The following is an 88672-nucleotide window of genomic DNA, read 5'->3' on the forward strand; positions in this document are numbered from 1 at the left end:
GGGTCCAGCACCATGCCCTTGCCGGCCCGCAGCTTCAGCACGGTGTCCCGGGCGACGGCGGCGGGGACGCGGTCGCCGGGCTCGACACCGAGGGCGCGGGCCGTCTCGGCGTACTTGAGCGGGGCGGAGAGCCCGCCCGCGTCCTCCAGCGCGAAGCGGACCCGCAGGACGACATAGCGCTCGGGGTGCTCCTTGAAACGGCTGTGGCGGTACGAGAAGGCGCACTCGGCGTTGGTGAGCGTGACGGGGGCGCGCGTGGCGCGGTCGTAGGCGACGACCTCGGTGATGGTGCTGGACACCTCCTGGCCGTACGCCCCGACGTTCTGGATGGGGGTGGCACCGGCCGAACCGGGGATGCCGGCGAGGCATTCGACGCCCGCCAGGCCCGCTTCGACGGTACGGGCGACCGCGTCGCTCCAGATCTCGCCGGCCGCCAGCTCCAGCGCGGTGCCGTCGAGGGCGAAGCCCTGGGTGGCGATGCGCAGGGCGGTGCCCTCGAAGCCTCGGTCCCCGATGACCAGATTGCTGCCGCCGCCGATGATCAGGAGCGGGGTGCCGGCCGCGTCGGCCTGCCGTACGACGGCGATGACCTCGTCGTCGGTGGTGGCCGTGACGAGGCGGGTCGCGGGGCCGCCGAGCCGGAAGGTGGTGAGGGGGGCGAGGGGCGCGTTGTGGAGTTCCTGCACGGGACAAGACTACGGGCCGTCGCGATCGCGGGTGCGATTGCAACGGCCCGCAGTCCGGGCTGGGTGTCGGGTCAGGCGGCGGCGGGCTCGTACTCCTTCGCCTCCTTCGCTCCCTCCCCGGCCGGGGCCGTCCCCCGCGCGCGGCGCCCCGGGATGAGCAGGGCGGTCAGCGCCGCGAGCGCCACCGCGCCGGAGCCGATCCAGAGCGCGGGGACGGTGCCGTCGACGAATGCGTCGCCGGACTCGTATCCCCCTTGTGCCGCGAAGACCGCGCCGAGAATCGCGACCCCGAGCGCTCCGCCGACCTCGCGCAGGGCGTTGTTGGCGCCGGAGGCGATGCCCTGTTCCGCCGGGCGGACGCTGGACATGACCAGGCTGGCGGCCGGGGCGAAGTACATCCCCATGCCGATACCGCTGATGATCAGCGCGGGAAGCTGCGCCGAGTAGGCCACCCCCGGCTCGATGACCAGCGCGAACCAGCCGAGGCCGATGGCCTGGAGCGCCAGTCCGGTCGCGACGACAGGACGGCCGCCGATACGGTCGGACACCACACCGGCGATCGGCGAGACGAGCAGGGGCATCGCCGTCCAGGGGAGCATCCGCACACCGGCCTCGGTGGGCGAGTAGCCGAGGACGCCCTGGAGGAACTGGCTGAGCAGGAAGATCGAGCCGAACATACCGAGGAACATCAGCAGGCTCGCCGCGTTGATCCCGGTGAAGGCACGGCTCGCGAAGAGACGCATGGGCAGCATGGCGTCCGGGCGGCGCAGGCCGTGGAACACGAAGGCCACGAGCAGCGCCGTCCCCGCGAACAGACCGAGCAGGACGGTGGCGCTGGTCCAGCCGTCGGCGTTGGCGTTGACCAGGGCGTAGACGATGCCGAAGAGACCGGCGCTGATCAGGACGGTACCGGGGACGTCGAGCCGGGCGCCGGGGCCGTGCGATTCCTTGAGGCGCAGCCGGGCGAGCGGCAGCAGGGCCAGGCCTATCGGCACGTTCAGCCAGAAGATCCAGTCCCAGGAGAAGTGCTCGGTGAGACTTCCGCCGACGAGCGGGCCACTGGCGACAGCGAGACCGGTGATGGCTCCGAAGATCCCGAGGGCCGCGCCACGCCGTTCCGCGGGTACGGCGGCGGTGAGCAGGGTGAGGGCGAGCGGCATCATGATCGCCGCGCCGACGCCCTGGACGGCACGCGCGGCGATCAGCGCGTCGATACCGGGCGAGAGGGCCGCGGCGGCGGAGGCGCCGGTGAAGATCGTCAGGCCGGTGAGGAAGAGCCTGCGGCGGCCGAACCGGTCGCCGAGGGCCGCCCCGAACATGAGGAGCACCGCGAAGGTGAGCGTGTACGCGTTCACCGTCCACTCCAGGTCCTCCAGCGCGCCGCCGAGGTCCTCGCGGATGGAGGGCAGGGCGGTGGTGACGACGAGGTTGTCCAGGGCGGCCATGAAGCTGGCGGCACCGGTGATGACAAGGGCCCAGGCGGCGGAGCCGCGGGCTGCTGACTGGGGCATCGCTCTCTCTTTCAGGTTAGTTATGGATGACTAACTTTTCGGCACAGAAGATCGGCACAGAAGAAGGGCACGCGGACAGGGACGTGCGAGCAGGGAGCGGGGGGCGCGCGGCTCAGCCGTCGACAGGCCGAGCCGAATCGTAGAAACCGGACCAGACTCGGTCACCGGCCGGGAAGCCCAGCGAGACAAGGGTGTTGATCAGCATTCCGTACGCCAGGAAGCTGGTGGTCTCGTCGACGTCCGCCCCCAGCGCGAGATGGACCATGTCCCAGAGCACCAGCCAGCCGGCCCGTACGGAATCGCCGAAGGCGTGGTCGCCCGCGGCCTCGGCGGACGCCACCGCGACATACATCTGCATCTGCATGTGCAGCTTTTCGGGATCGTCGGCGATGAGCTTCCGGTACGCATTGGCCATGGAATGGAGGGCCGCTTCACCCTCCAGCCCCTCGGACGCCCGTTCGAGGACACGGATGGTGTCCGCGAGACAGCGCTGGGAGGCGGCGAGGAAGATGGCCTCCTTGTTCGGGAAGAGGCGGAAGAGGTACGGCTGGGAGACCCCGACCCGGCGGGCGATCGCCTCCGTGGAGGTGCCGTTGTATCCGGAGCGGGCGAACTCGGTGACCGCCGCGCGGATGACGCTTTCGCGCCGCTCTTCTGCGCTCATCCTGACCATGCGAGTAGGTTATTGACTACTCACTAACTCTGTCAACCGCCGGTATGCGCACGGCCCCCGCGTAAGGGGCGCCTGCAATGGCCGACGCCCCTTACCTACGCGCTGTGATGCACGCTCGCGTGATGTGCTTTTTCCGTACCCGGCGCGCACGTACGCGGTGTGCACGTACGCGGTGTGCCGCCACCACCGCTCAGGCGAGACGCACAACCGCGCGGGACATCCCCAGCACCTTCTGGCCCGCGCTCATGGCCGTCAGATCCACCCGGACCCGGCTGTCGTCCAGCTTGGCCGCGACCTTGGCGCTGACCTCGACCAGCGCGCCCTTGTCGTCATTGGGCACCACGACGGGCTTGGTGAAGCGGACACCGTACTCGACGACGGCCCCCGGGTCGCCGACCCAGTCGGTCACCACACGGATCGCCTCGGCCATGGTGAACATGCCGTGCGCGATGACGTCCGGGAGACCGACCTCCTTGGCGAACTTCTCGTTCCAGTGGATCGGGTTGAAGTCCCCCGACGCACCCGCGTACCGCACCAGCGTCGCCCGCGTGACGGGGAAGCTCTGCGCGGGCAGTTCCGTACCGACCTCGACCTCGTCGTAACCGATCTTCGCGGTCATCGGTCTCATGCCTCCCCGGCGGCCCGCGCCACCAGCTTCGTCCACGCGGTCACGACATGCTCGCCGGCCTCGTCGTGCACTTCGCCCCGTACGTCGATGATGTCGTTCCCGGCGAGGGACTTGATCGTCTCGATGGTCGAGGTGACGGTCAGCCGGTCCCCCGCCCGTACGGGACGGGTGTACGCGAACTTCTGGTCGCCGTGCACCACCCGGCTGTAGTCCAGGCCCAGCTGCGGATCCGCGATGACATCGCCCGCCGCCTTGAAGGTGATCGCGAACACAAACGTCGGCGGGGCGATCAGATCGCTGTAACCAAGCGCCTTGGCAGCCTCGGGGTCGGTGTACACCGGATTGGGGTCGCGCACCGCCTCGGCGAACTCGCGGATCTTCTCCCGGCCGACCTCGTACGGCTCGGTGGGGGGATAGCTCCGCCCCACGAAGGACTGATCGAGCGCCATGGACTCGCTCCCTCCTGATGGATGTGACCACTACACAACGGCACTGGGGCCGCTACAAACGACACGAGGCCGTCCCCCAGTGGGGACGGCCTCGCATACGAGCCTGATTCAGCGCGTTTCGCGGTGCGCGGTGTGCGAGTTGCAGCGCGGGCAGTGCTTCTTCATCTCAAGACGGTCCGGGTTGTTACGCCGGTTCTTCTTGGTGATGTAGTTCCGCTCCTTGCACTCCACGCAGGCCAGCGTGATCTTCGGGCGGACGTCGGTGGCAGCCACGTGAGTGCTCCTTGGACGGACAACGGATGAACAGATGAACGCAGAAAAGAGTAGCCGATCGAAGGACCGACCCCACAATCGGCTACTGTGTGTAGCGGTGACCGGACTTGAACCGGTGACACAGCGATTATGAGCCGCTTGCTCTACCGACTGAGCTACACCGCTGCGATGTTGGATCTCCTCGCCCGGACGGGCGAGGATCACCGAACATCTGAGCCCCAATACGGAATCGAACCGTAGACCTTCTCCTTACCATGGAGACGCTCTACCGACTGAGCTATTGGGGCGAGCGATGAAGACATTACACGGTCGATTGCCGTTCGCCCAAATCCGTTTCCCAGCCACATTCCCGGCTCCGGCCCGGTCTCGCCGCTGTCTCCTCGCTGTCCCGTCACTGTTCCGGCACTGTTCCGGTGACGCTGTGTCCGCGGGCTCCTCAGCAGCCCGTCAGCGGCCCGTCGTTGATCCCTCCCGGCACTTCTCCGGACTCCCGTCCCAGGCGCCTCGGCCGTCCCTGGATGCTCATGGGCCTCCGGGCGGGCGCGCCGGTACGACTATTGCGCTCCTCCTCGAAGCACGGCGGAGCCGCCCCTAGGCTCGACTCACGCTGCGCGGGCTCGCCGCGATGCCCGTACGCCCGAGCCCGCCCAGGAAAGTCCCGACCAGGAGCCCGATGCCCGACAGCCAGCCGCAGCCGCCCGGCGGTGCCACGGCCGATCCCGCCGCGCTGGTGCTCTGCGGCGCCCGTCTCACCGACGGCCGTACCGTCGACGTACGGCTCAGCGGGGGCCGGATCGAGGCCGTGGGCACGGCCGGCAGCCTCGGTGCGCACGGCACCCGGGTGGATCTCGCCGGTTATCTGCTGCTCCCCGCCCCCGCAGAACCGCACGCCCACAGCGACACCGCGCTCACCGCGCCCGCCTGCGACGGACCGGTGTCGTACGCCCCTGAGGACGTCCAGCGGCGTGCCACCGAGGCCACCCTGCTCCAGCTCGGACACGGCGCGACCGCGCTGCGTTCGCACGTACGGATCGGGGACGCGCAGGAACTCGGCCGGATGGAGGCGGTCCTCCAGGCCCGGCGCTCGCTGCGCGGCCTCGGCGATCTGACCGCCGTCGCCGTGCCGCGGCTGCTGACGGGGCTCGCGGGCGCCGATGGGCTCGCGATGCTGCGGGACGCGGTGAAGATGGGCGCGGGGGTGGTGGGCGGCTGCCCTGATCTCGATCCTGATCCGGCGGGGTATGTGGAGGCCGTGCTGGGGGTCGCCGCCGAGCATGGCTGTCCGGTCGATCTGCATACGGACGGTGACAATCCGGCGCGGCTCGCCCGGCTGGCGGCGATGGCCGGCGGGATGCGGCCCGGTGTGACGCTCGGGCCGTGCGCGGGGCTGGCCCGGCTGCCGGCCGAGGTGGCGGCCCGGGCGGCCGCCCAGTTGGCGGCGGCCGGGGTCACGGTCGTCTGCCTGCCGCAGGGCGGCTGCGGCGGGGTCGAACGCGGCGGCCCCGAGCAGCGCGGCGTCGCCCCCGTATCCCTGCTGCGCGCGGCCGGGGTCCGGGTCACGGCGGGCAGTGGGGCGCTGCGGGACGTGTCGAATCCCGTGGGGCGCGGGGATCCCCTGGAGGCCGCGTATCTGCTGGCTTCGCAGTCCGGGATGCGGGCGGCGGACGCGTACGACGCGGTGAGCGCGGCGGCGCGGGCGGCGATGGGGCTGCCGGAGGTACGGGTGGAGGCGGGCTTTCCCGCGGAGCTGCTGGCGGTGCGCGGGGAGCGGATCGCGGACACGCTGTCGCTGGCGTACAGCAGGATCGTGATCCACCGGGGGCGGGTGGTGGCGCGGACGAGCGCGGTACGGGAGTACTGCGACACGGCGGCGACGGTCGCGCTGGAACTCCCGCGCCAGGGCCGCTCCGACCCGGCGCACGGCGGTCCTTGACGGGAGCGGGGGCCGGTGCGGGGAGCGGGGTCTGCGCGAGGAGCGGGGTCTGTACGGGGAGCAGGGGCGGGGTCCACGCGGCGGCCGACGGTGGGGGGTGGCGCGGCCGGCTCGCCCGGACGGTCATGTCCATCCGGCGTACGGTCGTGACCATGCGAATTGTGATCGCCGGAGGACATGGTCAGATCGCGCTACGGCTGGAGCGGCTGCTCGCCGGGCGCGGAAACGAGGTCGCGGGGATCATCCGCGACCCGGATCAGGCGGAGGATCTGCGGACGGCCGGCGCCGAACCGGTCGTCCTGGACCTGGAGTCGGCCTCGGTCGACGAGGTCGCCGCGGTCTTGGAGGGCGCGGACGGCGCGGTGTTCGCGGCGGGCGCGGGCAGCGGGAGCGGCGCGGCACGCAAGGACACGGTGGACCGCGCCGCGGCGGTCCTCTTCGCGGACGCGGCGGAGCGCGCCGGCGTACGGCGCTATCTCCTCGTCTCCTCGATGAGCGCGGACCCGGATCACCGCGGGGACGCGGTCTTCGACGCGTATCTGCGCGCGAAGGGCAAGGCAGAGGTGTACGTACGGTCCAAGTCGGACCTCGACTGGACGATCCTGCGCCCGGGGATGCTGACGAACGACGCGGGCACCGGCCTTGTCCGGCTCGCTGAGTCGGTGGCGCGCGGCGCGGTGCCGCGCGACGATGTGGCGGCGGTCCTCGCGGAACTCCTGGACACCCCGGCCACGACGGGCCTCACCCTGGAACTGACCGGTGGACAGACCCCGGTGGCCGAGGCCACGAAGACGGCCGCGGGCTGAGCCGAGGCCGAGCCGCGCAACGGCGTTCTCAACTCCCCGGTCGGCCGGGCTTGTTCGGCGCTGAGTTGGGCCTGCGGGTCGCGGGCCCCCATGACACGGTCCATGACACACAAGATGGCCCCTGGCCTGCGTTTCCGCAGATCAGGGGCCATCTCTCTTATCGCGTGGCGGCGCCAGGATTCGAACCTGGGTAGGCTAAGCCGACGGATTTACAGTCCGCTCCCATTGGCCACTCGGGCACACCGCCATGGGATGTCGCTGCCGACCGGGCGGGCCGCTGTTGGGCGGTGCTCCGTGGCAACGACGTAAACGATACCCGATGCCCAGGGGTGCTCCGCCACCCGATTGATCAGCGCTCCGGGCGGGTGCGGGTGACTAGGCTTTACGGCAGCGACCGGCGATGTCCGGCCGCTCAGCGAGCATGCGACGAGCACCCGATGTGCACCCGGCGAGCACCCGGGCCGCACCGATACAAGGAGCCACAGGACATGGCCGACTCCAGTTTCGACATCGTCTCGAAGGTCGAGCGGCAGGAGGTCGACAACGCCCTCAACCAGGCCGCGAAGGAAATCTCTCAGCGTTACGACTTCAAGAACGTCGGAGCCTCCATCGGCTGGTCCGGCGAGAAGATCCTGATGGAGGCGAACTCGGAGGAGCGGGTCAAGGCGATCCTCGATGTCTTCCAGTCGAAGCTGATCAAGCGCGGGATCTCCCTGAAGGCACTGGACGCCGGCGAGCCCCAGCTCTCCGGCAAGGAGTACAAGATCTTCGCCTCGATCGAGGAGGGCATCTCCCAGGACAACGCCAAGAAGGTCGCGAAGATCATCCGCGACCAGGGCCCCAAGGGGGTCAAGGCCCAGGTGCAGGGCGACGAGCTGCGGGTCAGCTCGAAGAGCCGCGACGACCTCCAGACGGTGATCGCGCTGCTGAAGGGCCAGGACTTCGACTTCGCCCTCCAGTTCGTGAACTACCGGTGACGGGCTGATCCGACCCGCACGGTGGTGTCCGAATTCCGCCAGCTTTGCGGGCTCCGGAGGCAGAGACTCGTCACTGAGGCACCGAAAGAAACTGAAGAACACGGTGCGAGGAGAGGAGCGAGTCATGGCTGTGACCGTGTACACGACGATCGGCAGTCCGCTGGGCGAACTGCTGCTGGTCGGCCGGGAGTCCGCCACCGCCAAGGGCGGTGTCGCGCTGGCCTCGGTCTCCCTGCCGGGGCAGAAGGGCGCGGCCGTCGTCCAGGACGGCTGGGTCCGGGCGCCCGAGGCTTTCGAGGAGATCGCCGGGCAGTTCAGGGCGTATTTCGACGGGACGCTGACGCGGTTCGACCTGGAGTACGTGGACGGCGGTACGGACTTCCAGCGGCGGGTCTGGCGGGCGCTGGACGCCATTCCGTACGGCAAGACCGTGACGTACGGGCAGATCGCCGAGCGGGTCGGCTCCTCCGGGGCCGGGGTGCGGGCGGTGGGTACCGCGATCGGGCGGAATCCTTTGCTGGTCGTACGACCGTGCCATCGCGTGATCGGCGCCGATGGAGCGCTGCGCGGGTACGCCGCCGGGCTGGCGCGCAAGGAGCGCCTCCTCGGTCTGGAGGGTGCTCTCGTGTCATGAGCGGAGAACTGTTCCCGAGGCCGCGGGCGGTCATCGCGCCCGGGGCCGTGCATGTCCCCGACTGGCTGTCGGAGGAACGGCAGCGGGAGCTGGTGGGCGCCTGCCGCGAGTGGGCCCGCGGGCCGGTGCCGATCCGGCACACGGTGCTGCCGAACGGCGGTGTCATGTCCGTACAGACCGTCTGTGTGGGCTGGCACTGGCAGCCGTACACGTACACCCGTACCGCCGGGGATGTGAACGGGGCCCGGGTCGCCGAGTTCCCCGACTGGCTCGTACAACTGGGGCGTGCCGCGCTCACCGAGGCGTACGGCGATCCGTCGGCCGGTGCGGCGTACACCCCGGACACCGCGCTGATCAACTTCTATGAGGGCGGCGCGAAGATGGGGATGCACCAGGACAAGGACGAGAAGTCCGACGCCCCGGTGGTGTCCCTGAGCATCGGCGACCGGTGTGTGTTCCGCTTCGGCGGTACGGAGAACCGGGGGCGGCCGTACACCGATGTGGAACTCTCCTCCGGTGACCTCTTCGTCTTCGGAGGAGCCTCCCGCTTCGCGTACCACGGCGTGCCCAGGGTCTTCCCCGGTACGGCCGATCCGGCGACCGGCCTGCGCAGTGGGCGGCTGAACATCACCCTGCGGGAGACGGGCCTCGGCTGAGACCTGTCCGGCGGGGTCAGCGGGACCGGGAGTGGCCGAAGAGGAGCCGGTATATGACGAGCAGGACAAGCGCCCCGCCGATGGCGGCACCCCAGGTCGCCCCGTCATAGAAATCCGCGGATATGGGCCGGTCGAGCCACCGGGCCGAGATCCAGCCCCCGATGAAGGCGCCAGCGATACCGATGACCGTCGTGCCGATCAGCCCGCCGGGGTCGCGGCCGGGAAGCAAAATCTTGGCGATGGCTCCGGCGATCAGTCCGAGAATGATCCAGCCGAGAATGCTCATACGCTGAACCTGCCTTTCGTGCTGTTGCCCCTCAGGACGCCGGGGAAGCCGGGCGTGGTTGCGGCACGGCTGCCGAGAACGGCAGCGGTGGCTCGGCGCACGGCGTACCCACCACGCTCATACCCCCGCGGGCGCACGGCAGTGGCGGACGTCGGTAACTGCTCGATCTCGGTCATGGGTTCATGGTGGCCCACGGCACCGACAGCCCGCCCGCCCTGTGGATAACTCCGTACCGCACGCCCCCGATCGGGGTCAGCGCACCCCGAACCGCTGGTCGGTGGGCACGATTTCCTTGCCGAGCGGCATCAGCGAGATCGGGATCAGCTTGAAGTTGGCGAAGCCCAACGGGATTCCGATGATGGTCACGCACAGCGCGATGCCCGTAAGGACATGGCCGAGGGCGAGCCACCAGCCCGCCAGGATCAGCCACAGCACATTGGCGACGCACGACGGTGCCCCGGCGCCGGGCCGTTCGACCGCGGTGTAGCCGAACGGCCACAGCGCGAAGAGACCGATACGGAAGGCGGCCACGCCGAACGGAATTCCGATGATCGTCACGCACAGCAGCACGCCCGCCAGCAGATACCCGAGGCACATCCAGAAGCCGCAGAGAACGAGCCAAATGATGTTGAGGATTGTCTTCATGGTCGGCGACCTGCCATCTGTTCCAGTCGGGCGATGCGCTCCGCCATCGGCGGGTGCGTCGAGAACAGTTTCGCGAACCCCTGTCCCGGGCGGAAGGGATTCGCGATCATCATGTGGCTGGCGGTCTCGATACGCGGCTCGGGCGGCAGCGGGAGCTGTCTCGTCCCCGCCTCCAGCTTCCGCAGCGCGCTCGCCAGGGCGAGCGGATCGCCGGTGATCTGCGCGCCCGAGGCATCCGCCTCGTACTCCCGCGACCGGCTCACCGCGAGCTGGATGACCGTGGCCGCGAGGGGCCCCAGGATCATGATCAGGAGAAACCCGACGATGCCGGGCCCGTCATCGTCGTCGGAGCGACCCACCGGGATGAGCCAGGCGAAGTTCACCAGGAACATGACGACCGAGGCGAGGGCTCCCGCGACCGAGGAGATCAGGATGTCGCGGTTGTAGACATGGCTCAGTTCATGGCCGAGGACCCCGCGCAGCTCGCGCTCGTCGAGTATCTGGAGGATCCCTTCCGTACAGCAGACGGCGGCATTACGGGGATTGCGGCCCGTGGCGAACGCGTTGGGGGCCTGGGTCGGTGAGATGTACAGCCGCGGCATGGGCTGGCGGGCTGCCGTCGACAGCTCGCGGACGATGCGGTAGAGCTGCGGCGCCTCGAACTCGCTGACGGGGCGGGCGCGCATGGCGCGCAGCGAGAGCTTGTCGCTGTTCCAGTAGGCGTACGCATTGGTGCCGATGGCCACGACAAGCGCGACGATCAGGCCCGTACGGCCGAAGACGCTGCCGATCCCGATGATGAGTGCGGACAGTCCCCCGAGGAGTACGGCGGTCCTCAACCCGTTGTGCCGGCGGTGCACGGTACGCCCTCCAGGTCGTGCGGCAGGGGAACCCTTTTCTGGTGCTTCTCCACTCTCCAGTGGACCCTTCCGTACTGGTCAACGCCAGGCGAGCGGTGCGGGTTCCCTTGCGCGCGCGGACCCGGGCGTACGCCGTCCGGGTGGCGGCGCACGGAGGAGAGCGGTGTGACGGGACGGGGTTCGTGGTCCCGGTGGTGTCCGGCCGGTCTCAGAAGAGGCCGGTGGCGGCGAAGCGCAGCACCAGTTGGGGCGCTCCTGAGAGGGCGAGCGCGGCCACGGCGGTCAGGGCGATGGCCGTGGTGAGGGCTGCCGGGGCGGGGCGTATGACCAGTTCCCCCGGCCCTGAGGGCTCGCCGGTGACGCCTGTGGGGGTGCTCTCGGGGGTGCCCTCCGGGGCGCGGAACAGGGCCGCCGTCCACTGGAGGTAGTAGTAGAGCGCGATCACGACATTGACGGCCATGACGACCGCCAGCCAGCCGAGCCCCGCGTCGACGGCCGTCGAGAAGACGGTGACCTTGGCGAACAGGCCGATGATGCCGGGCGGCAGCCCCGCCAGGCAGAGCAGGAAGAAGCCCATCGCAAGGGCGACGACCGGCCGCTGGGAGGCGAGGCCCCGGTAGTCGGAGAGGCGGTTCAGCGGCTTCGTACGCGTCACCAGAACGACGACAGCGAAAGCACCCAGGTTGACGATGGCGTACATCAGGGCGTACGCGACGGTCGATCCGATCCGCGCCGTGTCCGCGTACCCCGCGGCCGCGATCGGCACCAGGAGGTAGCCGGCCTGGCCGACGGACGACCAGGCGAGCAGCCGTACGGCACTCCCCGCGCGCGTGGCCGACTGGCGGAGCGCCGCGGTGTTTCCGACGGTCATGGTGAGCGCGGCGAGCACGGCGAGGACCGGACCCCAGACATGCGCGTACGAGGGGAAACCGATGACGGTCACCAGGATGAGGCCCGAGAAGCCGACCGCCTTGCCGACGACGGAGAGATACGCGGCGATGGGCAGCGGCGCGCCCACATAGGTGTCGGGGACCCAGAAGTGGAAGGGCGCCGCGGCCGCCTTGAAGGCGAACCCGACCAGGGTCAGAGCGACGCCCGCCGTGGCGAGGGTGCCCAGTTGGGCGGGGACGCCGCCGTCCAGCCGCGCGGCGGCCTGAGTGAGGTGGAGGGTGCCGGTCGCCGCGTACACGAAGCTGACGCCCAGAAGCATCACGGCGGTCGCCGTGACCGAGGAGAGGAAGAACTTCAGCGCGGCCTCGGAGGAGCGCCGGTCGCCGCGCCTCAGTCCCACCAGCGCGAAGGCGGGCAGGGAGGCGACTTCGAGTGCGACGACCAGGGTGGCGAGATCGCGCGAGGCGGGCAGCAGGGCGGCGCCGGCCGCGGAGGCGAGCAGCAGAAACCAGTACTCCCCTACGGGGAGTTCCCGGATACCGCTGAGCGAGAGCAGCGCGGTGAGCAGCGCCCCGCCGAGCACCAGGAACTGGATGACCAGAGCGAAGTGGTCGGCGGTGTAGCTGCACACCGCGGGGTCGGCGGGGAGACAGAAGGTCGAGCGGTCACCGTCGCGCAGCGGCAGCAGCGTAAGGAGGGCGGCGACCAGACCGGTGATCGTCAGGGCTCCGAGGAGCGGTTTGCGGTGCTCCGGTACGAAGAGATCGGCGACCAGCACGACCAAGGCGGCCACCGCCGTGATGGTGGGGGGCGCGATTGCGAGCCAGTCGATGGACTGGACGAGGCCGGCGGCGCTCGCTGTGTTCCCGGCGGCGGCCACGGTCACGACTTGCCTCCTGCGAGAAGCTGCTGCACGGCGGGGTCGGTGAGACCGAGGAGGGCCGCGGGCCAGAGTCCGGCGAGCACGGTCAGGGCGACGAGCGGGGTCCAGGCGGCGAATTCGTACGTCTGGACATCGGCGAGATGCGGCGCTTCCAGCGGTTTGACGCCCATACAGACCCGGCGTACGACAATCAGCAGATACGCGGCGGTGAGCAGGGTGCCGAAGCCCGCGATCACCATGAAGGTGAGGAAGGCGGGGCGGCTCAGCCCGTCCGCGGGGTCGAATGCGCCGAACATCGTGAGCATCTCGCCCCAGAATCCGGCGAGTCCGGGCAGTCCGAGCGAGGCGACGGCCGCGAAGGCGAGCAGAGCGCCGAGGCGGGGCGCGCGGCCGTAGAGCGCGGCTCCGGTGGCGCCGGCGAGGGTGTCCAGGTCGGCGGTGCCGTACCGGTCCTTGACCGCTCCGACCAGGAAGAACAGCAGGCCGGTGATCAGACCGTGGGCGATGTTGGCGAAGAGCGCGCCGTTGACGCCGGTGGGGGTCATGGTCGCGATGCCGAGCAGGACGAAACCCATGTGGCCGACGGATGAGTAGGCGATCAGCCGTTTGAGATCGCCGCCCGCGCCCTTCCCGGCGAGTGCGAGACAGGCGAGGGATCCGTAGACGATGCCGACGACGGCGAAGGCCGCGAGGTACGGCGCGAAGATCCGCAGCCCGTCCGGGGCGATGGGCAGGACGATACGGACGAATCCGTACGTACCCATCTTGAGCAGAACACCGGCGAGAAGTACGGAACCGACGGTCGGGGCGGCGGTGTGGGCGTCCGGCAGCCAGGAGTGCAGCGGCCACATCGGAGTCTTCACAGCGAGCCCGACACCGATCGCCAGAACGGCGATGACCTGCACGGATGTACTCAGACCCCGGCCGTTGTCAGTGGCGAGTGCCACCATGTCGAATGTGCCTGCGCGAAGCCCGATGAGCAGCAGGCCGAGCAGCATGACCACGGAACCGAGCAGTGTGTAGAGGATGAACTTCCAGGCGGCGGCCTGCCTGCCGCCGGTGACTCCTTCCGATCCGCCCCAGCGGGCGATCAGGAAGTACATCGGGATCAGCACCGTCTCGAAGGCCAGGAAGAAGAGGATCAGATCGAGGACGGCGAAGGTGGCCAGCGTGCCGGACTCGAGGACGAGCAGCAGGGCGACGAATGCCTTCGGCGAAGGGCCGGCGGGCAGCTTGAAGTAGCTGTAGAGCGCGCAGAGGAAGGTCAGCAGCGCGGTCAGGACCAGAAGGGGGAGTGAGATGCCGTCGATGCCGAGATGGATCCGGATGTCCAGTGCCGCGATCCAGCTCACGTCCGTCGTGGCCTGCATCCTCGACGGGTGGTCGTGGTCGAAGCCGAGTGCCAGGACGATCGCGGCGATGAGGATGACGCCGGTCACGATCACGCCGTGGCGCAGCACGGCCTGGTCGGGGCTCTTGCCCCGCAGTCCGGGCGGGGCCGGGAGGAGCGCGGCCACAGCGCCGATGAGCGGCCCGGCGACGATCAACGCGAGAAGGAACTGCATCACGGACTCACTGATATCGATCACGGCTCACGCTCCGGCGGCGACGAGTACGGCGGCGACGGCCAGGACGACGGAGCCGGCGAGCAGGGCGCTCACATAGGTCTGCACATTGCCGGTCTGCGCACGGCGTACGGCGGCGCCGAGCCAGCGGGTGCCGGTGCCCGCTCCGCGTACGTAGGTGTCGACGACCTCGCGGTCCAGGAAGCGGACCAGCTGGGCGGCGGCCAGGACGGGCCGCACGAACAGGCGGTGGTAGACGGCGTCGAGATGGAAGCCGGTCGCGGCGTGGCGATGGAGCGGGCCCAGCAGCAGACGGCTCGGGTCGGCCGGGTCGGGGGCCGTCGCGGGAGAGCCGTAGACACGGGTGTGGATCTCCATGGCCTCCACCTCGGCGAGGGCGGGCTCGGCGTCCGGGTGGGCGATGACGGCGTCGATCGGGGTGCGGGCCGCGAGCGCCGTGGTGTGGCGCCAGCAGCCGTAGGTGACCAGACCGCCGACGAGGACGACTCCGGTGCCGAGGACGGAGGTGGTGAGGTTCGGGGCGAGGCTGTGGCCGTCGAACCATTCGGGGAGATAGCCGACGGCCAGGCCGAGGCCGATGGAGGGAATGGCCAGCACCCAGAGGACGGCGTTCATGGCGAGGGGCTGCCTGCCGTGGTCGGGGGCCTCCGCGCCACGGCCGCGGAAGGTCAGCAGCCACAGGCGGGTGGCGTAGGCGGCGGTGAGGAGGGCGGTGATCAGTCCGGCGATCAGCACCGTCCAGCCGGCGGCCCCTGGGCCGTTGCCGTACTCGCCGAGGGCGGCGTGCTCTGCGGCGACGAGGACCGATTCCTTGGAGAAGAAGCCCGCGAAAGGAGGGATCGCGGCGAGGGCGAGCAGGGCGACCGCCATCGTCCAGTAGGCGTCGGGGATGCGCCGGGGCAGGCCGCTCATACGGGACATGGCGGCCAGCGAGTTGGTGCCGGCCGCATGGATGATCACGCCGGCGCCGAGGAAGAGGAGGGCCTTGAAGACTCCGTGCGCGAGGAGGTGGAAGACGGCCGCGCCGCGGTCGCCGACGGCCAGGGCGCCCGACATATAGCCGAGTTGGCCGATGGTCGAGTAGGCGAGGACCCGCTTGATGTCGTCCTGGGCGAGGGCGGCGAGCGCCGAGCCGACCATGGTGACCGCGGCCAGCGCGCCCAGGGTCACCATCGCGGCCGCGGAGGCGGCGAAGACCGGAAGGAGCCGGGCCACGAAGTAGATACCGGCGGCGACCATCGTCGCGGCATGGATGAGCGCGGAGACGGGCGTGGGGCCCGCCATCGCGTCGGGCAGCCAGGTGTGCAGCGGGAACTGGGCGGACTTGCCGGCCACGCCCGCGAGCAGCAGCAGCGCGACCAGGGTGGGGTGGTCCAGGCCGCCGCTCGTGACGGCGTTCAGGATGCCGGTGATCCGGAACGTACCGGCGTCGGCGGCGAGTGCGAACAGGCCGAACAGGAAGGGGACATCGCCGAGTTTGGTGACCAGGAAGGCCTTGAGGGAGGCGGCGCGTGCCTCGGGGGTCTCCCAGTAGTGGCCGACGAGGAAGTACGAGCAGATGCCCATGACCTCCCAGCCGACCAGCAGCACCATCAGGTCGCCGGAGTAGACGACGAGCAGCATCGCGGAGGTGAAGAGGGAGACGAGAGCCGCGTACGAGGGGTAGCGGGCGTCGCCGCGCAGATAGCCGGTCGAGTAGATCTGCACGCACGACGCGACGACACCGACGAGTACGGCGGCCAGAGCGGCGAAACCGTCGATGAACAGGGCGAGGTCGATGGGGACCGAGCCGGTGGGGGTGAAGCGGGTCGCGGCTTCCAGCGGCGCCGTACCGCCGCCGGAGCCACCGCCCTGGCGTACGGCCACGACGATGGCGAGGGCGGCGGCGGCCAGGGTGGGCAGGACGGCGAGGGGGCGTACGAAACCGGGTGAGGTGCGGCCGAGGAGCAGTCCCGCGACCGCGCCGAGGAACGGAAGCAACGGAACGAGGACGGCGAGGGTCGTGGTGTTCACGCGATGACCTCGGCCTTCTCCGCCGCCGGGGCGTCGGGCTCCGCTCGCTCGGCGGTATCGCGGAGGCGGTCGACGGCCGAGCTGCCGCGGTTGCGGTAGACCATCAGGACGATCGCCAGGCCGATGCCGATCTCCGCGGCGGCGATGGCGATGACGAAGAGAGTGAGGGCCTGGCCGGTGTGCAGGGTGTCGCGGATCCAGACGTCGAAGGCGACGAGATTGAGGTTGACGGCGTTGAGCATCAGCTCGACGGACATCAGGACGAGGATCGCGTTGCGGCGGGCGAGCACTCCGTACAGCCCGGTGCAGAACAGGAGGGCCGCGAGCACGGCGGGATAGGCGAGATGCATCAGCGCTGCTCCTTACCGCTGCCGCCGGGGGTGCCGCTGCCGCCCTTGGCCGCGTTGTCGTCCTTCGCCACGCCACCGCTCTTGCGGGACAGGACGATCGCGCCGACGAGTGCGGCCAGCAGAAGAACGGAGAGGGCTTCGAAGGGCAGCACCCAGTTCCGGAACAGGAACCGTCCCGACACCTCGGTGGAGCCCTGGGCCGGACCGTCCAGGTCGATCCAGGTCGTACGGAACGCGTCGACGACCACCCACACCAGGGCGGCGGCCGCGGCGAGGGCCACCGCGAGCGCGACCGGGCGGTTGCCCGAATCGGCGTCCGGGGAGCGGCCGATGGGCGCCTTGGTGAGCATCAGACCGAAGAGAAGGAGGACCACGACGGAACCGATATAGATGAGGACCTGCACCCAGGCGATGAACTCCGCCGTCAGCAGCAGATATTCGACGGCCAGGCCGCCGAGCGCCATGACCAGCCAGAGGGCCGCGTGCACCAGTTGGCGGGTGGTGACGGTGACCATGGCCGCGCCGAGGGTGACCAGGCCGACGAGCAGGAAGGTGATCTCGACGCCGGTCGGTGAGAGGAAGCCGCGTTCGGCCGCCGCGGTGGCGGTCGCCGCCGTCGCTGCGAGGCTCACTCGCCGGCCTCCTGTCCCGGTCGCCGGCCGTCACCGTCGCCCTGCGCCGACCGGCCCGGGCCGTCCTGGTCCTGGCCGTCCTGTTCCTGGCCGTGCTGGTCCTGGCTCTGGGCGGCGGCGAGTTTCTCGGCAGTCTTGCGGGCCGCGGTGATCTCCTTCGGCTCCTCCGCGCCCGGGTCCAGCGCGGGCGGCGCCGGCACCGTCCACATCCACTCGCGGAGCCGATCCCGCTCATGGGTGAGGTCACGGATGTCGGTCTCCGCGTACTCGAACTCCGGCGACCAGAACAGCGCGTCGAAAGGACACACCTCAATGCAGATACCGCAGTACATGCAGAGGGCGAAGTCGATGGCGAAGCGGTCGAGGACATTGCGGCTGCGCTCGCGGCCCCCGGGGACCGCGGCGGGCACGGTCTCCTTGTGGGAGTCGATATAGATGCACCAGTCGGGGCACTCACGGGCGCAGAGCATGCAGACCGTGCAGTTCTCGTCGAACAGCGCGATCACGCCCCGGCTGCGGGGCGGGAGTTCGGGCTGCGCCTCGGGGTACTGCGCGGTGACGGACTTCCTCGTCATCGTCCGCAGGGTGACGGCCAGGCCCTTGGCCAGGCCCGAACCGGGGATCGGGGACACTAGTCGATCGCCACCTTCACGATGCCGGTGAGCGCGATCTGCGCGAGAGCGAGCGGGATGAGTACGGTCCAGGCGAGCCGCTGGAGCTGGTCCTCGCGCAGCCGCGGATAGCTCACCCGCAGCCAGATGACGGCGAAAGCGAGGACGGCCACCTTGAGGAGCGTCCAGACCCAGCCGAGGCTGTCGGCACCGAACGGGCCGTGCCAGCCGCCCAGGAAGAGGACGGTGGTCAGTGCGCAGAGGATGACGATCCCCGCGTACTCGGCGAGAAGGAACAGAGCGAAGCGCAGACCGGTGTATTCGGTGTAGGCGCCGAAGATGATCTCGGAGTCGGCGACGGGCATGTCGAAGGGAGGGCGCTGGAGTTCGGCGAGGCCCGCCACGAAGAAGACCAGGGCACCGACGATCTGCCAGGGCAGCCACCACCACTCGAAGGCGTCGAGGATGCCGGGGAGCGAGACGGTACCGGCGGCCATCGCGACCGAGGCGGCGGCGAGCAGCATCGGCAGCTCGTACGCGAGGAGTTGAGCGGCGGTCCGCAGTCCGCCGAGAAGGGAGAACTTGTTGGCCGAGGCCCAGCCCGCCATGAGCGAGCCGAGCACACCGACGCCCATCACGGCGAGGACGAAGAAGATGCCCGCGTCCACGACCTGGCCGACCGCGCCCTCGCCGGGGCCGACCGGGATCACGACCAGGACGAGCAGGTACGGGAGGAGGGCGACGGCGGGGGCGAGCTGGAAGATACGGCGGTCGGCGTCGGCCGGGACCACATCCTCCTTCTGTACGAACTTCACACCGTCGGCGATGAGCTGCGCCCAGCCGTGGAAGCCGCCCGCGTGCATGGGGCCGAGGCGGCCCTGCATATGGGCCATCACCTTGTGTTCGGTCTGCCCGACCACAAGGGGGAGGACCAGGAACACGGCGAAGACGACGACCAGCCGGAGGGCGACGTCGAGTACGTCGTTCACGCGTCTCCTCCGGGACGGTCGTTCTCAGCGGGGTCACTCCCGGGACGGCCGTTCTCGGGACGACCGCTCTCGGGCTGATCGCTCTCGGGCTGATCGCTCTCCGGGCGGGGCTTGTGCCACGGGGCGTCCGGGGTCGGCGGGGTGGTCGGCGGGGTCCCGCCCCGCTGGGACGCGGAGCCCTCCCCCGCGCTGCGCGACCGGCGCGCCGGTCCGGTGCCCGGTGCCTCCGCCGGCCCTGTGCCGCCGTCCTCGGTGCGGGCGGGACGGCTCGCCGAGCCTTCCGACGCGCTCCGCGTACGGCGTACGGGACGGTCGCCGGAAGCGCGAGCACCACGCGCCGGGGCCGCGGGGAGCTGCCCCTTGAGGGGGCCCCACTCGTTGGGGTCGGGTACGCCGGGCGGGAGCATCTGGCGGCGCTTGGGGCCGCCGTGTTCGGATTCCCCCGGCTCCTTGGCGCCCGGCCATGCCTTGACGACGCGGGCCGCGAGGACGAAGTCCTTGCGCAGCGGGTGGCCTTCGAAGGTCTCGGGAAGAAGGAGGGGGACCAGGTTCGGGTGGTCGGTGAAGGAGACGCCGAACATCTCGTGCGTCTCGCGTTCGTGCCAGCCCGCGCCCGCGTAGACGCCGACGGCCGTGGGCAGGACGGCCGCCTCGTGCGGAACGGTCGTACGGACGAGCAGGCGGCGGACCGTACGGGCCGTACCGCCGGCCAGGGCGACGACGTGGGCGCAGACGCGGAAGCCCGTGCCCGGTTCGTCGACGGCGCTCAGCCAGTCGAAGTAGGTGCAGCCGAGCCGGTCGCGGGCGGTTTCGAGGGCGGCGGTCCAGGAGGTGGCGGGGACGTCGACCGTGAGCAGGTCGTACGCCCGCTCGGCCGTGGCGTCCTCGCCGAAGATCTCGGCGACGGCGTCAGGGAGCCGGTCGTAAGCAGCCGCCGCGTCCCCGGCGCCGGGACCGTCCGCGCCCTGAGCCTCGCGCTCCTGCCGGTCCTGGCCGTCCGCGTCCCCCGGATTCCGTCCGTCGGCGGCCATCAGGCGCCCTCCCCCGGTGTCGGCGGAGCGGGGACCAGACCGCTGCGCAGGGCAGCGGGCGAGGGGCGGCCGGCCGAGGCGTAGCGCTCGCCGAGCGACTCGCGGGCGATCTTCTCCTGGAGCTTCAGGATGCCTTGGAGCAGCGCCTCGGGCCGGGGCGGGCAGCCCGGCACATAGACATCGACGGGGATGACCTGGTCGACGCCCTTCGTCACGGAGTACGAGTCCCAGTACGGGCCGCCGCAGTTCGAGCAGGCTCCGAAGGAGATCACGTACTTGGGCTCGGGCATCTGCTCGTACAGCCGCTTCACCGCGGGAGCCATCTTGTCGGTGACCGTGCCCGAGACGACCATCAGATCGGCCTGGCGCGGCCCCGGTGCGAAGGGGATCACCCCGAGCCGGATGAAGTCGTGCCGGGACATGGAAGCGGCGATGAACTCGATCGCGCAGCAGGCGAGACCGAAGTTGAAGACCCAGAGGCTGTAGCGGCGGCCCCAGTTGAGGACCACCTTCATGGGCTTGGGGGCCAGCCGGGAGAGCACCCCCAGCCGGCTGGGCTCCGGCAGCATCTGAGGCTCGGCCCCGGAACCGGCTGCGGGCCCGATCCCGGACTCGGACCCGGAAGCGGAATCAGCAGCGAACGCCGAGGCAGGGGTCACGTCCATTCCAGGACGCCCTTCTTCCATGCGTAGAGCAGTCCCACGGCCAGGAAGCCGAGGAAGACGAACATCTCGACCAGCGTCGTGGCACCGTACCCGGGCGCGGCGAAGACGGTCGCCCACGGGAACAGGAAGATCGAGTCGACCGCGAAGATCACATAGAGGAAGGCATAGACGTAGTAGCGGACCTGGGTGTGCGCCCAGCCCTCACCGACCGGATCCACTCCGCATTCGTATGTGAGCAGCTTCTCCGGCGTCGGCACCACCGGCCGCAGCAGCCGACCCGCGCCGAAGGCCACGGCGACGAACAGCACACCGACGACCGCGAGCAGCCCGACCACCGAATAGCTCTGGAAGTAGTCCGCCGCGAGAACGGTCGATCCCGACACGTCCGCCCCTCGCTCCCTGACCTCGTAGCAGTTTTTCTCGACGATCTGTACGGACGGGAGTCTAGGCCCTGTTAAAGAGACGGTAAGCAGCCCCGTCTCAGAGAGTGGGGTTATCCCTACTTCACCCCACCCAGCAACCCCATGGCGCCCGACATCCCGGGCGTGCAGGCTTGGGGCTTATGACCGTGAGCAACAGCGTCCCCGACGACGACCGGCCGCCCGCCGCGCGCTTCGCGTACGACCGGCACACCTGGAAGGAGATCGCGCATCTCCTCGCGAACCTTCCGGCCTCGCTGGCCGGATTCACCTATGTGATATTCACCGTCTCCACAGGTGCGTCGCTGTCGGTGACGGTGATCGGTCTGCCCTGGCTCGTCGCCGGTCTCACGGGCGCGCGGCTGCTCGGCCGTGCGGAGCGCGCACGGGCACGGGCGCTGCTGGGCATACGGATCGACGAGCCGAGCCCGCTGTTGGGGCGCCGGCGGGCGCACCGCTCCGACGGCGTGCTGAGCTGGGTGTGGGCGGGGCTCAAGGATCCGGTGGCCTGGCGGACCGTGCTGTACGAATTCATACGGCTGCCCTGGGGCGTGCTGACCTTCGCCGTCACCATGGTGGGTCTCTTCGTTTTCTGGCCGTTCCTGCCCTTTGTGGTGCGCGGGCTGGCCAATGTCGACCGGGCGATGGTGCGGGGGCTGCTCTCGCCCTCCGACGAGCTGGAACGGCGGATAGCCGAGCTGGAGTCGGACCGGGGTGTGGTCGTGGACACGGCAGCCGCCGACCTGCGCCGGATCGAACGCGACCTCCACGACGGCGCCCAGGCCCGACTCGTCGCCCTCGCCATGGACCTCGGCCTCGCCAAGGAAAAGCTCACCGAAGACCCGGAAGCCGCAGCCCGCATGGTCGACGAGGCGCACGGCGAAGTGAAAACGGCTCTTCAGGAGCTACGGGACCTGGCGCGCGGCATCCACCCCGCCGTCCTCACCGACCGCGGACTCGACGCAGCCCTGTCGTCCATCGCCGCCCGCTGCACCGTCCCCGTAACGGTGACTGTCGACCTGGCCGAACGGCCCGCGGCCGCCATCGAGGGCATCGCGTACTTCACCGTCTCGGAACTCCTCCAGAACATCAGCAAGCACAGCGGCGCCCGCACCGCGTCCGTCGATGTGTGGCGGGCGGAGAACCGGCTGCTGGTGCAGGTCCAGGACGACGGGCGCGGCGGCGCGCGGCTGGACGGCGGTACGGGCATGTCCGGGCTGGCCGAGCGGCTCGGGGCGGTCGACGGGCTCTTCGTCCTCGACTCACCGGACGGCGGGCCGACGGTCGTGACGGCGGAGCTGCCGTGGCGACGGCGCGGAAATGACTGAACGGAAAGGACTGACCGCACCGCAGCGGGGGTCCCGGGGGTAGGGAAAACCCCAGGGCAAAGACGGAGACCGGCCTCATGGTGCGGGCGCGGCGGCCCCAGCAGCATGGGGGATATGGGGATATACGGAAACCACCCGCTCGCAGAACGGACACCGCCGATGGCCACGGACCACGGATACGGAGACCACGGGTACGGCTACGGCCCCGAATCCGCGCATGCGGCGGACCCTGGCTACAGCTACCGATACGGCTACGAACGGGACCTCGGATCACGCCGTCGGCCCCCCTTCCTCCCTCCCGCCCTCCGCGCCCCCATAGAGGCTCGCACCTGGCGCGAGTTCGGCTATCTGCTGCTCAGCCTGCCGATCAGCACGCTCCTGTTCGGCTATGCGATAACGACGCTCACGCTCGGCGCCGGCCTGCTCGTCACCTTCATCGGTATTCCCCTGCTGGCTGTGGGGCTGGCCGGCTGCCGTGGCTTCGGGATGCTGGAGCGGGCCCGGGCCCGCGGTCTGCTGGGGCTGGACGTACCGGATCCCGAGCCCGTACGGGGCAAGAAGAGCGGAGTGATGTCCTGGGTCGGCGCGGTTCTGAAGAGCGGGGCGTCCTGGCGGCATCTGCTCTACGGAGTGCTGCACTTCCCCTGGGCGCTGTTCGGGTTCACGGTGTCGGTGACGTTCTGGGCCATGGGGTGGACGCTGTTCCTGTACCCGCTGTGGCACTGGGTGTCCCCCAGGTATCTCGGCCAGCCGGGCATGGCGCTGTACAGCGATGTCGACGGCAATGACTTCTATCTCGACACGCCGTTCGAGATCGGTATCACGTCCGCGGTCGGGCTGGTGATCGTCCTTGCCTCGCCCTGGGTGATACGCGGCCTGGTGAGCGTGGACCGGCTGATGGTCTCCGGACTGCTCGGACCGTCCCGGCTGGCCACCCGGGTCTCGGAGCTGGAGTCGGACCGGGGTGTGGTCGTGGACACGGCGGCCGCCGACCTGCGCCGGATCGAACGCGACCTCCACGACGGCGCCCAGGCCCGACTCGTCGCCCTCGCCATGGACCTCGGACTCGCCAAGGAAAAGCTCACCGAAGACCCCGAAGCCGCAGCCCGCATGGTCGACGAAGCACACGGCGAAGTGAAAACGGCTCTTCAGGAGCTACGCGACCTCGCCCGCGGCATCCACCCCGCCGTCCTCACCGACCGCGGACTCGACGCAGCCCTCTCCTCCATCGCCGCCCGCTGCACCGTCCCCGTCAAAGTCACCGTCGACCTGGCCGAACGCCCCGCACCCGCCATAGAAGGGATCGCCTACTTCACCGTCTCGGAACTCCTCCAGAACATCAGCAAGCACTCCCAGGCACGGCGGGCGGCGGTGGAGGTGTGGCAGACGCACGACCGGCTGATGCTCCAGGTCACGGACGACGGCAAGGGTGGCGCGGACACCTCGGCGGGCAGCGGGCTGGCCGGGCTGGCGGAGCGGCTGGACGCCGTGGACGGGATTCTGGTCATCGACTCCCCGCCCGGCGGCCCGACGACGGTCACGGCGGAACTGCCCTGGCGGGGGTGAGTCCGGCTGTCGGCTGTGGACGGCTGTCCTGGCTGTCGACCGGTTATCCACAGGCGGCGCGAAGCGATCCGAATACTGCGATGCTGGGACGCGCGACAGCAGACGGCAGACGGACGGACTTCGACATGGGGGCGCGGCATGGTCGTGGAGGACAGGGTGCGGGTGGTCATCGCCGAGGACTCGGTGCTGCTTCGGGAGGGCCTGACCCGGCTGCTGACTGACCGCGGCCACGATGTGGTCGCAGGAGTCGGTGACGGGGAAGCGTTGATCAAGACGGTGGGCGAGCTGGCGGACCAGGACGCCCTGCCGGATGTGGTGGTCGCGGACGTACGGATGCCGCCGACCCACACCGACGAGGGGGTACGGGCGGCGGTGCGGCTGCGTCGGGACCATCCGGAGATCGGGGTGCTGGTGCTCTCGCAGTATGTCGAGGAGCAGTACGCCACCGAGCTGCTGGCCGGCAGCAGCCGGGGCGTCGGCTATCTGCTCAAGGACCGGGTGGCCGAGGTCCGGGAGTTCGTGGACGCGGTGGTACGGGTGGCCAGGGGCGGCACCGCGCTGGACCCCGAGGTGGTGGCCCAGCTTCTGGGCCGGAGCCGGAAGCAGGACGTACTGGCCGGGCTGACCCCCCGGGAGCGGGAGGTCCTCGGTCTTATGGCCGAGGGGCGGACGAATTCGGCGATCGCCAGGCAGCTTGTGGTGAGCGACGGCGCGGTCGAGAAGCACGTCAGCAATATCTTCCTGAAGCTGGGGCTGTCCCCGAGTGACGGGGATCACCGGCGGGTTCTGGCCGTCCTGACGTACCTCAGAAACTGACCGCGCACCCCGCCCCACAGCCCGCTCCACGCCCCCTGCCCTCAGTCCGCTCTCACCCTCCGCTCACTCCCCTCCACTGTCGCCCCGTCAGCAGGACCTAAGCCCAAAGAAGGAGTGCCGAGCGACGGCCATGAAGGATTTCAGCGGCAGGCAAAATACGACAAACAGGTACGCCGGTTTATCCAGGACCGGCGTCCACCGTACGATCGACCCGAGGAAGGCGACCCTTACCGACGTAGGGTGGTCCCTGGGACCGCCGGGCGGCCGGCAGGTCCCGAGCCGCCGCCTCGACGAGGGAGGTCCAGTTCAGTGACCAGCCAGGTCAGTAGCCCAGCAGAGCACGCCGATGAGGCCGACGACGCCGGTGGGAATGTGCGCGCCGCCGGTGGCCGGCACGTCCCCGTGTCCGGCGAGCGCGCCGCCGCCTCCGGCGAGAAGGAAGTCCGTCGTCTGGACCGGGTCATCATCCGCTTCGCCGGCGACTCCGGGGACGGGATGCAGCTCACGGGCGACCGGTTCACCTCGGAGACCGCGTCGTTCGGCAACGACCTGTCGACGCTGCCGAACTTCCCGGCCGAGATCCGGGCGCCCGCCGGGACCCTGCCGGGTGTCTCCTCGTTCCAGTTGCACTTCGCCGACCACGACATCCTCACCCCCGGCGACGCGCCGAACGTCCTGGTCGCGATGAACCCCGCCGCGCTCAAGGCGAACATCGGCGATGTGCCGCGCGGCGCGGAAATCATCGTGAACACCGATGAGTTCACCAAGCGTCCGATGGCCAAGGTCGGTTATCTGACCTCGCCGCTGGAGGACGGTTCGCTCGACGGGTACCAGGTCCACCCGGTGCCGCTGACGACGCTGACGATCGAGGCGCTCAAGGAGTTCGGGCTCTCCCGCAAGGAGGCCGAGCGCTCGAAGAACATGTTCGCGCTCGGGCTGCTGTCGTGGATGTACCACCGGCCGACCGAGGGCACCGAGAAGTTCCTGCGCGCCAAGTTCGCCAAGAAGCCGCAGATCGCCGAGGCGAATGTGGCCGCGTTCCGCGCGGGGTGGAACTTCGGCGAGACCACCGAGGACTTCGCGGTCAGTTACGAGGTGGCTCCGGCCGGCACGGCCTTCCCGACCGGTACGTACCGCAACATCTCCGGGAACCTGGCCCTGGCGTACGGCCTGATCACCGCGAGCCACCAGGCGGAGCTGCCGCTCTACCTCGGCTCGTACCCGATCACCCCCGCCTCGGACATCCTGCACGAGCTGTCCCGGCACAAGAACTTCGGCGTACGGACCTTCCAGGCCGAGGACGAGATCGCCGCCATCGGCGCCGCGCTCGGCGCGTCCTTCGGCGGCTCCCTCGCGGTGACGACCACCTCGGGCCCGGGGGTGGCGCTCAAGTCGGAGACGATCGGGCTGGCGGTCACCCTGGAGCTGCCGCTGCTGGTCGTCGCCATCCAGCGGGGCGGCCCCTCCACCGGTCTGCCCACCAAGACGGAGCAGGCGGATCTCCTCCAGGCGATGTACGGGCGCAACGGCGAGGCTCCGGTGCCGGTGATCGCGCCGCAGACTCCGGCGGACTGCTTCGACGCCGCTCTCGAAGCCGCCCGGATCGCGCTGACCTACCGCACCCCGGTCTTCCTGCTCTCCGACGGCTATCTGGCCAATGGCTCCGAGCCCTGGCGGATCCCGGAGACCGCGGAACTGCCCGATCTGCGGGTCCGGTTCGCGACCGGTCCGAACCATCAACTGGCCGACGGCACCGAGGTGTTCTGGCCGTACAAGCGCGACCCGCAGACCCTGGCGCGTCCCTGGGCGGTGCCCGGCACCCCCGGTCTGGAACACCGCATCGGCGGGATCGAGAAGCAGGACGGCACGGGCAATATCTCGTACGACCCGGCGAACCACGACTTCATGGTGCGCACCCGCCAGGCCAAGATCGACGGCATCCAGGTCCCCGATCTGACCGTCGACGACCCGGACGGCGCCCGCACGCTGGTGCTGGGCTGGGGTTCGACCTATGGCCCGATCACCGCCGCCGTCCGCCGGCTGCGCCGGGCCGGCACACCCGTCGCCCAGGTGCATCTGCGCCATATCAACCCGTTCCCGCGCAACCTCGGGGAGATCCTGGCGCGTTACGACAAGGTCGTGGTGCCGGAGATGAACCTCGGCCAGCTCGCCGCCCTGCTACGGGCGAAGTATCTGGTGGACGCACACTCGTACAATCAGGTCAACGGCATGCCGTTCAAGGCCGAGCAGCTCGCCACCGCTCTCAAGGAGGCCATCGATGTCTGATGCCAACGAGTTGCTGACGCTGGTGCCCAAGGCCGCGGCCAAGCAGACGATGAAGGACTTCAAGTCGGACCAGGAGGTCCGCTGGTGCCCCGGCTGCGGTGACTACGCGGTGCTGGCCGCGGTCCAGGGCTTCATGCCCGAACTGGGCCTGGCCAAGGAGAACATCGTCTTTGTCTCCGGCATCGGCTGCTCCTCCCGCTTCCCGTACTACATGAATACGTACGGGATGCACTCGATCCATGGCCGCGCCCCCGCGATCGCCACCGGACTGGCCACCTCGCGCCGCGATCTCTCGGTCTGGGTGGTCACGGGCGACGGTGACGCGCTCTCCATCGGCGGCAACCACCTGATCCACGCGCTGCGCAGAAATGTCAATCTGAAGATCCTGCTGTTCAACAACCGGATCTATGGACTGACCAAGGGCCAGTACTCCCCGACCTCCGAGCTGGGGAAGATCACCAAGTCGACGCCGATGGGCTCGCTCGACGCGCCCTTCAACCCGGTGTCGCTGGCGATCGGCGCGGAGGCGTCGTTCGTGGCCCGTACGGTCGACTCGGACCGCAAGCACCTCACCGAGGTGCTGCGGCAGGCCGCCGATCACCCGGGCACCGCGCTCGTGGAGATCTACCAGAACTGCAATATCTTCAACGACGGCGCCTTCGAGGTGCTGAAGGACAAGCAGCGGGCGGAAGAGGCCGTGATCCGGCTGGAGCACGGGCAGCCGATCCGCTTCGGCGCCGACGGGTCCAAGGGCGTGGTGAGGGACCCGGCCACCGGTGATCTCCAAGTGGTGGGCGTCACGTCTGAGAACGAGTCGCGGATCCTTGTCCATGACGCGCATGCCGCGAGCCCGACGACGGCGTTCGCGCTGTCGCGGCTGGCGGACCCGGACACCCTGCACCACACCCCCATCGGGGTGCTGCGCAGTGTCGAGCGTCCGGTGTACGACACCTTGATGTCGGACCAGCTCGACCAGGCCGTCGAGCGGAACGGCAAGGGCGATCTGGCGACGATGCTCGCGGGCGGCGACACCTGGACCGTCGTCGGCTGAACCGTCGGCCGGTATGACGACGCCGGTGAACGAACGACAGGGCCCGGACCTCTCAGGAGGTCCGGGCCTTTACGTATGCCTCGGGGTCCCCGTCGGGCCGGGGCGCCGCGTCGTGCGCCTGATGGGCCTCGTCGTACTTCTCGCGCGCGCTGAACACCTCGTCCAGCCGCCATTCCGCCCAGCGACCCAGCCCGGACACCAGCTCGGCGGCCTCCCACCCCAGCGCGGTCAGCGAATAGTCCACGTGCGGCGGGATGACGGGCCGGGCGTCGCGGTGGACGAAGCCGTCGCGCTCCAGCGTCCTGAGCGTCTGCGCGAGCATCTTCTCGCTGACACCGCCGATCTCGCGCCGCAGTTCGCTGAAGCGGTACGAGCGCTCCAGCAGGGCGGCCAGTACGAGCACGCCCCAGCGGCTCGTGACGTGCTCCAGGACCACCCGGGAGGGGCACATCTGCCGGCCGACGCCCGTCAAGCTCCTTACGTTCATGCCAGTACCTTACTTCAAAGTGGGTACTTACGCCTGGTTAGTGCAGCCCATAGGGTGAGTGTCAGAGCATAACGAAATCGCACGAACTGGAGAAATCACCCATGAGCATCGTTGTCACCGGCGCCACCGGACACCTCGGCCGACTGGTCGTCGAGTCCCTGCTCACCGCCGGTGTCCCGGCCGACGGGATCGCCGCGGGCGCCCGGAACGAGGAGAAGGCGGCGGGTCTGGCGGCGCGCGGGGTCGAGGTGCGGGTCGCCGACTACGACCGTCCCGAGACGCTGGCGGAGGCGTTCCGCGCGGGCGACCGGGTGCTGCTGATCTCCGCGAGCGACCCAGGCAGGCGCATACCGCAGCACAGCGCGGTCATCGACGCCGCGCGGGCGGCGGGCGTGGCCCAGCTCGCGTACACCGGCGTCCTGGGCGGCCCCGAGGCCGACTTCGACCTGGCCACCGATCACAAGGAGACCGAGCGGCTGATCCTCGGCTCGGGGCTGCCCTTCACCTTCCTGCGCAACGGCTTCTACACCGAGGTCTACACGGAGAACCTCGCTCCGGTGCTGGAGCACGGCGCCGTCGTCGCCAACGCGGGCGAGGGCCGGATCGGCACCGCCGCCCGCGCGGACTACGCGGCAGCGGCGGCGGCCGTACTGACCGGCGAGGGGCACCTCAACACGGCGTATGAGCTGAGCGGTGACACGGCGTGGTCCTTCGCCGAGTACGCGGCGGAGCTGTCGCGGCAGACCGGCCGGACCATCCGGTACGACAATGTGCCGGGCGAGGTGCGGCTGGGGATCCTGACCGGCGTGGGGCTGCCCGAGGCGCTGGCCGCGATCCTGGTGGATGTGGACCACGCGGTGGAACGGGGGCGGCTCGCCGGTGGTACGGGCGACCTGGCCCGGCTGATCGGCCGCCCGACGACACCGCTCGCCGAGTCGGTCGCCGAGGCGCTCAAGGCCTGACGCGCCGTCACCACCCTTTCGCGGCCTGCCTCCCGCCCCGTACCGCCTTCCGCGGCGCGCTCGCACCGGTCCCGCACCCGCCCCGTACCCATGCGCGTACCGCCCCCGTACCGTCATGACCGTATGACGGTACGGAAATGACATGCGGCCCCGCTCGGCGCTACTTTCATGGCGGGACGGCGTCGGCGGCGCGGGGCCGCGCGGATACGGGGCAGGGCGGGGAGGGCCAGTGAAGGCGGACAGCGAGCAGCGGAGCGGACTGCTGTACGGGATCGGCGCCTACGGGATGTGGGGTCTGGTCCCGCTCTTCTGGCCGCTGCTCGAACCGGCCGGCGCGACCGAGATCCTCGCCCACCGGATGGTCTGGTCGCTGGGCGTGGTCGTGATCTGGCTGCTGGCCCTGCGCCAGTGGGGCTGGGTGACCAGGCTGATACGCGAGCCCCGGAAGCTGGGGCTCATCGCCGTGGCCGCGGTCACCATCTCCCTCAACTGGGGTTTCTACATCTGGGCGGTCAACAGCGACCGGGTCGTGGAGGCTTCCCTCGGCTACTTCATCAACCCGCTGGTGACCATCGCCATGGGCGTGCTGCTGCTCAAGGAGCGGCTGCGGCCCGCCCAGTGGACGGCGGTCCTCATCGCCTTCGCCGCCGTACTGGTCCTGGCGGTGGGGTACGGGCAGCCGCCCTGGATCTCGCTGGTGCTGGCGTTCTCGTTCGCGACATACGGCCTGATCAAGAAGAAGATCAACCTCGGCGGTCTGGAGTCGCTGGCGGCGGAGACCGCGGTCCTGTTCCTGCCCGCGCTCGGCTATCTGATCTGGCTGGGCGCGACCGGTTCCGCCACCTTCGGCAGGGAGGGCGGGGGCCATATGGCGCTGCTCGCAGCGACCGGGGTGGTCACCGCGCTGCCGCTGGTGTGCTTCGGCGCGGCGGCGATCCGGGTGCCGCTGTCGACGCTGGGGCTGCTGCAGTATCTGGCGCCGGTCTTCCAGTTCCTGCTGGGCGTTCTCTATTTCCATGAGGCGATGCCTCCGGAGCGGTGGGCGGGCTTCTCCCTGGTCTGGCTGGCGCTGGCGGTCCTGACCTGGGACGCGCTGCGGAATGCCCGCCGTACGCGGTCGGAGGCGCTGCGGCTGGCGGCAGCGGCGGCGACGGCTGCTGCATCTGCGGAGAAGCGCCCGGCGCGGGAGCGGGACGCGGGGCAGGAGCAGGGCGCGGCGCGGGAGCCCTCCCCGAGCCCCCGCGAACCTGCGACCTGACACCTGGCCCGCTCGCGTACGTCGTCGATGCCGGTCACTTCTTCGGTACGGGCCCTCGGCGCGGGACCGAGCGCGGAGTGAGGGTGTGGCGGGGCTCGGGGAAACGCGTCAAGGCGATCTGCCGGATGAACTGATAGAGGCACGCGCAAGCCGAGATGGGCGGCAGCGCCGCCACCGCGATCCCGGGCAGGGTCTTGGGGGCGGCGCTCACGCTCAGCGTCACCGCGACGGAAGAGAAGAGCAGCAGGATCAGCCAGGGATGGGTGATCCTCCGGCGCAGCAGCGCGGAACGCAGGATCGAGAACGTCGCCACCAGCCAAGGGCCGAAGACCAGCAGCGGCCACCACCGCGCCAGGCCCGGTGGCGCGACGGTCAGGGCCATCTGTTCGAGCGGCTGGTACGAGACGCTCGCCCCGAGCGCGCTGATGACCGTAACGGCCGCCGCCGTCAGCGTGGACAGCAGCAGACTCAGCACCTTCACCCATGTCCCGGCACCCAGCCGCGGCTCCTTGGGCTTGCGCCGGTTGTGGGACCGCGGGCGCGGTACGCCCATCGGGGGCGGCGGGGAGGCGACGGGCGCACCGTCCGCCGCCGAGGCGCGCAGAAGCTGCGCCAGCCCCTCTTCGAGACTGATCGTGTCCACGACCGGATCAAAACCGGGCTCCTGGCCGAACCTGGCGTCCGTACCGGGGCCGGGGCCGAGGCCGGAAGCGGGACCGGGACCAGGCCCGGAGACGGAACCGAGACCGGACTCCGGATAGGCGCCGACCTCGGGAAACGCGGCGGATTCCGCATACGCGCCGGGATCGGGATAGGCACCGTAATCCTGCGGCGAACCGGTCTCCTGCGACAGGCCCGTTCCGAAAGGCTCCCTGGACTCGGCGAAACGGATGTAGTGCGGATCATGGAAATCGGCGTGATCATGCATGGCGCACCTGTCCGGGCCCGCTGTCGGAACCGGGGGCGGCGGCCCGGGGCGCCGGCATGCCGATATGGCGGTGGAAGCCGTCCTCGATACGGTCCATCACCCGCATGAAGTCGTCCAGCAAATCCCCGCAATGGCCTGGTTCCACCAGGTCGGCGCCGTGCACCGGCACTCCCGCGTCACCACCAGGCTCCGCTTTCGTTGGGGACACGACCACGCTTCTGGCGGTGGCGCCCAGGCTCCAACTAATGGGCCAAGAATGCGAATTCGGTGATGTCATACGCAGTAAACGAACGAACACCTTACGACAGTTGCCCGGCAATAGAGTGACCCAAGAGCACATGACCATACCGCTGCCGATCATGTGCGCGGAGTATGCAACAAATACCATCGGCCTAATCGGCCACTCGTATCGATATCGCGCCGAGGACGGCCGGTCGCGGTCGTAACCGGTCAGGTGCCTGACCGAATCCGGCAGGAAGCGGACAGCGTCCGATTCCCAACAGCCGCCTCCGCAGGGGTGGTTCGGACCTGGCGTACCGCTCCTGTGACGCACTTCACCCGCAGGGTGGTCAACGCGTCAGTCACGGTCACCCCCGGCGACACCTCCGAACGGATGACCGCAGAAACGATTCTCCTGACGGCCATTCGGGCACAGGCGGCGTGCGCGCGCGGACCGGCGCGGGCATTGCTGGTTCCGTGTCCCCCCACCGCACGGGGTCAGGAGACAAGGCATGCAGTACGAAATGCGCGCGGAGTACGCGGACGACTCATCACCCCGCGACCGGTACCCCCGGCTGGAGGTATGGCACATGACACGGCTCAACGAGGCGACCGCGCTGTGCGGGCGCGATCTGGACGCCGACGCCCTCACCCAGTCGGAGGAGGCGTGGGGCACCCCCGCCGGACAACCTCTGTGCCACGCCTGCGGCGCCCTCTACATCCACCAGGTCCCCTGAGGCCGCATCCTGGCCCACCTGCTGACGCGCCCCTCGGCAACACCCGCGTCCGCCCAGCGAACACCCGTGTCCCGATCGCACCCTTGACGGAGAGTCAAGCTCTCACTCACCATTCAGCACGCACAGCGCACCAACAGCTCCAACGCCCCACGCCGCAGTCGCCGTGGGGCGTCTTGCACGTTCCGTCCTGTCCCCGTTCGGAATCCGGAGCCCCCACATGAAACTCTCCGTTGCCGGAGTGCGCCGAATACCGGCCGCATCTTCCCGATTCGCCCGAGTCGTCCTGCCCGCCGGGCTGGCCCTCGCCGGACTGGCCGCCGCCACGGCGCCCAGTGCGACCGCGGCACCCTCGACCTCGCTGAGACCCGCGCAGTCCGCGCCGGCGGCCGCCCTCGCGGCCCCCGACATCCCGCTCGCCAACGTCAAGGCGCATCTGACCCAGCTCTCGTCGATCGCCGCCGCCAACGGCGGCAACCGCGCCCATGGCCGCGCCGGCTATCTGGCGTCCGTCAACTATGTGAAGGGCAAGCTGGACGCGGCCGGGTTCACCACCACCGTCCAGCAGTTCACCTCCAGCGGTGCCACCGGCTACAACCTGATAGCCGACTGGCCGGGCGGTGACCCGAACCAGGTCGTCATGGCGGGCTCCCACCTCGACTCGGTCACCGCGGGCGCCGGCATCAACGACAACGGCTCGGGTTCCTCGGCCATCCTGGAGACCGCGCTCGCCGTCTCCCGCGCCCAGCTCCAGCCGGCGAAGCACCTCCGTTTCGCCTGGTGGGGCGCCGAGGAGCTGGGCCTGGTCGGGTCCAGGTACTACGTCACCAACCTGCCCACCGCCGACCGTGCGAAGATCACCGGCTATCTGAACTTCGACATGATCGGCTCCCCGAACCCGGGGTACTTCGTCTACGACGACGACCCGGCCATCGAGCAGACCTTCAAGGACTACTACGCGGGCCTCGGTGTCCCGACCGAGATCGAGACCGAGGGCGACGGCCGCTCCGACCACGCCCCGTTCAAGAACGCGGGCGTCCCGGTCGGCGGGCTCTTCAGCGGCGCCGACTACATCAAGACCGCGGCCCAGGCACAGAAGTGGGGCGGCACCTCCGGCCAGGCGTTCGACCGCTGCTACCACTCCTCCTGCGACACGACGGCGAACATCAACGACACCGCGCTCGACCGCAACAGCGACGCCGTCGCCTACGCGATCTGGACCCTGTCCGCCACCCCCGTGCCGCCCTCCGGCCCGACCTTCGAGAACCTCACGGACGTCGCCATCCCGGACAACGGCGCCGCAGTCACCTCGGCGCTGACCGTCACCGGCCTTCCGGGCAACGCTCCGCCCACGCTGAGGGTCAGCGTGGACGTCAGGCACACCTGGCGCGGTGATGTGGTCCTCGACCTGGTCGGCCCGAGCGGTACGGCCTACCGGCTCAAGAACTCCAGCAGCAGCGACTCGGCGGACAATGTGATCGCCACGTACACGGTCAACGCGTCGACCGAACTGGCCAACGGCACCTGGCGCCTGCGCGCCCAGGACGTCGCCGCCCAGGACACCGGCTACATCAGCGGCTGGAGCCTCACCTTCTGAGCCTTGGGCTCACAACGCCTCGGCTACGCACCGCACCACCGCGCCATCCCGACCACTGCTGCCCGCCCGGGCTTGAGCCACCGCCCGGGCGGGCAGCGGCCGTCCACCACTCAGGCCGTGATGTCCTTCGCAGTGAAGCGGGCCCAGGCCGCCGAACCGAAGACGGCCGCGTACAGCACCTGGAGGCCCAGGTTCTTGGCTATCCCGTCCCAGTAGACCGGTTCGCGGAGGAGGTCCGCGAAGGACAGCCAGTAGTGCGGGAAGAGATAGGGCTGTATCGCGTGCAACTGCGGGATCGTGTCCAGGATCTGCGCCGTGATCAGCAGCCCCACGGTCGCCGCCATCGCCGCGATCCCGCTGTTGGTCAGGGTGGAGATGAACAGGCCCAGGGCCGCGAGCCCGGTGAGGGAGGCGGCCACGATGACCGCGATCAGCAGGGCCCGTATCAGCCCGTCCCCGAAGGAGATCCGCGTGCCCGAGATGGTGGTGACCTCGCCCAGCGGGAAGAGCAGCGCGCCGACGGCGAGTGCCGAGGCGGCCACGACCAGGGTGGCGACGAGACAGAAGGCCACCGTGGAGGCGTACTTGGCGAGCAGCAGTCTCGTACGGCCGGCTGGCGCGACCAGGAGATAGCGCAGCGTCCCGCCATGGGCCTCGCCCGCGACCGCGTCGCCCGCGATGACTCCGACCGCCATCGGCAGGAACACGGGCAGGGTCGCGGCGAGCGCGGCGAAGACCAGGAACAGGCCGTTGTTGGTGATCTGCGTCAGAAAGGCGGGCCCGCCACCGCCGGGGCCGCCGCCCGCTCCCCCGCCGTCACTCGTCTCGATCTTCACCGCGATACCGATGAGGACAGGGACGGCCGCGAGCACGCCCAGCAGCGCGAGGGTGCGCCAGCGCCGGAAGGTGGTGGTCAGCTCCGAGCGGAACAGCCCCAGCGTCCACCACAGCCGCGCCTCACGGCCCCCCGCACCGCCCGCCGGTGCCTCCGCCCGCGCACCCGCCGCGTCCAGCACCCCGGCGCCCGTCCCGCCCTCAGCCGACGACATCGAAGCCCTCCCCGGTCAGCGCCACGAAGGCGTCCTCCAGCGAGGCCCGCTCCACACCGAAGGCCCGCACCCGCACCCCGGCCCGTACCAGCGCGGCATTGAGGTCCGCCGGATCCAGCGGCTCCCCCTCGGCCGTGGGCAGTTCCCCCGTCACCCGGTCGTCCGTCATGACCACATCGGTCACCCCCCGCTCCTTCAGCACCCGCGCGGCCTCGCCCGGGTCGGGGGTGGTGACGGCCAGCCTGCCCCGGGTCCCCGCCGCCAGATCGGCGACCGGACCCTGGATGATCAGCCGCCCCTGGGCCATCACCGCGGCATGCGTGCAGACCTGCTCGATCTCGTCCAGGAGATGCGAGGAGAGGAAGACGGTCGTGCCGTCCGCCGCCAGCTCCCGCACCAAGGTCCTGATCTCCCGCATGCCCTGCGGGTCCAGCCCGTTCGTGGGCTCGTCGAGCACCAGCAGCCTGCGCGGTTGCAGCAGGGCCGCGGCGAGACCGAGCCGCTGCTTCATACCGAGGGAGTACGCCTTGGCCTTCTTGCCGGCCGCCGCCGTCAGCCCGACCCGGTCCAGGGCCTCGGCCACCCGGGCGTGCCGGGTGCGGGGATCGGCGGTCGGGTCGGCCGAGTCGTACCGTACGAGATTGTCCCGGCCGGTCAGAAAGCCGTACAGCGCGGGCCCCTCGATCAGCGCCCCCACCTGCGGCAGTACGGCACGGGCGGCGCGCGGCACCGGGCGGCCGAGGAGCGTGGCCGAGCCCGCGGTCGGCTGGATCAGCCCCATCAGCATCCGGATGGTGGTGGTCTTGCCCGAGCCGTTGGGACCGAGAAAGCCGAAGACGCTGCCCGCGGGCACGGTCAGATCGAGGCGGTCGACGGCGAGCTGTCCGCCGCGGAAGCGCTTGGTGAGCCCACGCGTCTCGATCACATGAGGCGCATGTGGTGCTTGCGGCACGTGAGGCGCACGCGGCGCACCTGAATCACCGGGCACCGCTCCCGTGACGGCTGTCATCCCGCTCCCCCTTCCCGCTCCCGTTCTTGTCCCGCTTTCGTTCCCGCCGGGCGCCCCAGCCTCGCCGGAAGAATCCTCGCGCGCCCTTTCGAGACAAGAACGGACCGGCCCCGGTCAGCGTTCCGCCCCGTCGCACACAGCACGCGACGGGGCGGTCCGCTACGGCGTCACTTGGCCTCGTTGGCCGCCTTGACCAGCACATCCTTCGTCACGGCGCCGACATAGACCTTGCCGTCATCCGTCAACAGAGCGTTGACCAGGCGGGTCTTGTAGACGGTGCCCGAGCCGAACTTGCCGCTGACCTTGTCGCCCAGCGCGTCCAGGAACGACTGCGCCTCGGCCGGCAGGTCGCCCGAGCCTGACGCCGCGGAAGGTACGTCCGTACCGCCCGGAGTCGTCAGCTCGTAGACCGCGTTCCAGCCCTTGCCGATGACCTTCTGGCTGCCGGACTCCTTGAAGGCGTCCACATCGCCCTTGGGGATCTCCGGCGCCTCGTGCTCCTCGCCCTGCGTCACCTTCGCGCCCTTGGGAGGCGTGAAGTCGAAGGTGGAGGCGGCGGGCTTGGCGAAGTCGACCGTGGTGAAGCCGATGTCGAGCACGGCCTTGCCGCCGCTGCTCGGCGTGAGCGTGAACTTGAGCGGGGTGCCGGTCTCCGCGTCGACCGCGATCTTGATCGAGCCGACCGTCGAACCGCTCTGCTTGGGCTTGATCAGGAGCTGATAGGCGTCCCGCCCCGCGATCCGCGCCGTACCGTCGACGCTCACCGAGGTGGTGTCGCCCGAGGCCTTGAGCGCCTGCTCGGCGAAGTCCTGCGGGGTGGCCGGGGCGCCCTCGGCACCCGCGCCCTTCTCGCCCCACTGGTGCTTCCCCGCGCCCTTCTCGGCGTCCTTCCCGTCGTCCTTCGGGGAGGTCGCGTGGTACGCCTCGTTGGAAGCGCTGTCGTACGCCCAGACCTCGTCGCCGTTACGGATCAGGCTGTACTCGGCGGCGTCGTCCAGGACCGACACCCGCTGCTTGTCGGGGCCGTCGGCCGCGATCCGCAGTGTGTGCGTACCGGAGGTCAGCTCCATCAGCTTGGCGTTCGGGTCGGCGGTGGAACCGCTCGCGCCCGCGTCGCCCTTGGGTGCGAGCGCGCCGCCCGCCGCGCCGCCGAAGCCGCCCAGCGAGGGCAGGCCCAGATCCGTGGTGATCTTCACCGAGCCGGAGAGCTGCTCGGTGTCGGACGCGGCGATCTTCTCGATGAGTTCCTGTGCGCTGATCTTCGGCAGCTCGGGGTCGCCGGTCGCGGCCAGTGCCGGGACGAGCCCGATGGTCGCCGCAGCCACCCCCGCCACCGCGACAGGGACCCCGTAACGCGCCGCCATACGGCGGCCCGCGCTGGGCTCCCTGTCCTCCTCGGTGGTCTGTGCGCTGTCGTTCGGTGCCATGTGTGCCCTACCTCCGTGGTCGGCGGCCTTCCGTCCTCTGCACGTGCCCACCCCGCGCCGCCATTCTCACCCGAATTGGTCAGGAGTGGTGTTGTCCATCTGACCAAATCGGCCGCCTGTAAGCGTCAGACCCCGGAAGCAACTTCAGGTACTGCTCAGGGATGACATTCCGAGGAGATACCTCTCGCGGCCCGTAGGGGACGGCTGTTGACCGGCTCGAAGTCGCCCCGGGAGCACCGTGCGGGACGGCCGTCATCTCCACCACCTGAGTGATGAGGGCCCGTCAGCCCGCCCGGGGGACAGGCCCGGTGGGCGTCGGCCCGACAGACTCACCGAGCGTGCGGCCACCGGAGGCGGCCGGACGCGGACGGCGTCAGCCCGCCCGGTGGACCACCGCGTCGCACAGCTCCACCAGTGCCGCCTTCGCGTAGCACTCCGGCAGCGGCGTCAGCGTCGAGCGCGCCTCCTCCGCGTACCGCACCGTGTCGCGCCGTGCCTGCTCCAGCGCCGGATGCGCGCGCAGCCGGCGCAGGGCCTCCGCGTGCCGCGCGTCGTCCGCCAGATCGCCGTCCAGCAGTTCGACCAGCGCCAGATCGTCCGGGAGCCCGTGGGCCGCGGCCTGGGCGCGCAGCAGCAGCACCGGCAGGGTCGGGATGCCCTCGCGCAGATCCGTGCCGGGGGTCTTGCCGGACTCGTGCGAGTCGCTGGCGATGTCGAGGACGTCGTCGGCGAGCTGGAAGGCCACACCGAGCCGCTCGCCGTACTGGGTGAGGATGTCGACGACGGTCTCGTCCGCGCCGGACATCATCGCGCCGAACCGGCCGGAGACCGCGATCAGCGAGCCCGTCTTGCCGCCGATCACATCGAGGTAGTGCGCGACCGGATCGCGTCCGTCGCGCGGTCCCGCCGTCTCCAGGATCTGGCCGGTCACCAGCCGTTCGAACGCCTCCGCCTGGATACGGACGGCCTCCGGCCCCAGGTCCGCCAGGATGTGCGAAGCGCGGGCGAAGAGAAAGTCACCCGTGAGGACCGCGACCGAATTGCCCCAGCGGGCGTTGGCGCTGTCCACCCCGCGGCGGACCGCCGCCTCGTCCATCACGTCGTCGTGGTACAGCGTCGCCAGATGGGTCAGCTCGACGACCACGGCCGCCGGGACGACCCCGGGCGCGTACGGGTCGCCGAACTGCGCCGCGAGCATCACCAGCAGTGGCCTGAACCGCTTGCCCCCGGCCCGTACGAGATGCTGAGCGGCCTCCGTGATGAAGGGCACCTCGCTCTTGGTGGCATCGAGCAGCCCCGCCTCGACAGCCGCCAGTCCGGTCTGGACATCGGCCTCAAGAGCCTGGTCCCGCACGCTCAGCCCGAACGGCCCGACGACGGTCACGAGAGGTACTCCTGTCTGCTGACGATCACACGGATTGTCGATGTGTCGCTGTCATCACTCAAGTCAGCGTATCCGGTCGCCTTTCGATCACCATGGGCGCCTTCCCGGCACCGCCGGTATGTTCGGGATCAGTCATACGACCTGGAGCAACGGATTTGTCCGGAACGGCGGCCGACGTCCAGGCGAACACGGAGCGGCCTCCACCGGTCGCCGGACCGGCCGCGCCGTACGCCGTCACGTGGCCGCACCGCACCCCGTCACCCCGCCCCCGGCACTCCGAGTGAGGGGTGCCCGGAGTGTCCCGCGCCCCCGCCGCCGGCGCGCACCGACCGCGCCCGGAGGGCTACCGCCGGTACGGTCCGCACGCCTCCGCATCCACCCGGTACTTTTCGGTCGAAGCGGGCTTTTCGCCACTGCCGCGCCGGGGCAGCGTCGACGTAACGTGTCCTGCACCGAACCGGAAAGCGAGGCAGCACCGATGCCCGAGCAGAGCCCGCTCGTACCGGCCGAGGGCGACCCCTTCGGCCCGCACAACCTGCCGTACGGAGTCTTCTCCACGGCCGACGAGCCCGACCGCCGCCGGCTGGGGGTCCGTATCGGCGATCAGGTGCTCGACGCGGGGGCCGCTGCGCACGCCCTGGGCTCCCCGTACGCGGCGCTGCTCGACCGGCCCGGCCTCAACCCCCTGATGGCGGCCGGGCGCACGGCCTGGCGCGATGTACGGCGGGCACTGACCGCGTGGGTCACCGTTCCGGCGCACCGCACGGACATAGAGCCCCTCCTCCACCCGCTCGGCTCCGTCACCCTGCATCTGCCGTACGAGGTCGCGGACTATGTCGACTTCTACGCGAGCGAGCACCACGCCGCCAATGTGGGCCGGATCTTCCGTCCGGGCGGCGCCGCGCTGACCCCCAACTGGAAGCATCTCCCGATCGGTTACCACGGCCGGGCCGGCACGGTCGTCGTCTCCGGTACGGATGTGGTGCGCCCGTCGGGGCAGCGCAAGACCCCGGCCGACCCGGCGCCCGTCTTCGGGCCGTCCGCGAAGCTCGACATCGAGGCGGAGGTCGCCTTTGTCGTCGGTGCGCCCTCGGCGCGGGGCAGCGCGGTGGAGTCGGCCGCCTTCCGCGACCATGTCTTCGGGCTCTCCCTGCTCAACGACTGGTCGGCGCGCGACATCCAGGCGTGGGAGTACGTACCGCTCGGCCCGTTCCTCGGCAAGTCCTTCGCCACCTCCGTCTCGGCCTGGGTGACTCCGCTGGAGGCCCTGGACGCGGCCCGGGTGGCGCCCCCGGCCCGTACGGAACCGCTGCTCCCCTATCTGGACGACGCGGACGACGAGGAGCCGGGCGGCTTCGACCTGCGGATCACGGTCTCGCTCAACGGCCAGGTGATCTCGGAGCCGCCGTTCTCGGCGATGTACTGGACGGCCGCCCAGCAGCTCGCCCATATGACGGTCAACGGCGCCTCGCTCCGTACGGGCGACCTCTTCGCGTCCGGTACGGTCAGCGGCCCCGCGCGCGAGGAGCGCGGCTCCCTGCTCGAACTCACCTGGAACGGCACCGAGCCGCTCGAACTGCCCGACGGCAAGCGGACGTTCCTGGAGGACGGCGACGTGGTCACCCTCACCGCCTGGGCGCCGGGCCCCGACGGCACCCGGGTCGGGCTGGGCGAGGTGACGGGCCGGGTCGTCTCCGGCTGAGCCATGGCACGCACAGGGCCCGGCACCTCGGTGAGGTGCCGGGCCCTGCTGTCCGTACGAAAGCGCACGGAGCTGTACGGGAATGCCCTGGCCGGGGCGGAGAGCCTCAGCGCACAAAGCCCCCGGCCTGGCTCGCCAGATCCAGGAAGTACTGCGGCGCCACACCCAGCACCAGGGTGACCACCACTCCGGCCGCGATGGCCATCGTCGTCAGCGCCGAGGGCACCGCGACCGTCGGGCCCTCGGGCTTCGGCTCGCTGAAGAACATCAGCACGATCACCCGGATGTAGAAGAACGCCGCGATCGCCGAGGCGATCACACCCACCACCACCAGCGCGCCCGCGCCGCCGTCGGCCGCCGCCTTGAACACCGCGAACTTCCCGGAGAAGCCCGAGGTCAGCGGGATACCGGCGAAGGCCAGCAGAAAGACCGCGAAGACCGCCGCCACCAGCGGCGAACGCCGCCCGAGCCCGGCCCACTTGGACAGATGCGTCGCCTCGCCGCCCGCGTCGCGCACCAGCGTGACGACCGCGAACGCGCCGATCGTGACGAAGGAGTACGCCGCCAGATAGAAGAGGACGGACGAGATGCCCTCGGGGGTCGCGGCGATCACACCGGCCAGGATGAAGCCGGCGTGCGCGATCGAGGAGTACGCCAGGAGCCGCTTTATGTCGGTCTGGGTGATCGCGACGATCGCGCCGCCCAGCATGGTGACGATGACCACGGCCCACATCACCGGCCGCCAGTCCCAGCGCAGCCCCGGCAGGACCACATACAGCAGCCGGAGCAGCGCACCGAAGGCCGCCACCTTCGTCGCCGCGGCCATGAAACCGGTGACGGGGGTGGGCGCACCCTGGTAGACGTCCGGCGTCCACATGTGGAACGGGACCGCGCCGACCTTGAAGAGCAGCCCCATCAGGATCAGCGCGCCGCCGATGAGCAGCAGCGCGTCATTGCCCATGGTGTCGGCGAGCGCCGGGCTGACGCTCTGGACGGTGCCGTCGACGACCTCCGCGATCCGCGCGTACGACACGGAGCCCGCGTAGCCGTACAGCAGGGCGATCCCGAAGAGCAGGAAGGCCGACGAGAAGGCGCCCAGCAGGAAGTACTTCACCGCGGCCTCCTGCGACATCAGCCGCTTGCGGCGGGCGAGGGCGCAGAGGAGATAGAGCGGGAGCGAGAAGACTTCCAGGGCGATGAAGAGCGTCAGCAGATCATTGGCCGCCGGGAAGACCAGCATGCCCGCGACGGCGAACAGGGCCAGCGGGAACACCTCGGTGGTGGTGAACCCGGCCCTGACCGCGGCCTTCTCGCTGTCACTGCCGGGCACGGCCGCGGCCTGCGCGGCGAACGAGTCGACCCGGTTGCCGTGCGTCTCCGGGTCGAGCCTGCGCTCGGCGAAGGTGAACACGGCGACGACCGAGGCCAGCAGGATCGTGCCCTGGAGGAAGAGCGTCGGGCCGTCGATGGCGATGGCGCCCATGGCCGCGAGGTGCTTCTTGGTCGTGCCGTATCCCCCGGCCGCCAGGGCGACCACCGACGCGAAGGCGGCGGCCAGGGCGACCAGGGAGAGAAAGAGCTGCGCGTGGTAGCGCCCCTTGCGAGGGATGAAGGCCTCGATCAGGATCCCCAGGACCGCGGCGCCCGCCACGATCAGGGTGGGGGCGAGCTGCGCGTATTCGATGGTCGGAGCCGGGATCCTGTCGATCCCGCCCGCCGCCGTCGTTGTCCACAGGCTGTGGACGGCTGTCGCACTCACGGGGCGGCCTCCACCTCGGGCTTGGGGTCGGTCTGCTGTACGTCGGACATCGTGTGCTCCACCGCCGGGTTGACGATCTCGGTGAGCGGCTTCGGATAGACGCCCAGGAACAGGAGCAGCGCGATCAGCGGGGCGACCACCACCAGCTCCCGGACCTTGAGGTCGGGCATGCCCTTGACCTCGGCCTTCACCGGTCCGGTCATCGTGCGCTGGTAGAGCACCAGGACATAGAGCGCGGCGAGCACGATGCCGATGGTGGCGATGATGCCGACCACCGGATACCTGCTGAAGGTGCCGACCAGGACCAGGAACTCACTCACGAACGGGGAGAGCCCCGGCAGCGAGAGCGTGGCGAGACCGCCGATCAGGAAGGTGCCCGCGAGAACCGGGGCGACCTTCTGCACCCCGCCGTAGTCCGCGATGAGCCGCGAGCCGCGCCGGGTGATCAGGAAGCCGGCCACCAGCATCAGCGCGGCCGTGGAGATCCCGTGGTTGACCATGTAGAGCGTGGCGCCCGACTGGCCCTGGCTGGTCATGGCGAAGATGCCCATGATGATGAAGCCGAAGTGCGAGATCGAGGCATAGGCGATCAGCCGCTTCATGTCGCGCTGGCCGACCGCGAGCAGCGCTCCGTACACGATGCTGATCAGCGCCAGCACCAGGATCACCGGGGTGGCCCACTTCGACGCCTCCGGGAAGAGCTGGAGGCAGAAGCGCAGCATCGCGAACGTGCCGACCTTGTCGACCACCGCGGTGATCAGGACGGCGACGGGCGCGGTGGACTCGCCCATGGCGTTGGGCAGCCAGGTGTGCAGCGGCCACAGCGGCGCCTTCACGGCGAACGCGAAGAAGAAGCCGAGGAAGAGCCACCGCTCGGTGCTGGTAGCCATCGACAGGGAACCGCTGGCCCGCGCCTCGGCGATCTCGGCGAGCGAGAAGCTCCCCGCGACCACATAGAGGCCGATGACCGCGGCCAGCATGATCAGACCGCCGACCAGGTTGTACAGCAGGAACTTGACGGCAGCGTACGAGCGTTGGGTCGCCGCCGCCTCGTCCCCGCCCGCGTGGGCGCGGTCGCCGAAGCCGCCGATGAGGAAGTACATCGGGATGAGCATGGCTTCGAAGAGGATGTAGAAGAGGAAGACGTCGGTGGCCTCGAAGGAGAGGATCACCATCGCCTCGACCATCAGGATCAGCGCGAAGAAGCCCTGGGTCGGCCGCCAGCGGCGGTTCGGGTTCACGTCTTCGAGCGGGTCGGCGTCATGCCACCCGGCCAGGATCACAAAGGGGATCAGCAGGGCGGTCAGCGCGAGGAGCGCCACCCCGATGCCGTCCACGCCCAGTTCGTACCGCACCCCGAAGTCGGAGATCCAGGCGTGCGACTCGGTGAGCTGATAGCGGGCACCGCCCGGCTCGAAGCGGACCACCACCACGGCGGCCAGCACCAGGGTGGCCAGCGAGAAGAGCAGGGCCAGCCATTTGGCGGCGGAGCGCCGGGCGGCCGGGACGGCCGCCGTGACGATCGCGCCGACCGCGGGCAGCACCGCCGTGGCCGTCAGAAGGGGGAACGACATATCCGGTTACACCGCCCTCATCAGCAGGGTCGCGGCGATGAGCACTGCCGTACCTCCGAACATCGAGACCGCATAGGTGCGGGCGTAGCCGTTCTGCAGCTTGCGCAGCCGGCCGGAGAGCCCGCCGAACGACGCCGCCGTGCCGTTGACCACTCCGTCGACCAGGGTGTGGTCGACATAGACCAGCGAGCGGGTGAGGTGCTCGCCGCCTCGGACCAGGACCACATGGTTGAAGTCGTCCTGGAGCAGATCGCGGCGGGCGGCCCGAGTGAGCAGCGAGCCGCGCGGGGCGGTCACCGGGACCGGCCTGCGTCCGTACATCAGCCACGCCAGGGCGACTCCGAGCACCAGGACGACCATGGTGGCGCCGGTGACGGTGGCGGCGCTGACCGGCGCCTCTCCGTGGTGGTATCCGGTGACGGGCTCCAGCCAGTGCACGAACCGGTCACCGATGGAGAAGAACCCGCCCGCGAAGACCGAGCCGACGGCCAGCAGGATCATCGGGATGGTCATGGACTTCGGCGACTCGTGCGGATGTGGCGCGACCCCGTTCTCGTCGGGCTGCCAGCGCTTCTCGCCGAAGAAGGTCAGCAGCATCACCCGGGTCATGTAGAACGCGGTGATCGCCGCGCCCAGCAGGGTGACGGCGCCGAGGATCCAGCCTTCCGTACCGCCCTTGGCGAAGGCCGCCTCGATGATCTTGTCCTTGGAGAAGAAGCCGGACAGACCGGGGAAGCCGATGATCGCCAGATAGCCGAGGCCGAAGGTGACGAAGGTGACCGGCATGTACTTCCGCAGGCCGCCGTACTTGCGCATGTCGACCTCGTCGTTCATGCCGTGCATGACCGAACCGGCCCCGAGGAACAGCCCGGCCTTGAAGAAGCCGTGCGTCACCAGGTGCATGATCGCGAAGACATAGCCGATCGGGCCGAGGCCCGCCGCCAGGATCATGTAGCCGATCTGGGACATCGTCGAACCGGCGAGGGCCTTCTTGATGTCGTCCTTCGCACAACCGACGATCGCACCGAAGAGGAGCGTCACCGCGCCGACCACCACGACCACGAGCTGGGCGTCCGGGGCGGCGTTGAAGATCGCTCCGGACCGGGTGATCAGATAGACGCCCGCGGTCACCATCGTCGCCGCGTGGATCAGGGCCGAGACCGGGGTCGGGCCCTCCATCGCGTCGCCGAGCCAGGACTGGAGCGGCACCTGCGCCGACTTGCCGCACGCGGCGAGCAGCAGCATCAGACCGATAGCGGTCAGCTTGCCCTCGGAGGCGTCCCCCGTGGACCCCAGGACCGGCCCGAAGGCGAAGGTCCCGAAGGTGGTGAACATCAGCATGATCGCGATCGACAGACCCATGTCGCCGACACGGTTGACCAGGAAGGCCTTCTTGGCGGCGGTGGCCGCGCTGGGCTTGTGCTGCCAGAACCCGATGAGCAGGTACGAGGCGAGACCGACACCCTCCCAGCCCATGTACAGCAGCAGATAGTTGTCGGCGAGGACCAGCAGCAGCATCGCCGCCAGGAACAGGTTCAGATAGCCGAAGAAGCGGCGGCGCCGCTCGTCGTGCTCCATGTACCCGATCGAGTAGATGTGGATCAGGGTGCCCACACCGGTGATCAGCAGGACGAAGGTCATCGACAACTGGTCGAGCTGGAAGGCGATGTCCGCCTGGAAGCCCTCGACGGGGATCCAGCTGAACAGGTGCTGGTGCAGTGTCCGTCCGTCACCGCTCTTGCCGAGCATGTCGCTGAACAGCACCACGCCGACCACGAAGGACGCGCCGGCCAGCAGTGTGCCGAGCCAGTGGCCCGCGCGGTCGAGCCGGCGGCCCCCGCAGAGGAGGACCGCTGCTCCCAGTAGAGGCGCCGCGATGAGCAGCGCGATCAAGTTCTCCACGATTCAGCGACCCCTCAGAGCTTCATCAGGCTGGCGTCGTCGACCGAGGCCGAGTGGCGGGAACGGAACACGGACACGATGATCGCCAGCCCGACCACGACCTCCGCGGCGGCGACGACCATGGTGAAGAAGGCGATGATCTGGCCGTCGAGATTGCCGTGCAGCCGGGAGAAGGTCACGAACGCGAGATTGCAGGCGTTGAGCATCAGCTCGACACACATGAACACCACGATCGCGTTCCGCCGGATCAGCACACCGGCGGCCCCGATGGTGAACAGCAGGGACGCGAGATAGAGGTAGTACACGGGGTTCATGAGTTGACCTCCTCCTCGTCGCGGCCCAGCCGCTCCGCCGACCGGCGCTCCAGGGCCTTGAGGTCCGCGATCGCCTCGTCCGACACATCGCGGATCTGGCCCCGGGCCTTCAGCGTCTTGTTGACCGTCAGCTCGGAGGGTGTGCCGTCGGGCAGCAGCCCGGCGATGTCCACCGCGTTGTGCCGGGCGTAGACACCGGGCGCGGGCAGCGGCGGAAGCTGGGTGCCCTTCCGTACCCGCTCCTCCGCCATCTCCCGCTGGGTCATGGCCCGTTCGGTACGTTCCCGGTGCGTGAGCAGCATCGCGCCGACGGACGCGGTGATCAGCAGGGCGCCGGTGATCTCGAAGGCGAAGACGTACTTGGTGAAGAGCAGGGCGGCCAGCCCTTCGACATTGCCGCCGGCGTTGGCCTGGCCGAGCCCGGTGAAGGAGTTCAGCGAGGCATTGCCGATCCCGGCGATCAGCAGGACGCCGAAGCCGAGCCCGCAGAGGGCGGCCAGCCAGCGCTGGCCCTTGAGCGTCTCCTTGAGGGAGTCGGCGGCCGTGACGCCGACCAGCATGACCACGAAGAGGAACAGCATCATGATCGCGCCGGTGTAGACGATGATCTGGACGACGCCCAGGAAGTAGGCGCCGTTGGCCAGATAGAAGACCGCCAGGACGATCATCGTCCCGGCGAGGCTGAGCGCGCTGTGCACGGCTTTCTTCATCAGGATCGTACAGAGCGCGCCGACCACCGCGACGGTGCCGAGGATCCAGAACTGGATGGCCTCGCCCGTCGAGGTGGCCGAAGCGGCGGAGGTCACGGACGCCAGCGAGCCGGCGGAGGCTGCGAGCGTGCTCATGCGCGCGCCTCCTCGTCGGACGGCTTCTCGCCCTTGCTCACCGCGACCTGCCGGACCGTGCCGGGCGCGGCCTCGGTGACCAGCCCCCGGTAGTAGTCCTGTTCGTCCGTGCCGGGGAAGATCGAGTGCGGTGTCTCGACCATTCCTTCCTCAAGTCCCGCGAGGAGCTGCTCCTTCGTATAGATCAGGTTCTCGCGGGAGCTGTCGGCCAGCTCGAAGTCGTTGGTCATGGTGAGCGCCCTGGTCGGGCAGGCCTCGATGCAGAGTCCGCAGAGGATGCAGCGCGCGTAATTGATCTGGTACACGCGGCCGTACCGCTCACCCGGGGAGTAGCGCTCCTCCTCGGTGTTGTCCGCGCCTTCCACATAGATGGCGTCCGCCGGGCAGGCCCAGGCGCACAGCTCGCAGCCGATGCACTTCTCCAGGCCGTCCGGATGCCGGTTGAGCTGATGCCGGCCGTGGAAGCGCGGAGCCGTCACCTTCTGCTGTTCCGGATACTGCTCCGTCAGCCGCCTCTTGAACATGGCCTTGAAGGTCACGCCGAAGCCGGCCACCGGATTCCGGGGAGGACGGGGGATGTCCCCGTGCGAAGAGTCAGACACCGTCAGCCTCCTTTCCGTCACTCTCGGTACCGTCACTCACAGTATTTCCCCCACCACTGACAATCAGTTCGCGCTCGCCCCGCGGCCGCCTGCGCGGTACGGGCGGGAGCGTCTGTCCTGGCAGCGGTGGTACGGGGAATCCGCCCGCCATCGGGTCGAAGGCGGGGGGTTCGGGCTCCCTCGCAGCCGCGGCCTTCTCCTGCTTGTCGCGGAACACGTCCACGACGAAGGAGAGCAGCAGCAGTGCGATGACCGCCCCGCCGACGTACAGCACGATCGACTGGAAGTCGTAGTTCTCGTTCCGCAGGGCCCGTACGGTCGCGACGAGCATCAGCCAGACCACCGAGACCGGGATCAGGACCTTCCAGCCGAGCTTCATGAGCTGGTCGTAGCGGACGCGCGGCAGCGTGCCGCGCAGCCAGATGAAGAAGAAGAGGAGGAGCTGGACCTTGACGACGAACCAGAGCATCGGCCACCAGCCGTGGTTCGCGCCCTCCCAGAAGGTGGAGATCGGCCAGGGGGCGCGCCAGCCGCCGAGGAAGAGGGTAGTCGCGACGGCCGAGACGGTCACCATGTTGACGTACTCGGCGAGCATGAACATCGCGAACTTGATCGACGAGTACTCGGTGTTGAAGCCGCCGACCAGGTCGCCCTCGGACTCCGGCATGTCGAAGGGGGCGCGGTTGGTCTCGCCCACCATGGTGACGATGTAGATGATGAAGGAGACCGGCAGCAGGACGATGTACCAGCGGTCGGCCTGGGCCTCGACGATCGCCGACGTCGACATCGAGCCGGAGTAGAGGAAGACCGAGGCGAACGCGGCGCCCATGGCGATCTCGTACGAGATCATCTGCGCGCACGAGCGCAGTCCGCCGAGCAGCGGATACGTCGAGCCGGACGACCAGCCGGCGAGGACGATGCCGTAGATCCCGACCGAGGCGACGGCGAGGACGTAGAGCATCGCGATCGGCAGGTCGGTGAGCTGCATCGTGGTGCGGTGGCCGAAGATCGAGATCTCGTTGCCGGCCGGACCGAACGGGATCACGGCGATCGCCATGAAGGCCGGCACCGCCGCGACGATCGGCGCCAGGACGTAGACGACCTTGTCCGCGCGCTTGACGATGACGTCTTCCTTCAGCATCAGTTTGATGCCGTCGGCGAGCGACTGGAGCATGCCCCAGGGACCGTGCCGGTTGGGGCCGATCCGGAGCTGCATCCACGCGACGACCTTGCGCTCCCACACGATGGAGAAGAGCACGGTCACCATCAGGAACGCGAAGCAGAAGACCGCCTTGATGGCCACGAGCCACCAGGGGTCGCGGCCGAACATCGACAGGTCCTCGGCGGCGAGGACCGTCTGAGGAGCCGTCGCGAAGTGGGCGAGGGCGGTCATGCGCGCACCTCCGGTGCCGGGTTGGCCGGGCCGATACGGACCAGCGTGCCGGGGCGTGACCCGGTGTCCGCGAGAACACCGCCGCCCGTGGAGTTCAGCGGCAGCCACACGACCCGGTCGGGCATCTCCGTCACCAGCAGCGGCAGAGTGACCGTGCCCATGGGGCCTGTGACGGCCAGTTCGTCGCCGTCCTTGACACCTGTCTCGGCGGCCGTCGTGGCGGAGAGCCGGGCGACCGCGGCGTGGCGGGTGCCCGCCAGTGCCTCGTCGCCCTCCTGGAGCCTGCCCTGGTCGAGCAGCAGCCGGTGGCCCGCGAGGACGGCCTCGCCGTCACCGGGGCGCGGCACCGGACGGGACGACTCCAGCGGTTCGGTGGCGCGCTCCCCGTCCCAGCCGCCGAGCCGGTCGAGTTCTGCTCGTACGGCCCTGAGGTCGGGCAGCGCGAGGTGTGTGTCCAGCGCGTCCGCCAGCATGTGCAGCACCCGCGCGTCGCTCGGCGCGAGCCGCCGGGTCATCTGCTCGGGCTTGAGCGCGGCCTCGAACGGCCGGGCCCTGCCCTCCCAGTTGAGGAAGGTCCCCGGCTTCTCCGCGACCGCGGCGACCGGGAAGACCACATCGGCCCGCTCGGTGACCTCGCTCGGCCGCAGCTCCAGCGAGACGAGGAAGCCGACCGCCTCCAGCGCGGCGCGCGCCGCCGCCGGGTCCGGCAGGTCCGCGACCTCGACACCCGCGACGACCAGGGCGCCGAGCTGCCCGGCGGCGGCGGCCTCGATGATCTGGCCGGTGTCACGCCCGAAGTGGTGCGGCAGTTCGCGTACGCCCCAGACCGCCGCGGTCTCCTCGCGGGCCCGCGGGTCGGTGGCGGGGCGGCCGCCGGGCAGCAGCGCGGGGAGCGCACCCGCCTCGATGGCGCCGCGCTCGCCGGCCCGCCGGGGGATCCAGGCCAGCTTGGCGCCGGTCGCGGTGGCGGCCCGCGCGGCGGCCGTGAGCCCGCCGGGAACGGCCGCGAGCCGCTCGCCGACGATGATCACCGCGCCGGACGCACGCAGCGCCTCGGCGGCGCGGATCCCGTCGCCCTCCAGACCGGTCTGGGAGGCGAGCGCGTCCAGCCACTCGGTCTCGGTGCCGGGCGCGGCCGGCAGCAGCGTGCCCCCGGCCTTCTCCAGACCGCGGGTGGCGTGGGTGGCGAGCGAGAAGGTGCGCTGGCCGTGCTTGCGGTGCGCCTTGCGCAGCCGCAGGAAGACGCCGGGCGCCTCCTCCTCGGACTCGAAGCCCACGAGCAGGACCGTCGGCGCCTGCTCCAGCGTGCCGTAGGTCAGGCCCGTACCGTCCAGGTCACGGCCCCGTCCCGCGACATGCGCGGCGAGGAACTCGGTCTCCTCGGCGCTGTGCACGCGCGCGCGGAAGTCGATGTCGTTCGTGTCGAGGGCGATGCGGGCGAACTTGGCGTACGCGTACGAGTCCTCGACGGTGAGCCGGCCGCCGGCCAGCACACCCGCCCGGCCGCGCGCGGCGCCCAGACCGCGGGCCGCGGCCTCCAGCGCCTCGGGCCAGCTCGCCGGTTCCAGGACGCCGTCCTCGTTCCGTACGAGCGGCGTGGTGAGCCGGTCGGGCTTCTGCGCGTAACGGAAGCCGAACCTCCCCTTGTCGCAGATCCACTCCTCGTTGACCTCGGGGTCGTCCGCCGCCATCCGCCGCATGACCTTGCCGCGCCGGTGGTCCGTACGCGTCGCGCAGCCGCCCGCGCAGTGCTCGCAGACGCCCGGCGAGGACACCAGGTCGAAGGGGCGGGAGCGGAAGCGGTACGCCGCCGAGGTCAGCGCGCCGACCGGGCAGATCTGGATGGTGTTCCCGGAGAAGTACGACTCGAAGGGGTCGCCCTCGCCGGTGCCCACCTGCTGGAGGGCGCCGCGCTCCAGCAGCTCGATCATCGGGTCGCCCGCGATCTGGTTGGAGAACCGGGTGCAGCGCGCGCAGAGCACGCACCGCTCGCGGTCGAGCAGCACTTGGGTGGAGATCGGTACGGGCTTCTCGAAGGTGCGCTTCTTGCCTTCGAACCGGGTGTCCGGGTCGCCGACCTGCATCGCCTGGTTCTGGAGCGGGCACTCGCCGCCCTTGTCGCAGACCGGGCAGTCCAGCGGGTGGTTGATGAGCAGCAGCTCCATCACCCCGCGCTGGGCCTTCTCGGCGACCGGCGACGTCAGCTGCGACTTGACGACCATGCCGTCGGTGCAGGTGATGGTGCAGGAGGCCATCGGCTTGCGCTGGCCCTCGACCTCGACGATGCACTGCCGGCAGGCGCCAGCCGGGTCGAGGAGCGGGTGGTCGCAGAAGCGCGGGATCTCGATGCCGAGCAGCTCGGCGGCGCGGATCACCAGGGTCCCCTTGGGGACGGAGATCTCGATGCCGTCGATCGTCAGCGAGACGAGGTCCTCGGGCGGGACCGGGGCCTCACCGCTCCCGGAGTGGGCGGCCGACGTGGTGACGGTCATGCGTTCACCTCCAGGTGGTTGTCCGCCCAGACGGTCGACTTGGACGGGTCGAAGGGGCAGCCCTTGCCGGTGATGTGCTGCTCGTACTCCTCACGGAAGTACTTCAGCGAGGAGAAGATCGGGGCGGCGGCGCCGTCGCCGAGGGCGCAGAACGACTTGCCGTTGATGTTGTCGGCGATGTCGTTGAGCTTGTCGAGATCGGACATCCGGCCCTTGCCGGCCTCGATGTCGCGGAGCAACTGGACGAGCCAGTACGTGCCTTCGCGGCAGGGCGTGCACTTGCCGCAGGACTCGTGCGCGTAGAACTCGGTCCAGCGAGTGACGGCCCGTACGACACAGGTGGTCTCGTCGAAGCACTGGAGCGCCTTGGTGCCGAGCATGGAGCCGGCGGCGCCCACGCCCTCGTAGTCCAGCGGGACATCGAGGTGCTCGTCGGTGAACATCGGGGTCGAGGAGCCGCCCGGCGTCCAGAACTTGAGCCGGTGGCCCTTGCGGATGCCGCCGCCCATGTCGAGGAGCTGGCGCAGGGTGAGGCCGAGGGGGCCCTCGTACTGGCCGGGGTTGGTGACATGCCCGCTGAGCGAGTAGAGCGTGAAGCCGGGGGACTTCTCGCTGCCCATGGACCTGAACCAGTCCTTGCCGCGGTGCAGGATCGCGGGAACCGACGCGATCGACTCGACGTTGTTCACCACAGTGGGGCAGGCGTACAGACCCGCGACCGCCGGGAAGGGGGGACGCAGCCGCGGCTGTCCGCGACGGCCCTCCAGCGAGTCCAGCAGCGCGGTCTCCTCGCCGCAGATGTACGCGCCCGCGCCCGCGTGCACGGTGATGTCGAGATCGAGTCCGCTGCCCAGGATGTTCTTGCCGAGATAGCCCGCCGCGTAGGCCTCGCGGACCGCTTCGTGCACCCTGCGCAGTACGGGGACGACCTCGCCGCGCAGATAGATGAAGGCGTGCTGCGAGCGGATCGCGTAGCAGGCGATCACCATTCCCTCGATGAGGGAGTGCGGATTGGCGAAGAGAAGGGGGATGTCCTTGCAGGTGCCGGGTTCCGACTCGTCCGCGTTGACGACGAGATAGTGCGGTTTGCCGTCGCCCTGCGGAATGAACTGCCATTTCATTCCGGTGGGGAAGCCCGCGCCGCCGCGTCCGCGCAGCCCGGATTCCTTGACGTACGCGATGAGGTCGTCGGGCGCCATCGCGAGGGCCTTCTTGAGGCCCTCGTATCCGTCGTGCCGCTCATAGGTGGCCAGGGTCCAGGATTCGGGCTGGTCCCAGAAGGCGGACAGAACGGGTGCGAGGAGCTTCTCGGGACTCGTCCCGTTCTCGTCCAGCTCGGCTGTCATGGTCATCACTCCCCCTCCTCAGCGGGTCCGGCCGGGTCGGCGGGGTGGTCGGCGGCCGGCGTCTGCGGCGGTGCGTCGTGCGGGGCCTCCGAGTCGCGGGGGCGGACCACGCGCGGCCGGGGCGGCTCGCCCTTGGCCAGCCGCAGTCCGGTCAGCGACGCGGGTCCGGCGCCGCCGGTGGCCTCGACGGCGCCGGGGCGCTCGTCGGGGAAGCCGGCGAGGATGCGCGCGGTCTCCTTGTACGTGCAGAGGGGGGCGCCACGGGTGGGCGCCACGGGACGGCCCTCGCGCAGGTCGTCGACGAGCCGCTTGGCGCTCTCGGGCGTCTGGTTGTCGAAGAACTCCCAGTTGACCATCACCACGGGCGCGAAGTCGCAGGCCGCGTTGCACTCGATGTGTTCGAGGGTGACCTTGCCGTCCTCGGTCGTCTCGTTGTTGCCGACGCCGAGGTGCTCCTTCAGCTCGTCGAAGATGGCGTCGCCGCCCATCACCGCACAGAGCGTGTTCGTACAGACACCGACCTGGTAGTCACCGCTCGGCTTGCGCCGGTACATGGAGTAGAAGGTGGCGACGGCCGTGACCTCGGCGGTGGTCAGGTCGAGCTGTTCGGCGCAGAAGGCCATGCCCGTACGGGACACATAGCCCTCCTCCGACTGCACGAGGTGCAGCAGGGGGAGCAGCGCGGAGCGCGAGCCGGGGTAGCGGGCGATGATCTCCTTCGCGTCCGCTTCGAGCCTGGCCCGTACATCGGCCGGGTAGTCGGGGGCGGGGAGCTGGGGCATTCCCAGGCTGACCCCGGAGTTGGGCGGTGTGGCGGTCACCGGTCGACGCCTCCCATCACGGGGTCGATGGACGCGACGGCGACGATGACATCGGCGACCTGGCCGCCCTCGCACATGGCCGCCATGGCCTGAAGGTTGGTGAAGGACGGGTCGCGGAAGTGGACCCGGTAGGGGCGCGTGCCCCCGTCGGAGACGACATGCGCGCCCAGTTCGCCCTTGGGCGACTCGACCGCTGCGTACGCCTGCCCCGGCGGGACCCGGAAGCCCTCCGTCACCAGCTTGAAGTGATGGATCAGAGCCTCCATGGACGTGCCCATGATGTTCTTGATGTGGTCGAGCGAGTTGCCCAGGCCGTCGGGGCCGAGGGCGAGCTGGGCGGGCCAGGCGATCTTCTTGTCGGCGACCATCACCGGGCCCGGCTCCAGCCGGTCCAGGCACTGCTCGACGATGTGCAGCGACTGGCGCATCTCCTCAAGACGGATGAGGAATCGGCCGTACGCGTCGCAGGAATCGGCGGTCGGGACATCGAACTCGAAGGTCTCGTAACCGCAGTACGGGTCTGACCTGCGCAGATCGTGCGGGAGCCCGGCGGAGCGCAGGATCGGGCCCGTGGCGCCCAGCGCCATGCAGCCGGCCAGGTCGAGATAGCCGACGTCCTGCATACGGGCCTTGAAGATCGGGTTGCCGGTGGCCAGCTTGTCGTACTCCGGCAGGTTCTTCCGGAGCGTCTTGACCAGCTCGCGGAGATGGTCGACGGCGCCCGGGGGCAAGTCCTGGGCAAGGCCGCCGGGCCGGATGAACGCGTGGTTCATCCGCAGGCCGGTGATCAGTTCGTAGGCATCGAGAATCAGTTCACGATCGCGGAAGCCGTAGATCATGATCGTGGTCGCGCCCAGCTCCATACCGCCGGTGGCGATACAGACCAGGTGCGAGGAGAGCCGGTTCAGCTCCATCAGCAGGACGCGCAGCAGCGTGGCGCGGTCCGGGATGTCGTCCTCGATGCCGAGCAGCTTCTCCACGCCCAGGCAGTACGCCGTCTCGTTGAAGAACGACGTCAGGTAGTCCATGCGCGTGACGAAGGTGGTGCCCTGCGTCCAGTTGCGGAATTCGAGGTTCTTCTCGATCCCGGTGTGCAGATAGCCGATGCCGCAGCGGGCCTCGGTGACGGTCTCGCCCTCGATCTCCAGGATCAGCCGGAGCACCCCGTGGGTGGAGGGGTGCTGGGGACCCATGTTGACGACGATCCGCTCGTCGTCCGCCTTGGCGGCGGACTGGACGACCTCGTCCCAGTCGCCGCCGGTGACGGTGTAGACCGTGCCCTCGGTGGTCGCCCGGGGCGTGGCGTGCGGGGTTTCGTGGGGTGCAGACATCAGGAGTACGACCTCCGCTGGTCCGGAGCCGGGATCTGGGCGCCCTTGTACTCGACGGCGATACCGCCGAGGGGGTAGTCCTTGCGCTGCGGGAAGCCCTGCCAGTCGTCCGGCATCATGATCCGCGTCAGCGCGGGATGGCCGTCGAAGATCAGGCCGAAGAAGTCGTACGTCTCGCGCTCGTGCCAGTCATTGGTCGGATAGACCGCGACCAGGGACGGGACATGCGGGTCGGCGTCCGGGGCGGTGACCTCAAGCCGGATCAGCCGGCCGTGGGTGAGCGAGCGCAGATGGTAGACGGCGTGCAGCTCGCGGCCCTGGTCGCCGGGGAAGTGGACACCCGAGACGCCCGTGCACAGCTCGAAGCGGAGCGCGGGGTCGTCACGGAGCGTGCGCGCCACTTGTACGAGGTGTTCCCGGGCAATGTGGAAGGTCAGCTCGTCGCGGTCGACGACGGTCTTCACGATGGCGTTGCCGGGGACGAGCCCCTGCTCCTCCAGGGCGCCTTCGAGTTCGTCGGCGATCTCGTCGAAGACACCGCCGGGGCCGCCGTACGGACGGGCCGAGGCGCCCGGCAGGGTCACGGTCCGTACGAGACCGCCGTAGCCGCTGGTGTCGCCGCCGTTGTTGGCGCCGAACATGCCCTTCCGTACGCCGATGACCTCACCGGTGTCGTCTCGGGGGGACGGAACGTTATTTCCGGATCGCTGCTCGTCGCTCACCGCAGCAGCCCCTTCATCTCGATCGTCGGGAGCGCCTTGAGCGCCGCTTCCTCCGCCTCACGGGCCGCTTCCTCCGCGTTGACCCCGAGCTTGGAACTCTGGATCTTCTGGTGGAGCTTGAGGATGGCGTCCATCAGCATCTCGGGGCGCGGCGGGCAGCCGGGCAAATAGATGTCAACAGGGACAATGTGATCAACGCCCTGGACAATCGCATAATTATTGAACATCCCGCCCGAAGACGCACAAACCCCCATGGAAATCACCCACTTGGGATTGGGCATCTGGTCATAGACCTGCCGCAGGACCGGCGCCATCTTCTGACTCACCCGCCCGGCCACGATCATGAGATCGGCCTGCCGCGGGGAGCCGCGGAAGACCTCCATGCCGAACCGCGCCAGGTCGTACCGTCCGGCGCCGGTCGTCATCATCTCGATGGCGCAGCAGGCGAGGCCGAAGGTGGCGGGGAAGACGGACGACTTCCGCACCCAGCCCGACGCCTGCTCGACAGTGGTGAGCAGAAAACCGCTCGGCAGCTTCTCTTCGAGTCCCATTGGTGCCCCCTTGGCCCCTTTAGTCCCATTCTAGGCCGCCGCGCCGCCATACATAGGCGTAGGCGACGAAGACGGTGAGCACGAAGAGCAGCATCTCCACGAGCCCGAAAATCCCGAGCGCGTCGAAGGTGACGGCCCAGGGGTAAAGGAAGACGATCTCGATGTCGAAGACGATGAAGAGCATCGCCGTCAGGTAGTACTTGATGGGAAAACGGCCGCCGCCCGCCGGTGTGGGCGTGGGCTCGATACCGCACTCGTACGCCTCAAGTTTCGCCCGGTTGTACCGCTTTGGGCCGATAAGCGTGGCCATGACCACGGAGAAGATGGCAAACCCAGCCCCGAGGGCGCCGAGCGCGAGGATCGGCGCGTAGGAATTCACGCTCCTCAGCTCCTTCCAGTCGTCCTTGACCGTTGGACCGCACCGGGCGTTCACCTTGCCGCCCCACCCCCGATCATTGAAGATCGCGTACATGTGAGGCAGTTCACAAGCCCGACTGCCCCGCATCCTATGCCTGGTGGTCTGTGATCTGCGACACGGGGTACGGCAACACCTTTGTGATCTCCACCACCTGACGAACGATCATGAAGTCGGATGAGCGGTGATCTTCATACGCGAAGCGGCCGGGCCCTCACCAGATGTGACATCCGAGCCCGTTCGCGCTGGTCGGAGGCGTGCGCCCCTACCAAGAGATGCACCGTACAGGCAAATTGGCGATGAGATGCCCTGAAGTGGTAAGTGGCCGGGCTTCGCCCGGGCGAGGGAGCCCCGGGGAGCGAAGTGGACACGTGCACGCATTCACGAGCAAGCGGGACCGGTCCCGCGCGCACCCCGGTTCACCCGCGAGCGGCCGGCCGCCGGACTCCGTGATCGTTTCGACCATGGGCGGTGACCATCCTGTGACCTGCGCCACTTCACCTCACCCGCAAGAGAAGCGGGCTTGGCCATGAACGTAAAGGGGTGGTAAGCGACGGGCAATTCGGACCTTTTCTTGAAAGGCCGCGATCAAGGCCATGATCGCCCGAGTCCGTTTTGCCCTTTACGGCGTCAATAAGAGTTCCAAGAAAGCGGATTCACAGATTCCGAACGTAACTGTGGCGCAATACACGATGCTTGACGGGAACCAGGTCACTCCTGATAGCGATGTGCTCATGTCCCACACCGCTCACATACCCAGCCACCGGAAACCCCGCCGCGGAGCCTCCAAGGTCTCGCTCCGTGCCGGAGTCGCCGGTGGCGTCCTCAGCACGATCGCGGTGGCCGGTGCCGCCGGGCCGGCGAACGCCGAGCCGGTGACCGAGACCATCGAAATGCCCACGCTCACATCCGGGCTCGCAAGCGCCGTCGCACAGTCCGCCGACGCCACCCAGAGGGTCGCGTTCAACCTTGAGTTGACCGCCCAGGAGAACGCGGCGGCCACCAAGGCCGCGCAGACCGCCAAGACGGCCAAGGCCGAGGCGCAGCGCAAGGCGGAGGCAGCGGCCAAGAAGAAGGCCGCGGAGGCCGCCGCCCGCGCGGAGGCCGCCGCCAAGGCCCGGGCCGACGCCGCCGCGCGTGCGTCCCGTACCGCCGAGCGCACCAAGCTCGCCGCGGCCTCGTCGAGCAGCGACTCGGGCTCCAGCACGGCCAGTACGGCCAAGAAGACCGCCACGAACGCGACGGGTTCAGCGGCTTCGGTCATCGCCTTCGTGCAGGCGCAGCTCGGCGACGCGTATGTGATGGGCGCGACGGGCCCCAACACCTGGGACTGCTCCGGCCTGGTGCAGGCCGCGTACAAGCAGATCGGTATCGACCTCCCGCGTGTCTCGCAGGACCAGTCGACGGCCGGCACCCAGGTCTCGCTGAGCAACCTCCAGCCCGGCGACATCCTCTACTGGGGCGGCGCGGGCAGCGCGTACCACACCGCGATCTATGTGGGCGGCGGCGAGTTCATCGGCGCGCAGAACCCCAGCTCCGGCGTGGTCCAGCACGCCCTGGACTGGGACCAGCCGAGCGGCGCGGTGCGCGTGCTCTGAGGCTTTGAGGCGCGTGCGCAGGCCGGCACTCCGGTACGAGCACGAGTCCAGGCGCTACGACCGTACGGCGAAGGCCCGCACCCCGCTCGGGGGGTTGCGGGCCTTCGCCGTCTGCTCGGCTCCATGGCCGACCGGGGTTCATGTCGGGGTCGTTCACCGATTCAGCATTCGCACATATCACCGCCGGCCCCACCGTGATGGGTGCCAATCGCTCCTGGGTAGGACAGGCATGAGCGCTTCGCAGCATTGCCCGCCCCCCCACTACAGGAGCAAGTGCACATGACCGTCCATGGGATCGACGTCTCGTCGCATCAGGAATCGACCTACAGTACGAGCGGGCTCTCGTTCGTGTTTGTGAAGGCCACCGAAGGGGTCTCGTACATCAATCCGCGGATGGTCCAGCAGGCCGCGCACGGGCGGAAGGCCGGGCTGGTGGTGGGGTTTTACCATTTTCTGCGGCCCGGGGACATGAAGGCGCAGGCGCGGTATTTCGTGGAGGAGTGCGCCAGCGTCGAAAGGGATCCGCTGTTCGCTGACTGGGAGGACACCGGGGTGTCCTGTGCCGAGAAGGACGCGTTCCTCGCGGAGGTGAAGCGGCTGCGCGGGGCGACCCATCGGGTGGGGCTCTACTGCGGTCAGTACTTCTGGCTGAACCGGGACACCACCAGCAATGCCGGCGACGCCCTGTGGATCGCGGACTATGTGACGCCCGGGGAGCCCCGGATCAAGGCCAAGTGGAGGTTCCACCAGTACACCGACAGCCCGGTCGACACGAACGTCGGCGCGTTCGCGGACCGGGCCGCGCTGCGGAAGTGGGCCGAGGGGTAGGGAGGGCGAGCCGGGAAACCGCCGTTCACCGGCCCCCGCCCCGGCCGTCTCCCCCACCCCGGCTCATGCCTTCGGGGCCACCTTCGACAGGCCGTTGATGATCCGGTCCATCGCGTCCCCGCCCGTCGGGTCCGTCAGGTTCGCCAGCATCTTCAGCGTGAACTTCATCAGCAGCGGATGTGTCAGACCGCGCTGGGTCGCCAGCTTCATGATCTTCGGGTTGCCGATCAGCTTCACGAACGCCCGGCCCAGCGTGTAATAGCCGCCGTAGGTGTCCTTGAGGACCTTCGGGTAGTGGTGCAGGGCCAGTTCGCGCTGGGCGGGCGTGGCGCGGGCATGCGCCTGGACGATGACGTCCGCGGCGATCTGGCCCGACTCCATGGCGTACGCGATGCCCTCACCGTTGAACGGGTTGACCAGGCCGCCCGCGTCCCCCACCAGCAACAGGCCGCGCGTGTAGTGCGGCTGGCGGTTGAACGCCATGGGCAGCGCGGCGCCGCGGATCGGCATCGTCATGTTCTCCGGGGTGTAGCCCCAGTCCTCCGGCATCGACGCGCACCACGCCTTCAGCACCTCGCGCCAGTCCAGCTCCTTGAAGGAGTCGGAGGTGTTGAGGACGCCCAGGCCGACATTGGACGTACCGTCGCCCATCCCGAAGATCCAGCCGTACCCCGGCAGCAGCCGGTCCTCGCCCGGGCCGCGCCGGTCCCACAGCTCCAGCCAGGACTCCAGATAGTCGTCGTCGTGGCGGGGCGAGGTGAAGTACGTACGGACCGCCACGCCCATCGGCCGGTCCTCGCGCCGGTGCAGCCCCATCGCGAGCGACAGCCGCGTCGAATTGCCGTCCGCCGCGACGACCAGCGGCGCGTGGAAGGTGACCGGGGTCTTCTCCTCGCCCAGCTTGGCGTGCACACCGGTGATACGGCCCGTGCGCTCGTCGGTGATCGGGGCGCCGACATTGCAGCGCTCGTACAGCCGCGCGCCCGCCTTCTGCGCCTGCCGGGCCAACTGCTCGTCGAAGTCGTCCCGCTTGCGGACCAGTCCGTAGTCCGGATACGAGGCCAGATCCGGCCAGTCGAGCTGGAGGCGCACGCCGCCGCCGATGATCCGCAGCCCCTTGTTGCGCAGCCAGCCCGCCTCTTCCGAGATGTCGATGCCCATCGACACGAGCTGCTTGGTGGCACGCGGGGTGAGCCCGTCGCCGCAGACCTTCTCACGCGGGAACGCCGTCTTCTCCAGCAGCAGGACGTCCAGGCCCGCCTTGGCCAGGTAGTACGCCGTCGTGGAACCGGCGGGACCGGCGCCGACGACGATCACGTCCGCGGTGTTCTCGGAGAGGGGCTCGGTCACGGCGGGTTCTCCCGAAGACTCGAAATTGCGTACCGGACGGCACGGGACATGTGCAGTCTATGGGGGCGCACCGACACCCCCGCCGATGCCTCCGGTGCCGATGCCTCCAGTGATGCCTCCAGCGAAGGGCTGCCCCTGTGAACGACATGACCACGCCGCTTCCCGTCCCCGTGGTGCGGCTCCGGGTCCCCACCGAGGAGGACGCCCTGAACTGGCACCGGGTCTTCGACGACCCCGAGGTGATGGAGTTCCACGGCGGGTTGTCGGCGGAGCTTTCGGTGTACGAGGAGCTGACCGCCCGGCAGCGCAAGCACGACGCCCAACTCGGCTTCTGCTTCTGGACGATGCTCGACGAGGACGGCGAGGTGACCGGCTTCACCGGCGCGCAGCCCTGGCCGCACGAGTCGTTCGGGCCGGTCGGCGAGATCGAGATCGGCTGGCGCCTGGGGCGGGCGCACTGGGGCCGCGGTTACGCGACGGCCGCCGCACGGGCCACGCTGGAGCGGGTACGGGCGGCGGGCGTCGGCCGGGTCGTGGCGATGGTGAACGCGCGGAACGAGCGGTCGGTGGCGGTGACGCGGCGGCTGGGGATGGAGCTGGCGGAGACGTACCCGTTCACGTCGCGGGGGGTCGAAGAGCGGGCGTACTGCTTCCGGTTGGAGCTGTAGGGCTCCCGACGCCGGGTGCGGGGGCGGGGGCTGTGGTGCCGGGTGCGGGCGCTGCTGGCGGTTTGCTGGGTGCTCAGCGGCGCCGGATGCGGATCAGTTCCGTACGCCCCTGTGCAGCGCCACGATCCCGCCCGTCAGATTCCGCCACGCCACCTTGGACCAGCCCGCCGCCTGGAGCCGGGCCGCGAGCGCGGGCTGGTCCGGCCAGGCGCGGATGGACTCGGCGAGATAGACGTACGCGTCGGGGTTGGAGGAGACGGCACGCGCGGCCGGCGGGAGCGCGCGCATCAGGTACTCGGTGTAGACGGTCCTGAACGGCGCCCACGTCGGGTGCGAGAACTCGCAGATCACGATGCGTCCGCCGGGCTTGGTCACGCGGTACAGCTCGCGCAGCGCGCGGTCGGTGTCCTGGACGTTGCGCAGGCCGAAGGAGATCGTCACCGCGTCGAAGACCTCGTCCGCGAACGGCAGCCGGGTCGCGTCGCCCGCCGTGAACGGCATCCAGGGGTGGCGCCGCTTGCCCTCGCGCAGCATGCCCTGGGAGAAGTCGCAGGGGACGACGTAGGCGCCGGTGGCGGCGAAGGGCTGGGAGGAGGTCGCGGTGCCGGCGGCGAGGTCGAGGACCTTTTCTGCGGGGCGGGCGTGGACGGCCCTGGCGACGGCCTTGCGCCAGACTCGGTCCTGGCCGAGCGAGAGCACGTCGTTGGTGAGGTCGTAGTTGGCCGCCACGTCGTCGAACATGGAGGCGACTTCGTGCGGCTGCTTGTCCAGGGATGCGCGGGTCACGTGGCCATTGTGTCCCCCACCCCGCCCCTTCCCGAAACCGGGGGCAAGCCCCCGGACCCCCGTTTTGTCCTCAATCGCCGGACGGGCTGGAAAGGAAAACGCCGGACGGGCTGCTGTGCTGTGTCCTCAATCGCCGGACGGGCTCGAAAGGAAAGCGCCGGACGGGCTCGAAAGGTGGCGCTAGCGGCGGCGGTGGAGTAGGCGGCCTGACAGGGACGTTGCTGTGCAGGTTTTTGCGCCGTACGTCGTCAGGGTTTTGTACGGGGGTGTCTCGGCCGGTAGTGGGATCTCGAAGACCGCGAAGTCCGCCGGGCCGCCCTCCGCCAGCGGCGGCATGAAGACCTCCTCCGCCGGGCGGCCGCCCGCGAAGGGGTCCAGTGAAGGCGCGCCCGGTGGCGGGGCGTAGCGGTGCTCGATACGCAGGCCCGTGCGCGTCACCGCGTCCCGTACCGCATCCCGCCTCAGCTCCCCCGCCACCGCCACCGTGCCGTGCGCCAGCAGTCGCTGGACCCCGCGGCGCGCGCTCGCGCCCCAGCGGGTGTCCGGCATCTCCAGCGCGGCGAGCGCCTCGCCCGTCAGCGGCTCGGTGCCCAGTTCGTCGGCCTCGCGCGGATCGGGGTGGTAGGCATGCTCCAGCAGCTCAGGACCGTACGGATTGCGCAGCCCCGGTGTGAGCACCCCCGGCCAGCGCCGGACCCGTGCGCCCGGGTTCGCGGCGGCGAGCTTCTCGTACGGGCCGACGGCCGCGACCGTACGCCCCTCGACCAGTACCGCACCGCCCGGCACGGGCTCGCGGTCCGCGCCGGGCAGCAGCAGGTCGGCGCGGTGAATGACCAGCACGGCCGGCTCAGTTGGCGCTGAGCAGCTTCAGCTCGGGGTGCGCCGTACCGCCCTCGATCGCCGTCGACGAGATGTGCGAGGCCACGCGGTCGTCGACCGGATCGTTCGCCGGGTCGTCGTGCACGACGAGGTGTTCGTACGTCGTGGCGCGCTGCGCCGGCACCCGCCCCGCCTTGCGGATCAGGTCGATGATCTCCAGCCGGTTCGAACGGTGCCTGGCACCCGCCGAGGACACCACGTTCTCCTCCAGCATGATCGAGCCCAGGTCGTCCGCGCCGTAGTGCAGCGAGAGCTGGCCGACCTCCTTGCCCGTGGTCAGCCAGGAGCCCTGGATGTGCGCGACGTTGTCGAGGAAGAGCCGCGCGATCGCGATCATCCGCAGATACTCGAAGAGCGTGGCCTGCGTCCGGCCCTTCAGATGGTTGTTCTCGGGCTGGTAGGTGTACGGGATGAAGGCGCGGAAGCCGCCCGTCCGGTCCTGCACGTCGCGGATCATCCGCAGGTGCTCGATGCGCTCGGCGTTCGTCTCGCCCGTCCCCATGAGCATCGTGGAGGTCGACTCGACCCCCAGCCCGTGCGCCGTCTCCATGATCTCCAGCCACCGCTCGCCGGACTCCTTGAGCGGCGCGATCGCCGTGCGCGGCCGGGCGGGCAGCAGCTCGGCGCCCGCGCCCGCGAAGGAGTCCAGACCGGCGGCATGGATGCGCCGGATCGCCTCCTCTGCGGAGACCCCGGAGATCCGGGCCATGTGCTCGACCTCGGAGGCGCCGAGGGAGTGGATGACGAGCTGCGGGAAGGCCTGCTTGATGGCGCTGAAGTGCTCTTCGTAGTACTCGACGCCGTAGTCCGGGTGGTGCCCGCCCTGGAACATGATCTGCGTGCCGCCCAGCTCCACGGTCTCCGCGCAGCGGCGCAGGATGTCGTCGAGGCCGCGGCTCCAGCCCTTCGCCGTGTCCTTCGGCGCGGCGTAGAAGGCGCAGAACTTGCAGGCCGTCACACAGACATTCGTGTAGTTGATGTTCCGCTCGATGATGTACGTCGCGATGTGCTCCGTACCGGCGTACCTGCGGCGGCGTACGGCGTCGGCCGCGGCGCCCAGCGCGTGCAGCGGCGCCGAGCGGTACAGGTCGAGCGCCTCCTCGGGGGTGATACGGCCGCCGGCCGCGGCGCGGTCGAGGACGCCAGTGACATGTACGGACGTGGGGTCGGCCTTCTCGGTCACCGGCGGGTCCTTCCCAAAGGGGCTGTGACGCCAAGGGGATATGACGACGATCCACCCTACGTCAGGGGTACGACACGCCTCGGCCGGGCCGTGCGCGCGGTCGTCGCTCAGCGCTTGGTGAGGGTCCCCGTGGGAGTGCCCGCCGCCGCCTCGTCGGACTCGTACAGCACCGTGCCGTCCTCCTTGAGGGTGAAGGTCAGTCCGGCTTCGGCACCGGTGCACAGGCCCTCGGTACTGGTACCGCTGTCGTCGGTCCGCTCGGTGACGCGGAGCTGGCGGGCGGTGCCCGAGACGAAGGTGCCAATGCTGCGGCACTCGGTGTCCACGCCGAGGATCGAGAAGGTGTACGTCATGCGCACCACGTCCTCGCCCTTCGCGCCCTCGCTGATCACCGCCGTGGCATCGCCGTGCGTCACACCGCTCCTCTCCTTCGTCGGCCCCTTCCAGGTGCCGACGAAGGCCGCGGGCACTTCGGTGACCTGCGGGCCCGGGGCCTGGTCCGAGGTGGAGCCGGAGGGCGCGGGATCGTACGGCGTGGACGTCTGGTCCGGATCGGCGGGCGCTCCCGAGGTGGTGGCGCTGGTGGACGGGCCGGCCCCGGCCTCGTTCTCGGGGGCGTCGTTCTTGCTGCCCGGGAAGAGGTCGAAGAGGAGCGCGCTGCTGATCGTCACGGCGGCCAGCGCGCCCGCCACGGTCAGGGCCACGGTGCAGCTCACCTTGCGCCCGCGGCGGCCGGTGCCCGTACCGCCGCCGGACCCGGTACTCGTACTCGCACCCGTACCGGCGTCGGTCGTGAAGGAGACCGACAGCAGCCCGTCGTTCGACCGCTGGCCCGGGAGTGAGCCGTTCGGCGCCGGGTCCGTACCCGGGAGCCCTCCCGGATCGACAGGCGGGCCGAAAACGCCGAGCGCCGGGCCGCCGTTCCCCGTACCCCCGCCGTTGCTGCCCAGGGACGGGCTGCTGAACGGTACGGGCCCCGTCTGCACCGGCGCCGCCGCCTCCAGGTCCAGCAGCCGCACCGCCGCCCGGCTCACCTCCTCGACCAGCGGCCCCGGCAGCCAGCCCCCGGCCACCAGTCCGGCCGCCCCCTCCGGCGCCAGCGTGCCCGCGACCTCGCGCGGCGCGGGCCTGGCCGACGGGTCCTTGGCGAGGCAGCGCGCGACCAGATCCCGCAGATCGCCCTCCAGGGCGCCCAGCTCGGGCTCCTCGTGCACCACCTTGTAGAGCAGCGCGGCCGAGGAGTCGCCCGGGAAGGGGCTCGCGCCCGTCGCCGCGTACGCGAGGACCGCCCCCAGCGAGAAGACATCGGCCGCGCCGGTGACGCCCTTGCCGAGGATCTGCTCCGGCGACATATAGCCCGGCGAGCCCACCGAGACGCCGGTGGAGGTGAGTGAGGCCGTGCCGTCGGTGGCGCGTGCGATACCGAAGTCGATCAGCCGGGGCCCGTCCAGGGCCAGCAGGACGTTCGACGGCTTGACGTCCCGGTGGACGAGCCCCAGGCCGTGGACCGCCACCAGCGCCTCCGCGAGACCCGCGCCCAGCGCCCGTACCGAGTGGTCCGGCAGCCGCCCGTGCCCCGCGACCGCCTGGGTCAGCGAGGGGCCCGCCACATAGGCGGTCGCCACCCACGGAACGGCCGCTTCCGGATCGGCGTCCAGCACCGGCGCCGACCAGCGCGGCCCGTCCGGGCCCGTACCGACGCGCCGCGCCGACTCGACCTCGCGCCGGAAGCGCGCCCGGAACTCCTCGTCCATCGCGAAGTGCGGGTGGACGACCTTGACCGCGACCGTACGGCCGCCCGCCGAGCGCGCCAGATAGACCCGGCCCATCCCGCCCGACCCCAGCCGTCCGAGCAATCGGTACGGACCGATGGCCGGCGGCTCACCTGCCTCCAGCGGCTGCATGCCCGTCCCCCCTCGTCATGTCCACGCGCTTGTACGCGGCAGCCTATGGGGCGGGGATAACGAGGAGGTTGAGGAAGAGTGGCGCGGGCTCAGGGGGTGAGCAGCTCTACGTTCACCGTGGCCGGGAATCCGGTCGTCGGGCCGGTCCTGCGCGCGAACTCCCGTACCCCCGCGAGCTGGTCGGGACCGAACCGGAAGTCGAGCGTCGTGAAGTAGCGCTCCAGCAGCTCCGCGTCGAAGGCCTCCCAGCGCGCCGCCTGCTTGGCCACCTTCGCGACCTCCTCCAGGGACAGGTCCCGGGACGCCAGGAACGCCTCATGGACCTTCCGTACGACCACCGGTTCGCGCGCCAGATAGTCCTTGCGGGCCGCCCAGACCGCGAAGACGAACGGCAGGCCTGTCCAGTCCTTCCACATCAGCCCGAGATCGTGGACCCGGAGACCGAGCCGCGGCGCGTCGTGCAGGGAGGCGCGGAGCGCGGCGTCACCGATCAGGACGGCCGCCTCCGCCTCCTGCATCATCAGCCCGAGATCGGGCGGGCAGGTGTAGTACTCGGGCGCGACCTTGTACTGCTCGGTGAGCAGAAGCTGTGCGAGCCGTACGGAGGTGCGCGAGGTGGAGCCGAGGGCGACGCGGGCGCCGTCGAGCTGTTCCAGCGGCACCTGCGAGACGATCACACAGGACATGACAGGACCGTCGCAGCCGACGGCAAGATCGGGGAATGCGACAAGGTCATCCGCGTTGCGGAGGAATTCGACGAGGGTGACCGGCGCGATATCCAGCTCGCCGCGCACGAGCTGTTCACTGAGCTTCTCCGGAGTGTCCTTCGTCAGTTCGAGATCGAGAAGGGTTCCTGTCCTGGCGAGCCCCCAATAGAGCGGGAGGCAGTTCAGGAACTGGATATGGCCGACACGCGGCCGGCTGCGCGAGTCCGGCGCCGCTGGCCCTGTTGGCACGGGCCCTGTTTCGGCCACGGACTCCCCCACGGCCGCCGTCAGGGGCTCCGCCACGGACCCGGCCGCCTCGGGCGCTGTCTCCGGCGCTGTCGCCGCCTCTGTGTTTTCCACGGGACTGTCCACAAGCGCGAGGCTAGACCCGCGGAGTGCGGGCGATGTGCCCGGGGCGGGGTTCGTCAGCACGTCAGACGCCTATACAAACGTCCGGGTGAAGTGATCTTTACCTCTACCGCTGTGCGCGGAGTGCGTGCTAGGCTCGCCGCAAGTTGCAGTTTGGTTTCCCTTGCAGTACAGAGCCTGCGGAGCATGTGACCCGCAGGCTTTTGTAGTTTTCAGACTTCTTTGCAGGTTCTGGAGCAGGGCAACCCTTTGGCCCAAGGAGGGCTTATGGCTACCGGAACCGTCAAGTGGTTCAACGCTGAAAAGGGCTTCGGCTTCATCGCCCAGGACGGCGGCGGCCCGGATGTCTTCGTCCACTACTCCGCGATCAACGCGACCGGCTTCCGCTCCCTTGAGGAGAACCAGGTCGTGAACTTCGACGTCACTCAGGGCCCGAAGGGCCCGCAGGCGGAGAACGTCACCCCGGCCTAGTTGCCCGGGTCGGCGATCGCGAACGACTTACGCAGTACCAAGGAGCTCTGCTTTCCCCACTCGGGTGGGGTAAGCAGAGCTCCTGCCTTTTTCCGGCCCGTCCGGACCGTACGGACTTCTCGGCCGGGTTTTCCCGGCCGGGCGTGTCGGCGACGCGCTACGGCGCGTACAGCTCGTCGATCTCCCCGGCGAAGTCCTCCGCGATCGCCGCGCGCCTCAGCTTGAGCGACGGGGTGAGATGGCCGGCGGCCTCGGTGAAGTCCACCGGAAGGACCCGGAACCGGCGGATGGACTCGGCGCGCGAGACCAGACGGTTGGCCTCGTCGATCGCGCGCTGGATGGCGGCACGCAGCTCGTGGTCCTCGGCCAGGGCGGCGAGCGGGACGCTCGGCTTGCGCTTCATCATCCGCCAGTGATCGAGGCCGTCCTCTTCGAGGGTGATCAGGGCGGTGATGTACGGACGGTTGTCGCCGAGCACCATGCACTGGCTGACCAGGGGGTGGGCCCGCACCCAGTCCTCCAGGGGCGCGGGCATGACGTTCTTGCCGGCCGAGGTGATGATGACGTCCTTCTTGCGGCCGGTGATCGTGAGATAGCCGTCCTCGTCCAGGGAGCCCAGGTCACCGGTGACGAACCAGCCGTCGTCGGTCCAGGCTCCCCAGTCCTCCCGGTCCTCCCGCTCGGTCCGGTCCCCCCGTACGCCTCGTACCGCCGCCGCGCGCTCCGCGTCCCAGTACCCCGCGCACACATGGCCACCGCGCAGCAGCACCTCGCCGTCCGGGGCGATCCGTACCGCCGCGCCGGGCAGCGGCCAGCCGACCGTGCCGAGGCGGGGCTTGTGCGGCGGGGTGACGGTGGAGGCCGCGGTGGTCTCCGTCAGGCCGTACCCCTCGAAGATCTCGATGCCCGCGCCCGCGTAGAACGCGGCGAGCCGGCGCCCCAGCGGTGAACCGCCGCAGATCGCGTAGGTGACCTTGCCGCCGAGGGCGGCGCGGATCCGGCGGTAGACCAGCGGGTCGTACAGCGCCCGGGCCGTGCGCAGCGCGAACGAGGGCCCGGGGCCCGCGCCGTGCTCCATCGCCTCCACGGCCTCCCCGTACCGCCGGGCGATCTTCGCGGCGCGGTCGAACGACGCGGCGCGGCCCAGCTTCTCGGCGGTGGCGCGGCCGGTGTTGAAGACCTTCTCCAGGACATACGGGATGGCCAGCAGGAAGGTCGGCCGGAACCCCGCCAGATCCGCGAGCAGGTCCTGGGTCCTGATGGAGGGCGCGTGTCCGAGCCGTACCCGGGCGCGCAGACAGCCGACCGCGACCATCCGTCCGAAGACATGCGAGAGCGGCAGGAAGAGCAGGGTGGAGGCGGGGTCCTTGCTCACCGTCTTGAAGATGGGGTGGAGAAGCTCGATGGCGTTGTCCACCTCCGCGAAGAAGTTGGCGTGGGTGAGGACACAGCCCTTGGGGCGGCCTGTGGTCCCCGAGGTGTAGATGAGCGTCGCGGCGGAGTCCGGAGTGAGCGCGGCGCGGCGCTCGCTGACCGCCTCGTCGGGGAGGTGTTCGCCCGCGCGGCACAGGGTGTCGACGGCGCCGGAGTCGAAGGTCCAGAGGTGGGTGAGACCGGGGAGCTGGCCGCGCTCCTGGCCGATCAGCCAGGCCTGCTGGGCGTCCTCGACGGCGCAGGCGACCGCGCCGGAGTCCTGGAGGATCCAGCGGGCCTGGAAGGCGGAGGAGGTGGGGTAGATCGGGACGGTGATCAGACCGGCGGCCCAGGCCGCGAAGTCGAGCAGGGTCCACTCGTAGGTGGTACGGGACATGATCGCGAGGCGGTCGCCGGGGCGCAGGCCCGTCGCGATCAGGCCCTTGGCGACGGCTCGTACCTCGTCGGCGAAGGCGGCGGCGGTGATGTCGCGCCAGCGGGCCTTCCTCTTGGCGCCCTTCGTGCCGGTCTCATTCGCCGCGCTGGTCTTGCGGCTCAGGACGGCTTCGTCGGGGGCCTCGCGGGCGTTGTCGAAGGGGATGTCGGCGAGCGAGCCGGTCCGTACGGGCGGGACCAGCGGCGCTACGGACACTTCCCTGACGGCGCCGTCCTCCCGTACCTTCACGGGCTCGATCAGCGACAGGGGCGGGAACGGCAGGCCGACGGCAGCGGCATTGGCATCGGCGGACGCGGAAGGGGGAAGCGAAGGGGACACGTGCGGGGCCGCCCCTACTGCGTCGCGCCGTCTTCCTGGGAGCGGTTGGCCTCAAGTTTGGCCTTGGCGCCGTCGACCTTGGTGACGAGCTGCGCGGACATCTCGTCGCGCTGCTTGCGGAGCAGGACCAGGCTGAGCGGCGCCGAGATCACCAGCGCGAGCAGCAGCACCCAGATGAAGTTGGAGTCGCCGAGCCCCTTGGGCAGCAGACCGATCTGGACCAGCCCGGCGACGACCACGAAGCAGCCGACGAAGATGCCGAGGCGCATCACGGTGTAGCGGATCGTGGCGCTTGCCTTCGGAGCGGTCACAACGGGCCTTCTCTCTTTCCGGGAGCTTCCTGCCGGGTCCTGCGGGATCTTCCTGGTCCTGCGGGATCTTCCTGCCGGGACCGGTCCTGCCAGGTCCTGCCGGGACGGTCCTGACCCACCAGTCAAGCACGACCCGTTCAGTGCCGGTTCAGGGGGAGCAGCATCGTGATGTCATCGCGGTCGTCACCCGGTGCGACTCTGATCGCGTCGGGCACCCGGCCCACTTCCTTGTAGCCGCACGAGGCATAGAACCGTTCCAGTCCCGCACCGCCCCGGCAGGTGAGCCGGATCGCCTCGATGCCCTCGATGCCACCGGCCGCTTCCGCCGCCGCGGCCAGCAGGTCGCGGCCGTATCCCTTGCCCTGGTGACGGGGGTGGACCATCACGGTGTAGAGCCAGAGCCAGTGCCGCATCAGCCGGTGGGGGTTGAGCGTGAGGAACGCCGTCGCGGCGACGGCGCCCTCTTCGTCGTACCCCACCAGCAGCCGGCAGCGGCCCTCGGCCATCGCCGTGAGATGCCTGACCAGATCGGGCCGGATCTCCTCGGCCGTCACCGGCGGGACAAAGCCGACCGCCCCGTCCGCGTTCGACACATCCGTCCAGAGCGCCAGGACACCGTCGCGCAGGGCGCGGTCCACCGGCGGGTCCAGTTCGAATACGAGCGACATCGACGTGCCCTCTCAGACCCGCATCGGCTGCGGGGACTCACGGCGGTCGGGATCCGGCCCCGGGTACTCACGGATGATTTCGTACCGGGTGTTCCGCTCGACGGGACGGAAGCCGGCGTCCCGGATGAGTTCGAGCAGGTCCTCGCGGCCGAGCTTGTTGGGCGTGCCGTAATTGTCCGCGTCGTGCGTGATCTTGTACTCGACGACCGAGCCGTCCATGTCGTCCGCGCCGTGCTGGAGCGCCAGTTGGGCGGTCTGGACGCCGTGCATCACCCAGAAGACCTTGACGTGCGGGACGTTGTCGAAGAGCAGCCGGGAGACCGCGAAGGTCTTCAGCGCCTCCGCGCCGGTCGCCATCGTCGTACGCGCCTGGAGGCGGTTGCGGATCTTGCCGTCCTTCATGTCGACGAAGTCGTGCTGGTAGCGCAGCGGGATGAAGACCTGGAAACCGCCGGTCTCGTCCTGGAGTTCACGCAGGCGCAGCACATGGTCGACGCGGTGGCGGGGCTCCTCGATATGCCCGTACAGCATCGTCGACGGAGTCTTGAGCCCCTTGGAGTGCGCGAGGCGGTGGATGCGCGACCAGTCCTCCCAGTGGGTGTTGTGGTCGACGATGTGCTGCCTCACCTCCCAGTCGAAGATCTCGGCGCCGCCGCCGGTGAGCGACTCCAGGCCGGAGTCGATCAGTTCGTCGAGGATCTCGGAGGCGGACAGCCCGGAGATCGTCTCGAAGTGGTGGATCTCGGTGGCGGTGAAGGCCTTGAGGGAGACCTGCGGCAGTGCTTCCTTGAGCGCGCTGAGCGAGCGGGGGTAGTAGCGCCAGGGCAGCGTCGGGTGGAGGCCGTTGACGATGTGCAGCTCGGTGAGGTTCTCCCCCTCCATGGCCTTGGCCAGGCGCACGGCCTCCTCGATGCGCATCGTGTACGCGTCCTTCTCGCCCGGCTTGCGCTGGAACGAGCAGTAGGCGCAGGAGGCGGTGCACACGTTCGTCATATTGAGATGGCGGTTGACGTTGAAGTGCACGACATCGCCGTTCTTCCGCGTCCGCACCTCGTGGGCGAGACCGCCGAGCCAGGCCAGGTCGTCCGACTCGTACAGGGCGATGCCGTCCTCGCGGGTCAGCCGCTCACCGGCTCTGACCTTCTGCTCCAGCTCGCGCTTGAGACCCACATCCAGTGCAGATGCAGTCATCAGGCCGCCTCCCATACGTCTGCCAATCGGGCCAGTCGAGCCTACGCCCCCGGTCGGACAGCCCTGACGCGACCCTCCGCTCGCCGGCCCGGCCCGCCTGCCCCGTTCGTCGGTTTTCGCGCTCCGGCCCTTATTCCTCGGGGAGTTCGCCGACTCTGTTCTCCCACTTCGTGGAGAGAACGATGGTGGTGCGGGTACGGGAGACGCCCTTGGTGCCGCTCAGCCGGCGGATGGTCTTCTCCAGTCCGTCCACGTCGCCCGCGCGCACCTTGAGCATGTACGAGTCGTCGCCCGCGATGAACCAGCAGTCCTCGATCTCCCCCAGATCGCGCATCCGGCGGGCCACGTCCTCGTGGTCGGCGGCGTCGGAGAGCGAGATCCCGATCAGCGCGGTGACTCCGAGGCCCAGCGAGGCCGAGTCGACCGTGGCGCGGTAACCCGTGATGACGCCGGCCGCTTCGAGCCGGTTGATACGGTCGGTGACGCTGGGGCCGGAGAGCCCCACGAGCCGGCCCAGCTCGGCGTACGAGGCCCTGCCGTTCTCCCTGAGGGCCTGGATGAGCTGCCTATCCACGGCGTCCATATGCCTGAAGCCTTCCATTGTTCAGCAATCTCGCAAGCTTATATCTAGAATCTAAGGCATGCAGGGCTGGCGCCCTGCGAATCTTTTGAGCCACGCTGTGAGCCGGACATAGAAGCCGGGCGTAGAAAAGACTCAGTCCCCGCGAGAGCCCCCCAGCTCTCCCTTCCAGCGGCGGTACAGCCGGTGCTCCACCCCCGCCGCGTCCAGCACCCGTCCGGCGACAAAGTCCACCAGGTCCTGGATGTGCGTCGCCCCGGCGTAGAAAGCGGGAGAGGCGGGCAGCACCACGGCGCCCGCCTCGTCGAGCGTCACCAGATGCTTCAGCGTCTGGCCGTTGAGGGGTGTCTCCCGTACGGCGACGACCAGCTTCCGGCGCTCCTTGAGAGTCACGCTCGCCGCGCGCTGGAGCAGGTCCTTGGAGAGGCCGAGCGCCACTCCGGCCACACAGGCCGTGGACGCCGGGACGATCACCATCCCCTGGACCGGGTACGAGCCGGACGAGGGCCCGGCCGCCAGATCCCCGGCGCCCCAGTACCGTACGAGGCCGAGGGCCGCGTCGTCGGCGTCCGCGGCGAAGCGGTCGGGTTTGCCGTCCGCGCCACGGGACAGCCAGGCGCGGAGATCGTCCCGCCAGTGCGCGTCCCGGAAGGCGATCCCGGTCTCGTCGAGCAGGGTCAGCCGCGCCGCGCGCGACACCACCAGGTCCACGCTCTCCCCGGCCGCCAGCAGCGCGCGGAGCACGGCCGCGGCGTACGGCGTGCCTGACGCGCCGGAGACACCGACGACCCAGGGCCGCCGTGAGGGGGGTGGCTGGTCTGCGTACGGTCCGGACTTCACGGATCCGAGCCTATCCGGCACCCTCTGCCGGGAACCGGGTAAGGTGCCCCGTCCGTTCCCCCGGTGAAGAGCGAGTGGACTGAAAAAATCGGGGGGTGGGGAATCATGACCGGTACGGGATCCGGGTGGGCCAGGACCGGCCGGGCGAAGGCCGCCGCCAAGCTGATGGCGGGATGGGTCGCCCTGCTGTGGCTGCTCGAATTGGTCGACGTTCTCACCGCCAACTCCCTCGACAGCTACGGCATCGTCCCGCGCGAGCCGTCCGAGCTGGCCGACATCGTCCCGGCGTCCTTCATCCACTTCGGCTTCGCCCATGTCGCGGCGAACACGATTCCGCTGCTGGTCTTCGGTTTCCTGGCCGCGCTCGGCGGCATCCGCAGGTTCCTGGCCGTGTGCGCGGTGATCATCGTGGCCGACGGTCTGGGCGTCTGGCTGATATCGCCGTCGCACACCAATACCGCGGGCGCGTCCGGTCTGATCTTCGGGCTGTTCGGCTATCTCCTGGTCCGCGGCTTCGTCGAGCGCAAGCCCGCCGGCATAGTCGTCGGTCTGGTGATCGGCGCGATATGGGGCAGCTCGATCCTGTTCGGCATATCCCCGGCCAATACGACGGTGAGCTGGCAGGGCCATCTCATCGGTCTGGTCGCGGGGATCGCCACGGCGTTCATGTTCCGCCGCCCGGCCGTACGGGCGGCGCTCACCCCGTAAGGCCGCGCACCACCAGGTCGAGCAGCGCGCACACGAACAGGGCGATGCCGATAAAGCCGTTGACCGTGAAGAACGCCCTGTTGAGCCGTGACAGGTCGTGCGGCTTCACGATCGTGTGCTCGTACAGGAAGGCACCCACCACGATCACCAGACCGGTCCAGAAGAACACCCCGGCGTCCGTGGCCAGTCCGTACCACACCAGCAGGGCGGTGGTGACGGCGTGGCAGGCGCGCGCTCCGTACAGCGCGCCGGGGACCCCGAAGCGGGCCGGCACGGACATCACGCCGTGCGCGCGGTCCGCCTGGACGTCCTGGCAGGCGAAGATCAGGTCGAAGCCGCCGATCCAGACCCCGACCGCCAGGCCGAGGATCACCGCGTCCCAGGACCAGGCCCCGGTGATCGCGATCCAGGCGCCCACCGGGCCCATGGCCTGGGCGAGTCCGAGGATGGCGTGCGGAAAGTTGGTGAACCTCTTGCCGTACGGATAGACCACCATCGGGATCACGGCGATCGGCGCGAGGGCGAGACAGAGGGGGTTCAGCGCGGCGGCGGCCGCGAGGAAGATCACAACGGCGACCCCCGCCCCCGTCCAGGCGGAGCGTACGGACATCGCGCCCGTCACCAACTCCCGCCCGGCGGTGCGTGGATTGCGGGCGTCGATCTCGCGGTCGATGATCCGGTTGCAGGCCATCGCGAAGGTGCGCAGCCCGACCATGGCGACGGTGACCAGCAGCAGCTTGCCCCAGTGGACATTGCCGTCCAGGCGGAACATCGCGGTCAGCGCGGCGATATACGCGAACGGCAGGGCGAACACCGAGTGCTCGATCATCACCAGCCGCAGGAACGCCCGGGTTTTCCCGCCCGCCCGCGCCGGTCCGGGCCCGACGACTTCCGCTGCGCTCACAGGCCGTACTCCCTCCACCGGCGGTCGACCTTCGCCGCCGTCTCCGGGTCGGACTCGACCATCTCCGGCCAGCCGCCGTCCCGTGTGTACCCCTCCTCGGGGAGCTTGCGCGTCGCGTCGATCCCCGCCTTGCCGCCCCAGAACTGCTGGTACGAGGAGTGGTCGAGATGGTCGACCGGTCCCTCGACGACCGTGAGGTCGCGCGCGTAGTCGGTGTTGCCCAGCGCGCGCCAGGACACCTCGTGCAGATCGTGCACATCGCAGTCCGCGTCGACGACCACGATCAGCTTGGTCAGCGACATCATGTGTGCCCCCCAGATCGCGTGCATCACCTTCTGCGCGTGCTTGGGATACTTCTTGTCGATCGAGACGATCGCACAGTTGTGGAAACCGCCCGACTCGGGGAGGTGGTAGTCCACGATGTCCGGCACGATGATCTTCAGCAGCGGCAGGAAGAACCGTTCCGTCGCCCGTCCCAGCGGCCCGTCCTCCGTGGGCGGCCGGCCGACCACGATCGACTGGAGCAGCGGGCGTCTGCGCATCGTCACACAGTCGATGGTGAGCGCGGGAAAGGGCTCCTGCGGGGTGTAGAAGCCGGTGTGGTCCCCGAACGGGCCCTCCGGGAGCGTCTTCCCGGGCTCCAGCCAGCCCTCGATGACGACTTCGGCGTTGGCCGGGACCTGGAGCGGCACGGTCTTGCAGTCGACCATCTCGATCCGCCGGCCCTGGACGAAGCCCGCGAAGAGATACTCGTCGATGTCACCGGGCAGCGGCGCGGTGGATGCGTACGTCACGGCGGGCGGGCAGCCGAACGCGATCGCGACGGGCAGCCGTTCCCCGCGTCTGGCGGCCACTTGGTAGTGGTTGCGGCTGTCCTTGTGGATCTGCCAGTGCATGCCGATGGTGCGCCGGTCATGGCGCTGGAGCCGGTAGAGCCCGAGATTGCGGATCCCGGTCTCCGGGTGCTTGGTGTGCGTCAGACCGAGGTTGAAGAACGACCCGCCGTCGTGCGGCCAGGTGAAGAGCGCGGGAAGCTGGTCCAGATCGACGTCGTCGCCGGTGAGGACCGTTTCCTGAACGGGTGCGTCCTTGATCTTCTTCGGTGGCACATGGGCCATCGCGCCGAGCTTGCCGAAGGCCTCGCGCAGCCCCATGAAGCCCTGGGGAAGCTCCGGTTTGAGCAGTCCGCCGATCTTGTCGCTGATCTCGTTGTACGAGGTGAGGCCGAGCGCCTTGAGCAGCCGGCGGTCCGTGCCGTACACATTCATGGCCAGCGGCATCGAGGAGCCCCGGACATTCTCGAAGAGCAGGGCGGGGCCGCCGGACTTGTTCACCCGGTCGACAATCTCCCCGACCTCAAGATGCGGGTCGACTTCCGCCTTGATGCGCTTGAGGTCGCCCTCGCGCTCCAGCGCCCTGAGCAGCGAGCGAAGATCGTCGTAAGCCATGCGTCCCAGTATCGGCCACCCGGTACCCTGGGCCGGTCACCGGGGCCGTCGCACGGCCCCCAACCGTTCCCGGGGAGACCGTCCAGCCATGCTCAGGTATCTGCCGTTCCTGCTGGTCCTGGCGCTGTGGATCTATGCCTTCATCGACTGCCTCAACACCCCTGAGGAAGAGGTCAAGGGCCTTCCCAAGGTGGTCTGGGTCATCATCATCCTGCTGTTCGGCGAGGTGCTGATCGGTCCGATCGCGTGGCTGGTGGTGGGCAAGGTCCGGCGCGGCCCCGCGGGCGGTTCGACACCGTCCGAGTGGCACCGGAACCAGCGCGGGAAGTGGACGGCGCCGGACGACAATCCGGCGTTCCTGGACTCCCTGAAGGAAGAGAACAAGAAGGACGAGGCCCTGCTCAAGGACTGGGAGGCGGATCTCCGCCGCCGCGAGGAGGAGATCAAGCGCCGCGAGCGGGAGCAGGGCGGCGGCGACAACTGAGTCGCGTACGTACGAGGGTGCGTACGGCAGGTGCCCCGCGCGGACCGGATCCGCGCGGGGCACCTGCGTACTACGGACCGTACGAACGCCGTAGCACCTGCCGTACGAGCCTTACGGCCGGGCCTCGGACGCCCGCGTGACCTCAGACGCCCGCGTACGAGTGCTTGCCGGTCACGAAGATATTGACGCCGTAGTAGTTGAACAGCCAGCAGCCGAAGGCGATCAGCGCCAGATAGGCGGCCTTGCGGCCCTTCCAGCCGGCGGTGGCGCGGGCGTGCAGATAGCAGGCGTACGCGACCCAGGTGATGAACGACCAGACCTCCTTGGGGTCCCAGCCCCAGTAGCGGCCCCAGGCGTCGCCCGCCCAGATCGCGCCCGCGATGATCGTGAAGGTCCACAGCGGGAAGACGGCGGCGTTGACGCGGTACGCGAACTTGTCGAGCGTCGCCGAGGCGGGCAGCCGTTCCAGTACGGAGGTGGCGAAGGAGCCGGGCGTGAGGCCGGTGGCGAGCTTCGTCTCGTACCGCTCACGGAACAGATAGAGCAGCGTGGCGACCGCGCCGACGTAGAACACCGCGCCGCAGAAGATCGCCGTGGATACGTGGATCCACAGCCAGTACGAGTGGAGCGCGGGCACCAACTGGTCGCTGTCGGTGTACAGGACGGTGACGGCGAGGCCGAGATCGAGCAGGACCGTGGTGATGAGCGGCAGCCCGATCCAGCGGACGTTCTTCTTCAGTGCGAGAAGGACGAGATAGACCGTGACGGCGACGGTGGAGAAGGTGATGTTGAACTCGTACATGTTGCCCCACGGCGCCCGCTGTACGGACAGCGCGCGAGCGACCACACCGGCGGCCTCGACCAGCCAGGCGAGGACGGTGAGGGAGACGGCGATCCGGCCGTACAAGTCGCCCTGCGCGTCTCCGCCGTGCGCGCCGGGGCCGTCCGGGACGTTCCGCGTACCGGCCGCGGAGCGGGTGATGATCTTCGGCCGCTCCAGGACGGCCGTCGCGCCGCCCTGCTGTGCGACCTGGATCTCCACCGGGCCCGCCGCGGCTCCCTGGGCGCCGCCGGTCAGCGCGGCGGCGGTACGGGCCACCCGGCTGCGGCTGCCGAACAGCCACTCCGCGATATGCGCGAAGAAGGCCAGCGTGTAGACGGCCATGGCCGAGTAGATCAGCACATTGCTGGTCTGTGCCAGGCTCTCATTGGTTGCTGCGGCGGCGAGACTCACTTCTCAGCCCCTTCGGCTTCGACAGACTGTTCCGCGGAACTGCCCGCGGGATCAGGCGCGGTGGGCGCCTCTGAATGGAGGGTGCCGGCCAGCTCGGCCAGTTCCTCGGGGAGCTTGGCGGACTCGCTGCGGCCGAGTCCGGCCATCTCGACGACGGTGACGCCGTCGGCGCCCCGTACGGCCCGGACCCAGATCCGGCGCCGCTGGATGAAGAGGGAGCCCGCGAGACCCGCGATGGCGGCGACGGCTCCGGTCAGGGCCCAGGCGTCACCGGGCTGGTGCGAGATCTGGAAGCTCGCCCACTCCTTGACGTCCTTCTCGAAGGTGATCGAGCCGGCGCCGTCGGGCAGGGTGAGCTTCTCGCCGGGCAGCAGGGTCGTCTTCAGGAGGGCGCCCTTGGCGTCCTTGAAGGGCTTCATCTTCCTGGTGTCCAGTTGGTACACATTCTGCGGAAGCCCCGAGTCGACGCCCAGACTGCCGTGGTACGCGCCGATGTTGAGCACCGGGAAGTCGAGGGCGGGGAACTGGGAGAACATCTGGCCCGAGTCCTTGCCGCCGTAGGTCGGCACGAAGAAGGCGGCGAAGCCCAGTTGGTCCTTTTTGCCGTTCTTGTCGCGGTAGCCGTCCATCACCTTGATGGCACCGGTGGACGAGACGTTGTTGTCGATGGGCAGCAGCGGGACCGCGCCCTTGAAGACCACCTGGCCGCGGCCGTCCCGGACGGTGACGACCGGGGCGTAACCGTGCGAGATCAGATAGACCTTCGAACCCTGGACTTCGAGCGGCTTGTTGACCTCGATGACCGAGGTGCGTTCGGCACCGCCGGCCGAGGTCGTGTAGCGGACCTTGGCCTCGAAGGTGCGCGGGGTGCCGAGCTGCGGTCCGCTCCGCTCGTACGTCGCCGTGAACGAGTCGAGGGTGAAGCTGAAGGGCGCCAGATCGTCCGTGTTGAAGAGCGAGCCGGACTTGAAGTCGTCGTACTGGGTGAGGGTGTTGGAGAAACCGTCGCCCTCGACGACCAGTTTGCCGCCCTCGGACTTGAAGAGCTGCCCGGTGGCGAAGGCCACCAGCAGCACGATCAGGGCGACATGGAAGATCAGGTTGCCGGCTTCGCGGAGATAGCCCTTCTCGGCGGCGACCGCGTCACCGGAGACGTGCGTACGGAAGCGGTGCCGCTTGAGGATCGCGAGCGCGGCCTCGCGGGCGGCCTCGGGCGTCGCCCGCGTACGCCAGGTCGTGTACGCGGGGAGCCGGGTGAGGCGGCGGGGCGCGGCCGGCGGGCGGGAGCGCAGCTGGCCGGCGAACTGCCAGGTGCGCGGGACGATACAGCCGATGAGCGAGATGAACAGCAGGATGTAGATCGCGGAGAACCACACCGAGCTGTAGACGTGGAAGAGCTGGAGCTTGTCGTAGATCGGCGCCAGGGTCTCGTGGCGGTCCTTGAAGTCCTGGACCTTGAGCTCGTCGACGCTGGTCTGCGGGATGAGCGAGCCGGGGATGGAGCCGAGGGAGAGGAGGAAGAGCAGGATCAGCGCGACGCGCATGGAGGTGAGCTGGCGCCAGAACCAGCGGAGCCAGCCTACGAGGGAGAGGGTGGGGCCGCCGAGGGCGGTCTCCTCGCGGGGGGCGGTGGAGAGCTGGGAGCCGGCGGCGCCGAGGTCGGGCGCGTCGTCGGAGGCTGCGTCATCGCGGGCTGCCTCGTCGCGGGCCGCGGCTGCTGTTTCGTGTGCGGCTGATTCGCGTACGGCCGTCTCTTGTGCGGTTGGTTCGGCCGCGGGTTCGGCCGCGGCCGTCTCTTGTGCCGCTGTTTCGCCGCTCATGGAAGTCTCGCTCGTGGACGCCTTGCTCATGGCACTAGATCCCCACCGTGTAGCCGTCGGACCAGCCCTGCATCTCCTGCACGATGCCGTCCCACGCACCGGTCAGCAGCAGCAGACCGGTCGCGATCATCATCGCCCCGCCGATCCGCATCACCCAGGCGTAATGCCGCTTGATCCAGCCGAACGCGCCCAGCGCCCTGCGGAACGCCACCGCCGCGAGGACGAAGGGGACACCGAGGCCCAGACAGTACGCCACGGTCAGCAGGGCCCCCCGCCCCGCGCTCGCCTCGTTGAACGCCAGGGCCTGTACGGACGAGATGGTCGGCCCGAGACAGGGCGTCCAGCCGATCCCGAAGAGCGCGCCCAGCAGAGGCGCGCCCGCGAGGCCGGTCACCGGACTGCGGTGGAAGCGGAATTCGCGCTGGGTGAGCCAGGGCATCAGCCCCAGGAAGAACACGCCCATCAGGATCATCAGCGCGCCGAGCACCTTGGAGAGGATCTCCCGGTGCCCCTGGAGCGTCGCGCCGAAGTAGCCGAAGAGCGCGCCGCCCGAGACGAAGACCGCGGTGAAACCGACCACGAAGAGCGTGGCGCCGACAACCATCCGGCCGCGTCGCGCCTGCGCCAGATCGGTGCCGCTGACGCCGGTGACGTACGACAGATAGCCGGGTACGAGCGGCAGGACGCAGGGCGAGAAGAACGAGACGAGCCCGCCGAGCAGGGCGATCGGCAGCGCGAGCAGCAGCGCTCCGCTGTAGACGGTCTCATTCATGCGCGGACCGTCTCTTTCGTACCTGTACGGACCGTCTCATCCATGCCGGGGACCGCGGCCGCGGCGAGAACCTGCACCGCGATCACTTCTCCGCGATCAGCGGGTCGATCATCGAGCGCAGCTTCTCTTCGTCCAGCGCCATCAGCGAACGCGCCGCGATCTTCCCGTCCCGGTCGAGCACGACGGTGGAGGGAATGGCCTGCGGGTTGAGACTGCCCTTGGGGAAGCCGTTGACGATCAGCTTGCCCACCGGGTCGTACAGGCTCGGGTACGGGACGCCGTAGTCCTTCTCGAAGGCGACCGCGGCGCCCTTGTTGGAGTCGCGGGTGTTGATCCCGACGAACGCGACGCCCTGGGACTCGGTCTCCTTGGCGGCCTTGGCGAAGTGCTTGGCCTCCTGGCGGCAGGGCCCGCACCACGAGCCCCAGACGTTCAGGACGACGATCTTGCCCTTGAGGTCGGCGACATCGAGCTTCGTGCCGTCGAGGGTCTCACCGGCGATCTTGTTGACGGGCTGCCGTTCGGACTTCGCGACGGTGGAGATACCGCCGGTGTTCGTCACGAAATTGGTGTCGCCCCCGCCACCGGACTTGCCCCCGCCACTGCACGCCGAGAGCGTGAGCGCCGCCGCGACGACGAGGACCGGCGCGAGGGCGGCGCGGAACCGGCGGTCGGAGCTGCGTAGGGGGGCGCGGCCTGAGTTCATGTGAAAAGTTTCGCATGGGCGTTTCGGGGATCTTGGGCGCCCCCCTGGGTGCCACGGAGGAAGGCACGCCAGCCGCCGGCCGGGGACTGTCCGACGTCCAGCGTACGGAGTTTGGCGAGTACGGCGGGATCCTGTACGTCGAGCCAGTCGGTGAACTGGCGGAAGGACACCAGCCGTACGTCCTTCTTGCCCGCCATTCCCTTCAGCGCCTCTTCGACGGCGTCCATATAGATTCCGCCGTTCCACTGCTCGAAGTGGTTGCCTATGAAGAACGGCGCGCGATTCGTCTCGTACGCCCGGCGGAATCCGCCGAGATACGCCTGGGTGGCCTGCCTGCGCCAGCCGTCGTACCGGGACTTCATGCCGTTCGTCGAATTACGGGACTGATTGGCGAGCATGTTGTAGTCCATGGAGAGGACTTCAAAACTGTGGCCGGGGAACGGTACGGCCTGAAGCGGGAAATTCCAGATTCCGTGCAGCTTGTCCGGCCATATCTGGGTGCCGCCCGGCGAACTCGCGTCGTAACGCCAGCCCATTTTCCGTACCGCCGGCAGAAGTTTGTCCTGGCCGAGCAGACAGGGCGTACGGCCGCCGGTCAGTTCCTTGCGGTAGTCGAAGGGCAGCGGGTCGAGTTCGGTCCAGCCGCTGTTCGTACGCCACTCGGTGACAAAGGAGACGGCCTGGTCGATCTCGCTGCGCCACTGCCGTGGGGTCCAGCGGTCCACCGATCCCGAGCCGCCGCAGAAGTGCCCGTTGAAGTGGGTGCCGATCTCGTGGCCGTCCAGCCAGGCCCGGCGGATGTTCGTGAGCGTGTCCTTGATGTGGGCGTCGGTGAGATAGCCGATGTCGGAGGCGCCCACGGGATTGTTGGGCGGGCGGTAGAGCGTCTTCTTCGACTCGGGCAGCAGATAGATGCCGGAGAGGAAGAAACTCATCGCGGCGCCATGGTTCCTGGCGAGTTCGAGAAAGCGCGGAAAGAGTCCGTTGCCGACTTCGCCCGCGCCGTCCCAGGAGAAGATCACGAACTGCGGTGGGGTTTCGCCGGGTTCGAGCGGAACGGGCGGGGGCGGCTGGTGCGGCTGTTTTCCGGTGTCGGAAGTGGAACCGTCGCCTATGAGCCGGACGTCCTTTCCGGCGGGGCGAGCGGTGGCCGTCGGCTTTCCGCCCGAACCACTCGTACCACCGCTGTCGCCCGTACTGGAATGGCGCGGCTTTGCGGCGCCGGCGCGGCTGGTGGAGCCGGTGGTGCCGCAGCCCGCGATTCCGATCGTGGCGGCGGCGCCGATACCGGCTCCGAGCAGATTCCTTCGGCTGATGTCGCGCATACAGGTCCCATCCGCGCTCGACTTGTGCGTACGCCGCTGATACGGGTCTTACAAGCGGCACCACAAGAGATGGCGTGCTGAACGCGGAGGTTCCAGAGATTCCAGAACTTGTCACATCTTTACTGACGCACCGATGACGCGCCGATGACGCGCTGTACAGGGAATATGGCCCTATGCGCCGGGCCCTACGCGCCGAAGGCTTTCGCGCCGCCCTTCACGGGTTTGGCACCGGCGAGGAGATGCGCGGGGACCAGATCCCGGGCCGGCTCGGAGTAGGCGACCGCGACGATCTTGTCGCCGTGGTAGGTGAAGCTCGTCAGGGACGCGAGCGTGCACTGCCGCCGGCGCGGATCGTGCCAGAGCCTGCGCCGCTCGACGAAGCTCCGCACGATCCAGATCGGCAACTGGTGCCCGACACAGACCGCCTCATGTCCGCGCGCCGCGTCCCGGGCGGCGTTGAGCGCGCCCATCATCCGTACGACCTGGTCGATGTACGGCTCGCCCCAGGACGGGCGGAAGGGGTTGGTGAGGTACTTCCAGTTGGCGGGCTTGCGCAGCGCGCCGTCACCGACGCCGAAGGACTTGCCCTCGAAGATGTTCGCCGCCTCGATCAGCCGGTCGTCGGTGGCGACGGTCAGCCCGTGGATCTTGGCGATGGGCGCGGCGGTCTCCTGGGCGCGCTCCAGCGGCGAGGCGACGACGTGAGCGATGTCACGGTCGGCGAGATGCTCGGCGACCCGGTCGGCCATGCGGCGGCCCAGGTCGGAGAGGTGGTAACCGGGGCGGCGGCCGTACAGGACACCGTCGGGGTTGTGGACCTCGCCGTGCCGCATGAGGTGGACGACGGTCACTTCGTTCGGCTCGCTCACTTCGTACGGCTCACTCGACTCGCTCATGCGGTGCTCTCCGGCTTCTCCGGTGCGGTGGCTTCGGCGGCTGCCGGTGCCGGGCCCGGCTCTGTGGCTTCGGCGGCGGCCCGGGCGGCGGCCGGCAGGGCGGCGGCGATGCGCTCGATCGCGCGCTCGTCGTGGGCGGTGGAGACGAACCACGACTCGAAGGACGACGGTGGCAGATACACGCCATCGGAAAGCAGCGAGTGGAAGAACGCGGTGAAACGGAAGGACTCCTGCTTCTTCGCGTCCTCGTAATCGCGGACCTCGTCGGCCGTGAAGAAGACGGAGAACATATTGCTCGCCGACTGCACCCGGTGGGCAACCCCCTCCTTGCCGAGCGCCTCCGTCACCAGCTTCTGGATCTGGAGCGAGACCGCGTCGACCTTCTCGTACGCCGCGTCGTCCAGCAGCCGGAGCTGCGCGAGCCCGGCGGCGGTGGCGACCGGGTTCCCGGAGAGCGTGCCGGCCTGGTAGACGGGTCCCGCCGGGGCGAGCCGGCCCATGACATCGGCCCGGCCGCCGAAGGCCGCGGCCGGGAAGCCGCCGCCCATGACCTTGCCGAAGGTCATCAGGTCGGGGGCGACGCCGTCGATCCCGTACCAGCCGGACCTGGACGTACGGAAACCGGTCATGACCTCGTCGGAGATGAACAGCGCGCCGTCGGCGGCGCAGATCTCCTTGAGCCCGGCGTTGAAGCCGTCCCGCGGCGGTACGACGCCCATGTTGCCCGGCGACGCCTCGGTGATCACACAGGCGATCTCACCGGGGTGCGCGGCGAAGGCCCGCCGTACCGCGTCGAGATCGTTGTACGGCAGTACGAGGGTGTCGCCGGCCTGGGCGCCGGTCACCCCGGGCGTGTCGGGCAGCCCGAAGGTCGCGACCCCGGAGCCGGCGGCGGCGAGCAGCGCGTCGACATGCCCGTGGTAGCAGCCGGCGAACTTGACGATCTTCGCGCGCCCGGTGAATCCGCGGGCGAGCCGGATCGCGGACATGGTCGCCTCGGTGCCGGAGGAGACGAGCCGTACCTGCTCGACGGGCGCGACCCGCGCCACGATCTCCTCGGCGAGCGCGACCTCGCCCTCACCCGGCGTCCCGAAGGACGTACCCCGGGCGACCGCCGCCTGGACCGCTTCGACAACCTCCGGGCGGGAATGTCCGAGGATCATCGGCCCCCAGGAACAGACGAGATCGACATACTCGCGGCCGTCCGCATCGATGAGGTATGGACCGTTACCGGACACCATGAACCGGGGTGTTCCGCCCACCGCCCGGAAGGCGCGGACAGGGGAGTTCACGCCGCCGGGTGTCACGACAGCCGCGCGGTCGAAAAGCGTCTGCGAAACTGGGGCGTCATAGTCATAGGGGAAGCTCACGCAATCAATGGTGTCAGAGCCTCGGACGTTCTTGCGGACAGGTGTTTCACCGCACGTTCGTGGGGGAGGTCACTGTCACGATGATCGGGTTGCGCGGCCGGGGCTGCGAGTGGTCGGGTGGAGATATGCATCGCGGTGGCGGACTGGGTGAGGGGACCGACGATCTGGGTCCCGAGCCTGCCCGGCGTGGGAAGCACCGACGCCGCGAGCGCGAGGCCCGTGAGCAACCTCCGGGAAGCGAACGACGTCCGGAGAGCAGGAGTGGTGGCCGGGTGGGGGTGACCTACAAGTACTTCGGCGCGCCCGACGGAGCCACGGCAGCCCGCGTCCCGATCTCCATGCGCCCGGAGGAACTGGGCGGCGACGAGCTGGGCATGGGCGGCATGTTCACGAAGATCAAGCCCGAGACGATAGCGGCAATGGTCCTCACGGGCATTCAGGGCATGCCCCTGCACAAGGTCCCCCCACTGGAACTGGTGGTCCTGCACCCCGACTACGCGGTCGTCAAACTCCCCATGACGGTCGTCGACCCCCTGCGCGGCATCGGCGAGGAATCGGTCGGCGCGGCAGCCTTCATCTGGTCCACGGTCCCGGACCGCGGCGGCCCGAGGGACGCGTACAACGTGTACCAACTGCTGCACGAATGGCAGGACTTCAGCCACCGGCTGCACGAGGCGGGGCATCAGCCTTATTGCTTGGTGTGGCCGTGAGTTGAGGTGACCGGGGTCCCGCGGGGCCCCGGGCAGCGTGACGCCCCCTCCTTGGGAGGGGGCGTTTTTGGGTGCTGTTCAGGCGGGCCGGGTTATTCGCATCCGACTCCGTCGCCGTCTCTGTCCAGGTGACGTCCGTAGCCGGGGTCGCCGGTGTAAACCGGGGCCGCGCCCGCCGCTCGGGCCGCCGTGCAGTTGGCGTAGTACGCCGAGCCGCCCGAGGTGTCCTCGCTGTCGCTGCCGGTGTTGTCGTCGGCGCCGGCGGCCGGGGCGACGGTGACCCGGACCGTCTTCGTCTTCGTGACCGTAGGCGCCGGCTTCGGGGGCGCCGTCACCGTCTTGGCGGGGAGAGGTTCCGCGGTGGTGGTCGCCGTCGTTGTGACCGTCACCGACGGACCCGGCTTCTCGCTCACCGTCTGCCCGGATTTCGTACCGTCGTCGGCCGTGCCGATGCCTACTCCGATGAAGAACAGGAGCGCGGCGCAGGGGAGAAGGACTCGCTTCCGCGTCCATCCCGGTCTGCCCGACAGGGACGGCGGCGAGAACGGCTGAGGCGGTTGGGGCGGCTGAGGCGGTTGACCCCAAGGCGGCTGCTGCGGCGGCTGGTTGTACGACATGCGTCCCCCTATGGGTGGTTCTGGAGGGACGAACGTATAAGCGCCCGCGGAAGCGTGGAGGGTATGTGCGCTCTCGGTAATCGAGTTGTGACCAAAGCGTGCAGAGCGGAGCCTCCGGCCGCCGAGCGACTCTCGTCCGTACCCCTGGAGTGGTGTCTGCGTGGCGGACGGAATGCTGCCTCGCGGGGTTCATGTGGCCGTTGGATCGATGCCACCTCTGGCGCCTATGGAACGGCTCTGACCTGCGGAAATCAGATCGAAACTGGGCCCCTCAACTGGGCCCTGGGACCCTGCGGGTGGGCCCGGGGCCGTCCTTAGGCTGCACTCGCTCGGGGGATCGGGGACGGGTGGCGAGGAGACGTGATGACGGGCGCCGGCAGGTTGCGCGGATGGCATAGACGCAGCCATGGACTGGTGGACCGAAGGCATCGCGACCGAAGGCATCGCGACCGGGGGCAGAGCGGGGCCGAGTACGCCGCGATGGTCGGGGTCGTGTCGCTGGTCGTCGCCGCGATCGTCGGCCTGAGCGTACCCACCGACACCGCGACTGGCCTGAAGACCCAGGTGTGCCGAATACTTCACCCGCTGAGCGGCGCGGACGCCTGCGCCTCCGGCGACTACGCGGGCGACGGGAGCGGAGAAGGCGGCGGAGGCGGCGATGGGGGCGGCGGAGGCGGAGACGGCTTCGTCCCCAACGGCGACCCATTCGAGCCCGCCAGGTGTCTGCTGTCGCAGGATCAGACCAAGACCACCGTCGTCGTCCAGATCTTCTTCATCAAGATCAGCAGTTCGGAGACGGTCAAGCTCCAGCAGTGGTCCGACGGTACGGTCACGCTGGAGCGGGTGACCGAAGCCGGTGGCGGGGTCACGGCGAGCATCTCCGCGGGCATTCCCGGACTGAAGGACTGGGGCGGCAGCGCCAAGCTGAGCGGTACGTATATGGCGGGCAGCGGCAGCGGCGGGCAGTGGCTGTTCAACGCGAACAAGACCGGCAACCCCCAGTCGGACCTGGAGGCCAACCTCGCGGACGCCCAGCAGTTCACCGAATACCTCAAGGCCATGGACGACTGCAACAAGACGACCGGCCCCCGCGCCTCCGAACTGGGGATGATCTGCGGCTACCACGCCGGCAAGAAGAAGCCCGACCTCCCGCCCGAGCGGGCACCGGACGTCGACATCACCAAGACCACCGTCGAGGCATCCGGCAACGTCAGCTTCGGCGGGAAGTTCAAGGGCAACGGCAAGAGCGGCAAGGACGCCGGCAAGAGCGACGGCCCCAAGGACCTCGGCAAGATCTCCGGCGAAGTCCTCTCCGGCACCATGACCGAAGACGTCGTCGTCATGCGCCACAACACCGGCATGAACGCCGGGAAGATCACCTTCATCTACACCTTCACCGTCAAAGGCATCGCCGGCGCGGGCGGAGTCGCCACCGGCGAGAGAATGCAGCAGGTGGCCGTCACGTACGACGCCGCCGCCTACGACCAGGAAGAAGCCGACGGCGCCGCACACCACCCCGAGAAGCTGGTGATCACCACCAGCCAGGAAGCCGGCGACGGTGGCGGCTTCAAGGGCGAGGCAGGCGCAAACGCCGGTCCCGTGACCATCGATGTCGGTGGCGGCGGCGGAACCACCGAGTCACAGATACACACCGAAACCGCCGAACTCATCCTCGACAACGACGCCGACAGCACCACCGTCGAGGACTGGCTGCGCGGAAACGGCGACCCCGCCAAGAACCCCCTCCCCTCCCCCTCGGACGCCGCCGAGGCACCCGACGACGACGCCAGCCCCCTCGAACGCCTCCTGCACGACAAGGGAAAGCTCAGCAAGCTCGACTACAAGGCCAACACCGACTGGTGGAACGCCTCCCTCGGCATCGGCTTCGGCATCTCCGTCGGACAGTTCTCCCTCGGTTTCAAGCTCTTCGGGATCGACATCACCCATGAGAGCAAGACACAGACCATCACCGGCGATCCGACCTACGCCACCGGCCCCACGAGCGGCGGCACCCGTCCCTGGGTCGAATGGAAGAACTGCACCCGGACCAAGCCCATCCCCACCTGACCGGTGGGTGGCCAGAGCCCGCACGGCACCACGGCATCACGGCACCACGGCACAGGCCTGGGGGGGAGGGAGAGGGCGGCACGCCCCGGGGAGACAGTCCCCCTCTCGTCTCTCCCCAGCTCCCCCCCCCGTT

85 protein-coding genes and 3 tRNA genes are annotated in these 88672 nt (G+C 69.5%); 23 read left to right on the forward strand and 65 right to left on the reverse strand.

Going from position 1 to position 88672, the window contains the following annotated elements:
• The 8 genes from ACFU9P_RS31170 to ACFU9P_RS31205 all read right to left on the reverse strand — a co-directional run.
• Window positions 1-686 (reverse strand): UDP-N-acetylmuramate dehydrogenase (locus tag ACFU9P_RS31170; protein ID WP_384087330.1); only part of this gene is annotated, 686 nt, incomplete at its 3' end.
• A gap of 71 nt (window positions 687-757) precedes the next feature.
• Window positions 758-2197 carry a DHA2 family efflux MFS transporter permease subunit gene (locus ACFU9P_RS31175; RefSeq protein ID WP_384087334.1) on the reverse strand — a complete coding sequence of 480 codons (1440 nt, stop codon included), beginning with the start codon at window positions 2195-2197 and terminating at the stop codon, window positions 758-760.
• A gap of 112 nt (window positions 2198-2309) precedes the next feature.
• Window positions 2310-2870 carry a TetR/AcrR family transcriptional regulator gene (locus ACFU9P_RS31180; RefSeq protein WP_384087336.1) on the reverse strand — a complete coding sequence of 187 codons (561 nt, stop codon included), beginning with the start codon at window positions 2868-2870 and terminating at the stop codon, window positions 2310-2312.
• Between the two features lie 190 nt (window positions 2871-3060).
• The gene (locus ACFU9P_RS31185; RefSeq protein ID WP_376377874.1) at window positions 3061-3489 is read right to left on the reverse strand and encodes a MaoC family dehydratase; all 429 of its coding nucleotides are present in this window, start codon (window positions 3487-3489) and stop codon (window positions 3061-3063) included.
• Window positions 3490-3494: 5 nt separating this feature from the next.
• The gene (locus ACFU9P_RS31190; RefSeq protein WP_376377872.1) at window positions 3495-3947 is read right to left on the reverse strand and encodes a MaoC family dehydratase N-terminal domain-containing protein; all 453 of its coding nucleotides are present in this window, start codon (window positions 3945-3947) and stop codon (window positions 3495-3497) included.
• A gap of 108 nt (window positions 3948-4055) precedes the next feature.
• Window positions 4056-4220, reverse strand: coding sequence for a 50S ribosomal protein L33 (gene rpmG / locus ACFU9P_RS31195; protein ID WP_003956487.1), 165 nt, complete (start codon window positions 4218-4220; stop codon window positions 4056-4058).
• A 92-nt stretch (window positions 4221-4312) separates the two neighbouring features.
• Window positions 4313-4385: transfer RNA gene (locus ACFU9P_RS31200), tRNA-Met, on the reverse strand.
• 49 nt (window positions 4386-4434) lie between these two features.
• A tRNA-Thr gene (locus tag ACFU9P_RS31205) sits at window positions 4435-4507 on the reverse strand.
• A gap of 386 nt (window positions 4508-4893) precedes the next feature.
• Here ACFU9P_RS31205 and ACFU9P_RS31210 point away from each other — a divergent pair.
• Together ACFU9P_RS31210 and ACFU9P_RS31215 are read left to right on the forward strand one after the other, a co-directional pair.
• Window positions 4894-6153, forward strand: coding sequence for an amidohydrolase family protein (locus ACFU9P_RS31210; protein ID WP_376377869.1), 1260 nt, complete (start codon window positions 4894-4896; stop codon window positions 6151-6153).
• Between the two features lie 152 nt (window positions 6154-6305).
• Window positions 6306-6959, forward strand: a complete 654-nt coding sequence (locus ACFU9P_RS31215) for an SDR family oxidoreductase (protein WP_384087342.1) — start codon at window positions 6306-6308, stop codon at window positions 6957-6959.
• 165 nt (window positions 6960-7124) lie between these two features.
• On the opposite strand, the gene ACFU9P_RS31220 is transcribed toward ACFU9P_RS31215, so the two are convergent.
• Window positions 7125-7206 (reverse strand) — tRNA-Tyr (locus ACFU9P_RS31220).
• 241 nt (window positions 7207-7447) lie between these two features.
• Between ACFU9P_RS31220 and ACFU9P_RS31225 the strand changes: the two genes are divergently transcribed.
• The 3 genes from ACFU9P_RS31225 (at window position 7448) to ACFU9P_RS31235 (ending at window position 9226) form a co-directional block, all read left to right on the forward strand.
• The gene (locus tag ACFU9P_RS31225; RefSeq protein WP_376377863.1) at window positions 7448-7936 is read left to right on the forward strand and encodes a YajQ family cyclic di-GMP-binding protein; all 489 of its coding nucleotides are present in this window, start codon (window positions 7448-7450) and stop codon (window positions 7934-7936) included.
• A gap of 130 nt (window positions 7937-8066) precedes the next feature.
• Window positions 8067-8570, forward strand: a complete 504-nt coding sequence (locus tag ACFU9P_RS31230) for a methylated-DNA--[protein]-cysteine S-methyltransferase (protein WP_384087555.1) — start codon at window positions 8067-8069, stop codon at window positions 8568-8570.
• Window positions 8567-9226 (forward strand): alpha-ketoglutarate-dependent dioxygenase AlkB family protein, encoded by a 660-nt coding sequence (locus ACFU9P_RS31235; RefSeq protein ID WP_384087344.1) that lies wholly within the window; start codon window positions 8567-8569, stop codon window positions 9224-9226. Before ACFU9P_RS31230 ends, ACFU9P_RS31235 begins: the two co-directional genes overlap by 4 nt.
• Before the next feature lie 16 nt (window positions 9227-9242).
• Here the strand turns inward: ACFU9P_RS31235 and ACFU9P_RS31240 are convergent, their stop codons facing one another.
• From ACFU9P_RS31240 to ACFU9P_RS31300, 13 genes are all read right to left on the reverse strand, one after another.
• On the reverse strand, window positions 9243-9512 hold the full coding sequence (locus ACFU9P_RS31240; protein ID WP_376377857.1) for a GlsB/YeaQ/YmgE family stress response membrane protein: 270 nt from the start codon (window positions 9510-9512) through the stop codon (window positions 9243-9245).
• 252 nt (window positions 9513-9764) lie between these two features.
• Window positions 9765-10157: a YccF domain-containing protein gene (locus ACFU9P_RS31245; protein WP_376377854.1), complete on the reverse strand. Its 393-nt coding sequence runs from the start codon at window positions 10155-10157 to the stop codon at window positions 9765-9767.
• On the reverse strand, window positions 10154-11017 hold the full coding sequence (htpX, locus tag ACFU9P_RS31250; RefSeq protein WP_384087347.1) for a zinc metalloprotease HtpX: 864 nt from the start codon (window positions 11015-11017) through the stop codon (window positions 10154-10156). The genes ACFU9P_RS31245 and htpX overlap by 4 nt, the downstream gene beginning before the upstream one ends.
• A gap of 208 nt (window positions 11018-11225) precedes the next feature.
• Window positions 11226-12794 (reverse strand): NADH-quinone oxidoreductase subunit N, encoded by a 1569-nt coding sequence (locus tag ACFU9P_RS31255; RefSeq protein ID WP_384087350.1) that lies wholly within the window; start codon window positions 12792-12794, stop codon window positions 11226-11228.
• On the reverse strand, window positions 12791-14356 hold the full coding sequence (locus ACFU9P_RS31260) for a NuoM family protein (protein WP_376377994.1): 1566 nt from the start codon (window positions 14354-14356) through the stop codon (window positions 12791-12793). Before ACFU9P_RS31260 ends, ACFU9P_RS31255 begins: the two co-directional genes overlap by 4 nt.
• A gap of 27 nt (window positions 14357-14383) precedes the next feature.
• Entirely contained in the window at window positions 14384-16390 is a 2007-nt protein-coding gene (locus ACFU9P_RS31265) for an NADH-quinone oxidoreductase subunit L (RefSeq protein ID WP_384087353.1), read from the reverse strand.
• Window positions 16387-16740 carry an NADH-quinone oxidoreductase subunit NuoK gene (gene nuoK, locus ACFU9P_RS31270; RefSeq protein WP_384087356.1) on the reverse strand — a complete coding sequence of 118 codons (354 nt, stop codon included), beginning with the start codon at window positions 16738-16740 and terminating at the stop codon, window positions 16387-16389. Before nuoK (ACFU9P_RS31270) ends, ACFU9P_RS31265 begins: the two co-directional genes overlap by 4 nt.
• Window positions 16740-17372 (reverse strand): NADH-quinone oxidoreductase subunit J, encoded by a 633-nt coding sequence (locus ACFU9P_RS31275; protein WP_384087359.1) that lies wholly within the window; start codon window positions 17370-17372, stop codon window positions 16740-16742. The genes nuoK (ACFU9P_RS31270) and ACFU9P_RS31275 overlap by 1 nt, the downstream gene beginning before the upstream one ends.
• Window positions 17369-18004, reverse strand: a complete 636-nt coding sequence (locus ACFU9P_RS31280) for a NuoI/complex I 23 kDa subunit family protein (protein WP_376377837.1) — start codon at window positions 18002-18004, stop codon at window positions 17369-17371. The genes ACFU9P_RS31275 and ACFU9P_RS31280 overlap by 4 nt, the downstream gene beginning before the upstream one ends.
• Complete coding sequence (locus tag ACFU9P_RS31285) at window positions 18004-18972, reverse strand: complex I subunit 1 family protein (protein WP_217307129.1); 969 nt, start codon at window positions 18970-18972, stop codon at window positions 18004-18006. Before ACFU9P_RS31285 ends, ACFU9P_RS31280 begins: the two co-directional genes overlap by 1 nt.
• Complete coding sequence (locus tag ACFU9P_RS31290; protein ID WP_384087363.1) at window positions 18969-20003, reverse strand: NADH-quinone oxidoreductase subunit C; 1035 nt, start codon at window positions 20001-20003, stop codon at window positions 18969-18971. Before ACFU9P_RS31290 ends, ACFU9P_RS31285 begins: the two co-directional genes overlap by 4 nt.
• Window positions 20003-20668: an NADH-quinone oxidoreductase subunit B gene (locus ACFU9P_RS31295; RefSeq protein WP_384087366.1), complete on the reverse strand. Its 666-nt coding sequence runs from the start codon at window positions 20666-20668 to the stop codon at window positions 20003-20005. Before ACFU9P_RS31295 ends, ACFU9P_RS31290 begins: the two co-directional genes overlap by 1 nt.
• Window positions 20659-21051, reverse strand: coding sequence for an NADH-quinone oxidoreductase subunit A (locus ACFU9P_RS31300; RefSeq protein ID WP_046497846.1), 393 nt, complete (start codon window positions 21049-21051; stop codon window positions 20659-20661). Before ACFU9P_RS31300 ends, ACFU9P_RS31295 begins: the two co-directional genes overlap by 10 nt.
• A gap of 179 nt (window positions 21052-21230) precedes the next feature.
• Between ACFU9P_RS31300 and ACFU9P_RS31305 the strand changes: the two genes are divergently transcribed.
• The 5 genes from ACFU9P_RS31305 (at window position 21231) to ACFU9P_RS31325 (ending at window position 28134) form a co-directional block, all read left to right on the forward strand.
• Window positions 21231-22415 carry a sensor histidine kinase gene (locus tag ACFU9P_RS31305; protein ID WP_384087369.1) on the forward strand — a complete coding sequence of 395 codons (1185 nt, stop codon included), beginning with the start codon at window positions 21231-21233 and terminating at the stop codon, window positions 22413-22415.
• Between the two features lie 159 nt (window positions 22416-22574).
• Entirely contained in the window at window positions 22575-23981 is a 1407-nt protein-coding gene (locus ACFU9P_RS31310; protein ID WP_384087558.1) for a sensor histidine kinase, read from the forward strand.
• A gap of 156 nt (window positions 23982-24137) precedes the next feature.
• On the forward strand, window positions 24138-24797 hold the full coding sequence (locus ACFU9P_RS31315) for a response regulator transcription factor (protein WP_332836336.1): 660 nt from the start codon (window positions 24138-24140) through the stop codon (window positions 24795-24797).
• A 309-nt stretch (window positions 24798-25106) separates the two neighbouring features.
• Window positions 25107-27083 carry a 2-oxoacid:acceptor oxidoreductase subunit alpha gene (locus ACFU9P_RS31320; protein ID WP_376377825.1) on the forward strand — a complete coding sequence of 659 codons (1977 nt, stop codon included), beginning with the start codon at window positions 25107-25109 and terminating at the stop codon, window positions 27081-27083.
• A complete protein-coding gene (locus ACFU9P_RS31325; RefSeq protein WP_384087374.1) occupies window positions 27076-28134 on the forward strand; it encodes a 2-oxoacid:ferredoxin oxidoreductase subunit beta in 1059 nt (352 codons plus the stop codon). The genes ACFU9P_RS31320 and ACFU9P_RS31325 overlap by 8 nt, the downstream gene beginning before the upstream one ends.
• A gap of 52 nt (window positions 28135-28186) precedes the next feature.
• On the opposite strand, the gene ACFU9P_RS31330 is transcribed toward ACFU9P_RS31325, so the two are convergent.
• The gene (locus tag ACFU9P_RS31330) at window positions 28187-28621 is read right to left on the reverse strand and encodes a winged helix-turn-helix transcriptional regulator (protein ID WP_384087377.1); all 435 of its coding nucleotides are present in this window, start codon (window positions 28619-28621) and stop codon (window positions 28187-28189) included.
• Window positions 28622-28722: 101 nt separating this feature from the next.
• Between ACFU9P_RS31330 and ACFU9P_RS31335 the strand changes: the two genes are divergently transcribed.
• Window positions 28723-29583, forward strand: a complete 861-nt coding sequence (locus tag ACFU9P_RS31335; RefSeq protein ID WP_384087380.1) for an SDR family oxidoreductase — start codon at window positions 28723-28725, stop codon at window positions 29581-29583.
• Between the two features lie 229 nt (window positions 29584-29812).
• Window positions 29813-30841, forward strand: coding sequence for an EamA family transporter RarD (gene rarD, locus ACFU9P_RS31340; protein WP_376377818.1), 1029 nt, complete (start codon window positions 29813-29815; stop codon window positions 30839-30841).
• A 34-nt stretch (window positions 30842-30875) separates the two neighbouring features.
• Here rarD and ACFU9P_RS31345 read toward each other — a convergent pair whose 3' ends face one another.
• Together ACFU9P_RS31345 and ACFU9P_RS31350 are read right to left on the reverse strand one after the other, a co-directional pair.
• Window positions 30876-31769: a DUF2637 domain-containing protein gene (locus ACFU9P_RS31345; protein WP_384087384.1), complete on the reverse strand. Its 894-nt coding sequence runs from the start codon at window positions 31767-31769 to the stop codon at window positions 30876-30878.
• Complete coding sequence (locus ACFU9P_RS31350) at window positions 31762-31977, reverse strand: hypothetical protein (protein ID WP_376377814.1); 216 nt, start codon at window positions 31975-31977, stop codon at window positions 31762-31764. The genes ACFU9P_RS31345 and ACFU9P_RS31350 overlap by 8 nt, the downstream gene beginning before the upstream one ends.
• A 523-nt stretch (window positions 31978-32500) precedes the next feature.
• Here ACFU9P_RS31350 and ACFU9P_RS31355 point away from each other — a divergent pair.
• Both ACFU9P_RS31355 and ACFU9P_RS31360 read left to right on the forward strand, forming a co-directional pair.
• Window positions 32501-32725, forward strand: coding sequence for a hypothetical protein (locus tag ACFU9P_RS31355; RefSeq protein ID WP_046500924.1), 225 nt, complete (start codon window positions 32501-32503; stop codon window positions 32723-32725).
• A 217-nt stretch (window positions 32726-32942) separates the two neighbouring features.
• A complete protein-coding gene (locus tag ACFU9P_RS31360) occupies window positions 32943-34319 on the forward strand; it encodes a M28 family peptidase (RefSeq protein WP_384087388.1) in 1377 nt (458 codons plus the stop codon).
• Between the two features lie 110 nt (window positions 34320-34429).
• Here ACFU9P_RS31360 and ACFU9P_RS31365 read toward each other — a convergent pair whose 3' ends face one another.
• The 4 genes from ACFU9P_RS31365 to ACFU9P_RS31380 all read right to left on the reverse strand — a co-directional run bounded on the left by ACFU9P_RS31365 (window position 34430) and on the right by ACFU9P_RS31380 (window position 39188).
• Window positions 34430-35368 carry an ABC transporter permease gene (locus tag ACFU9P_RS31365; RefSeq protein WP_384087390.1) on the reverse strand — a complete coding sequence of 313 codons (939 nt, stop codon included), beginning with the start codon at window positions 35366-35368 and terminating at the stop codon, window positions 34430-34432.
• Window positions 35355-36377, reverse strand: coding sequence for an ATP-binding cassette domain-containing protein (locus ACFU9P_RS31370; protein WP_384087393.1), 1023 nt, complete (start codon window positions 36375-36377; stop codon window positions 35355-35357). The genes ACFU9P_RS31365 and ACFU9P_RS31370 overlap by 14 nt, the downstream gene beginning before the upstream one ends.
• Before the next feature lie 167 nt (window positions 36378-36544).
• On the reverse strand, window positions 36545-37804 hold the full coding sequence (locus ACFU9P_RS31375) for an outer membrane lipoprotein carrier protein LolA (RefSeq protein ID WP_384087396.1): 1260 nt from the start codon (window positions 37802-37804) through the stop codon (window positions 36545-36547).
• 373 nt (window positions 37805-38177) lie between these two features.
• Window positions 38178-39188: a polyprenyl synthetase family protein gene (locus ACFU9P_RS31380; protein ID WP_384087398.1), complete on the reverse strand. Its 1011-nt coding sequence runs from the start codon at window positions 39186-39188 to the stop codon at window positions 38178-38180.
• 478 nt (window positions 39189-39666) lie between these two features.
• On the opposite strand from ACFU9P_RS31380, the gene fahA reads away from it, so the two are divergent.
• Window positions 39667-40890: a fumarylacetoacetase gene (fahA, locus tag ACFU9P_RS31385; RefSeq protein WP_384087401.1), complete on the forward strand. Its 1224-nt coding sequence runs from the start codon at window positions 39667-39669 to the stop codon at window positions 40888-40890.
• Window positions 40891-40996: 106 nt separating this feature from the next.
• Here the strand turns inward: fahA and nuoN are convergent, their stop codons facing one another.
• Genes nuoN through ACFU9P_RS31455 form a run of 14 tightly spaced genes read right to left on the reverse strand, consistent with a single transcriptional unit; the run spans window position 40997 to window position 56921 of the window.
• Complete coding sequence (gene nuoN / locus ACFU9P_RS31390) at window positions 40997-42649, reverse strand: NADH-quinone oxidoreductase subunit NuoN (RefSeq protein ID WP_376377799.1); 1653 nt, start codon at window positions 42647-42649, stop codon at window positions 40997-40999.
• Window positions 42646-44223: an NADH-quinone oxidoreductase subunit M gene (locus ACFU9P_RS31395; RefSeq protein ID WP_376377797.1), complete on the reverse strand. Its 1578-nt coding sequence runs from the start codon at window positions 44221-44223 to the stop codon at window positions 42646-42648. Before ACFU9P_RS31395 ends, nuoN begins: the two co-directional genes overlap by 4 nt.
• Window positions 44224-44229: 6 nt before the next feature.
• On the reverse strand, window positions 44230-46125 hold the full coding sequence (nuoL, locus tag ACFU9P_RS31400; RefSeq protein ID WP_376377795.1) for an NADH-quinone oxidoreductase subunit L: 1896 nt from the start codon (window positions 46123-46125) through the stop codon (window positions 44230-44232).
• A gap of 14 nt (window positions 46126-46139) precedes the next feature.
• Window positions 46140-46439 carry an NADH-quinone oxidoreductase subunit NuoK gene (gene nuoK / locus ACFU9P_RS31405; RefSeq protein WP_046505044.1) on the reverse strand — a complete coding sequence of 100 codons (300 nt, stop codon included), beginning with the start codon at window positions 46437-46439 and terminating at the stop codon, window positions 46140-46142.
• Window positions 46436-47284: an NADH-quinone oxidoreductase subunit J gene (locus ACFU9P_RS31410; protein ID WP_376377792.1), complete on the reverse strand. Its 849-nt coding sequence runs from the start codon at window positions 47282-47284 to the stop codon at window positions 46436-46438. Before ACFU9P_RS31410 ends, nuoK (ACFU9P_RS31405) begins: the two co-directional genes overlap by 4 nt.
• On the reverse strand, window positions 47281-47886 hold the full coding sequence (gene nuoI / locus ACFU9P_RS31415; RefSeq protein ID WP_217307153.1) for an NADH-quinone oxidoreductase subunit NuoI: 606 nt from the start codon (window positions 47884-47886) through the stop codon (window positions 47281-47283). The genes ACFU9P_RS31410 and nuoI overlap by 4 nt, the downstream gene beginning before the upstream one ends.
• Window positions 47879-49279: an NADH-quinone oxidoreductase subunit NuoH gene (gene nuoH, locus ACFU9P_RS31420; RefSeq protein WP_376377790.1), complete on the reverse strand. Its 1401-nt coding sequence runs from the start codon at window positions 49277-49279 to the stop codon at window positions 47879-47881. The genes nuoI and nuoH overlap by 8 nt, the downstream gene beginning before the upstream one ends.
• A complete protein-coding gene (locus tag ACFU9P_RS31425) occupies window positions 49276-51771 on the reverse strand; it encodes an NADH-quinone oxidoreductase subunit G (RefSeq protein WP_384087408.1) in 2496 nt (831 codons plus the stop codon). Before ACFU9P_RS31425 ends, nuoH begins: the two co-directional genes overlap by 4 nt.
• On the reverse strand, window positions 51768-53123 hold the full coding sequence (gene nuoF, locus ACFU9P_RS31430) for an NADH-quinone oxidoreductase subunit NuoF (protein ID WP_376377786.1): 1356 nt from the start codon (window positions 53121-53123) through the stop codon (window positions 51768-51770). Before nuoF ends, ACFU9P_RS31425 begins: the two co-directional genes overlap by 4 nt.
• Window positions 53123-53899 (reverse strand): NADH-quinone oxidoreductase subunit NuoE, encoded by a 777-nt coding sequence (gene nuoE, locus ACFU9P_RS31435; RefSeq protein ID WP_376377990.1) that lies wholly within the window; start codon window positions 53897-53899, stop codon window positions 53123-53125. The genes nuoF and nuoE overlap by 1 nt, the downstream gene beginning before the upstream one ends.
• A gap of 35 nt (window positions 53900-53934) precedes the next feature.
• On the reverse strand, window positions 53935-55269 hold the full coding sequence (locus ACFU9P_RS31440) for an NADH-quinone oxidoreductase subunit D (RefSeq protein WP_376377784.1): 1335 nt from the start codon (window positions 55267-55269) through the stop codon (window positions 53935-53937).
• Window positions 55269-55991 carry an NADH-quinone oxidoreductase subunit C gene (locus tag ACFU9P_RS31445; protein ID WP_384087412.1) on the reverse strand — a complete coding sequence of 241 codons (723 nt, stop codon included), beginning with the start codon at window positions 55989-55991 and terminating at the stop codon, window positions 55269-55271. The genes ACFU9P_RS31440 and ACFU9P_RS31445 overlap by 1 nt, the downstream gene beginning before the upstream one ends.
• Window positions 55988-56542: an NADH-quinone oxidoreductase subunit B family protein gene (locus ACFU9P_RS31450; RefSeq protein ID WP_046505025.1), complete on the reverse strand. Its 555-nt coding sequence runs from the start codon at window positions 56540-56542 to the stop codon at window positions 55988-55990. The genes ACFU9P_RS31445 and ACFU9P_RS31450 overlap by 4 nt, the downstream gene beginning before the upstream one ends.
• 19 nt (window positions 56543-56561) lie before the next feature.
• Window positions 56562-56921, reverse strand: coding sequence for an NADH-quinone oxidoreductase subunit A (locus tag ACFU9P_RS31455; RefSeq protein ID WP_046505070.1), 360 nt, complete (start codon window positions 56919-56921; stop codon window positions 56562-56564).
• A gap of 770 nt (window positions 56922-57691) precedes the next feature.
• On the opposite strand from ACFU9P_RS31455, the gene ACFU9P_RS31460 reads away from it, so the two are divergent.
• Window positions 57692-58555: a C40 family peptidase gene (locus tag ACFU9P_RS31460; protein WP_384087415.1), complete on the forward strand. Its 864-nt coding sequence runs from the start codon at window positions 57692-57694 to the stop codon at window positions 58553-58555.
• Window positions 58556-58834: 279 nt separating this feature from the next.
• Window positions 58835-59383, forward strand: coding sequence for a glycoside hydrolase family 25 protein (locus ACFU9P_RS31465; protein ID WP_384087418.1), 549 nt, complete (start codon window positions 58835-58837; stop codon window positions 59381-59383).
• A gap of 63 nt (window positions 59384-59446) precedes the next feature.
• Here the strand turns inward: ACFU9P_RS31465 and ACFU9P_RS31470 are convergent, their stop codons facing one another.
• A complete protein-coding gene (locus ACFU9P_RS31470) occupies window positions 59447-60733 on the reverse strand; it encodes a geranylgeranyl reductase family protein (protein WP_376377775.1) in 1287 nt (428 codons plus the stop codon).
• A gap of 146 nt (window positions 60734-60879) precedes the next feature.
• Between ACFU9P_RS31470 and ACFU9P_RS31475 the strand changes: the two genes are divergently transcribed.
• The gene (locus tag ACFU9P_RS31475; protein ID WP_384087421.1) at window positions 60880-61401 is read left to right on the forward strand and encodes a GNAT family N-acetyltransferase; all 522 of its coding nucleotides are present in this window, start codon (window positions 60880-60882) and stop codon (window positions 61399-61401) included.
• A 93-nt stretch (window positions 61402-61494) separates the two neighbouring features.
• Here the strand turns inward: ACFU9P_RS31475 and ACFU9P_RS31480 are convergent, their stop codons facing one another.
• The 5 genes from ACFU9P_RS31480 to ACFU9P_RS31500 form a co-directional block, all read right to left on the reverse strand.
• Window positions 61495-62187, reverse strand: coding sequence for a demethylmenaquinone methyltransferase (locus tag ACFU9P_RS31480; RefSeq protein WP_217307161.1), 693 nt, complete (start codon window positions 62185-62187; stop codon window positions 61495-61497).
• Window positions 62188-62367: 180 nt separating this feature from the next.
• Window positions 62368-63027, reverse strand: a complete 660-nt coding sequence (locus tag ACFU9P_RS31485) for a hypothetical protein (RefSeq protein WP_384087424.1) — start codon at window positions 63025-63027, stop codon at window positions 62368-62370.
• A gap of 7 nt (window positions 63028-63034) precedes the next feature.
• Complete coding sequence (gene mqnC, locus ACFU9P_RS31490; RefSeq protein ID WP_376377768.1) at window positions 63035-64249, reverse strand: cyclic dehypoxanthinyl futalosine synthase; 1215 nt, start codon at window positions 64247-64249, stop codon at window positions 63035-63037.
• Between the two features lie 107 nt (window positions 64250-64356).
• Window positions 64357-66153: a serine/threonine-protein kinase gene (locus ACFU9P_RS31495; RefSeq protein ID WP_384087427.1), complete on the reverse strand. Its 1797-nt coding sequence runs from the start codon at window positions 66151-66153 to the stop codon at window positions 64357-64359.
• An 89-nt stretch (window positions 66154-66242) separates the two neighbouring features.
• Window positions 66243-67109: a menaquinone biosynthetic enzyme MqnA/MqnD family protein gene (locus ACFU9P_RS31500; RefSeq protein ID WP_384087563.1), complete on the reverse strand. Its 867-nt coding sequence runs from the start codon at window positions 67107-67109 to the stop codon at window positions 66243-66245.
• 387 nt (window positions 67110-67496) lie between these two features.
• Between ACFU9P_RS31500 and ACFU9P_RS31505 the strand changes: the two genes are divergently transcribed.
• The gene (locus ACFU9P_RS31505; protein ID WP_017948713.1) at window positions 67497-67700 is read left to right on the forward strand and encodes a cold-shock protein; all 204 of its coding nucleotides are present in this window, start codon (window positions 67497-67499) and stop codon (window positions 67698-67700) included.
• A gap of 157 nt (window positions 67701-67857) precedes the next feature.
• Here ACFU9P_RS31505 and ACFU9P_RS31510 read toward each other — a convergent pair whose 3' ends face one another.
• The 6 genes from ACFU9P_RS31510 to ACFU9P_RS31535 form a co-directional block, all read right to left on the reverse strand.
• Entirely contained in the window at window positions 67858-69888 is a 2031-nt protein-coding gene (locus ACFU9P_RS31510; RefSeq protein ID WP_384087430.1) for an AMP-dependent synthetase/ligase, read from the reverse strand.
• 14 nt (window positions 69889-69902) lie between these two features.
• Complete coding sequence (locus ACFU9P_RS31515) at window positions 69903-70199, reverse strand: DUF4229 domain-containing protein (RefSeq protein ID WP_384087433.1); 297 nt, start codon at window positions 70197-70199, stop codon at window positions 69903-69905.
• 137 nt (window positions 70200-70336) lie between these two features.
• Window positions 70337-70867 carry a GNAT family N-acetyltransferase gene (locus tag ACFU9P_RS31520; protein ID WP_376377756.1) on the reverse strand — a complete coding sequence of 177 codons (531 nt, stop codon included), beginning with the start codon at window positions 70865-70867 and terminating at the stop codon, window positions 70337-70339.
• A gap of 12 nt (window positions 70868-70879) precedes the next feature.
• Complete coding sequence (gene mqnE, locus ACFU9P_RS31525; RefSeq protein WP_376377987.1) at window positions 70880-72043, reverse strand: aminofutalosine synthase MqnE; 1164 nt, start codon at window positions 72041-72043, stop codon at window positions 70880-70882.
• Window positions 72044-72188: 145 nt separating this feature from the next.
• A complete protein-coding gene (locus ACFU9P_RS31530) occupies window positions 72189-72641 on the reverse strand; it encodes an Lrp/AsnC family transcriptional regulator (protein WP_046499778.1) in 453 nt (150 codons plus the stop codon).
• 132 nt (window positions 72642-72773) lie between these two features.
• Window positions 72774-73478: a UbiX family flavin prenyltransferase gene (locus tag ACFU9P_RS31535; RefSeq protein ID WP_384087437.1), complete on the reverse strand. Its 705-nt coding sequence runs from the start codon at window positions 73476-73478 to the stop codon at window positions 72774-72776.
• A gap of 105 nt (window positions 73479-73583) precedes the next feature.
• On the opposite strand from ACFU9P_RS31535, the gene ACFU9P_RS31540 reads away from it, so the two are divergent.
• Window positions 73584-74186 carry a rhomboid family intramembrane serine protease gene (locus ACFU9P_RS31540; RefSeq protein WP_384087440.1) on the forward strand — a complete coding sequence of 201 codons (603 nt, stop codon included), beginning with the start codon at window positions 73584-73586 and terminating at the stop codon, window positions 74184-74186.
• Here the strand turns inward: ACFU9P_RS31540 and mqnP are convergent.
• Both mqnP and ACFU9P_RS31550 read right to left on the reverse strand, forming a co-directional pair.
• Window positions 74176-75090: a menaquinone biosynthesis prenyltransferase MqnP gene (mqnP, locus tag ACFU9P_RS31545; protein ID WP_384087443.1), complete on the reverse strand. Its 915-nt coding sequence runs from the start codon at window positions 75088-75090 to the stop codon at window positions 74176-74178. The two genes, ACFU9P_RS31540 and mqnP, sit on opposite strands and share 11 nt — an antisense overlap.
• Window positions 75087-76538: a menaquinone biosynthesis decarboxylase gene (locus ACFU9P_RS31550; RefSeq protein ID WP_376377747.1), complete on the reverse strand. Its 1452-nt coding sequence runs from the start codon at window positions 76536-76538 to the stop codon at window positions 75087-75089. The genes mqnP and ACFU9P_RS31550 overlap by 4 nt, the downstream gene beginning before the upstream one ends.
• A gap of 88 nt (window positions 76539-76626) precedes the next feature.
• On the opposite strand from ACFU9P_RS31550, the gene ACFU9P_RS31555 reads away from it, so the two are divergent.
• Entirely contained in the window at window positions 76627-77022 is a 396-nt protein-coding gene (locus ACFU9P_RS31555; RefSeq protein WP_376377745.1) for a PLD nuclease N-terminal domain-containing protein, read from the forward strand.
• Window positions 77023-77164: 142 nt separating this feature from the next.
• On the opposite strand, the gene ccsB is transcribed toward ACFU9P_RS31555, so the two are convergent.
• The 7 genes from ccsB to hemL form a co-directional block, all read right to left on the reverse strand.
• Entirely contained in the window at window positions 77165-78256 is a 1092-nt protein-coding gene (gene ccsB / locus ACFU9P_RS31560; RefSeq protein ID WP_376377743.1) for a c-type cytochrome biogenesis protein CcsB, read from the reverse strand.
• On the reverse strand, window positions 78253-80106 hold the full coding sequence (locus ACFU9P_RS31565; protein WP_384087448.1) for a cytochrome c biogenesis protein ResB: 1854 nt from the start codon (window positions 80104-80106) through the stop codon (window positions 78253-78255). Before ACFU9P_RS31565 ends, ccsB begins: the two co-directional genes overlap by 4 nt.
• 4 nt (window positions 80107-80110) lie before the next feature.
• Window positions 80111-80848: a cytochrome c biogenesis CcdA family protein gene (locus ACFU9P_RS31570; RefSeq protein WP_376377739.1), complete on the reverse strand. Its 738-nt coding sequence runs from the start codon at window positions 80846-80848 to the stop codon at window positions 80111-80113.
• Window positions 80849-80930: 82 nt separating this feature from the next.
• Window positions 80931-81554, reverse strand: a complete 624-nt coding sequence (locus tag ACFU9P_RS31575) for a TlpA family protein disulfide reductase (protein ID WP_384087451.1) — start codon at window positions 81552-81554, stop codon at window positions 80931-80933.
• Complete coding sequence (locus tag ACFU9P_RS31580) at window positions 81551-82879, reverse strand: hypothetical protein (protein WP_384087454.1); 1329 nt, start codon at window positions 82877-82879, stop codon at window positions 81551-81553. The genes ACFU9P_RS31575 and ACFU9P_RS31580 overlap by 4 nt, the downstream gene beginning before the upstream one ends.
• Window positions 82880-83064: 185 nt before the next feature.
• Window positions 83065-83775 carry a histidine phosphatase family protein gene (locus ACFU9P_RS31585; protein WP_376377733.1) on the reverse strand — a complete coding sequence of 237 codons (711 nt, stop codon included), beginning with the start codon at window positions 83773-83775 and terminating at the stop codon, window positions 83065-83067.
• Complete coding sequence (gene hemL / locus ACFU9P_RS31590; RefSeq protein ID WP_384087566.1) at window positions 83772-85154, reverse strand: glutamate-1-semialdehyde 2,1-aminomutase; 1383 nt, start codon at window positions 85152-85154, stop codon at window positions 83772-83774. The genes ACFU9P_RS31585 and hemL overlap by 4 nt, the downstream gene beginning before the upstream one ends.
• A gap of 116 nt (window positions 85155-85270) precedes the next feature.
• Here hemL and ACFU9P_RS31595 point away from each other — a divergent pair, with 116 nt between their 5' ends.
• Entirely contained in the window at window positions 85271-85855 is a 585-nt protein-coding gene (locus ACFU9P_RS31595) for a hypothetical protein (RefSeq protein WP_079023189.1), read from the forward strand.
• A gap of 92 nt (window positions 85856-85947) precedes the next feature.
• Here ACFU9P_RS31595 and ACFU9P_RS31600 read toward each other — a convergent pair whose 3' ends face one another.
• Window positions 85948-86244 (reverse strand): excalibur calcium-binding domain-containing protein, encoded by a 297-nt coding sequence (locus ACFU9P_RS31600; protein ID WP_384087458.1) that lies wholly within the window; start codon window positions 86242-86244, stop codon window positions 85948-85950.
• A 642-nt stretch (window positions 86245-86886) separates the two neighbouring features.
• Between ACFU9P_RS31600 and ACFU9P_RS31605 the strand changes: the two genes are divergently transcribed.
• Entirely contained in the window at window positions 86887-88539 is a 1653-nt protein-coding gene (locus ACFU9P_RS31605; protein ID WP_384087461.1) for a hypothetical protein, read from the forward strand.
• Window positions 88540-88672 lie beyond the last annotated feature (133 nt).

This window comes from Streptomyces sp. NPDC057617, from assembly GCF_042800555.1.
Lineage (GTDB): Bacteria > Actinomycetota > Actinomycetes > Streptomycetales > Streptomycetaceae > Streptomyces.

Excerpts from the sequence above, each read along its gene's own strand:
- ACFU9P_RS31175 (WP_384087334.1), bottom strand. The coding sequence starts at position 2,197 with ATGCCCCAGTCAGCAGCCCGCGGCTCCGCCGCCTGGGCCCTTGTCATC.
- ACFU9P_RS31180 (WP_384087336.1), bottom strand. The coding sequence starts at position 2,870 with ATGGTCAGGATGAGCGCAGAAGAGCGGCGCGAAAGCGTCATCCGCGCG.
- ACFU9P_RS31185 (WP_376377874.1), bottom strand. The coding sequence starts at position 3,489 with ATGACCGCGAAGATCGGTTACGACGAGGTCGAGGTCGGTACGGAACTG.
- ACFU9P_RS31190 (WP_376377872.1), bottom strand. The coding sequence starts at position 3,947 with ATGGCGCTCGATCAGTCCTTCGTGGGGCGGAGCTATCCCCCCACCGAG.
- ACFU9P_RS31210 (WP_376377869.1), top strand. The coding sequence starts at position 4,894 with ATGCCCGACAGCCAGCCGCAGCCGCCCGGCGGTGCCACGGCCGATCCC.
- ACFU9P_RS31215 (WP_384087342.1), top strand. The coding sequence starts at position 6,306 with ATGCGAATTGTGATCGCCGGAGGACATGGTCAGATCGCGCTACGGCTG.
- ACFU9P_RS31225 (WP_376377863.1), top strand. The coding sequence starts at position 7,448 with ATGGCCGACTCCAGTTTCGACATCGTCTCGAAGGTCGAGCGGCAGGAG.
- ACFU9P_RS31235 (WP_384087344.1), top strand. The coding sequence starts at position 8,567 with ATGAGCGGAGAACTGTTCCCGAGGCCGCGGGCGGTCATCGCGCCCGGG.
- ACFU9P_RS31240 (WP_376377857.1), bottom strand. The coding sequence starts at position 9,512 with ATGAGCATTCTCGGCTGGATCATTCTCGGACTGATCGCCGGAGCCATC.
- ACFU9P_RS31245 (WP_376377854.1), bottom strand. The coding sequence starts at position 10,157 with ATGAAGACAATCCTCAACATCATTTGGCTCGTTCTCTGCGGCTTCTGG.
- ACFU9P_RS31260 (WP_376377994.1), bottom strand. The coding sequence starts at position 14,356 with ATGCAGTTCCTTCTCGCGTTGATCGTCGCCGGGCCGCTCATCGGCGCT.
- nuoK (WP_384087356.1), bottom strand. The coding sequence starts at position 16,740 with ATGCATCTCGCCTATCCCGCCGTGCTCGCGGCCCTCCTGTTCTGCACC.
- ACFU9P_RS31290 (WP_384087363.1), bottom strand. The coding sequence starts at position 20,003 with ATGGCCGCCGACGGACGGAATCCGGGGGACGCGGACGGCCAGGACCGG.
- ACFU9P_RS31295 (WP_384087366.1), bottom strand. The coding sequence starts at position 20,668 with ATGGACGTGACCCCTGCCTCGGCGTTCGCTGCTGATTCCGCTTCCGGG.
- ACFU9P_RS31305 (WP_384087369.1), top strand. The coding sequence starts at position 21,231 with ATGACCGTGAGCAACAGCGTCCCCGACGACGACCGGCCGCCCGCCGCG.
- ACFU9P_RS31310 (WP_384087558.1), top strand. The coding sequence starts at position 22,575 with ATGGCCACGGACCACGGATACGGAGACCACGGGTACGGCTACGGCCCC.
- ACFU9P_RS31325 (WP_384087374.1), top strand. The coding sequence starts at position 27,076 with ATGTCTGATGCCAACGAGTTGCTGACGCTGGTGCCCAAGGCCGCGGCC.
- ACFU9P_RS31330 (WP_384087377.1), bottom strand. The coding sequence starts at position 28,621 with ATGAACGTAAGGAGCTTGACGGGCGTCGGCCGGCAGATGTGCCCCTCC.
- ACFU9P_RS31335 (WP_384087380.1), top strand. The coding sequence starts at position 28,723 with ATGAGCATCGTTGTCACCGGCGCCACCGGACACCTCGGCCGACTGGTC.
- ACFU9P_RS31345 (WP_384087384.1), bottom strand. The coding sequence starts at position 31,769 with ATGCATGATCACGCCGATTTCCATGATCCGCACTACATCCGTTTCGCC.
- ACFU9P_RS31355 (WP_046500924.1), top strand. The coding sequence starts at position 32,501 with ATGCAGTACGAAATGCGCGCGGAGTACGCGGACGACTCATCACCCCGC.
- ACFU9P_RS31360 (WP_384087388.1), top strand. The coding sequence starts at position 32,943 with ATGAAACTCTCCGTTGCCGGAGTGCGCCGAATACCGGCCGCATCTTCC.
- ACFU9P_RS31365 (WP_384087390.1), bottom strand. The coding sequence starts at position 35,368 with ATGTCGTCGGCTGAGGGCGGGACGGGCGCCGGGGTGCTGGACGCGGCG.
- ACFU9P_RS31370 (WP_384087393.1), bottom strand. The coding sequence starts at position 36,377 with ATGACAGCCGTCACGGGAGCGGTGCCCGGTGATTCAGGTGCGCCGCGT.
- ACFU9P_RS31375 (WP_384087396.1), bottom strand. The coding sequence starts at position 37,804 with ATGGCACCGAACGACAGCGCACAGACCACCGAGGAGGACAGGGAGCCC.
- fahA (WP_384087401.1), top strand. The coding sequence starts at position 39,667 with ATGCCCGAGCAGAGCCCGCTCGTACCGGCCGAGGGCGACCCCTTCGGC.
- ACFU9P_RS31395 (WP_376377797.1), bottom strand. The coding sequence starts at position 44,223 with ATGTCGTTCCCCCTTCTGACGGCCACGGCGGTGCTGCCCGCGGTCGGC.
- nuoK (WP_046505044.1), bottom strand. The coding sequence starts at position 46,439 with ATGAACCCCGTGTACTACCTCTATCTCGCGTCCCTGCTGTTCACCATC.
- ACFU9P_RS31410 (WP_376377792.1), bottom strand. The coding sequence starts at position 47,284 with ATGAGCACGCTCGCAGCCTCCGCCGGCTCGCTGGCGTCCGTGACCTCC.
- nuoH (WP_376377790.1), bottom strand. The coding sequence starts at position 49,279 with ATGACCGCCCTCGCCCACTTCGCGACGGCTCCTCAGACGGTCCTCGCC.
- ACFU9P_RS31425 (WP_384087408.1), bottom strand. The coding sequence starts at position 51,771 with ATGACCGTCACCACGTCGGCCGCCCACTCCGGGAGCGGTGAGGCCCCG.
- nuoF (WP_376377786.1), bottom strand. The coding sequence starts at position 53,123 with ATGACCATGACAGCCGAGCTGGACGAGAACGGGACGAGTCCCGAGAAG.
- nuoE (WP_376377990.1), bottom strand. The coding sequence starts at position 53,899 with ATGCCCCAGCTCCCCGCCCCCGACTACCCGGCCGATGTACGGGCCAGG.
- ACFU9P_RS31440 (WP_376377784.1), bottom strand. The coding sequence starts at position 55,269 with ATGTCTGCACCCCACGAAACCCCGCACGCCACGCCCCGGGCGACCACC.
- ACFU9P_RS31450 (WP_046505025.1), bottom strand. The coding sequence starts at position 56,542 with ATGGGACTCGAAGAGAAGCTGCCGAGCGGTTTTCTGCTCACCACTGTC.
- ACFU9P_RS31460 (WP_384087415.1), top strand. The coding sequence starts at position 57,692 with ATGTCCCACACCGCTCACATACCCAGCCACCGGAAACCCCGCCGCGGA.
- ACFU9P_RS31465 (WP_384087418.1), top strand. The coding sequence starts at position 58,835 with ATGACCGTCCATGGGATCGACGTCTCGTCGCATCAGGAATCGACCTAC.
- ACFU9P_RS31475 (WP_384087421.1), top strand. The coding sequence starts at position 60,880 with ATGACCACGCCGCTTCCCGTCCCCGTGGTGCGGCTCCGGGTCCCCACC.
- ACFU9P_RS31495 (WP_384087427.1), bottom strand. The coding sequence starts at position 66,153 with ATGCAGCCGCTGGAGGCAGGTGAGCCGCCGGCCATCGGTCCGTACCGA.
- ACFU9P_RS31505 (WP_017948713.1), top strand. The coding sequence starts at position 67,497 with ATGGCTACCGGAACCGTCAAGTGGTTCAACGCTGAAAAGGGCTTCGGC.
- ACFU9P_RS31520 (WP_376377756.1), bottom strand. The coding sequence starts at position 70,867 with ATGTCGCTCGTATTCGAACTGGACCCGCCGGTGGACCGCGCCCTGCGC.
- ACFU9P_RS31530 (WP_046499778.1), bottom strand. The coding sequence starts at position 72,641 with ATGGACGCCGTGGATAGGCAGCTCATCCAGGCCCTCAGGGAGAACGGC.
- ACFU9P_RS31540 (WP_384087440.1), top strand. The coding sequence starts at position 73,584 with ATGACCGGTACGGGATCCGGGTGGGCCAGGACCGGCCGGGCGAAGGCC.
- ACFU9P_RS31550 (WP_376377747.1), bottom strand. The coding sequence starts at position 76,538 with ATGGCTTACGACGATCTTCGCTCGCTGCTCAGGGCGCTGGAGCGCGAG.
- ACFU9P_RS31555 (WP_376377745.1), top strand. The coding sequence starts at position 76,627 with ATGCTCAGGTATCTGCCGTTCCTGCTGGTCCTGGCGCTGTGGATCTAT.
- ACFU9P_RS31565 (WP_384087448.1), bottom strand. The coding sequence starts at position 80,106 with ATGAGCAAGGCGTCCACGAGCGAGACTTCCATGAGCGGCGAAACAGCG.
- ACFU9P_RS31570 (WP_376377739.1), bottom strand. The coding sequence starts at position 80,848 with ATGAATGAGACCGTCTACAGCGGAGCGCTGCTGCTCGCGCTGCCGATC.
- ACFU9P_RS31575 (WP_384087451.1), bottom strand. The coding sequence starts at position 81,554 with ATGAACTCAGGCCGCGCCCCCCTACGCAGCTCCGACCGCCGGTTCCGC.
- ACFU9P_RS31580 (WP_384087454.1), bottom strand. The coding sequence starts at position 82,879 with ATGCGCGACATCAGCCGAAGGAATCTGCTCGGAGCCGGTATCGGCGCC.
- ACFU9P_RS31585 (WP_376377733.1), bottom strand. The coding sequence starts at position 83,775 with ATGAGCGAGTCGAGTGAGCCGTACGAAGTGAGCGAGCCGAACGAAGTG.
- ACFU9P_RS31595 (WP_079023189.1), top strand. The coding sequence starts at position 85,271 with ATGCATCGCGGTGGCGGACTGGGTGAGGGGACCGACGATCTGGGTCCC.